The organism is Acinetobacter sp. YH01020 (assembly GCF_013420275.1).
GTDB lineage: Bacteria > Pseudomonadota > Gammaproteobacteria > Pseudomonadales > Moraxellaceae > Acinetobacter > Acinetobacter amyesii.
Genome location: NZ_VOYN01000009.1, coordinates 1 through 95,623 on the forward strand (window position 1 = coordinate 1; position 95,623 = coordinate 95,623).

A 95,623-nucleotide genomic window follows, 5' to 3' on the forward strand; every position below is an offset into this window, starting at 1 on the left:
AACTTTTCGACGAATCTGTATTTTATTCCAGCTTACAGCCCTGAGTTAAATCGAATCGAGATGGTATGGAAGCAGATGAAATATTATTGGCGAGATTTTCAAGTCATGGCAGCTGACAAAATAGAGCAATGGGTTGAGAAAGTATCAAACCTATTCGGAAAAGAATACATGTTTACTTTTTAATGGAGACTTACCTTTGGTTGTGCCAATGTAGCCACAAACCACATAGGAATCGCTGGAAATCGAATCTGATGCTGCATCGCCACTTTAATCGCCGAATTTAAGGTCAGGTTTTTCCGACGATAATCAACCAATACCCCTGCCCGTGAATTAAAAATAAAAATCGGCCGATTGTTATGCATAATTTTTAATATACGCACAATGTTTTGCCCAATCAGTTTTTCCTGCTCAAAATACTGAATGATTGGTAAGGCAACAATATCTGGGTCATGCATGTATTGATAAAGTTGCTCAATCCTAGAAGTTGGAAAAATACATTGATCAAACTCCCAGAGCCGTTGAAACAACTCATGTTTTTCTTCAATCGTGAGTTTGCAAAAATCAATGATATTCTCAGTGATCGCCATACCAACACCCATTTTTTTAATGGATTAACTTTGAATTTCTTCAAAGTCCCTAGTTATAAAGTTTTCCGAAGCGGTATTTAAATGAAATAAAATTATTCATAGATCATCAATGATGATTAAAACCCCAAGTTAAAAATGAATCGCTATTTAACCTCATGCTTTTTTAAAATCAACCCTATCAATATTTCTTACTTTTGAATCGTTTTAGCCCTCTAAAAGCCCAAAAGTTGCAGCGTTTTTTGACTGTTACATCATGTAAATATAATACGTTTTAACATAGTGAATTACAGCCTCCTTGGATAGGATTTCTTATACTTTCTAGTCATACAAAAAAGACAGCTTCGAAAAGCTGTCTTTGAGTTATTTTTAAAATTTAAGCATTAAGCTTGGTAATAGATATCAACCGTTTTAATGCGGTTTTCATCCATTGCCGTAACTTTAAATTGGATGCCTTTAAAATCAACCACAGTCCCGACTTCTACATTGCCGTGGGTCTGATCTAAAATAAGACCTGAAACACTGATATAACCATCATCTTCTTCGATCAAATCCAGCATTTCCAATTCAAGTTCTAACTGATACAGATCGAGCATGCCTGAAGCTTTCCAATGTTCATCATCGATTTTAATCAAATCAAGTTGTTCATCTGCATCAGGGAATTCACCAGCAATCGCTTCAAACACATCGAGTGGTGAAATCAGACCTTGTACCGCCCCAAACTCATCCGTAACCAGCACCAAAGAGCCTTTTGAGGTACGCAAGGTATTAATCGCATCAATCACCTTCATCTTTTGGAAAATAAAGATTGGACGATGACGTTTAATCAATGCTTTTAGATCATCTTCACTGTCTAGAACATCAATAAGTTCTTTCGCGCGGACAATACTAATCACTTTATCCAAGCTACCACGACACACAGGGAATAAACTGTGCGGCACTGAAAGGACTTGCTCACGAATTTGTTCAGGTGTGTCATTTAAATCCACCCAAGAAATTTGATTACGGGGAGTCATGATCGACGCAACTGAACGCTCTGCAAGCGTCAACACCCCCCCAATCATGTAACGCTCTTCGTCTGCAAAGGTTTCTTGCGCCTGATTACCAACTTGATCGGATTCTAAGCGCCCACCCATCAGTTTTAAAATACTGTCCGCAGTACGATGACGTAATGGAATTTTCGCTTCATGTTTTTGAGCATTGCGTTGACTAAACTGGTTAAAGGCTTCGATGACAATCGCAACACCAATACCTGAGTAGATATAGCCTTTCGGAATATGGAAACCAAAACCTTCTGCTATCAAACTAATACCGATAAGCAATAAGAAGCTTAAACATAGGATCACGACGGTCGGATGTCGGTTTACAAAAGCCGTTAGCGGTTTAGATGCAAGTAACATCACTGCCATTGCCACAATCATTGCAGCCATCATGACATAAATGTTGTCGACCATACCGATCGCTGTAATGACAGAGTCTAAAGAGAAAACCGCATCTAAGACAACAATTTGCGCAACAACTGCTGTAAAGCTGGCATATGCCACTTTTGTTGTCACTTGAACTTCTGGTTTTCCTTCTAATTTCTCATGTAGCTCTGTGACCGCCTTATAGACTAAGAACAATCCACCGAACAATAATATGAGATCTCGACCAGAGAATGTCCAATCAAAAACGGTAATCAGGGGCTTTGTTAATGTGACCAACCAAGAGATTGCAAATAACAATCCTAATCGCATAAATAATGCGAGTGAAAGACCAAGTACGCGGGCTTTATCACGTTGTTCTGGAGGGAGTTTTTCTGCCAAAATGGCAATAAAGACTAGGTTATCAATCCCTAGTACAATTTCTAAAATAATTAATGTAAGTAAACCAACCCAGATTCCGGGATCTAACAAAAATTCCATTAGCTCTCTTCCTCATTCTGGATTGTAAGAATATCTTCAAGCAGACCAACGCACGGCGACGGATCCATAAATTTAACCTGTGTAACTAGAGACCATTCCATTATGCATAATCTTGCGCATTTGTAATGTATTCAAGCATATTTTTTCGCATCAACAATATGACAAAATGTTAAAAATGCTGAATGTATTACAAATCGAATGGGCGATATAAAATACACATCTAGATGTTAAAACCTACTTTTTGAGATCTCCTCTTCCACTTTTAAAAAAGCTTGAATTCACCTGACTTTTAATTAAATGTAATTAAATACGTTGTATGAGATTGTATGACAAATCTAATGAATTATTTATTTCTACCTTTTGGTAAAAAATATTAATATTCAATTCAAATTAAAAACTTATTTATTTTCACTACACTATCTCTATACCTGACCTTAGTTTTAATTTCTTTTAAGCATTTAGACAGAATATCAATATAATCTATTTAGATAATCTAAAAATGAGATATCTTCTACTTTCTATTTTTTTATTGTGAACTCTTGCTATTACCCTCTATTTTTCAATAGAATGTTAAAACATTAAATAAAATTAAAACAAATATTCAGGGGACTCCTTTATGACAAAAAAGTATTCAAAATTTTTACCATCCACCGATGACTTTAGTTTAGAAAATTTTCCTTTCTACTGGGTTACTCAGGTTCATGCTCAATACGTTTTAAACGTCGACCATGCATTGAAAAAGTATGGCGTTGATAATTCACGTCGTCGTATCCTGCTCGCACTCAAGTCTAAACCTCATGCGAGTGTTTCGGATTTATCTGAAATGGTCGTATCTAAAATGTCGACCACAACCAAGATCGTTTATCGCTTAAAAGATGAAGGCTTGGTAGATACTTATTCTTGTGAAGATGATGCACGTATTACCCGGGTTGTATTAACTGATAAAGGCACTGCAATGACGCAGAAGATTAACGATCTAACGAATGTCGTTCTAGAGCAATCTTTTGAAGGCTTAACACCGCTACAAATTGAAAAAACCATGGAAAGCTTAAAGCATATCTTTAAAAACTTAGCTCGATAAGCATTTGCATCACCGAAATATCAATCGAAAAAGTTCAGTTGGGGACTGATTTTTTCGATTTTTATTTTGGGTGCGTGCGCACATGCAAACTCATCAACAGGAAAACCTTGTACAAAACTTTGGATGTTGGGTGATTTCCAACTTAGCCATTCCTCTAATCGCGCATGCGGAATCACAATGACCGAGCGCTTTACATTGCCCGGCTCATGAAAGTGTTTCATCATTTCATGATCGATAGCATCCATCGTAATCATGGTTGCAGAACGTACAATCTCATCACCTTGCCGACAAATGTCATATAAGGCAGCTATATAAAACGCTTCTCCATCTTTGCGCTTAACACTCCAACGCTGCGGCTTATTATCGATATACATTGACTCATAAAATTCAGACACGGGTATTACGCCAAACTTACATTTTGAAATCGCATTAATAAACGTAGGCTTTTGATACAAAGTTTCATTTCGGGCATTATAGGTTTTAAGTGCAATTGATTTGTCTTCGGCCCATTTAGGCACCATGCCAAAATTCACTTTTCGCCACTCTAGCCCTTGTTCAGACTTAAAGAGTAGCGGCAAATCATAATTTGGATAGACTTCCTCAGGATATTCAAAGCTGATTTCAGGCAAGTTTTGAGACTTTAATTGCGATAAGGTAATCGGTTTGAAATTAGCACACATATTTGCCATAATCCGCAAAAAATCAATCTTTATAATAAATGAAAAATCTAGACCGAAGTCGCTTTATCGTCTTAATTCTAAGTATGTGCCTGTATCCAACCGCACATGCCGCAAAAGTCTCTGTACATACCGTTTCATTTCTACCTTTTAGTCTCGACGCGCTCTATCTCAACGAATATCCATTTAAACAAGACCTAATCAATGAGACTGAGATTCCTGCAGGCAAGTACCGCATTCAGTACAAGCATTTACGCAATCAGCAAATGATCAGTACACATCATTGGGTGACGGTCAAAAATCTTCCCAACACCCAAGAACAACAATTTTCATTGGTCATCCTGCCTGATGGTGAAATGATCAATGTCTCTGATTTTAAAATTACATCTCCAGAGATGTTTCCTGAAATCCGTTTTGCAAAACGTGCTCAAAATAGTTATCGCTTGATGCAAAATCAGCAAAGACAAAGAGATCAGTTTGGCGTGATTTTTCCTGACGTAGATGAAGCCCATACGACGGAATTGGAAGATCAATTTGGCTGGTTTACCTTGAACGAAGATGGAGGGCGTGTCAGGACTAATTGTACAGGCACGTTTAAAATCAATCCTCAAGATGCGCTCCCCTATTTCACTACTGCAAATTCAGCTCTTCAGTTTAATTATCAACAAGGAAACAAAATACATAACGCATATTTAGCGTTTAGTGATAACAATCCGCTTATTCCAATTGCAGATCGAACAATTCATGAGGCAACAGATTACAAAAATGGCTTGAAGTTTGATGTGTATATTCACAATATCCAAAAAATGAAAACCGAATCTATTTCCACTAATCATTCAATCTACAATTACAAGGTTCAGGTCAAGCTGTATATGACGGCCTTGCAGCGTAAACCTATGCTGTTGATGAATCACAAAATGTACTATCAAGATAACTGTTCAAGTCAGGATATTGGCGCTTTTCTGTATTACAAAACACGTTGGAGCCGTTTTTGGGACTATATTCTGCCGCATATTTCATGGAAATAAACTAAAAATGTCCTGCGTAACAGAACCTGCAGTGAAGTCTATTACACAAGATTAAACAGACTTCACTTTGAGTATTTTAAGCAGGGAACGTTTGCCAATGGGTGCGGGTGAATTCCTCAAATATCCACTCACCATTAAAACGACCAAGCCCTGAATTACGTTCACCACCAAAGGGTGCATTAGAATGATCCGCCACACTGATGCCATTGATATGCGTCATGCCTATATCTAGTTTGGCAGCAAACTCTCCGCCGCGCGCTAAGTTTGACGTACATACCGCACTCGATAAACCAAATCGGGTTGAATTCGCCAATTCTAGTGCATGTGCTTCATCTCGCGCTTTTAAAATCGGCAAGATTGGCCCAAAGCTTTCTTCCAATGCAATATCAGCGTGTGCATCCACATGGGTAAAAATATGCGGTGCAACCAATTGACCTTCAATGCCGCCTGCATAGGCTAAAATTGCATCTTGCTGAATAGCATTTTGAATAATGGTTTTTAATTTATCAACCTGCGCCTTGTTGATGATAGGCCCTATGAGGGTTTCAGTAGCATTTGGATCACCGACCACAATACTTTTTACCCGCTGAATCAATTTTTCAACATAAGCATCGTGCAAGGATTCATCCACAATCACTCGATTGGTACTCATGCAGATTTGTCCTTGATGCAAAAAACGCCCCATCACGGTCAGTTCAACGGCTAAATCTAAATCGGCATCATCTAAAATCACTAAAGGCGCATTACCGCCAAGTTCTAGCGCTAAACGCTTAATCCGTGAACTTCCTAGTGCTTTCACCCCGACCTGCTGACCCACTTCAGTTGAACCTGTAAATGAAATCATTTTAGGCACAGGATGCTCTACAAAATAGTCGCCAATTTCACTGCCACTGCCTGCAACGACATTTAACACGCCATGCGGCAAGCCCGCTTCTTCAAATAATTTTCCGAGCAACGTTCCACCTGTCACTGGCGTGTCACTTGCAGGCTTCAACACCACACTATTACCGCAGGCAATCGCAGTCACCACAGAACGCATCGATAAATGAAATGGAAAATTCCACGGGCTAATCACCGCAATGACACCCAAAGGTTTGCGCAATACAAAACTCTTTCGACTCGGGTCTTTACTCTCTAGCTCCACGGTTTGCATTTTTTTAGGAAAACTCAGCGATTCTTGGATAATGCCAACCGCTGCATCAACTTCAATATTGGCTTTTAAACGTGTACTACCAGATTCATCTATCAGCCATTGAATAATTTCTTCTCTGCGCTGCTGAATGGTTTGAGCTAATTTGCTGATAACTTGCTGACGTACTTCAATGGACTTAGTCATTTCTGATTTAAAGGCAGCTTCTGCCGCACTATAAGCACTGTCTACATCGACACTGCTGGCTGCCTGCAATTCAAAAATCTCTGCTTGGCTAAAGGGATTGATATTCTTGATGTGGCGCGTTGAAGTCCCTGCTCTCCACTGTCCACCAATATATTGCAAATCTAATGCGGTATAAGCTGACATCGTTTCCATCCCATTTTTATCATTCATTCCAATGTAAAGACTTCAGCATCGAAAAGCTATGAGAAAAACAGGAAGAAACTTTATCAATAATTTTTCGTACAGCGCTGCAACCTAAACAGGATGATTAATCTGCTGCATCGCTTTATAGATGCGCCAATAAATATAACAGCTAATGACGACTTCAAAACTCAGATCTTTAACTGTGGTGAGTTGCTCAAGCGCAGCCTCCTCCATGTTAACGGTCAACATGGGTAACAGCCCTTCGATGACAATGCCGATGGCAATAAAGAGGACTAAACTCTGAATCGTCACCGGCAGATACAATGCAATAAAGCGCTTTAAAAAATCTCGGCCTTGCTCGCCGCCATTGGCTTTAAATATGGCATTCACCCAGCTAATCAGCAGACCAACTTGTAAAACAAACGAAGCCCAAGCTTCTGTAGGTTTGGATTCTGGGGTTAACGTCAGTGCTAAGTAGCTAAAGAAAATCAATATTGAGCTGGCAATATAGTAGTTTTTATAATGGGTTTCAGAGACTTTATTCAGTCTTATATCATCCACCAACCGATTTACATTCCATAAATACATGGAGTTTCCTTTTCATTTTTTATGTCGACATTCTAACTTTCTCAAGCAATAAAAAAAGCCTCCGAAGAGGCTTTTTTTGATTTACAGATTAGTCACCTGTATAACCTTTTAATTTTAAACGGTAAGCATGAAGAAGCGGCTCTGTATAACCAGAAGGCTGCTCGCCACCTTTGAATACTAAGTCATAAGCAGCTTTGTATGCATAACCATCAAAGCTTGGTGCCATTGGCGTGTAAAGTGGATCGTTGGCATTTTGCTCATCCACAACTTTCGCCATGCGCTTAAATACTTCTTCAACCTGCTCAGCAGTTACGATACCGTGACGTAACCAGTTCGCAACGTGTTGAGAAGAAATACGTAAAGTTGCACGGTCTTCCATCAAACCAACATTGTTGATGTCTAGAACTTTTGAACAACCTACACCCAAATCAACCCAACGAACCACATAACCCAAGATACCTTGAAGGTTATTTTCGAGTTCTTTGGTTTTCTCTTCTTCAGACCAGTTTGTATCTGTCGCTAAAGGCGGCGTTAACAAGTCATCTAAAGATAGCGGTTGAGTATTCAACAACTCTTTTTGACGCTCAGAAACATTGCACTGATGGTAGTGAATCGCGTGAATAACAGCGCCAGATGGAGACGGAACCCATGCACAGCTTGCGCCAGCTTCTGGATGCTCAATTTTCGTTTTATACATATCAAGCAACATATCTGGTTTTGGCCACATGCCTTTACCGATTTGCGCTTTACCACGTAAGCCTGCTTGTAGACCGATCATCACGTTACGGTTTTCATACGCTGGGAACCAGATTTGAGATTTCACTTCGCCTTTACGAACGAATGGGCCTGCTTCCATGAAAGTATGAATTTCATCACCCGTACGGTCCATGAAACCTGTATTAATGAAGATCGTACGATCTTTCGCTTGCGCGATACAGTTTTTCAAGTTCACAGAAGTACGACGTTCTTCGTCCATGATACCGATTTTCAAAGTCTTCGCAGGTAAACCAAGCGCTCGCTCTGAACGTTCAAATAGTTCAACTGCAAATGCCACTTCTTCTGGACCGTGCATTTTTGGCTTCACGATGTACATAGAACCTTTACGAGAGTTCTTGTTTTCGTTTTCGCCTTTGATGTCTGCAAACGTCAATAACGGTGTAATCAATGCATCCATTATGCCTTCGTATATTTCAGCACCATCTACAAGGATCGCAGGGTTTGTCATCAAATGACCTACGTTACGAAGCAACATCAATGAACGACCGTGAAGTGTAGTTTCACCACCGATCAAGTTTTTGTGCGTACGGTCTTTATTTAATGTACGAGTAACAGTTTTACCATTTTTCTCGATAGACTCAGAAAGTGTACCTTTCATTAAGCCTAACCAGTTACGGTAGCCTTCAACTTTCTCTTCAGCATCAACTGCAGCAATTGAGTCTTCCAAGTCTTGAATGGTCGTTACCGCAGCTTCAAGTACTAAATCTTTAACGCCAGCAGCATCTGTTGAACCAATTGGGCTCGTCGCATCAACTTCAATGATTACATGTAAGCCATTGTTTAAAAGTACGATTTCAGTTGGTGCAGCTTCGTCACCATTAAAACCAACAAACTGAGCTTCTTTCGCTAAAGTTGCAGTTGAACCGTCTTTTAGGCTTACAACTAACTTTTTGCCTTCTACCGCATATTTAGTTGCATCTGCATGCGAACCATTAGCTAGCGGGAAAGTTTCATTTAAGAAGTTTTTAGCAAATTCGATAACTTTTGCGCCACGAGCTGGGTTATAGCCCTTACCTTTTTCCGCGCCGCCTTCTTCAGAGATCACGTCAAAACCGTAAAGAGCATCGTAGAGTGAACCCCAACGTGCGTTCGCAGCGTTTAAGCAGTAACGTGCATTACGCACAGGTACTACCAATTGCGCACCAGCCAATAATGCGATTTCTTCGTCTACATTTTCTGTGCTGATTTGGAAATCTTCTACTTCTGGTAATAAGTAGCCAATTTCAGTAAGGAAAGCTTTGTAAGCTTCGAGTTCAAATTTGTTGTTGCGGTGCCATTCATCAATTTTAGCTTGAATGTCGTCACGCTTAGCCAATAGTGCTTTGTTCTTTGGGCTAAGATCGACAACGACTTGTTCAAAGTTTTTCCAGTAAGTTTCACTGTCTAAACCTGAACCCGGTAGTGCTTCATTTTCGATGAAATCGTAAAGTTCTTTAGCAATCGCTAACTTGCCTTTTTGAATACGTGCAGTCATTGTCTTTCCTGATATTGCTATTTTTTATAACAAGAGATTCTAGTATACCCATTTATACTTTGCTGAATAGTACTATCACATTCCTAAATAATGATCATTTTCTATGTAATGAAATACCCTCATCATTCAACATAATAAGATCAGAAATACGACGTCATCATCAGCCTGAATACCTTTTTACAGTGTATAAAGTTTTTGAAATGTCGAAATTAGACTTAAGTGCAGAATTTTGTTCTAAAACTGAACAAACAGACCCAAGCGTCAAACAAACTCACTCGATTAAGCCATGAATTGCTGCCGTTGTCGATGCTACAACTTCAACCAATCAGTTTAAATTTAACGCTTTTATCGGTGAATTATTAAACAACCCTTCTTCTTATTAAATGATGCTTTTATCTTCCGACCTCGCTTTTAAAGTCGATTGTTCGATCTATACTTTTTCTTATCTATGCATGTAATCTAAAACTAAAAATCAAAAAAAGAACGCCATCAAGACGTTCTTTTTTCATTCCAACAGAAACGCTTAATTTTCTGCTGTAGATTCTGGTGCATTGATTTGACGGTGAGAGGTATGTAGATAATCATCAGATTGCATTTCCAATAAGCGCGAACGTGTACGCTCAATTTCAAATGCCAATTTTTCACCTTGATATAATTCAATAATCGTATCTTCTGAAGTAAGCAACAACTTCACACCACGGTCATAAAACTCATCAACTAGATAGATAAAACGACGAGTCCCTTCAGACAAATAATCCGTCATGTGCGGCACATTACTCACCAAGACCGTATTATAAATATTGGCAATTTCAATAAAGTCCGCTGGGCTACGTGGTTTTAGGCAAAGTTCAGAATATTCACACCACAGTACATCTTCCGTATGACCAATGGTTTCCACAATACGCTGATTAATAATAATTGGCTCTTGTGAAACTGTTTGGGTTTGCGTTAATGCTGTAAAACGCTGTGCCATCCACAACTTATGTTCATGTGTTAAAGGTGACTTAAACAACTGCGCTTGTTTCAATACACGTAAACGATAGTCTACGCCTGAGTCTACATTTAAAATCACACAGTTCTTTTTTACCATTTCGATGGTTGGGATAAAACGGTCACGGTGGATCCCGTTTTTATACAAACCATCTGGTGCGATGTTAGATGTTGCAACAAGGGTGATCCCACGCGTAAATAATTTTTGGAATAGATCACTCAAAATCATCGCATCTGTGACATTGGATACAAAGAATTCATCAAAGCAGATCACGACTGCTTCTTTATAAATTTGGTCGGCAACAAGGTCGAGTGGATTACGCTGACCTGAAAGCTTATTTAATTCACGGTGTACGTACTGCATAAAGTGATGGAAATGCATACGTGTTTTGCGTCGAAATGGCACAGAATCATAAAACTGATCCATCAGCCACGTTTTACCACGTCCTACACCGCCCCACATATACACCCCTTTCGGTGCAGTTTGACGACGGAAACGACGAAACGCTTTTTTAGAAGCCTTAAAACGTTGGATTAATTCTTGCCAAACTCGATCCAACTCATGCACCGCTTGCGCCTGTTCCTGATCTGGTAAAAACTGACCAGATGCTAAGGCTTGAGCATAACGCTCAGCCGGTGAAATCGGAGTAAATGCGGTGTTGTGTGGTGACTGAAAATCTGACATATCATTAAATACTTTTTGGGGCTAAATGAATTATAACGAAGAATAAACTCGAAGATATAACACTTTGGCAGTAAAGCGCATTGGCTATTTATTATATTGTCTCGGACTATGCCCAAACCAACGTTTAAACGCATGATTAAACGCCGCAGGTTCTGAATAGCCGAGCAATTCTGCAATCATTTCAATTGAATATTCATTATATTCAATCATACGGAGTGCTTTATCTTTAATAATATCTTCACGAATTTGCTTATAACTGGTATTTAACTGTTGCAGTTGATGACGCAAAGTTCTTTCAGGCAAGTTCAACGCTTGAGCAGTTGCTGCCATACTTGGCATCGCACCACTTTGTAATTCCAAGTAATCTTGCACACGTTGAACCAATGATGGCGCATCTTCATCGGCGCTTAAACGTTCTAACTCCGCAATACATTTCGACTCATATAATCGAAAAGTAATAATATCTGCGGAAGGGATCCGAATATCTAAAACATCTTCATCAAACCAAAATGCCGCAAATGGCGCACCAAATCGAACTTGTGAGCCATAATAATCAGTAAACATTTTTAATTTTTCAGGATCTTTGGGTTCAGCAAACGGCAAATCAATTTGAACTTGCGGTGTAGATAGACCCATCATTTTGTACAGATCACGGATAAATTTATACGTTCCAGAAATTTCCGACTGCGCCAATAATGCACCCAGTGGTGCATACACATCTTGGGGTTGATAACATAAGGCCACTTTATGCTGACTGATTTGCAAACTCAAACGCCCAGTTAGATGCGTCAACTGTTGAAAGCGAATTCCCTGATTTAAAGCTTGGCGTAAAGTATCACTGGTGACCAATAACATCAGCAACGGGCCATAACCCGCCAATGTATAATGCTGACCAATAAATAACCCTTGCTCAGGTTCTACATCTTTACCAATGACTTTCAGTACATCCCACTCCAAACTCGGATGAATCACTGAAGTTGGATCGAGTGCATCGACACGCAGCCCAATAGTTTGCAAACGTTGATCGACATCTACGCCTGCTTTACGCATTCCTTGTACTAAATACATCAGGCTTAGAATAGATCGTTTCATAAATCGTAAAATGACATTAAATTTCTTCTTTTTTACTACAAATTTGCAATTATGAACATTGCCGTTTCGATCAATTTTTCTGTCACCTCAATCATATTGTTCTGGTTATGAACTCAAGTATGCTTAGCCTGTAATCTCGCTTGGAATTAAAAAAATGATGCAGGAAGCGCAAACAAAAACAGTGCAAACCCCAAAAGCCAATTCTGAAATACATACACAAATCGCCATCATCGGCGGTGGTTTTGGTGGTATTGCTATGGCGATACGACTTTTACAACAAGGCAATCAAGATTTTCTGATCCTCGAAAAAGCCAATGATTTTGGTGGAACCTGGCGTGAAAACCGCTACCCTGGCGCTGCCTGCGATGTGCAATCACATATGTATTCACTTTCTTTTGCACCCAAAACAGATTGGTCAAAGCGTTACGCCGAAGCGCCGGAAATATTTGACTATATCCAACATGTCACCCGTGAATATAATTTAAAACAATTCTGTCGCTTTAACAGTGAAGTGCTTTCAAGCCAATACAATGAATCAACCTGCGACTGGCATTTAGAACTCAAAGATGGCGTTAAAATTACCGCTCAATATGTGATTTTTGCATCTGGCCCGTTACATGTCCCACAAATTCCACATATTCTAGGCATTGAAAAATTTAAGGGTAAAGTGTTCCATTCTTCTCAATGGGATCATCAATATCCATTAGCAGGCAAAAAAGTCGCATCGATTGGTACAGGCGGCAGTGCCATCCAATACATTCCAGAAATTGCACCACAAACACAGCAACTTTATGTTTTTCAGCGTACAGCGGCTTGGGTCATTCCACGAGATGAACGTAGTTATCATGGTTTAGAAAAATCATTATTTAAAAAATATGATTGGTTTCGAAAAATTCACCGTGCTCGACTGTATTGGACCAACGAATCACGTGTCGTGCCAATTGTTAAGCCGACCACCATGAAGTATGCGCAAAAACTGGCTGAACTGTATATTAAATACCAAGTCAAAGATGCTGAACTCGCCAAGAAACTAACCCCAAACTACATCATGGGTTGTAAACGCATTTTAATTTCTAATAAATACTTTCCAACCTTTAATAGACCTAATGTGGAATTGGTCAGTGATGCAATACAAGAAATCACTGAAAATGCCATTATTACCAAAGATGGAAAATCCCGTGAAATTGACTGCTTAGTCTATGGGACTGGCTTTATTACTGACCCACGTATTTATCTCAAATCCTTTGAATGTATTGGTGAAAATGCTCAAGAACTCAAACAAGTTTGGCAAGCTGGCGCAGAAAGTTTTTATGGCATTTGCACCAAAGGCTTTCCAAATCTGTTCCAATTATTAGGCCCCAATACCGTACTTGCGCATAATTCAGTGGTATTTATGATTGAGGCACAAGTCGATTACATCTTACAAATGATGCAATTGGTTTCAAAATCTAATGTTCAAGCCATCGCTGTCAAAGATCAGGTGCAAGATCAATTTAACACTCATGTACAAGACATGCTTGATGGCACGGTATGGCAATCAGGCTGCGTGAGCTGGTATCAACAAAATGGCGGTAAAAATTTTGCACTGTGGCCAACTTATACATGGAAATATTGGCTCGCTACTCGAAAAATAAATCCAGCTGATTTTCGACTCCTAAGTAAAACAAAATCTAGTCATGCAGCTTAAGCAATAACAGGTCATAATAGGCAGGTATTCATTATCTGCCTATTTTTTATGCAATCTTTCTGGCTGATTTTCCAGCTCTTGGCCTGTTTAGGGCTTGGTTTTATTCTTGCACGTCGCCTACCCACTTGGCTTGAAAAAATCGCCTTTAAACTCCTGCCGTACTTTACTTATATTTTGTTATTTGCGATTGCGATCGAATTTTCTGAAACATTACACACTATTCCAGCACCTCTGCAAATCCTCTCTTCATCAGTACTTATTGCACTATTGACCTCAATGGGTGCTTTTATTTGCTGCTATATTTTGTTTAAGCTTTTAGGCTACAAACCTAGTCATGGCAAAGTGTCCATGCAGTTAGTGACAAGCTCACTCATCAATATTAGCTATGCTTTTATTGCATTGGGTTTAGGTTATGTATTTGCTGAAATGGCAGCACATTTTAGTCTTCAGCCACATATGAGTACATGGGATCTACTTTTAGTCTTCATGTTTCTGATTGGGCTTGATTTCGCCTACTCACCGCTCGATCGTTCTTGGTTAAATTGGAAAATTCTACTTGTTCCACTCGGTTGTATCGTCGGTTCACTTTTGGGCGCTTTTGCTGCTGCCTATCTATTGCCACAAATCAGTTTGAAAGATTTGATCATGCTGTCACAAGGCTACGGTTTCTATTCGATGACAGGCATCGTCGTGACAGAATTAAAAAATGCACATCTCGGCAGTATCGCGCTGATGAATGATTTATTCAGAGAAATTTTTGCGATTGTGTTTATGTATATTATTGGCTGGCGTTACCCACGCTCTGCAATTTCATCTGCGGGTGCAACAGCCATGGATGTCACCCTACCTATGGTCAAACAAGCCTGTGGCAATGATTTTATTCCACATGCCATGGTCAGCGGCTTTATCCTTTCTATACTTGCACCTATATTGGTGAGTATATTGGCGGTGCTTTAACGATTTTAATCTCCCTAAATCCCTCTTTAAAAAAGAGGGACTTTCTCCTCCCTTTTTCAAAGGGAGGTCGGGTGGGATTCTTACAAAGTCGCCAAAATATCTTTTAAAGTCTGACGCATATTCTCCGATTTAGTAATTGGACGGCCAATCACCAAATGTGTAGAACCATCAAGCATGGCTTGTTTAGGTGTCACAATTCGTTTTTGATCATCAGCAGCAGAACCTGCTGGACGGATACCCGGTGTCACTAAAGCAAACTCAGCACCCAAAGTCTCACGCAGCATTTTTGCTTCTTGTGCCGAACACACTACACCATCTAAACCACTTTCTTTCGTTAAAATCGCAAGACGTTTCACATGTTCAAAGGGTTCAACATCTAAACCTAAATCCGCAAGATCTTCACGGCCCATCGAGGTTAATACCGTTACTGCAATCAGCTGAGTGTTATAGTTACCCGTCTTTAAACGCTCAACACAGGTTTCCATCATTTTACGACCACCTGAAGCATGAACATTCACCATCCACACACCCATATCCGCAGCTGCACAAACTGCTTGCGCTGTAGTGTTTGGAATATCGTGGAATTTTAGATCTAGAAATACTTCAAAACCTTTATCATGCAATGCCTTAACGACACTTGGACCCTCATGGGTAAATAACTCTTTACCAACCTTAACTCGACATAATGCAGGATCTAACTGCTCTGCAATTGTAAGTGCGTCATATTGGCTTTTAGCATCTAGTGCAACGATGATACTCAAGAGACTTACCCTTCATTTTGACAAAATTAGTGCATTATAGATGGATTCAACTTGATCAGAAAGTCATAAAACTCATGTTATTTGAAATGATTAATTTGAATTGAGCTATCTCATTATTTTATTTGAGATAAGCGTTTTATTTTTTCAGCCCATAAAAAAACACTCCGATGATCTCACCAGAGTGTTAAATATAAAAAATTAAATCTACTCATAAAAGTAGTGAATTTACTTCAAAAACCCAATTATAACGGGTTAGAAGGACGCTCATTCGCATCAATATCTAAAACTGTCTTTTCATGACGCGTATGTGCAACCGCTTCAGCAGCAGCCAGTTGAGCAGTTTGAATTTGCTCTTTACGTAGGCGCTCAATATCTTTACGTAGACGTTTAATTTCCCAGTTATTTTGAAATACTCGGAATACTTGCACTGCCAATAAAAGACCTAAAACCAAACCTAAAGACAAGGTTAATAGCAATAAAAGCCCTAAACGCATTGCAGGCACTTGTGTAAATAACAAATCGACTGAAAGTTCAGTTCCGTTTTGCAGAACCAAAGCCAATGAGTATCCAAATAGAACCAGTAAAATTACGACCAATACGTAACGCATAAACACCCCTAACAATGTTTTGAATTAGTTTGCAGATTCGTTTACCGCATCACGTAAAGCTTTACCAGGTTTAAAGTGCGGTACAGCTTTTGCTGCAACTTCTACTGATTTACCTGTTTTTGGGTTACGACCCACACGTGGTTCACGGTGATGTAATGCAAAACTACCAAAACCACGGATTTCAATTCGGTTGTCTGTAGATAACGCTTCGATCATTTGATCGATCATTATCTTAACGGCCTCTTCCACTAAGGGTTCAGCTAAGTGTGGGTTTTTAAGAGAAATACGCTCTATTAAGTCAGACTTATTAAGTGCTTCAGTAGTCATCTGCGACCTCTTTAATTATCAAGCTACCTAGGATCAGTTTCCTGATAATAACCTGTTTAAATACAAAACGGTAGCGTAATAATCACTTACTACGCTACCGTTACAGTAATTGTGTAAAAAATATTAATTAATTTACATTAATAATACAATTCAAACACTTACTTAGTGGTTCATTTGAGCTTTGATCAAATCACCAATAGTCTTAGGACCATTGTCTGAAGATGCTGTAGCTGTCTTGTTCAAGTTAGCTACCGCTTCTTTTTCTTCAGCTTCGTCTTTCGCTTTGATAGACAAGTTGATAGAACGTGATTTACGGTCTACGTTGATGATTTTAGCTTCAACTTCTTGACCAACTTCAAGGAACTTAGTTGCATCTTCAACGCGGTCGCGGTTGATTTCAGATGCTTTAAGAGTCGCTTCAACTTCGTCAGCTAACTTAACAGTAGCGCCTTTAGCGTCAACTGCAGTTACAGTACCTTTAACAAGCGCACCGCGTTCGTTAGCAGCTAAGAAATCGTTGAACGGATCGCTGTTCATTTGTTTGATGCCAAGGCTGATACGGTTGCCTTCAGCGTCTACTGAAAGGATAACCGCTTCAACTGTGTCACCTTTCTTGTAACGACGGATAGCTTCTTCGCCTTGTTCGTTCCAAGAAATGTCAGACAAGTGAACTAGACCATCGATACCGCCTGGTAAACCGATGAAGATACCGAAGTCAGTGATTGACTTGATCGTACCTGAAACTTTTTCACCTTTGTCGTGTTCTTTAGCAAACTCTTCCCATGGGTTAGCACGAGTTTGTTTGATACCAAGAGAAATACGACGACGCTCTTCATCAACTTCAAGAACCATAACGTCAACTTCGTCACCGATCTGAACAACTTTAGATGGGTGGATGTTTTTGTTAGTGTGGTCCATTTCTGAAACGTGTACTAAGCCTTCAACGCCTTCAGCGATTTCAGCGAAGCAACCGTAGTCAGTTAAGTTAGTTACACGAGCTTTAACGATAGAACCTTTAGGGTAACGGTTCATGATCGCTAACCATGGATCTTCGCCTAATTGTTTAAGGCCTAAAGATACGCGGTTACGTTCGCGGTCGAATTTAAGTACTTTAACAGTAACTTCTTGACCAACTTCAACAACTTCTGAAGGGTGCTTGATACGTTTCCAAGCCATGTCAGTGATGTGAAGAAGACCATCAATACCGCCAAGGTCAACGAACGCGCCGTAGTCAGTAAGATTTTTAATAGTACCAGTAACTGTTTGACCTTCTTCAAGCTGAGCAAGAAGAGCTTCACGGTCAGCTGAAGATTCAGCTTCCATAACAGCACGACGAGATACAACAACGTTGTTACGTTTAGCATCAAGTTTGATTACTTTAAATTCTAACTCTTTACCTTCTAAGTGAGTAGTATCACGAATAGGACGAGTATCAACTAAAGAACCTGGAAGGAACGCACGAACTGGACCGATGTCAACAGTGAAACCGCCTTTAACCTTACCAGAGATAACACCAGTAACGATTTCGCCGTCTTCAAAGATTTTTTCAAGTTTAGTCCAAGTTTCAGCACGTTTCGCTTTTTCACGTGATAAAACTGTTTGACCCATACCGTTGTCAAGAGCTTCAACAACTACGTCAACAGTGTCGCCAACTTGAACTTCAAGTTCACGTTGTTCATTTAAGAATTCAGCGCGGTCAACAATACCTTCTGATTTAAGGCCAGTGTCAACTGTTACCCAGTCAGAGTCGATATTTACTACAACGCCTTGGATGACAGCACCCTTTTCAACGTTGAGGTTTAATTCGCTTTCTTCAAAGAGGGCTGCAAAAGATTCGGTCATGATATACCTAGTAAAGTCAGCGGTCTTGGATCAGACAAGGCCGGTTTAATTAAGCGTCTACATAGTCCGTATAAGACTGATCAAGCTATGCTTCTGCTGAAAATTCTTTAGTTTGCTAATTGCTGATCGATGTAATTCGTCATCAGCGTAAATACTTCATCAATACTCAAAGTTGAACTATCAATGAAATAAGCATCTGGCGCAGGCTTGAGTGGAGCGACTGTGCGTTCCATATCTCGCTTATCACGCGCTTCGATATTAGCTAAAATGTCGTTTATTTTAACATCCACGCCCATAGCCTGCAACTGATTTACACGGCGCTCCGCACGGGACTGAGCAGAAGCCGTTAAATAAATCTTGGCTTGGGCATTTGGAAAAATCGTTGTTGCCATATCACGGCCATCTGCAACCAAACCAGGTGCTTGGGCAAAGGCATGCTGACGTTCTAAAAGCGCAGTTCTAAGTACAGGAATTGCAGCAACTTTTGAGGCATACTCTCCGACTCTCTCTGTACGGATAACTTTTGAGACATCTTCACCGTCTAAAAGCACTGAAACACCTGTTTCATTTGTCACAAATTGTATGTCTAAATTTGTTGCAATTTTTACGCACTCATCGAGCTTTGAGTCTAATGCATCAATTAAGTCTTGCTTATGCAATGACAATCCCAACAGACGATATAACGCACCTGAATCGAGTAAGTGGAACTGATAATGTGCCGCAATTTTTGCTGCCAATGTTCCTTTACCTGAGCCACTTGGGCCATCAATTGTAATGATTTGAACTGTCATTGCTCTTCCACTTTTGTTTATACGGTTTTTGCAAGTTTTGAAAAACCAATTTTAATCGCTGACTTCAGTTGCGCAAGGATTAATTGACTAACGAATGGCGCACGCGCCTGTAATTCAATCGTATAAGTGACTAAAGTACGCGCAGCATCGATCGCTTCGAATTGAATCACACCCAAATGATGTTTCACCAATGGGTTTTTAATAATTTTATATTCAATACGTTGGTTTGGCTCAAGTAAGGTAATTTGCTCTTGTAACGGTTTCACTGGCCCAAAGCCCATACGGCGCACAGAACCCACACCATCAGGACGCTCAGGATCTACTGAATCTTTAACACGCACCACTTGAATCGGCGCAAAAGCCACGTTGTAGGTCGAATGTTTTGAAAGTAAGTCAAAAACTTGCTCGACCGGTGCATTAAATTCTTTTTTTACTTGAATGGATTTCATGGTGTACCCTATTTTATTTGACAATATTAATTGTCAGTAGAGTTTACTTGATTTTTTAAATTAAGTTCAGTCAAAGTGGCTTTTTCCTGTAACTTCATCAGTCGTTTTTGTTCACGACGCATTTTAAAAAAATCACTTAATTGTTGGGAGCATTGCGCTTGTAGGCAACCATGCTCAAACTCAAAGATATGGTTATAGTAGCCTGAATTTAATAATTGACGCGAACTGACCAAAGAACCTGCTTTAGGCTCAGTCGTCGCAAATACCACACGTTTAATTCTCGAATGTACCAAAGCACCCACACACATTGTGCATGGCTCCAATGTTACATATAAGGTTGCATCATCGGGTAAACGGTAATTATCGATATTTAAACAAGCTTGACGCAAAGCTTGTACTTCCGCATGCGCGGTGGGATCTTTCAAAGAAATAGGTGCATTAAACCCTGCACCTATGACTTGATTTTGACTCACAATCACTGCACCTACAGGAATTTCTTGCAATTCGGCAGCTTGCGCAGCTTGCTCGAAAGCAAGCTGCATCCAGTGTTCATCACTATATAAGTTTTGTTCAGACATCAATTAATAAATTACACCATACTGTCTTAACAGTGCATTCCAACTGTCAATATTGGTTACAGGAGGATCGTCAGCCAAAATCCCTTTAAGGGAAAGGTCTGTACCTTTTTTCCACTCTGGGGAGAGATCTTTATCAACAAGACGTGCACGCACACCTTCCACAAAGTCCGCATGACGAATTTTCCACTCTGAAATTTGAGTTTCTAGTTCAAACACTTCATTCCAAGAATGCACTTTTTTCCCCCACTGCCACAATAACCATGTTAATGCTGCGGTTGCAGGTGAACCTTTTTGCAGATTTTCACTGGCTTGGCGTAGCCAATCACTGCGTGCATCGCTTAAACCAATAATTGATTCATAGTCATGTTCAAAATTGTGCCCACGGCACACACTCTGAATCACATCTAATGAATTTTGTAATGGGCCCGGCCCCACAGGACGATGCATACTATTTAAAGTGTCATCAATGGCACGGAAATCGCCCGCTGGATAATGATCCCAATCAATATTGATGACAGTTTCAAGTACGTTATCACGCTGTGCATCGCAAATGTGGGTTGCCCAGCCGATACCATAAGCACCTGCTGCGGTCATAATCGAGCCTGTTAATCCCGTAAACAAACCAATAGCACCACGGTCAGCTAGGAAACGCGTCGCACCTACATCTGGATACAAACCGATATTAATTTCAGGCATTGCTAAACGCGAATAAGGTGTCACCAAACGGAAAGGTGCGGCCATAAATAGACCTAAACCACCACCCATGACATAACCTTCGCCCCAAACCAAAATCGGCTTTGCATAGTTATGCAGCAGCAAATCTAGGGCATATTCTTGTTCAAAGAATTTATTCGCCGTTTCAACTTCATCATTGACCACCAATTGTCGCAATTTGCGTACATCGCCACCTGCACAAAATGCTTTCGGCGTAGTGGAATCCAACCAAATCGCTTTAACAGCATCATCATGTTGAAAGTCCTGAAAGACTTCAAGCAATGCTGTACAGATAGATTCATCTAATGCATGAAGCGATTTTGGGCGATTCAGGCGAACAATGCGCCAGCCCTTTTTCGCTTCTTCCACAATCAGATCTGGGTGATAATTTTTTGAAACGGGAGAATAAGTCATGCGTCCAGCTGCCAGTCTATTGGCTCAATGCCATTTTGTTTAAGATAATTATTACTTTTTGAGAACACCTTACAACCAAAAAAACCACCGCGGTTTGCAGCCAAAGGAGATGGATGCGCGGCTTTTAGCACCAAGTGCTTATTTTGGTCAATGCGTTGTCCCTTACGCTGTGCATATGCCCCCCATAAAATAAAGACAATATGCTCACGTTGCTCATTTAAAACATCAATCACATGGTCTGTAAAATCCTCCCAGCCACGTTTTTGATGTGAAGTTGGTTGCCCAGCCTCAACAGTCAGTACCGCATTTAAAAGCAAAACACCTTGTTCTGCCCAGCGTGTTAAGTCCCCATGTTTTGACACAGGCACCCCAAGGTCGGTATTTAACTCATGGAAAATATTACGTAAAGAAGGTGGTAATGCAACCCCCTTTTGTACCGAAAAACTCAAGCCATGTGCCTGATTTGGCCCATGATACGGGTCTTGGCCTAAAATCACCACCTTTACATTCGCCATAGGCGTCGTGTTTAAGGCATTAAAAATCAGCGGATTCGGTGGATAAATCACTTTATCCTGTTTGATTTGTTGTAGCAGAAAGTCTTTTAACTCATCCATGCGGGGGCTAAGCAGAAACTCACTTAGGCCATATTTCCAGCTAGCATCAAGCTGCACTTTAGCGAGTTTTGCTTGTTGCTCTTCTGTTAAAGACATCACTGTTAACTAATCCTAATAAAACCAAATATTTACTTAAATTTTAACTTGTAAATCAACTGCAGGGTTTAAAAATTTTTGACCCTGTTTTAATTTTTCATACATCTGGGGATCGTTCCATTCCGACTGAACCTGTTCGGAAAAGACGATTTGATCTAACTGCAACAGCCCCATTTGTGCGTTGTCGATATCTTCTAAAAAGCTTTGCGCATAGCCTGTGTCCGTCTCATGTACGATCACAGAATACACTTCAACATCACCCTCACCATTTTGAGTTTCTGTTGATTTTAGAACTTGTTGTGCCAAGTAAAAGAAGATCCGTGAAAACTGTTCTGCTGAAGGCGATACGGGTAGTTGAACCCAACGTGCGCTGAACTGTTTGCAGGCACGAATGTACTCGGCATCATCATGTTGCCAAAAACAAATCGCGTGATCAAAACTGTCAAATAAGTCTTTAATTACCCCTTTGAGCAAACCGAAATCGTAAACCATTTGTCCATGGTCAAGTTTCGACGCTTTGAGCAATAATTCGACTTTATAACTGTGTCCATGAATGGAACGTTTGCAACGGTCTGACGTGCAATTACGCACGATATGCGCGTTTTCAAACTTAAATAACTTACGAATTAACATATGTCGTAATGCAATCAAATAATCTATGGGTTCTCAGAGATTATAATGCAAAAGTCTAACAAGAGGCATTAATTTTGCTGTTCAGCACAATTGGGAAAAGGCATCATGAAAATTTAGCGATATTTAAGACCTAAAATGGCGCCATACTGCGAAAAGCCACATATACATCTTTATCTTTTCGCACTAACTCACTGGTAAATTGACGCTTTCTTTCATTTAAAATAATTTCAATTTGCGCTTTAAAATAGTTCGACTGCACACCCAATTGTGAATTTAAAACTTCCCGATTTTCTGTGCTCACCTGTGCAAATGGCTCCATTGCCCATAAATCATTGATATTTTCGAAATGTTCAAATTTGGCAGCTTTTTGTTGCAAAGCTTGCTCAACGGCATTGACATCTAAACGATCATCCATAGTCGCTAACAAAAATGCAGGAGCGGTATTAATGTTTACCGTTGTTTCATGCGAGGGCAAGCTACTCACATAGGGCGCAATCAGTTTATATTGAGCACCTTCAAAACCACGGACTGATTTCAGTTCTTCCACACTATGGAATTTTGCATTTGGCGGTAGTGCCGCATTATTTAAACCACGATAGTACGCCAGCTCTGCTCCCATCGGGCCAGAGGTCTCATCATCTTCATCTTGCCAATCAATCACGGCTTGACTTAATTCTGCGGGTAAACCAACACGCTGCAATATTTTTTCAAACCATAGCTTTGCTTTGTCATTTACCACACCCTCTTCTGAAACCAAGCTATTAAGGTTAAATTTTCCAGATTCGTCTTGGAGCACACCTGCAACAGTTCCACCTTCCACTGGAAAGGCTGGCATAGGCTGAGCCCAATTTTCTTGGAGGTGATCCACCTGCCCTGCATTTTCGGCATCATTCACCAAAAGTTCAGCAAAAAATGCTTCGGCACTTTTCGCATATAACAACGACTGATTTTGGCGCATCACATAAGCGGTATTTTCAGAAGTATTGGCTTGTTGTTTTGCGATGCCTGCTGCAACTATGGTTGCCAAAGCTACCATCATCAGGATAGTTAACAAAGCGATGCCGCGTTGCTGTTTCATACGCAACTCCGAACTTCAAATGACCCCACAACCTGACCGTTAACCATTCTTATTTTTATCCAATAAAAAATCAGTATTTAACAAACTGAATAGCCATTCATAGTCTGTCCCATCGACTGTGAGTTGCATCCTAATGCCGCGTGGTAACAGTTGTATGGTTTTTTCATTATTCATATCTGCAGCTGAATCTGGCCAACTGTCCAACTCACTTGGATTGAGTACCGTGATTTTATATTGTTCAATATTATCCAGTAAAACACTCGAATCTGGCTGATCATGCCCCGTTTGGTTGAGATTTTTAAATTTTAGCCGATACAATTTTTTTTCATCAGCTTTGTATTGATATTCCACTCGCTCGTCAGGTGCAATGCCCTGATTTAATGGATCAGTGACACCTGTCTTACTGAAATTAAATCGGCCATTTTGCAATACTAACGCTGGTTGAATATCTCCATTAATATTGGCAGTTAAGGGCACAGCTTGTACTGTGTCTCTGAGAATTTGCTGATGGGCATCTTGCAACTGACTCAGCCTTGCCTCATGGGTTGCGTTTCGTTCCTTCACTTTCGAGACATAATCAAAAACCTTCCAACCCAAAGCAGACAGCACTGCGAAAATAGCAATCGCAACCAAAAGCTCAACTAAGGTAAATCCTGCTTGATTCTTCATTCCTTGCTGTACAAGCACAGGCATATCTTGAGATGTACGTTTTTTTCTAGTTATTATTTTCATCCAACGGAGCCTTATAGTTAAAGAACACCAAACTGCTAATCCCTGCTTCAACATCGCCTGTTTCAGCATTCATCAAACTCACTTGGATATCAATCCGTTGTACATTTGGACTAATGGTGGCTTGGGCTTTTTTGTCAATTTGCCATTGTTCGCCTTGTTCAGTGACTTGTTTAGATGCAGTACCCGTCATCCATTCACGATTGATTTCCATCTTAGCGATTTCATTCAACGCGACAAATTGTGCTTTATTTCTTAAAATTGCGTGTGCTGTCGACTGTGTATATTGCATCGCAACATTAGACAAAGCCATTGCCGCAGTCGCAAAAATCGCCAATGCCACCATGACTTCAAGTAGCGTAAACCCTTTAGCCCGCATTAACTTTCCCTAAATGATCGATTTCGATTTCATTACCAATGGGACGTTCTTCAAAATAAAACTGTATACGCACAGGCTTTACCTCACCATTGCCCAACCAAATCAACTTGGGTGCATTGGTATTTAACAAATCATCATTATTGGCATTTGGATACTGCTGATCTAAAGGCTGAATCGTAAAAGAGACATTTTCAGGTAATACTCGGGTTTCAAAATCTTTATAGTTTTGCCATTTATTATTCTGATTTAAAATACTATTTTCTACACGTTTTTGTTCTGGTAAATATTCTTGTACCGCATAGCTTTGCGTGTTGACATCCGTTCCAGCGTTTTGCTGTAAGGCCAATATCAAAGCTTGATCATTTGCATCGCGTAAAATTCGTTTCAGATCCATCACAAACACTTCGCGTGCTTGCATGGCTTTGCGTTGATCTGTTCCACCGATATTCAAAAGCACCAATGAGGCCATGATGCCCATAATCACAATCACCACCATCAATTCTACGAGGGTGAAGCCACGAACCGATGATAGTGATGCTATTTTCATAAGCAGCCTTTAAGCGAACTGAGCAACCGCATGCACTTGTTTTGGTAAGGCCAAGGCTTGATCAATATAAGCAACCCGCAAGGTGTCTCTTGAACCCAAATAACGCTGATAAAAACTTGAATTCAAAATTGCTGCAGCGCCATGTGTAAGTGACCAAATCGAAGCAAGATAATCACGTACTGGCATGCTACTTTGAATCGACTCCAAATAACGCTCAGTCATACGGATGATCAATCTTAGACGCTGTTTGCGTACCTGATATAGTTCACTAAACAAGTGCTGAATACCCACACCCGTTGTCGATAAACGCTCTTCAATTTGGTGAAACAACACAGTACGTTCTGGGTGATGTAAGTGATGCAACATAAAGAAAGCAAGGTGTTCAGGAAAAGCTTTATCGGTGTCTTTAATCATTTCCAATAACATGCGTTCATTACGAATAATGAGCAACATATATAGTTCATCTTTACTTTGAAAATGTTTATATAACGTCCCTTTTGCCAAGTCGAGTTCTGCCGCTAGCGCATCTAGTGTCATCCCTGCTTCGCCATTTTCCAATAGCAGCTGCTCTGCCACTTGGAAAATTAATGCCTCTCTTGCTCTAAACTGAGCTTGACGATCCATCTTCACCCTATACTCTCTTACTCTTATATCAATTCAAATTATTTACTTAAGATTGAGGAGATTTTCAAAGTTTTGCATTGTAATGAAAGCCATCTCTTCAATTGACTTATCATATACATCACTTAAGGCTTTGGCTACATAAGGAACGTATTTTGGTTCATTAGACTTTCCTCTATAGGGCATCGGTGCAAGGTATGGGCTATCTGTTTCAATCAGCACGCGATCCAGTGGCACTTGCTTGGCCACATCACGCAAATCTTGTGCATTTTTAAAAGAAACAATGCCTGAAAATGACACGTAATAACCACAATCTAAGACAGCTTTTGCCGTTTCCCAATCTTCAGTAAAACAATGCAAAATACCGTGAGTAGATTTCTCTGCACGGATAATATCCACCGTATCATGCTTTGCAGAACGAGTATGTACAACCACCGGTTTTTTCACGGCTTGCGATGCGCGAATATGGCGGGCAAAACATTCTTTTTGCTCTGCAACAAAGTCGGTACTATGAAAATAGTCCAGCCCTGTTTCACCAATCGCCCAAACCTTTTCAGGTTGTGCTAATTCAATGAGATATTCTTCTGTTGCCCGAGCCATCGTTGCAGGATCTTCACATGGGTGCACCCCAACGGAATAACCCACATCAGCATGACGTGATGCAATTTTTGAAAGTTCGATATGGTCATCTAGATCAACCGAGATACTCATAAATTTTGAGACCCCGGCTTGACGAGCCTGATCCAATGCAAGATCTAAATTACCCTCATAAGGGCTTAAGTCAAGCATGGTTAAATGGCAATGGGTATCTACAAACACAATATGTACCTACAAGTCTTCACTGTTGTAACTACATAGTGTAACTTCTACGCCCCTCAGATTTAAGCCCTGCAAGTAAACGTTCTGCTTCTGTTTTGAAATAAACGCCTTTTTCGCCGCTTAATTGAATTCCAAAGCCTTGTGGTTTAATGCCATTTTGCTTTTGCGAAATCCAAATCACTTTCCCTGTCAAAGGAATTTTTATACTTTGTTCAGGCAAAGTCGCCAATAAGAAAACCTCATCACCCATTTTCACAGCTTGCTTTGATGGTACAAATAAACCGCCACCAACGACATAAGGCATGTAGCTCGCAAAAAGTGTTTCCACATCTGGAATATTAGCGTGAACAATCCCGCCCATACGTGGTTGCATGATGTTTCCCCTTAATTAAACATTCATCAGTTTGATGCAAAGCTCATCTACGACCAGATTCCCCTGTACGTTCTGCTCGATGAACCGCTTAGACTGCTGTAATTCTGTATAAATCCCAAAGAGTGTTTCGAGCGAATATTGCTCTGCCAACACTCCAAAATCCAAATCTATATTTTTTATGGATTGATTTAGCTTGACACAAATTATATCGGACAACAAGTATTCAAACATTTGACTAAAATCACTAAAACTCAGTGCTTTATTCCACTTGGTCGCAATTGCCATCGGCATGTTTTTTTGTGTCACAAGTTTTTGCCAATCTTGTAGAAATTCTTGGCGCATATTTAACCATTCACTACTTGCCAATGAAATCGCTTGTAATGGCATTTGACTGGCTAAGTTCATGAGAACTTTGCGCTGAGTTTCACCACTATCGGGCAAATGCTGCTGTAAATAAAGTTGTGATTGTTCTGGTTCGATACGATCCAATGCATAGTGCTGCATTCGACTACGAATTGTTGCTGGCAATTTCAAATAATGCTCTGCCAACAACATAATCACAATCCGTTCGCCCGGCTCTTCCAGTGTCTTCAACAAAGCATTCGATGACGCAATGTTTAATGCTTCAGCAGGCTCAATCAACACAACTCGCCAACCATCCACGGTTTGTTGTACAAAGGGCAATAAATCACGAATTTTTTCGATTTTAATTTTGGCATTTTGCTTTTTATTGTCTTCATCTGTACTGATGTGGACAAAATTTGGATGTGTATCTGACTTTAACCACTGACAACTCCCACACTCACCACATGGCTCAGTTCGCTCATCACGTTTTTGACACAGCACCCAAGCAAGAAATTGTTTTGTAAATGCCTCTTTACCACAGCCTTTTTTGCCATACAAAAGCACGCCATGCCCCAGTTGTGGAAAACGGCTGGTTAATGTATTCCATGTATTTTGCTGCCAAGGGTACACTTGCGCCACAATGTCATTTTGCATAAATCGTTTAACCTTATTCGAAGTTTGAAACATCCATTTGGTTCAAACGATCAAGGTCAGCTTGAGTGTCTACGCCCGGTGGAAGATTCGCTTCTGCCACAGCAATGGCAATACGGTGACCATTTTCCAAAACGCGTAATTGTTCAAGGCTTTCTAATTTTTCTAGTACACCCATATCCCAAGTGACATATTCTTGTAGCAGTTTTACGCGGTATGCATAAAGTCCTAAATGACGAAAGGCTTGATCATGCAAGGTTTGTTCTACTTGCTTTGCACCATCACGGTCATAAGGAATAGTCGCACGACTGAAATACAGCGCTTGATTGTGCTTTGACATCACCACTTTGACGATACTGTCACGTTGAAACTCATCCAGACTATGAATCGGCTCACAGAGTGTCGACATTGAACATGTCGGCTGATCAACGAGTAATTGTGCAACTTGTTTTACCAATTGAGCGGGAAGCAAAGGTTCATCGCCCTGCACATTGACAATAATGTCATCACTTGCCCAACCTTTGATGCGTGCAACTTCACTTAAACGATCTGTCCCAGATGGATGCTCTGTAGAAGTCAATACCACATCAACCCCTTCCGCACGACACACTGCGGCAATACGTTCATCATCTGTAGCAACACAAAGGTCATCGAATCCTGCAACTTTTTTGGCTTGATCAACCACACGTAAAATCATCGGACGGCCATGAATTTCAAGCAATGGCTTACCTGGTAAACGTGAACTTGAAAAACGTGCAGGAATAACAATATGTTTCATAAATTAAATGCCTTCGGGAAGTTTCAGACCCAGTTGTTTCAACTGTGCATGCAAAGTTTCATAACACGCAGGTGATAACACTGCATCTACAGGAACAACCCATATTTCTCTTTTAAAATCTGGATTATTTTTGAGGATCGCTAAAATTTTAACTGCATCTTTTTCAGTGGTAATGATGGGATTGGCATCTTCAAACTGCAAATCACTCAGTTCATATTCATAATGATCTGGAAATTCATGACATTGAAATTGATGAATCCCCATATTTTCTAAGGTTTTATAAAATCGTTGCGGAAATCCGATACCCACCACAGCATAGAAATCTTTGTTTGCATCAAATGTCGTCACAAGATCTTTATTGAGCAAATAAGGCTGCGCCGCTTCTAGGTGCATATTCAGTGGAGAACTTGGATCTGCTGAATGCTCAATGACCGTTCCACTGGCAAGACGCTTTTTCGGTTCACGCAAATAACCTTCGGGTAATAATTTTTCATTGCCTAAACCACGGTTATTATCCAGTACGATCCACTCCAACTGACGTTGAAGCGCCCAATGCTGCAAACCATCATCACAGATGATCAAATCCAATTCATGCTTGGATAGTAGCAGCTCAATACTTTGCTGGCGATTTGGACCGACCGCCATTGGCACACCTGTAGACTGAACGATTAAGCTCGGTTCATCACCCACGATTTCAGCCGTCGAGTCTAAATCGACATAAGCCGGAAATGGTCCTTGACCACCATAGCCACGACTGATCACACCAACACGCAGGTTTAAGCTATTTAAATAACTGACCAAGTGAATGAGCAAGGGGGTTTTGCCACTCCCACCCACTGTGATATTTCCAATGACCATGACTGGAATAGGCGCTTTATAGCTTTGCTTAATACCTGATTGATAGAGTTTTTTATTAAGTAAAAATCCGCCACGATAAAGCCATGACAAAGGTCTAAACACAATGAGCCACTTTGCCTGTTCATTCCAAGCATCCTGAATCAATTGTGCAAAAGACATGACTTAATTTTCCTCAAAATTACGCTGATGAAGTTGGTAATATGCACCACGTTGTGCCATCAATTCTGTATGCGAACCTTGTTCAATAATACGCCCTTTATCCATCACTACAATACAGTCTGCATTTTCAATGGTCGATAAACGATGCGCAATCACGATCGTGGTACGATCTTGCATCGCAGCGTCAAATGCTTGCTGAATGAAAAATTCAGATTCGTTATCTAGCGCACTTGTCGCTTCATCTAAAATTAAGATCGGTGCATTTTTCAAAATCGCACGCGCAATCGCAATCCGTTGACGTTGACCACCAGATAGATTTAAACCTTGGGCACCCAATGGTGTGTCATAACCTTGCGGTAAATCCATAATAAAATCATGTGCAAATGCAGCTTTGGCAGCAGCAATGACTTGCTCATCTGTTGCATGCTCGAGCTGACCATAAGCGATATTTTCACGTACTGTACGGTTAAACAAAACCACTTGCTGATTGACCATCGAAATCTGAGTACGCAAGCTATTGAGTTCTATGTCGTGAATATCATGCTGATCTAGCAACAATTGTCCTGATGACACCTCTTGGTAACGCACCAACAGATTGACCAATGAAGTTTTACCTGCACCTGAACGCCCAACCAATGCAACGGTTTGCCCTGCATTAACTTTTAAATTGAAGTCATGAATCGCATGGTGACCATCAGCATAGATCAAATTGACATTTTTAAATTCGACATCACCTTTCAAAGCAGGCTTCAGCGTGCCGTTATTCACTTCTTCAGGCATATCTAGCAATTCAAAAACTGAATAAGCTGCTGCCATGCCTCGTTGTAGTTTTTCATTGACATCCGTCAAGGTTTTAATCGGCTTACTCAGCATACCTGCGGCAGTGATATAGGCAACAAACTCACCCGCTGTTGTATCTTGTAAAATCTCTGGGCGTAGCGCGATATACATCACGATACTGAGCGCGATCGACATAATCAGCTGAACAATTGGGCTATTGAGTTGCTGCACCACAACCATTTTTAAGCCGCGGCGTAAGTTCTCCATTGAGCTTTCATAAAAACGTTTTTGTTCATAATCTTGCCCTGCAAAGCCCTTCACTACCAAGTTGCCTTGTACTGTCTCTTGCACCACATGGTTAACATCACCCATGGTACTTTGTACTTGCATGGATAATTTACGCATCCGCTTGGACGCTTTACGGATGATCAGACCAATAATTGGGCCAAAAATCAAAATACACAGGGTTAAACGCCAATTGGTATAGAGCAAATAACCCAATAATGCGATGGTAATCAGACCCTGTTGTACAATCGTTTTCAGTGACTCAGACGATGCCGCCGTCAACTGTTCAACGTTATACATAATTTTTGCAGTGATATGACCGCTCGAATTATCTAAATAATATTGCGAAGGCAAACGCATGAGTTTTGCGAATACTTGCTGACGAATATTAAAAATTAAGTTTCGAGAAATCACTGCGGTAAAATATCCCCCCATGAACAAACCGAGACCACGGAAGAACATCAATAAAACCACCAAGAGTGGAAATAAGGTTGTAAAGCTTTGATCTTTGTTTTGAATGGCTTCAATAATGCGTTCCAATAATTTTGCGACAGAAACTTCTGTCGCAGCATTAATACCGAAACCAAGCAAAACCAGCAGGCCGATTCCCCAAAAAGGTTTTAAATAACTTAATAGGCGTAAATAGACCTTAAAATCGTGCTTCACTAATAACCTCGAGTTGGAACTTTGGTACTGATGTTGATATTCACAAATCCAAGTTGACCTGCAACATCCATCACCCGGATCACATCTTGATGTGTTGCTTTTGCATCTGCTGCAATCACGAACATTAAATCACGACGATCATTGGCTGTCTGTTTAATTGCAGTATTCAAATCAGAGACTTCTTTACTCGCCAATGACTGACCATTGACAGAATAATGTCCTGTTGAATCCACCACAACTTCAATCTTTTGATCATAGTTTTTAGGTGGAACACCCTGTGCATCTGGCAAAGTCAGGTTCATTCGACTCATCTGGTTAAAGGTGGTCGAGAGCAACAAGAACACCAAAATGAACATCAAACAGTCAATCATCGGTGTGAGGTTGATATGAATATCTTCAACCTGACGACGTTTAAATTTCATGCGCAGTCTCCACTCAGCTGGCTTTCTGAATGTCCTGACTTTCTACTTCAGGTGTTTTTTTATAAAACAAAGCGGCATGAAATAACGTCGACTGCTGTTCTAACTCAGCCACATATTCCTGAACCAAACGTTGGAAATAGCGATGTGCAAATAATGCAGGTACAGCAATTAACATACCGGCAGCAGTGGTAATCAAGGCTTTAGAAATACCCGGCATCATCAACACTGGATCACTATTGGTGCCTATATCAATCATTAAGAATGCTTCAATAATACCGATCACCGTACCCAACAAACCTAGTAAAGGTGCAACAGCGCTTAAAGTGCCCAAAAAGTTGATATTTTTTTCTAAATAACCAATTTCTTGTGACGCTGTGACTTCCATTTGCGCACGTGCATATTGCTCGTTTTGATCTTTACTAGCGTAACCTGCGCCCAATACACGACCCAATGTACTTTGTTGTAAAGTTGGACTTTGCTTTAGCTGCTGCACCACATCTTTCACCGATGTGTTTACATTCATCATCAAGTCTTTTGGTAACACCATTGATTTCTTTAAACGAATAAAGCGCTCAATGGTAATGGCTACCGTAAAGATCGAACAAATGACGAGCGGGATCATTAACCACCCGCCCGCTTTGACTAATTCCCACATTTGATTTTCCCCAATAAATCGAATTTAAAAATTATTCAGCTAGACAAATATTTAAAATGCCATCTAGCTCTTCAAGAGTATGGTAGCTAATCACCAGCTTGCCTTTCCCTTGTTTATTATGATCAATTTTCACGTCTGCACTGAAACGATCAGAGAGACGTTGTGTCAGTTGTTGAATGTCTGATGAAACAATTGGTTTAGCTTTTTGTTGTTTTGGTGCATTCAAATCACGAACAAATTGTTCGGTTTGACGTACAGACATACTTTTTTCAATCACCATTTCAGCAACTTTAAGCTGATCTTTGGCTTTTAACGTCAAGATCGCACGTGCATGCCCCATATCGAGCAAACCTTGCTGCATAAAGTCTTTGACTTGATCCGCTAAAGACAAGAGGCGTAGCAAGTTACTAATCGTGGTACGTGCTTTACCGACCGTGTCAGCAATCTCTTGATGACTTAAACCGAACTCGTCATGGAAGCGTTGCAAAGCCATGGCTTGATCGATTGGGTTCAGATCTTGACGTTGAATGTTTTCAATCAATGCCAAAGCAATGGCAACTTGGTCACTCAACTCACGAACAATGGCTGGAACTTCGGTTAAACCCGCAAGCTGAGCCGCACGCCAACGACGCTCACCTGCAATAATTTCGTAGGGATGCTTTTCATCTTCGACAGGACGAATCACGATTGGTTGCATGACACCATGCTTTTCAATCGATGCAGCAAGTTCTTGTAAATCTTGTTCTTTAATGAAACGACGCGGTTGATACTCACCACGTTTCAATAAATGCACATCAATTTGTTTTAACTGTCCATGATCTAAAGCTTTTGCTTCGAGCTGTAGTTTTTCTTTTTGGATTGAGCCGAGTAAGGCATCCAGACCACGACCTTTAGCCAGTCCGCGTTTTTTTACGGTCATGCTTTAGTTCCTTTTTTTACTTTGGTTTTTTTTAACATCTCAGCTGCCAAGTTCAAATAAGCAACTGCACCCTTCGAGCTTTTTTCAAAATAAATCACTGGTAAACCGTGCGCAGGCGCTTCAGCCAAACGAATATTACGCGGAATGACCGTGTCATAAAGTTTCTGACCGAAGTATTGTTCAAGCTCAGCAGACACATCACGTGTTAAGGCATTACGCGCATCGTACATGGTACGCAGCACACCCACGATCTCTAGATCTGGGTTTAAAGCTTGCTGAATACGGTCAATGGTTTGGGTTAGGTCAGCCAAACCTTCTAGGGCATAATATTCACACTGCATTGGAATAAGCACAGCACGTACAGCTGCAAGGGCATTGACAGTGATCAAACTTAAACTTGGTGCACAATCGACAATAATATAGTCGAAGTCTTTTTCGACGCTTGCCAATGCTTCACGTAAAATAAACTCACGACCGTCTTGATCTGCAATTGCAAGCTCAACGCCAGCTAAGTCACGGTTTGCACCTAAAACTTTATAGCCCACTTCTGCTTTATAAATAGCGGTTTCAATCGGCACTTCACCAAGTAAGACATCCGTGACTGAATACAACAAATCATTTTTTTGAATGCCCGAACCCATCGTGGCATTGCCTTGTGAATCCATGTCCACAAGTAAAACTCGTTTTTTTAATATGGCTAAAGATGCAGCCAAGTTCACAGCCGTTGTGGTTTTACCTACGCCACCCTTTTGGTTTGCAATCGCAATAATTTGAGCCATGGTAACCCCAGTCCTTTGAAAATTTTAAATACGTTTAAGAAAAATTAAATGACGCTGCTCATCAAGTCGTGGAACTTTTAATGCAACGATATCAATCTTGAAATCACTTTTTAGTGTTTCAACTTCTTCTTCAGGAATTAAGCCTTTCATCGACGCGATAATACTTTGCGCATGCATATACGGTTTAGACGCATCCACAAAATCCGTTAACGATGCAAAAGCACGGCTGGTAATCACATCAAACTGACCCAGTTCATGAATGCTGTCTTCATTTTCGACACGTGTTTGTACCGCAATGACATTTTTTAGTTTTAAGTCAGCAATAAATTGTTTTAAGAATCGAATTTTTTTACCGTTGGCATCTAAAAGCACACATTCACGTTCAGGCTGACACAGTGCAATGATCATGCCCGGCATGCCACCACCCGTACCGATATCCAATAAACGACCTGCAGGCAAATCATTTAGGATACTTAAGCTATCCAATAAATGCTTAACCAACATTTCTTTAGGATCACGAATAGCAGTCAAGTTATACGCTTTGTTCCACAGCACTAGGGCATCTTGGTATTTCAGCAATAGATTTAATGCTTCTTCACTCAAATCTAAGCCAAGCTTTTGACTACCTTGCTTTAAGTCTTGAAAAAAAGGATGCATAAAGAAGACATCTCAATAAAAATTAACTGAAGTATACCGATTTCTAAGCCGTGGAACAGTAGCTAACGCTTAGCGAATATGCACTTAATCGTACATGCCTTGGCGAATCTGTAGATCTAGATCACTTAAACGCTCAGGTGTGCCAACATCAACCCACGCAGTTTGCATTTTCTCTGCAGAAATTTTTCCATCCAACATAGCTTGTTTCAATAAAGGTGCGAGCGGACGCTTGCCAGCTTCCAATCCATCAAACATATTTGGATGAATGACCGCGATCCCACTATAGGTGAGCGCCTCGCCTGTATGTTCTTGCTCAAAGGTATAACTACGCCCTGCATCCAAGATAAAATCACCCTTTGGATGTTGCGTTGGGTTAGTCACATAAACTAAGTGTGCCAAATCATCTTTTAGCTCAACATTGAGCAAGGCTGAAAAATCGTAAGTCGTCCAAACGTCACCATTGACTAAAATAAACGGTTCTGTTCCAAGCAAAGGTAAAGCATTAATAATGCCACCAGCTGTTTCCAAACCTTCCGCTTCACGTGTCCAACGAATATCTACACCAAACTGCGAACCATCACCTAAAGTACCAATCAGGATATCTGCAAGCCATGCAGAATTGATGATGATTTCAGTGACACCTATTTTTTTTAGCTTTTCTATATGCCAAACAATCAGTGGTTTTCCACCCACTTCAAGCAAAGGCTTTGGCTTATACAATGTTAAAGGGCGCATCCGATTTCCGAGACCCGCCGCTAAAATCATGGCTTTCATTATGCAACAACCTCATAAGTGCCGTATTTGGCTTCAAATTTCGGCAATACTTTAGCCTGAATAAATTGCATAAAAGGTTGTAATTCTGCATACGGTTTACTTTCTTCAAGTAAATACCACATCACGCGCGGCAAATCTTTGAGATAACCTGACTTACCATCACGCTCAAATAAGCGCACAAAAATACCTAAAATTTTGATATGACGTTGAATCGCCATGAGGTCTGCGTCTTGTTTGAATTGCTCAAAGCTACGACCTTCTTTTGCCGATGCAGGTAGCAAATCATAGAACGTCTTAAACCATGCATAAACACGATCTGCATTCCACTGTACATAGGCATCACGTGTGATTGAGATCAAATCATAAGTATCTGCACCAATCACAGCATCTTGAAAATCAATCACACCCTGATCTTGCTCACCATCAAGTACCATCAAATTACGGCTATGAAAATCACGATGCACAATCACTTGAGGCTGAGCCAATGCAGCATTGGCTAAGATAGCAAAGGTACGTTTAATGAGTGCCGATTCTTCTGCAGTTGGCTGCACTTGTAGAGATGGCAATAACCACTCGGTTAACAGCTCCATTTCAGAAATCAGCTTTTCATAGGCATATGCAGGAAAATGAGCAGTACCATCAATTGACTGTAATTGAATCAACTGTTTAAAACTTTGAGCATAATGTGCGTCTACTGTTTGATCATTTAACAATGTCGACAACAAAACATCACCAAAATCTTCTAACAATAAGAAGCCTTGATCAAGGTCTTTGGCCACGATATGCGGTACACGCACGCCATGTGCATCAAAAAATTCATCAATCGACACAAAAGGACCACAATCTTCTTTTTCTGGTGGTGCATCCATGAACATAAATGTTTTATTATTCAATTTGATTCGTGCATAACGACGGAAGCTTGCATCGCCTGCTAAGAAGTTAATTTCAAATTGATCTGAACCGAGTACAGATGAAATCCATGTTTGTATCAATTGTTCACGTTGTGTATTCATTTGCGATAAATTCTAATACAGGCTGAGTTTTTAAAGTGCTAAGTGTAGCTACTTATCAACTTTTTCTCTATGATGCGACAATAATTAATTGCGATTAAGCATACCTGGTTAATGAGACAAATGAAGCATCAGTTTAAATTTAATCCTTTAGCGACTGCGATCTTAACCCTTCTATGTGGTAGCTCGTTACCAAGCTATGCAGCACCTGTTTCAAACCCGTCTACGGATGACGATACAGAACAACTCAAACAAAACATTTCAGAAGCTTACCCTGGGCAGCAGTTCTTCGAACAATATTATGTCGATAAATCTGCACCTGAAGCACAGATTCGCAACACCAATCAATTAAGTTCTGCGTTTTGTACAGGCACTTGGATTACCCCAGTTGCTCCAACAACGAAAGCAGTCGCACCTGAAGATGCAACCTCAACCATTACCGCAGACTATGGTCATTTTGACCCGAATGGCGACTCCATTCTTGAAGGTAATGTTCTGATTGACCAAGAAGGTCGTCAAATTCGTGCCGATCAAATCAAAATTGATAAAACCCAAACCTACGCCAATGCTTCTGGCCGCGTGCAAATGGCACAGTCTGGGCTGATTTCTCAAAGCGATTCAATTGATTACAATTTAAAAACCCAACAGGGTGATTTAAATAACAGCTTCTTTATTGCTGAACAGCAGCATGCGCATGGTCGTGCTGAGAAAATTTCACGTACTTCAACCGAAACACTCGAATTAGAAAACGCTGTTTATACCACTTGTCCACCTGATGAAAAACCAACGTGGAAAATTCAAGCAGACAAAATTAAGCTGAATCAAGAAACTGGCCGCGGTGAAACCAAAGGTACAACATTATATGTAAAAAACGTACCTGTGATGGCTGTGCCCTATTTCAACTTCCCGATTGATGACCGTCGTACCACAGGTATTTTGACCCCAAGCTTTGGCTTTACCAATGATGGCGGTATTGAACTTGCAGTACCAGTTTACCTAAACCTTGCACCAAACTATGATGCTACGGTAACGCCGCGTTATATCGCAGACCGTGGTGCAATGATGGAAGGTGAATTCCGTTATTTGACCAAAAACTTTGGTTCAGGGATGGTGTGGGGTGGTTATTTACCATCCGACCAAAAGTATGATGATCAAGATCGTAAAGACTTACATTTCCTCCATAACTGGAAAATTAACGATCAATTTACGACCAATCTAGAATACAACTATGCATCTGATAAAGACTATTTCTCAGATCTCAACAATAATCCAAACTCAAAAACTGACCTGAACTTACGCCGCGCATGGGAACTCAATTATAAAAATGGTATCCCTGGGCTAAAAGCACAGCTCAAAGTTGAAGACTTCCAAACACTGGATAAAACTGTCAGTGATGAAGACCGTCCGTATGCGCGTTTGCCGCAATTCCTACTGAACTACAAGACTGGTAATCCGCTCGGCTTACAGTACGAATTTAACAACGATACGGCTTATTTTAAAAAAAACCTAAGTGGCGATAATATTCCGCAAAACAATGGTGATGCGACAATGTATGAGCCAAGCGGCGCGCGTATTTATAACGACTTTAGTGTGCGTTATAACTATCGCAACCCATGGTCTTTTGTAATCCCAGAAGTGTCTATTCGTAACGTCAACACGATTTATGACCAAGATACTGTTGATCGCGCCAATACAAATAACAATTACTCTAGTAGTGAAAGTAAATCGGTCATTGTACCGCAATTTACTTTAGATGCGGGTCTTGTGATGGAGCGCGAAGGTCGTTATCTACAAACCTTAACGCCACGCTTCTTCTATGCGTATTCTCCATACAAAAACCAAGACACTAACCCGAACTTTGACTCAACCACAGCGTCAATTAACTATGACCAGTTATTTAGCCCACGTCGTTTCTACGGTAATGACCGTTTAGAAGACAACAACTTCGCATCTCTAGGCTTGAGCTATAGTTTATTTGATGATGTTGGTCTTGAGCGTTTAAAAGCTAGCGTTGGTCAAAGTTTCTATTTTGAAGACCGTCGTGTCACACTGAACAACGTCTCTGATAAATTTGATACCGAACGCCATACTGGCCCTGTCGTGAGCATTTCTAGCCAACTATCTGACAGCATCAGTGTGAATGCCAATTCAGCATGGATGGCGAATGGTGATAATGCTCAGCGCGATATTCAAATGTATTACACAGGAAATAAAGGCAATTTATACAATGTCGGTTATTTCTATCGTAAAGACATTCCGAACCGCCAAGACAGCTATGACCAAGCAGTAGCATCGTTTATTCAACCTATTCACAATAACTGGCGTATTATCGGTCATGCACAATATGACCTCGACAACAGTATTGCGCGTGAATATTTACTTGGCGTGAACTACGAGTCATGCTGCTGGGGTGTTTCAGTTTATGGTCGTTCGTACTATAACGATTTAGATGATGTAACATCTTCAGATGTTAAACCAAAACGTGCCATTATGGCGGAGTTCACCCTAAAAGGTTTGGGTGGCTTCAACAATAAATTAACCTCTTTGCTTGAAAACCGAGTGTTGGGTTTTAACAATATTAATCAATCTTGGACAGAACGTTAATGAAGACAAAACAGTTAAAACAAATTTTTAAAGCGTCAGCCTTGGCACTTTGCCTATCGACTTCTGTATCTGTATTTGCTGCTGCGCAACCTAAAGATGAAATTGTAGCTGTCGTTGACAATAGCGTGATTCTACGTAGTGATCTTGATCAAAGCATTGCCGAGATCACTCACCAATTTCAAGCAAAAAAACAAACCGTCCCACCGACTGAATACTTGCAGCAACAAGCTTTAGAACAGCTGATTTCGCGCCAAGCACAGCTTGAACAAGTTAAACGATATAATGTCAAAGCGGATGAAAAATCACTTAACGAAGCTGTACTTAAAGTTGCAAAAGACGCAGGTTCTCCAAGCTTAGAAGCGTTTCAGCAAAAATTAGATGCTGTTGCACCAAATACCTATGCAGGTTTACGTGCACGTATCGCTGAAGACATCGCTTTACAACGTCTACGCCAACAGTTGGTCACTTCTCGCATTCAAATCAGTGACCAAGATGTGAAAAACTTCTTAAGCTCACCACAAGGTCAAGCTGCGTTAGGTAATCAAGTTCATGTCTTACATGTACGCGTAGCTAGCAGTGATAATGCCGTTAAAATCGCCGAAGAAATTCGTAAAGAACTTGCAGCAAGCAACGATGTTAAAGCGATTACTAGCAAATACAGTACCAAAGACATTAAAGTTGACGGTGCCGATATGGGCTTCCGCAACTTATCTGATATTCCAGATGAACTTGCTGCACGTGTAGCACCTTTGCAAGTTGGTCAAACCACTGAACTAATTTCAGTACGTGATGGCGTTCATGTTTTAAAATTGGTCGACCGTAAAAGTGGCGAACAAAAAGCCATTGTTCCTCAATACCAAACTCGCCATATCCTGATTCAACCATCTGAGGTCGTGAGTCCTGAAAATGCCAAGCAAATGATCGACAACTTGTATAATCGCCTGCAAAAGGGTGAAGATTTTGCGGTCTTGGCTTCAACATTCTCGAATGACACTGGTTCTGCTGCCAATGGTGGTAGTTTAGGTTGGGTTAGCCCAGGTGTTATGGTTCCAGAATTTGAAGCAATGATGAAATCAACAGCGAAAGGTGAAATCAGCAAACCTTTCCAATCTCAGTTTGGTTGGCACATCCTGCAAGTAACAGATACACGTCAACAAGACATGACACATGAAGTACAAGAACGTATGGCACGTCAGATTTTAGGTGAGCGTCAATTTGACACTGAACTGGACAGCTGGTTACGTGAAATACGCAACAATGCCTATGTTGAAATTAAAGACCCTGCTCTAGATCGTAAAAAGAAATAAGTGAATAAACAAAAAACCAGCTTCGGCTGGTTTTTTATGTCGATTCTTATCATTATTCAGCGTTGTAGTAATTATTAGTTGTAGTAATTATTAAAAAACCAGTATTTAAACCATCTACTCTTTTTATAGGCAAAAAAAACCTCCCATTTGGGAGGTTTTTTTAACTCAATTAACGATTGTTGTTTTCGTCGTCTTGAGCATCTTCAAATTTAGTTTCGCCATCAAAACCAGCATTTTGACCGCCGAAACCACTTTGACCACCGAAGCCACCTTGACCACCGAAGCCACCTTGAGAGCCAAAACCACCTTGACCACCGAAGCCACCTTGGCCACCGAAGCCACCTTGACCACCGAAGCCACCTTGACCACCAAAGCCGCCTTGGCCACCGAAGCCACCTTGTTGACCGCCGAAGCCGCCTTGTTGACCACCGAAGCCGGCAGCGCCTTGAGCACCAGCAGGAGCACCAGCAGGACGTGGGTTACGTGCTGGAACAACAGTTGAAATAGCGTGTTTGTAAACCATTTGGCTTACAGTATTTTTTAATAAAACAACGTATTGGTCGAAAGATTCAATATGACCTTGCAATTTAATACCGTTTACAAGGAAGATCGACACTGGAATACGTTCTTTACGGAGAGAATTTAAGAACGGATCTTGTAAAGTTTGACCTTTAGACATGTTATAACTCCAAAAAATAATAAAAATCAGCGCAAAAGCTACCTTTACTTTTCAATTAAAAATTATCAAAAAGGTAGTCTGTAAATTTTGCTTTATCCGTAGCACTTTCGCAAGTCTTCTTGAGCCTGCTGCGCAGTTAAATATGTAGTAAATTTATGCGTTTCTTGCAAAGATCTTAACCAAGTATATTGACGTTTTGCAAGTTGTCGTGTTGCAAAAAGTGCCTTATCCTCCATTTCACGCTGTTTTTCGCTACTTTTATCACTATTTTTCAAAAAATCTAAAGCTTGACGATATCCAACTGAGCGCATAGAGGGTAAATTTCCATCTAAATCGTATTTTTCAATGAGAGCTTTCACTTCATTTAAAAATCCAATTTCCCACATTATTTTTAGACGTCGAGCTATACGCTCATGTAATTCTAATCGGTCGGGCAATAATGCGTAATTATGAAAATTGTATCGGTATGGTACGTTTTTAGGTTGCTCAGCTTGTAACTGAGTAATGGGTTTACCGGTTAACTTAAAAACTTCGAGCGCACGGATAATTCGTTGCTTATCACTCGGTTTAAATTTTTCACCTGCCAATGGGTCTACATTGCACAATTCTGCATATACAGCATCCCAACCTTGCGACTCAGCTTTGGCTTCAATTTCAGCACGTACGGCATAGTCTGCACTTGGTAAATTTGAAGACAACCCTTCCAATAAAGCCTTGTAATACAACATTGTACCACCGACTAATATCGGTGTTTTACCTCGTGCATGCATATCATCAATCAGCACACACGCATCTTCCACAAAGTTCGCTGCCGAATACACTTCTAGCGGACTGATAATATCAATCAAATGATGTGGATATTTCTCCAACTCAGCTTTACTCGGCTTGGCCGTACCAATATCCATATCCTGAAAAACCAAAGCAGAATCGACAGAAATTAATTCGAATCCACCTTGCTCGTATAATTCACATGCCAAGGCGGTTTTACCGCTTGCAGTTGGTCCCATTAAGTTGATGACCGGCAATTGATTTGACATGTAAAACTACTCTCCCCGAGCAAAAAGTTTATCTAGCTGTGCCAATGGAAACGCACGCCACGTCGGACGTCCATGGTTACATTGGCTGGCAAATTCAGTTTGTTCCATCTGACGCAGTAATGCATTCATTTCAGATAGACTTAAAATACGGTGTGCGCGTACAGCGCCGTGACAGGCCATGCCTGCCAATATTTGATCGCGCTTTTGTAGTAACCCTGCAACCTGATCACTTGGGTCTAAATCATTTAATAAATCTGGAATCAGCGCATCAAAGTCTGCTTTATGCAAAATGGCAGGAACACCTCGGACAATAACTTGCTCATCGCCATATTGATCTATTTCTAAACCTAGGCGTGCCAATTGTTCTTTGAGCTCATCGACGCGCATCGCTTGCATCCTACTGATACTGACGACTTTAGGAATCAGCAATTGCTGCGATGTCCAAAACTCAGGTTTATCCCAAGCAGTTTTCATTTGTTGCAAAACAATGCGCTCATGTGCCGCATGCATATCAACAATGATTAAACCTTCGGTGTTTTGGGCCAAAATATAAATACCATGCAATTGCGCAATGGCAATCCCCAAAGGATGCTCATCGACTTTCTGCTGAATATGTTCAGCCAATGCGGTATCCGGATCATTTAACGACTCAGTTTGACGTAAAGGCGCCAAATAACTTTGCAATGCATTATTGAGCTGTCTGGAACCCGCTAAATTTGACTGATATCCAGCACTATTGTTCGACGCATTTGAATATTGCTGTGTATAAGCTTCCTGCCCTGTTGGCGCATGATTAGAAGCATATTGCACTGTTGCAGGTGAACTAAAGTCAGTGAGTCCGCCTGAGATCTCTGGACTGACAAAATTTGAGCCTTGCTCTGCAACTGGCTGAGATTGATGTAATGAAAATTGTTCCTGATGACGCGGCTGCGGAATAATATTTTCGTGTGCCTGCCCGTCGAGTTTCATTGCAGATGACAATTCGGCTGTCGCGGTTTGAAATTGCGCTAAAGTCGATTTGGCAAAATGGCGCACAAACTCATGTACTTCACGTTGATTTAGAAAACGTATTTCATGCTTGGTTGGATGCACATTCACATCGATATTTTCTGGATCAACTTCCATAAACAACAAATAAGCGGCATGTTGATGCCCATGCAAAATACCGTCATAAGCCATGCGAAGTGCATGTGAAACGGTCTTGTCTTTTACGATACGTCCATTCACATAGACATATTGCATATCGGCCTGCGCACGTGCATCTGAAGGATGGCCTAACCAACCACTGAGACGCATATTGACGCTATCAGCATCTATCCAGTACGCATTTTCAGTAAATTGACGGCCTAATAATTGTTGTACCCGCTGAAAACGGAGCGCGCCACTGTCTGCAATAGGTAAGTTCAGCTTAATACTATTGTTATGCTCAAGGACAAAACGTATATCAAAATGGGTCAGTGCCAAACGACGGACAATTTCTTCGATATGTCCAAACTCAGTCCCCGGTTTTTTGAGGAACTTACGCCGTGCAGGCACATTAAAAAATAAATCTTGCACACGGATGGTGGTGCCTTGCGTCGCTGCCACAGGCTGAATTTCTTGCGAATCAAATACGGTGCCATTTACTTCGACCTGATAGCCTATACCGTCATCATTTTGGCTACTGGTCAATGTCAAACGAGACACCGCAGCGATCGAAGCCAAGGCTTCCCCACGAAAACCTAGACTTACAATGGCATGCAAATCTTCAGCAGTTTGGATTTTACTTGTGGCATGGCGCATGACCGCCAAAGGTAGATCTTCAGGGTGAATACCCCGACCATTGTCTATTATTTCAATCAGTGTACTGCCGCCTTGTTCAATACGAACAATCAGCTCAGTCGCCCCTGCATCAATGGCATTTTCCAGTAATTCTTTGACCACAGAAGCAGGACGTTCAATCACTTCCCCTGCGGCAATTTGGTTGGCTAAGGCAGGATCAAGCGTTCGAATGCGGCGGGCACTGATTTCATTCAGCATGGTTAAATTTTTGCTCCAAAGCGTTTTGCAAAGTTTTTGAAGAAGAGCTTAAAGTCGCTGTACGGGTGGTTTCATCCGCAGACTTTTCAATATTAATAATTAAATCAGCCTCAGGGATTTCGTCGCCCCCTTTAGATGGCCATTCAAATAAAAATAGGGCGTTCTGCGTTTCTAAATAATCACGGATACCCATAAGCTCAAGCTCATAAGGGTCATTCAGACGATATAAATCAAAATGAAAAATATCTTGTCCTTGAATATTGTAAGGTTCAACCAATGTATAGGTTGGACTTTTTACCGCACCTTGATGACCCAAGTGTTGTAAAAAATAACGTGTTAACGTGGTCTTTCCTGCACCCAAGTCACCAATTAAATACGCTACACCCGTCGTAAAATGCGTCGCCAGTACGGTAGCTAAGTTTTGGGTATCGACTTCACTATTAAGTTCCAGACTGAATGAATACTGCATATTACTCACAACATGTACATAAGAATTAAATATGATAGCATCGCACTGGCTAAAATGGATATGTTCACACTATAGATTGAGCATTTTTCATGATGTGTTCTCTGCTTTATTTGCTCAGTTTTTAGATCTTTCTTCATGCATAGTTTTGAATTTACTCCCCCGATGATCAATGGTGTCAGTGCCAGCAAAGTCTTCCTTGACGGTCAACACACACAAGCCTCTACCGTTTATACATATTTGTGTGAGCAATTTCCTCATATCCAAGCAGCAGAGTGGCAACAACGATTTAAGGATGGTCTAGTCTATGCTGCAGATGGTGACGCTTTAACGATAGACAGTCCTTTTGAAGCAAATCGTCATGTTTATTATTATCGATTCTTAGCGCATGAAATTCATGTTCCCTTTGAGCATCAGATTTTATTTGAAAATGATCATTTCATCGTGGTCGATAAACCGCATTTTCTCACCATGAGTCCGACCGGTCAGTATGTACAAGAAACCTTGTTGGTTCGACTCAAAAAACAAACGCAGCTTGAACACCTGACACCGATTCATCGTTTAGATCGTGAAACTGCCGGTGTGGTTCTCTTCTCCAAATGTGTCGAAAGCCGTGGGCTATATCAACAGATGTTTGCCAAGCGGCAAGTTAAAAAAACCTATCATGCCATTGCAGCTTTTCGAGATGACTTAAATTTCCCAATCACAACTCGCTATCGTATGGAAAAAGGTCAGCCTTTTTATACAATGCAACTGGTAGATGGTGAGCCAAATAGTGAAACATACATTAAGCTCCTCCAGCAGCATGGAAACCATGCAAAGTATGAATTAAAGCCGCATACCGGCAAGCAACACCAACTTCGTGTGCATTTAAATGCTTTGGGCATTCCAATTCAAAATGACCCCTTTTATCCAGTAGTACAACATAAGGCAGATGACGATTTCAGCCAACCTTTACAACTACTTGCGAAACAGCTTGAGTTTATCGATCCTGTGACAGAGCAGGCTTTTCAATTCAGTTCTGCCTATGAATTGACACTGTAAATCTATTGTCATTACATTAAATTGATAAAATACTGCCAAACTTTCTTGAATTTATAACAGTTTTGATTAGAATAAATGCGAAAAGTTAAGTATTTAAAAGCTTTCTAAGAATATGAGAAAAACTGAAGTCTACCAAATCCGCCTCGATTCACAGGAAAAGAAACAGGCCTTTGCCGTGTTTAAGCAATTAGGCATTACACCTGCACAGGCTGTACGTCTATTCTTTAAACAAGTTGTTTTAACCAAATCGATCCCCTTCTCTATTGAAAACCAAAATATCAATATTGAACAATTGATTAAGTTACGTAAATTAAAACAACAAGAAGCTCAAGCCATTTCAACCACTGAAATTAGCCCTGCGGAATTAGAAATTTTAAATAATGATCCATTATTAGATGATGATCATCTCGACTTGTTTGAAGAGCTCAATGCAATTTTGGGTGAAGGTGACAAAACTTAACACTGTCGCATTTATAAACAATTTATAAATCAACCAATTTCGAAAATTCGATATGCTTCATGCAAGACTGATAAAAATAGCATGGAGTATAGAAAAAAATGATCGTTCGACGCGCAACAGAAGCAGACCTTCATCCACTTGCTGTTTTATTTGATGAATATCGCCAATTTTATGGCACCTCTTCTAATCTTGATATTTCATATAAATTTCTAAGACAACGTTTTGAAAATAATGAAAGCGTAATTTTTATTTGCTTAAAAGATGATGTGATTACTGGGTTTATCTTACTATATTTGGGCTTTTCATCTGTGGCTTGTTCAACCTACTATATTTTAGATGATGTCTATGTCAGCCCTATATATCGTCGTCAAGGTTCAGCCAAACAATTGATCGATACTGCGGTTCTCTTTGCTCAACATGAAGGCGCGCTTCGAATCAGCCTCGAAACTCAAAAAAATAACTATCACTCACATCAGCTCTATGAATCGATGGGCTTCATTAAAGACGATGAATTTCAAACTTATCATTACTTTATTCGCTAATGCATTGCTCAGCATTAAAATACATCATCAACGCATATTAGAAACGAATCTTTCGATCAGTAGATAGCAGACATATTAAAGGGCTTTAATACCGCACATTCATCCTTCAAATGATGACGTATCAAAGCCCTGTACCTATTACTGTGAATTTAGATTTTCACGAAATTTCGATTGTTCAATTTGCGCTGCATTCAAATAGATCCATTCACCCTCAGCAATATCTTCAAGCTTTAATTGTCCTATTTGAGCACGATGTAATGTTTCAACTTTATTGCCGACAGCCGCCAACATCCGCTTCACTTGATGATATACCCCTTGATGGACAGTCATTTGCAATTGATGTGAAGCCAATAGCTGTACATCGGTTGCAGCGAAAATGCCTTTTTCGTTTCGAAGCTCCACGCCTTGTTCTAATTGTTGTATTTGCTCAGGTGTCACAGGATCTGCGGTATGCATCGAATACACTTTGGCAACATGCTTTTTAGGGTGTGTAAGCGCTTGTAGATATTGACCATCATCCGTGAGCAGCAACAGTCCAGTGGTGTCTTGATCCAGTCGCCCGACGCATTGCAGACCACGATTTAACAGCACATCATCAAATAATTCAAAAACACTAAAATGATGGGTTGCCTGATGCGAACATTCATAACCTTGAGGTTTATTTAACGCGATATAAACATGCTCACGATAGGTATAGTCCTGTCCATGCACACTGTAAGTTAAATCATTCAAGTCCAGCTTTTGCTTTGGATTATCTACAATCTCACCGTGTATTTCGACCGCACCATTTTTAATCAACTGTTGGCAATATTTACGCGAACCAAAACCTTGTGATTGCAGCATTTTTTCCAAAAACATAGAACAACCTAATAAACACCATATATTGCTATTTTATACTGAACCACGAGCCAACTTGCGGGAAAAATAGCGGAAATAATCTTGAACGCCAGTTTTTAATGTTTCTGCGCTACACTATTGATTATTTATTGAAGTTTCTCACGAATATCCTATGTCTCAGTTGGATTTAAATCTGATCGTGTTATTGGTGTTATTGGCTTGTGGCATCTTTAGCCACAATACAGCGATCACCATAGCAGCAGGTGTCTTGATTATTTTCCGCATCACGCCTTTAAGTGAATTTTTCCCCTATCTGCAACAATATGGCTTAAACATTGGCATTATTATTTTAACCATTGGCGTACTCACGCCGATCGCTAGCGGAAAAATACCCGGTGATTCGATTTTAAAATCCTTTTTAAGTTGGAAATCCCTCGTCGCAATCGCCATTGGCATCTTTGTCGCATGGCTAGGCGGACGTGGTGTCAAACTGATGTCCAATCAGCCAGATGTGGTTGCCGGACTATTGATTGGGACAGTCGCAGGTGTTGCCATGCTGCGTGGTGTACCTGTCGGCCCACTCATTGCAGCAGGCATCTTGTCGCTACTGATTGGGATTAAACAATAAGGCCGTTGCTGACATAGCGGTTTAACAAAATTTTAATTTGAGCCATGCTGCATTTGAAATAAACGTCGACTAAGCATGATTCCAACGAATGATAATGCTGACATCAAGATCCCCGCCCAAAACCACCCTCCAGTTTGTGAAACCACAGTGGCAATCACAGGTGGCAGAACAAATTGTGATATGGCAGAGCATTGTAAAATCATGCCGACCGTCGTACTAATTGCCGCAGGATAAGGTGCAAAATGCAGTGATTGCGCAAAGACGGTTGCAGCAACCAAGCCTCCAAAAAGCGAAAAACTAAACACCGTTAAATATTGCAGTAAAAAAGGTAACGCATCTTTAGAGAGATAAAACCCTAAGGAGCAAATGATCAAAACAGCAAAACCCAGTTGGACTAAAGTTTTAGCTTGAAAACCACGCTGTAATAGCAGTCCACACCCCCATGTGCCCACAGCATTCGCAACGGCAACACTGGCTGTTAAAGCACCCGCCAGTTCTGCTGAAATTTGGTTTTGGGCATAAATCATCGGTAAGAAGCCCACCAATGCAAACCACTGCCCTGCATATGTCCCAAAAATGAGCGCCAAAAGCCATGCTGCAGGATGTTTCAGAGTATCCCGAATGAGACCAATAATAGGTGTTGTATTCAGCGCCACATTAGGCTGAGGAATAAACATAGCGATACAGAGTAGTAATGCTGCAGTAATCATAGCGAAACTGAGCCAAACCACACTCCAACCATATTGAGCAATTAGAAATGGCGCAACCAATAAGGCAATGCCCATACCTCCACCCATATAGGCACTCCACAGCCCCATCTTTGCGCTGATGTGCTGTAGCGGTACAAGCTGACGGATAAATGCAGGCCCTGTGAGTGTCACCAATAAGAAGCCAAATCCTTCTATGACACGCAGTAGCAACAAGACATCAAAGCTTTGTGCAAAGCTCCCCCATGCACTTGCTATCGTCAATAGACTTAAGCCCAATAAGATACACAGTTTAAATCCAATTTTTTGGATATAACTACCAATCAACAATGCAAAGCACATTCCTGCACCCTGTACTAGTGAGAGCAATAAACCAGACTGAATAAAGCTAATACCAAGTTGCTGTTGTAATACAGGTATTGCGGGCGGTAATTTCCCGATATGCATTGCAGCAATAAAACCTGCCGCAATAATGAATAAATCTTTTGACATCCCTTTCATTGAATTGTCATGCTCTTTTCGCCATGCAATAGTGCACAGCTTAACAATTCAAAATATTATTTTGAGTCAAAAAACAAATGACCTTAGATGATTTTTCAATTATTTAATCATCTTGCACCGTCACATGCTAAGCGCACTTTGATTTAAATTAAACAATAATATTCCGTGATGTCATCTGCAATTGTTTGAGACAACACGTATTCCCATCAAAAATGTTTTTTCTGATACTTTCAATAATTTGGCGGTAGTGAAGGAATTCACCTGCATAACAATTAGTGAATTATTTAAGCAGTGAGTTATTCAATATTTACTTGTTTCCGTTCACGCTTATTGGCGTACATTTTCAAGTCTGCCATTTCGACCAATTGATCGATGGATTCGGCATCCTCTGGAAATAAAGCCATGCCAATACTGGCACCAATTTTCAAGCTCATTTGCTCAAATGCAAACGGCAGTCCGCAACTTTCTGCGATTCGATTCATCGCCGTTTGCGCACGCTCTAAGTTGGCAATATTGGTTAAAATCACAGCAAATTCATCACCGCCCAAGCGTGCAACCAAGTCATCTTGACGCGTTTCACGCAAAATGCGCTGCGCGATTTCTTTCAGTGCAGCATCCCCAATGCGATGTCCAAACTGATCATTAATCGGCTTCAGACCATCCATATCAATCATCAAGATACCCAACACTTTTTTCTGCGCACGTGCTTTTTCTATCCCTTGGCGTAAAAAGTCGACAAACAAAGCCCGATTAGCTAAGCCGGTTAAGCTATCTTGCGTCGCCAATTTATATAGCTCTGTCGCACCGAAACGTGTCGCATGGTACATCGCCGCAGCGATCAACTCAGACATCAAACTTAATATATGCAAGTCGGCTTCCTGAAAGGCATCGACTTGGTCAGAGTAAATCTTTAAACACCGACACCTTCATCACAATGAATCAATGGCACTACTGCCATCGAACGCAATCCAACACGTTGACATGCCACGCGATCTACCCGTGCATCTGTTTCCGAATCTTGGCAATACAGTGTTTGTTTTTGCGCAATACATAGACCTGATAAGCTGTTTTCAATATGAAGTCTTAAACCCAGTAAATGGCTCGCCCCGCCAGACACTGCACGATAGACCATATCACCATCTTCAGCCAACTCTACAACTGCACCTTTAGCATGTGTAATCTGCTGCGCCTGTTCTGCGACCACGGTCATCACTGCATTTAGATCTAAACCCAGTTTGGCAATAGCTGTCTGCGTTTGAATCACAGACATGAGTTGAGTTGGTGATGGTTCTATAGTATTCGGCATGATTGAGCTCAAACAGGTTTCAGTGTGAGATACAGCTCAATTCTAAAAATTATTCATCCACTTGTATAGCAATCTTAAAGTGATTTCTGTGCATTCAAGCACTTTAGATACAACTCTTTCAAATACTGCTCTTCGAAAGAAAATGCACTCAAGGAAACAACAGAGCAAGCAGAATCATCGATACATATTTCAAAGGTCGGGGAAAGTCATAATGTATGGATAGCCCACGTATTTTACGACTCTCCCCTCTATATTATTTCAAGGCGTAAATTTCACTCTGCATCCATTCTCCGCCTTCCAATTGCACATCAACAGCCACACGTTGATATTCAGCACCTTCAAATTCATCTAAAGCAGCCCAATGAGCTGCTAAGTTTTCAGAGATAAAAACATAGCCTTCAATGGCTTGACCTGCCTTCGATAAACGAATGCCCGGACTGCCCATCGCCGCACCCCAGCCTTTATGTTCTAACTCACCCCAAACCACACCTTTCTTCCACTCGCCACCAATACGCTCCATCACATGAGCATTGGGCTGACCTAGAAGTAATGTCCCGTATACAAAAAGACTCTGAGTCATAGATCCTCCTTAGTTGGCATAATATTGATTGCGTTTTTGTGAGAATTTCGCCAACTGTTTTAGGAAGCCTTCAAAATAGCTTTTTTCAGCCTCTTCGGTACGATAACCGGCGTACAAAGTTCGTCTTAAACCTTCAGGTGAAACACAATCTAAACGTCGAGAGGTCACCCAACCTTTTTGCTCATATTCATTCACGACCCAATCAGGTAATGCCGCAATGCCACGACCGCTTGCAACCAACTGAATCAGCATCTGGGTCAAATCTGTGGTACGGACGTGTTTAGGCTGAATATTGGCCGGTAAAAATAATTTCGCCATGATATCTAAACGATGTTTATCGACCGGATATGTAATCAGCGTTTCTTCTGCTAATTCTTGAACAGTCACATTTGTCGCACGAACCAATGGATGTGTATTGGACAATACCAAACGAGACTCATATTCAAAGATAGGGAAATATTCCACACCTTTTAAATTGATTGGGTCTGCCGTAATCAGAAGATCAAACTCGCCTGTTTGTAATAGTTCATGCGGATTGGCTTCAAAGCCAGAGGCAAAGTCCAAATCTACATCGGGGTATTGCTGACGGTAGACATTCAATAACGGCATCAGCCAATCAAAACAACTATGACATTCAGAAGAAAAAATAATTCGGCCGGTTTGACCATGCACAATACGTGTAATGTCCGATTGCGCAATTTGAACTTGCGGCAAAATATCATCAGCAAGGCGTAGTAAACGTTGCCCAACATTCGAAAAGGTCACAGGACGTGTGCGTCGGTTCACCACCTCTACCCCATACCAATGATCTAGCTCTTTCAACTGGTGTGAAAGTGCAGAAGGCGTTAAACACAGATCATTAGATGCAGCGACCAAAGAACCATGTTCTCTGAGTGCCAATAATGTTTTGAGATGGCGTAATTCCAACATAATGAGTTCCACAAACGACATACTGAATGAGCTGAAAATCAGTATTTTTAAATTATATTTATCATATCATGATATTTATGAATCATATTCATCATAAATTTTATTTAACTATTTTTTATTCACATGAATATACTTCATCAAGTTTTACTGAATCATCTTTAGCTAATGTGTTTTTTTCACATTACAAATCAGGTAATTTTTTTCCACAATGCGGGCAATATGCATACTGCTCACGCTCCTGCTTTAATGATTCCTCTTTTTGCTCACGTAACAATTGCCAAATAATATCCTGTGTTTGCTCACGGGTTAAACCCACTGTTTTTCGGATTTCTTCGATTTTTTCAGGCTCAAGTACAAAATCAATTTCACGATTTTGAATCAACTCACGAAAACTGAGTTCTAATTGTTGTTTGCGTTGCTCCAATTCATGTGCCAAACCATTGGCTAAAATACCTGCTGGCAATGCTGCCAAGCCAACCCCTAATATCGTAATCATTGCACCTAATATCCGCCCAACAGGGGTTATCGGTGTTACATCGCCATAACCGACCGTCGTTAAAGTAACAACTGCCCACCACATGGACGCAGGAATAGAGCTAAAGACTTCTGGCTGGGCTTTACTCTCAACTAAATACACCCCAGCTGCAGCCATAATAATCATAATGAATAAAATAAAAACAACAGCTTGAAATGAACCTTTTTCACGTTCAATGACACGTAACAAAATTTGCAATGACACAAAATATCGAGTTAATTTCAATAAACGCAGTAATCGTAAAATACGTAAAAAACGCAAATCAAAATGGACAAAGAAATTAAGATATGCAGGCAAAATTGCCAATAAATCAATAATTGCGCCACCACTTTTTACCCAATTCAAGCGATTACGCCAAGAGGAGTAAAATGGGTCTTTTTCTGCAATCGACCAAAGCCTTAATACGTATTCAACACTAAATACAATGATTGAAAAATTTTCAAAAAAATCAAAGTAGACTTGATAGGACAAATAAATATCATTGACCGATTCGAGTAAAACCGCCGCAGCATTACCTAAAATCAGCAATATCAAAGCATAGTTGAGAAAATGACTAAATTTAGTTTCATAATCATCATTATGTAAATTGTTATAGACAAATTTACGCAGTGAATACCATGCACTAAAAGTCATAATTCAAATCGTTAGCAAATTAACTTGCTACAGTGTAAACCATCGCTTAGGAAAAATACGAATCCTTTAGACAGTCTACTGTTAAATCTATTGAACGATATTAACCACACTTTATTCATCAGTATTTTTCGTATGCACCATATATCCATTATTCCACAAATAATAAAGCCAAACGAACTTGGTCATATCCCATGCGTGGACTGGTTAACTCCACAATTGGACGCAACTTAACCGTGCCGTCATCATTATAATGTGCTGGGTCTTGTCGTTTCGCCAAACGTTTATAGATTTTACGCACCTGCTCAACCACATCTTCTCCCGGATGTGCCACCGAGATATCCAAACCTTGCTCTTTTTGCAGACGAGCCAAATGATTAATAATCGTAGCTGGTGTTAAACCACGCTCCACTGCAATATCTTGAATTTCATAACCTTCCTCAAACAATTCACGAGTTTGATCTAAAGTCGCTGTGGCAAAGCTTTGTTTCGCACCAGTTTTGGCAATTTTCTTTTCATTGCGCTCGATTTCCACTTCATTCAGTGTTCCGCCACAATGGCGAATAAAGGCTTTGTGTTGAAGGGTTAAATCAGCCTCTGCAAAATTGGTTTCCGCTTCATCAGAGAGTTCCTGAAAGCGTCGATCGGCTTTAATGGCCAAACTGTCGAGTTCTAAGGCTTGTTCATTAAAACCAAGTAAACGCAAACCATCTAATGTTTTTAAACGCGACAATGCCACATAACCCTGACCCTTTTCAAAAGTATGGGTCAAGTTAATTTCAGCCGCTGCAAGGGTCATCCCTTGAGATTTGTGAATGGTAATCGCCCAAGCCAAACGCAGTGGAATTTGTTGGAAACTGGCAATGGTTTTACCATCATCATTATCGACAGACCATGTTTCAGGTTCTACCACCAAGGTCGTTCCATCAGTGAGTTTTACTTTAGGCAAGATGCCATATTCATCATCTTCTTCAAAACCTATCACTTCACCGAGGCTGCCATTGATATAGCCCACGTCAAAGTTGTTTTTTACAAACATCACTTTGGCATTTTTCTTTAAGGTCAAAGTTTCCGGCGCACGCACTGAAGATTTTAAGGTTTCAATCAGTTTGTCATTACCATCGCATTGAGCATCAAACTGGCGAGATTCCTGTTCAATTTCATTTAGATGTTTATAGTTAATACTATCTACATCCATATTATGGGTATACAAGCGCGTAAAGGTTTCACCTATATTTTGTGAACTTGTCTGCCTTAAAGCATGCAAATGATCGCCCGTAATTTGCTGAGCACGAATCGCATTTAGAATATCATTGAGATAGTCATTACCCTGACGATGTTGTTCGGTCAAATAACACACGCGAAACTTCGCTTCTACCCATGCCTCAGACATAAAGCAAAACTTGTCACGGTTTAATTCACCTTTGCGTCCCACAGGGGGTAACTGGAAGAAGTCACCTGCAACAATGACTTGAATCCCCCCAAAAGCATCTTCACTGTCTTTAAAAAATTTTAAAACTTTATTCACCAAGTTTAATTGCTTGGCATGCAACATCGAAATTTCATCGATGATTAAAACTTGGGCATTTTCCAAATGCTCTTTTAAATATTTACGTTCTTTTAAGCGCTTTAACTCATCTTCGGAAATCGCATCTTTAATCCCAATCCCTGCCCATGTATGAATTGTCATGCCATTCATATGGGTTGCAGCAATCCCTGTAGAAGCCGTAATTGCCACCGGCACTTTGCGCGCTTTCAGATAATTGATGTATTGATTTAAAGTATAAGTTTTACCTGCACCAGCCGAACCTGTTAAAAACACATTTTCGCCTGCTTTGAGCAGCTTGAGTGCAGTTTCTTGTTTCATAAGACCTATACCGTAAAAGAACGGCTATAGCCTAACGATTTTTGACTCAAAAGTTAAGCGCACAACATAGTTTACTAAATCCGTATTTTGCCAATCTTACTTTAAGCTATTGAACCTATTTAAAAATTCTTTGGCGATATTTACTTTTTCTATTTCTGCTTGGGTATTATTTGAATACTCAAGTTGATCAAAAACCAAAATGTGGTTTTGCACATGACAGCCCAAAGTCATCGATACATGCAAAATGGGATGGTACATATGAAAAGCTACATATACTCTTGCAATGATACTGGCGCTATAACTTGATGCCAAACAATGTTTAAAGTGAATAGATTCATCAATAATTCGATCGATGGTTTTTAATTCTTCAAAGACCCACTCTTGAAAATATATTTTGTCTTCTGTTGTAAATGGCTGCCAGACTGTTGTCTCAAATTTACGCTTTAATTGAGTTAACACTTCTTGCTTTTGTTGCTTGGCATGCCAATGCACCGCCTGATGAAAGACCCCATTCCAAGTAATATTTTTAGGGACTGTATCACCTGTAGAATAAGTCGTACTAACATAGTCACGCACATATGCATCAAATACAGATACTCTTAAATTAGCATGCTTTAAATAAAATAAATTTCGAAAATCGTGCAGTTGAATTTTATGCTGTCGTAACATACTTAAAAACTGGCGATTTTCTTGGGTTTCTGGATGGATATAATCCATCAAAGCCTGCGGTAAATGCTGCGTACAACGTACTAAATGTTGCAGATAGGCCTGCATAATACGGCTCAAAGGTAGATAGACTTTTTTTATGGCCTGATCCTTCGCGCCTAACACCTGTCGCATTAAGATCAACCACTCATCTAAATACAAAATCGATGGGCTGATTACTACACGATGGTCATCATGCTGCTGATATTTTCGCTGTAAAACAAACTGTAGATTTTTTTCATGATTAAACCAATCATGTTCATGCGCAATCGTATGGCAATTTTGAATAAATAAGCGCGCTGCAACAAATTGAAAATGTTGTAAGGTTGTAAGAATCAATGCGGGATGAATATGCTGCGTATCGACAAAACTTAATGCCGTCACAGCCACTCGTACATTACTGTGTTGAAAATTACGACTCAGCCAATCCAACACTTCGACTGACTGCTTGAACATCCATCGCACTGCACGGTTGTTATCGAGTAAAGGGAGTTTTCCACATTTTTTTTGCCAAATTGCTGTAGCTTGCACAAAATTACTGTGGCTTAATATGTCCTGCTCTGCCCAAACATCCCGATGCATCAAACGAATAAAACCCAACAAATTGGGACGCTCATATGCATGGTCGAGCAACAAAATAATATCTTCTATATGTTCATTTAATTCTTGTAAATTGAACCGATCTTCATAACTCAAACTCATGATCCGGTAAATCGTTGGATCTAAAAATTGTGCTGTAGCAAAACAAATCTCGTCCAAACTATCCATCAAGAGCTGTATCGGCAATATTTCAGCTTCTGTAAGTGAATGAAGCGCAAACATCTGCTCAATCTTTTGCATCAACCAATGTGGTAGACAGATTTGGCATTCGATATACGTTTGTAATAGCGGTGTCTGATAAATCTGCTGCTCTTGCATCAGCTGATCAAAAATTTGCGCTTCAACTGCTGTCATCTGTGCTAAAAACTGCTGAACACGCGCTGGCCCATTTAGATGTTGAAAAATCGACTGTAAGATCAATTGTCTAAATTGCTGTGCTTTTTCTCTGAGCAAGAGTGAATGTTGCGGCTTTAGGTCGCCAGTAAAAAAATACAATTCATGAAATAAGAAATCTTCTACTACTTCAATACATGGCACGGTCGAATGCAATTCAACAATTTTGATGGGTCTAAATGGACTTCTAGGAAACTGATAGCCAATCGATTCACGACTTTGTAGCTGTAAGGTCCACAGTCCATTACACAATTGAATGCGGTGCTGCTCTTGTTCAATTTTAAAGATATTTTGTGAATTGAGTGCTGTAGCAAGATCCATTTGCTCTTGATACAACTGCTTTAAACTTGGAGATATTCGAATAAGTTGCCGAGCAATATGCTCAAGCTGCGGGGTCAAGCTTTTCTTTTCCATCTTCCGCCCTAACGATCGTTGATTATTTTTCAACCTTCACTATAGTCAAAGTTTAATGCTCCGACTACTGCCATTAATCAGCCAAATAGCTGTACAAAAGGTCAATACAAAGGCGTTCAATAAAAAAATCTAAAAGCTATTGTTGTGACAAAATTCACCATGATTTTGAGCTGTGACGGACAAAAAATGAATGAAGTTGAAGAGTAGTCACTATTATTGATCTGTAGAATGTTGTTCTGAACGGATTTTCTTAAGCTGTTCTATCGCAGTGTAAATATCTTGTTGTAGTGCCTCTCGATAGAGCTTTAAATCCTCCACACTCTGAATATGACTTAAACTTTGACGGGGTAAAAATTGAAAATAGAACGGAATGCGCTTGGGGATAATCCGTTTGGGTAAAGACGGAATCACATCACCATGGCGTAATAATTTATCGAGTTTTTGTATTTTTAATAGTTGTTTAAACCAACGATGTTCAACGATCACACTGGCATCAAAACCCAGTTCAAAGACTTCATCCCCACCTAAAGCAGCAAAAGGCACGATGTCATAATTAAATTCTTGCGCCAGTTTTAAAAAGCCATAACGTTGCTTCCAGATCAGTTGATAGGCTTCGCCTTTGCGTTTCAAAACCTCTCGACCGCCACCGGGAAAAACCAAAATGGAATAACCTTGTTGCATCACTGTTCTGACATAGTCCTGAATACCTTGGACTGCACCGAACTTTTTGACCATGCCACGCCAACCAGGCAAATAAAAATGGCTATGATCAGCAATACTGACCACAGCCACTTTATGTTCATTGTAGAGATAATCAATAATCACCGGTGAATCGAGTACACCGTAAATTGTGTGATTCCCTACATACATTGCAGGTTTAGATGCATCGATATATTCAGCGCCCAAAAACGTTGGCGTGAAATACATGCGGGATAAAGCGCTTAAACGCTTTATCCATTTTGCATCATGTTCAACCTGCAAATGTGCTGACCTTAGGCAGCATCATGTTTTTGAACAAGTACAGAACCTACTGAGTAGCCTGCACCAAATGAGCAAAGTACACCGTATTCGCCATGGTTTACTTCATTCGCAGTACGGTGCAATGCAATAATGACACCTGCTGATGAAGTATTGGCAAATTCATCAAGAATGATTGGTACAAGGTCTGGCTGAGCATGTTCTTTGCCCACAACCAGTTTCAGAATCAATTCATTCATGCTGGCATTTGCTTGGTGTAACCAGAAGCGTTTTACATCTGTTGCCGCAATTTTGTTGTCATCCAATTGCTTGGTGATCATTTTCGCCACTAATGGACACACTTCTTTAAATACTTTACGACCGTCTTGACGGAAACGGTTGTTGTCGATGTCAGCATCGACTTCACTCATATTTAAGTAACCGAAGTTGTTACGAATGTTGTTTGAGAACTGTGTAAACAGGTCAATATCCAACACTTCAAAACCAGCCTTGGTTTCAGTTTCTTCAATGATCGAAGCCGTTGCAACGTCACCAAAGATGAAGTGACAGTCACGCATACGGAAATCTGTATGACCAGATGTGATCTCAACGTTCACCAATAACACGCGACGAGCGCCTGATTTGATCGCGTCATAAGCTTGTTTGATACCAAAAGTTGCAGCGGAACATGCAACGTTCATGTCATAGGCATAGCCCTGAATACCCAATGCAGTTTGGATCTCAATCGCTACAGCAGGATAAGCACGTTGAATATTTGAACATGACAAAATCACTACATCGATGTCTTCTGCAGTCACGCCTGCATTTTCCATCGCTTGTTTAGCCGCAGCAACACCCCATTCCGCTTGTAGCGAAATTTCATCATTTGGACGTTCATGTAGCACTGGGCGTAAACGTTTTGGATCTAAAATACCGCTTTTTTCAGCAACATAACGTGCTTTCACGCCAGATGCTTTTTCGATAAATTCTGCACTTGAACCACGGCGTGCTTCTAGTTCACCGGCTTCAATTTTTTCAGCATTGTCGCTGTTGTACTGTTCCACATAAGCATTTAAAGCTTCAACTAACTCTTCGTTAGTAATTACGTCTTCTGGATGATAAAGACCTGTACCCGTAATGCGGATGCCCATGTAAAACTCCTTTTAGAAATTACCTATATCTTAACTGATTCCGAGCTTATCCCATACTTTTTGCAAGCGGGATGGAGAAATTGGCATCTTGGTCTTCATTGGTTGAGAGAAAATAGAGATGCGTAACTCCTCAACCATGAAATACAATTCTTTAAGGCGAGTGTCATTTTTAAACTTAAATAATTTTTCCATCCATGGGTCAACTTGATCAATGGCAGAATTGTCCCTTTGTAGGTTATTTGGCAAGCGGTCTAAACGCAAGACTAATGCCTTCAAATATCTTGGAAATTCGAGCCACACATCGGAAGTTTTGCCATAAACAAAATCTGAAAGTTGCATCAAATCGAGTTGATCTTCAATGTCATCAATGTTCTTTCCAAACACAGAATCATCTAAAACCAACAATTTCCGACGTATATCCTGCCATTGAATATAGGTTTCAGTTAAAACGGCTAACGCTTGTTGCCCATGGGTTAAGAAAGATTTCTTTACATTTAAAATTAGGTTTTGGTACTCCTGCACATTGACAGGTAGCTCATTTATTGCAAGCTGAAGTGTGGCATAAACTAACATTTGCTCTAGTTTTGCTTTGTCACCTAGCGGTGAATAAGCCAATGCCAAGGGTTTAGAAATCTGTTTTTTCAACTGACGAACTAAGTCCCCCAGCTGCATATGAACCAAACGAATGATCCCTTCGCGGTGTTGTTTGACTGCTTCAAATTGGTCATTGAAAGTCTGAATCACCACACCAGATTCGTCTTTGGCATCCAACTCCGCAAAGCCTTTGACTGGAACAAGCGCTTGGTATTGTTTCACCAGCACACCCGTGACTTTTTGTGATGCTTCGAACACAAAATTATCAGGGAAGGTTTTAAACTCACCTTTTAACTGTTTGACTGGGCTATGAGTTTCAGTACGACAGCGAGCTTTGAGTTCATCTAGGTCACGACCTTGCTCAATCACACGGCCTTTTTCATCAATGACTTTGATTAAAGGCAGCAGATATTGCTCAACACGTTCCCAAGAAAAGTCCTTATCTGTGATTTGCTCACCACGCAGTTGGAACGCCAAGAAACTAAAAATATGCTCGCGCAAATGCACGGCATCGACACGATCCATTAATTTACGAGCCGTATCTGGTATTGGCACCAAGTGACGGCGTTTATCCTTAAGCAGTGCTTTAAGCAAGGCTTCAATCAGGTCTTGTCGCCAACCGGGTATGCCCCATGACCAAATATTTTCATCCACTTGCGGCAAAGCTTGAACTGGAATTTTGACCGTTGCACCATCTTCATCATGACTTGGGTCAAAACGATAACTTGCAGCCAAACGCAGTTCACCATTTCGTAGGTAGTCTGGAAATTGCTGGGTCGTTGGACGGTCATTCATCCAAAGCGCATCATCATCGATAAATAAATGCCGTGGATTTTTCGGTTCTACAGTTGCACGCCAGTCTTCAAAACTACGACGACTTGCCACCTCTTCAGGCACTTTTGCAGCATAAAATTGGTAGATGGTTTCTTCATCCACCACCAAATCACGACGACGCAGTTTATCTTCAACACGCTCAACTTCTTCGAGTTTTAATAAATTGTGTTTTAAGAACGGCGGCGTAATACCCAAATGTCCCGTCGTCAACGCATCGCGTAGGAAAATTTCATGCGCCGCCGGATGATCCACTTTTTCATAATTAATCTGACGACGTGGCTCAATAATCAAACCAAACAAAGAAATTTGATCATAAGCATTCACCACACCAGCTTTTTTCGACCAATGCGGCTCAAAATAATGATGCTTCAATAAATCGCCTGCAGCCAATAAAATCCATTCAGGTTCAATTTTCGCCAACGTTCGAATATAAACCTGAGAGGTTTCCACCATCTCAAAAGCCATGACCCAAGGTGTATTGGTTTTATGCAAAGTTGATGCAGGGAAAATACGTGCCTTTTGCTGACGCACTGCCATGAACACATTACGTTCATCGGTTTTGTTGGCAATAAATGAAAGTAAACCCGTTAATAACGCACGGTGCAGATTTTCATAATTGGCCTTCTTTTCATTAAAGGACAGTTTTAAGCCCTGAGCCAAATCCACCAATTGCTCATGGGTTTTTTTCCACTCACGGAGACGTAACCAACTCAGGAAATGGTTGCGTGCAAAGGTTCGACGCTTATTCTCACTCATGTCACGGTTAGCAACCAAAGCTTCCCATAACTTGATATAAAACAAGAAATCTGAGTCAGCTTCACGGAACAAGGCATGCTTCTGATCGGCCTGCATTTGTTTATCTGCAGGACGTTCACGTGGGTCTTGTACCGCTAAAGCAGCGACAATAATTAAGACTTCATTTAATACGCCAAAATGCGCTCCGCCCAAAATCATCCGTGCAAGACGCGGGTCGATTGGCATTTTCGCCATTTGCTGACCAATTTTAGTTAAGGAATCTCCCCCAACCCCTCTTTTAGAAAGAGGGGCTTTTTCAGGTCTCCCTTTTCCAACAGGTGAGGCGTTGTTTGCCGCAAGAGGGGGATTTGATTTACGTTCAGAAAGCGCACCAAGCTCAATTAATAGTTTACGACCATCATTCACCAAACGATGATCTGGCGGCTCAATAAAATCGAAATCTTCTAATTCACCAAAGCCCAAACTTTGCATTTGCAAAATAACCGAGGCCAAGTTGGTTCGTTTAATCTCCGGTTCGGTAAATTCAGGACGACTCATAAAGTCTTCTTCTGAATACAGTCGAATACACACACCCGGAGCGATACGACCACAACGACCTTTACGTTGATTTGCTGCTGCCTGCGATACAGCCTCAATCGGTAGACGCTGTACACGTGAGCGATAGTTATAACGGGATATACGTGCAAAGCCACTATCAATTACATAGCGAATATTCGGTACAGTTAAAGCCGTTTCTGCCACGTTGGTGGCAATAATAATCCGTCGCCCACCGCCTGATGGATTAAAGATCTTTTGCTGTTCTGCCAAAGCTAATCGAGCATAGAGAGGCAAAACTTCGGTATGTCGTGGCCCAAACTTTTGCAGTGTTTCCTGTAACTCACGAATTTCCTGTTCAGTGCTGGCAAAAATCAAAATGTCCGCATGTTCAGGATGACCTTTTTCCTGTGCATCTTGAAAACATTCTTCTACTGCCGAAACCACGGCACGGGGTAAATTTTCTTCAAAATCATCAAACTCATCGTCATCACTACCGACAATGCTCAGCTCTGAAATCGGACGATAACGGAGTTCTACCGGAAAGCTTCGACCTTCGACTTCAAAAATAGGTGCCCCATTAAAGTAATTCGAGAATCGATTTACGTCTAAAGTTGCTGAAGTAATAATGACTTTGAGATCTTTACGACGAGGCAAGAGCTGTTTGAGATAGCCCATGATGAAGTCGATATTCAGCGAACGTTCATGCGCTTCATCGATAATAATCGTGTCATATTTATTTAAGAATCGGTCATTAGCCAGTTCAGCCAATAAAATACCATCGGTCATTAACCGAACGATGGAATCTTGTGAACCTTGTTCATTGAAACGAACTTTAAAGGAGATCGACTCCCCCAGCTTTTCGCCCACTTCTTCTGCAATACGTTGCGAAACACTACGCGCTGCTAGTCGACGGGGTTGAGTATGGCCAATCAAACCTGTTAAACCACGACCTGCAAGCATGGCAATTTGAGGTAACTGTGTGGTTTTACCCGAACCCGTTTCACCTGCCACAATAATCACTTGATGCTTTTGAATCGCTTCAATTAGTTTGTCCGCATACTGCGTAACAGGTAAGTCTTGATTTAATTTAATATTGGGAATGCGGGCAATCCGTTCGCGCACTTTCGCATTCGACTTTTCAAACAAATCTTGAAATTTTTCAGGATTGGCCTCTTTGCCTTTTTTCAGCCGACTTAAGCGATGGCGATCACGAACCATGACCAATTGATCGACATTTAACTGACTTGGCACAGATGCATTATCCTAATAATTAAAATAGAACCGAATATTTTACGCTGTATGTAAAAATAGTGAAAGATGAATCTATTTTTTGCGTGCCTGAAACCAATAGGTAAAGCCGAACAGAATAAAATGATAAAAAACTAAAATTGCGGCCAATAACCAATAATTGCCACATGCTTCAATACTGCCATGTAATGGCTGATAAAATGACACTGTATAGAATATACTCAATGGCACAATTAAAAACATCAATAAAGTGAAAGTGATGATCAAGAAATGATGAACAGATTTTGCTAAGCACAAAAAAATTGAAAATAAAATGCAAATCAACGCAATAAAAATAAATAAAAGAGGTTCATCCGATGAAGAACCATTCATTTCAGCATAATAATTAATTTGATTCGGGCTAGTACCTTGAAATAAAAGCACATTCTTGATTCATCCAGTACAGAATAATAAAGCCACATGCTGACTAGAATAGGCAACTCAAGCCAATCCATTTGAAAGCTTTATACATTAGTTTCAGTGCCATAGAAAATGTAAACGAAACTAAAAACAATAAATATGCTCTGCCCGATCACCCATGCGAACAACCAACCATTATGACAATAAACAATACTGTCATAGATAATTTTTGAAATTGAAGCAGTTTCTATCATTAAAATGATGATGAATTGAAAAATCGCATATAGCCATAATATAACCACATACCAAGCACGTCTAAATGATAGCAACAGTATGAAAAAAAAGAAGATTCCAACGATTCCCATGGTACTCAATAGCGTAGGATCATCTGATGAAGTTCCAAATAGTTCATTAAAGTAGGTCGCTTTTTGAGGTTGCAAGTATTCATAGATACATAAATTTGTACCTGTGTCTTCAACTTTAAGAATACATAGTGATGCAAATGCAAGACTAAGAATGGCAATGATACGAAAAAATTGACTGAGCACCTGATCAAATCTGGAATCATTTTTGTTCATGCCATCTTATATGAACAAATTCTATAATTTGAAATATTTTTTATAACTTTTTTAGAGATCACCCTTGAAATCTTATGCCACAAGCATCATGTTGGTTACAGACTTTAAAAAGATGATTTTGTCATTTTACTTTCAACTTTATATGGCATTGATATGGCTTATATCGAATGAAATAATGATAAATAATCGTTATTGCTGAAATAGTTCTGGAGTGTACTAATTCGGATTTTCCGATATTAGTTATGTAAAAATACTATTTCAGCAATAAGCAAAATTTCTGTACCCTATTGGAAATCAAAAACAAACCTCAATCATGGAGACAATGATGAGCTTAATTAATACTGAAGTTAAACCGTTTAAAGCACAAGCATTCCAAAATGGTCAATTCATCGAAGTAACTGAAGCTGATCTTAAAGGTAAATGGTCTGTTGTATTCTTCTACCCAGCTGACTTCACTTTCGTTTGCCCAACTGAACTTGGTGACCTTGCTGACAACTATGCAGAATTCCAAAAACTAGGTGTTGAAATCTACTCAGTTTCTACTGACACTCATTTCACTCACAAAGCTTGGCACGATTCTTCAGAAGAAATCAAAAAAATCCAATACGTAATGGTTGGTGATGCGAACTGGACTCTTGCTAAAAACTTTGATGTATTAATCGAAGCTGACGGTCTTGCTGATCGTGGTACTTTCGTTATCGATCCAGAAGGTAAAATCCAAATCGTTGAAATCAACGCTGGTGGTATCGGTCGTGATGCTCAAGAACTTCTTCGTAAAGTTAAAGCAGCTCAATACGTACACGCTCACCCAGGCGAAGTTTGCCCAGCTAAATGGAAAGAAGGCGACGCAACTCTTGCTCCTTCAATCGACCTAGTTGGTAAAATCTAATCTGTATTAGATTGAACTGATTCAAAAACCACGCTTTTAGCGTGGTTTTTTTATGCCTATTATCTGCGAGTATATACCTCTATACACCCTACTACGCAGTTCACACTTTATTCATACAACTTTAACGTACTAGCACTTTCTACATATCTGTAGATATTCATCAAGTTAGAGCTTACACAAATATAATAAAAATGCGCCGCAAACCCGATTGTCTAGGCTTACATCTTTGCCAGTATTTCAGTATTTTTAACATAAATTTTAGGTCAATTGCTTATTTCAGGAAGATGTAAGCCCATGAAAAAATATTTCATCTCGATCAGTTTAATTTTATGTTCGTTTACAACTTTTGCTGCCATGAACTGCGAAGGTGAAATTAAAAACCAAAGTATTCGTGAAGATATTAAAGTCAAAAAAAATTGTCAGCTTGAAGGTTTAATTGTTCATGGCAATGTTATTTTAGAAAATGGTGCAAGTGTTGAACTGTATGACAACCACATCAAAGGCAATATTGAATCGAATAAAAACTTTACCAAGATCATTGCCAATCATAACAATATCAGTGGCAATGTCGATTTTACGACAGGGAAAAACATCCAACTCCTCAATAACCAAATTTCAGGCGACCTGAAATTAAAGAAAAATAACGGCAATATTGTTCTAAATAATAATGAAATCGCAGGTAATTTGATTTGTCTTGAAAATGCTTTTTCAATTAATGGCAGCAACAACCAAGTCAAAGGCAATAAATCAGAACAATGCCGTAGTTTTTAACTCCCCCGACACCAACAAGTGAGAATAACGCTTATGGCATTTCTTTGAACTGGCATTATTTTTATCAAATTAGTTGATAAAGAAATGAAAAAAATGTGAGATAAAACATTATTTTTTAACAATTCTGCAATACTTCACGCCCTAAATTTGTCTTAATTTCAAATGAGATAAACCTTTAACTGCAGTATGACTATAACAACGCAATAAGGGGGTGGCTTATGACAACAACTGTGGTAACTTCTTGGAAATACAGTTCTTCTTCACGTTACTTAAAAATATTTTATGCGAATGGTTCTGGGGATCTCTTTTATCCAGTTTCACCTTTTATTTATGATAATTTACTTCGATGTAGTGATAAAACGGCATTTGTCCACAAATATTTAGAATATGATCTACATTTTTCACGAGTAAGCTTACAGGGTTAAACCGCTACAAGCTCAGCGCTATAGCAACAGTATTTTTACTAATTAAAAAAAATTCGATCAAATCAGGGCTGAATGCCCTGATTTTTAGTTGCGCCAAGTCACCATAAAGAGCCCTGCGCCCACATTTAAGGTCGTACTGATAAAACGATCATCCGCTTCAACACGTTGGATAAATTCAGCGACCTCATTGGCATGTGACAGCACATTGTCCACGATTAACACGCCACTTTGAGCTTGTATCAATTCAGCTAAATATGGCCAATACGCGATATACGCATCACGTTCTGCATCTAATAAAATAAAGTCATAACGCTGATTTAACTGCTGTAAAAAATGCAGTGCATCGCCATGATGGAATTCGATGTATTCGGCTAAGCTTAAATTTGCCGCATGTTGTTTAGCTTGCTCGATACGCGCTGCATCAATTTCAATGGTTTCGACCCGCCCTTGTGTAGACTGTGCAGCATCTCCTAACCACAGCGTGGAATAACCTGTAGATGTTCCAATTTCCAAGATCTGTTTGGCTTGTTTTAAGCGAATTTGCATAGCCAAAAACAGTGCAGATTCAGGCTCAATATTTCGGTAACGCGCAAGTCGGTGATTTTGCGCAGCATCGTGAGCGCTAAAGTCTGCATAGAGTTGTTGCATATAGTTTTTAAAATTTGCATCCATGCTCATGATTCTGTCCTTTTACTATTTCATTCATATTTATAAATTGAAGGGCTAAATATCTGCTCAGTGGGTTTCTTGGATCAGCTTAAAACGTGGAATTACTTCACCATCAATTTCAACGGTTTCCATAAACATCTCTAAGGGTCTAACCCACATGGAATAGTCATCATACAAGCACTGGTAGACCACAACTTTTTCACGCGTTTCACTATGTGTTGCAACATGAAAGACTTGATACAACTGACCTTTATAATGCTGATAAATCCCTTGCTTGACCTGCATGCCATTTCCCTAAAAAAATTCTCAATACAATAGGGTTGACTCTAGCATTGTCTTGCTTAAAGCGCGATGAATTCATTTATTTTTCCACTATTTAACTTGTATTTCTCGATAGTGGCCCAATATTGACTGGATTCACATCGGTATATTCTTATGATTTAGAAAGAAATTTAATCATTTGATTTGTAAAACCGATTAATTTTATAAAAACAAACCGTTTCACCTATTTAATGGTTTGTTCTATCATTCTCTCATCAAATAAATTTACTCCTCTGGAGACGTTAGCAATGTTAGATCAAAATACTTCTGCTCAATTAAAAACCTTACTTGAACGCCTTGAAGGCCCGATTGAAATCGTCGCTACTTTAAACGGCACGGACAAATCAGACAAAATTAAAGAATTGGTGACCGAAGTTGCCGCTTTATCTGATTTAGTGACTGCACGTTTTGACGGTAACAACAGCCGTGCGCCAAGCTTTGGTATTGCAAAAGCAGGTGAAACACCACGTGTATTCTTCGCAGGTTTGCCGATGGGCCACGAATTCACATCTTTGATTCTAGCTTTGCTACAAACTTCAGGTTATGCACCGAAAGTTTCTGACGAAGTACTGAACACTATCAAAGGTCTAGGTCTTAAAACTGACTTTGATGTGTTTGTATCACTCAGCTGCCATAACTGTCCTGACGTGGTTCAAGCCTTGAACCTGATTGCGATATATAACCCGGGTACAACTGCAACCATGATTGATGGTGCATTCTTCCAAGAAGAAGTGGAAGAACGCAAAATCATGGCTGTACCAATGGTATTCCAAGACGGCAACCACATCGGTCAAGGTCGTATGACCTTGGAAGAAATCATTGCCAAATTGGATACTAACTCTGCAGCGAAAGATGCTGAAAAGTTAAATGCCAAAAATGCCTTTGATGTTCTTGTGATTGGTGGTGGCCCTGCAGGTAATACTTCTGCGATCTATGCGGCACGTAAAGGTATCAAAACCGGTATCGTGGCTGAGCGCATGGGCGGTCAGGTCATGGATACCATGGACATTGAAAACTTCACGTCGATTCAAAAGACACAAGGTCCTAAGTTTGCTGCTGAAATGGAAGCACATGTACGTGAGTACGGTGTGGACATCATGAACTTGCAACGTGTATCAGACATCAAAGGTGCAGATCAAACAGCCAATGGTCTAGTTGAAGTAACTTTAGAGAATGGTGCAAAACTTGAATCTAAAACAGTGATTCTTTCAACAGGTGCACGCTGGAGAGAGATGAATGTTCCAGGTGAGCAAGAATACCGTACTCGTGGTGTTGCATACTGCCCACACTGTGACGGTCCATTGTTTAAAGGTAAACGTGTTGCAGTCATCGGTGGTGGTAACTCAGGTGTCGAAGCGGCGATTGACCTTGCAGGTATTGTGGAACATGTAACACTTGTTGAGTTTGATACCAAGCTTCGTGCTGACCAAGTCCTTCAAGACAAGTTAAATAGCTTACCGAACACCACTGTGATCATGAATGCATTGTCTACAGAAGTGGTCGGTGATGGTTCACAAGTGACTGCATTGAACTACAAAGACCGTGCAACAGATGAAATCAAAACGATTGAATTGGCCGGTATCTTTGTACAAATTGGTTTGTTACCAAACACTGATTTCTTGAAAGGAACAGCTGTAGAACTTTCAAACCGTGGTGAGATCGTAATTAACGAACGTAACGAAACCAATGTGAAAGGTGTATTTGCTGCAGGTGACTGTACAACAGTACCGTACAAACAAATCATCATTGCGACAGGTGAAGGCGCGAAAGCATCATTGTCTGCTTTTGATTACATCATCCGTTCGGGTCAATAATTCAGTTTAGACAGAACAGCAAAAGCCAGTTTTCGAACTGGCTTTTTTTATGACTGAAAATTCATGTCTTGTTTCATTTATAAATTAGCAATAAAACAAATATTTAACTCTCTGACGCTATTCACTTACACAATAATGAGCAAAACAAACCGTTTAAAACTTGTACATCTGCTTATTTGCACATTAAGATAAAACAATCATCACGGATTGATGGTTGACAATAACAACAAGAATGTTGGTCAAATTCGACTAAATGGAGAAAAGCAATGCACTATCAATATCACTGTGCTTGTTGCAATAAAGTATTGGCTTCAAGCGATAAAGAATGTTCCGAATGTGGCTCGCATAATATCCGTAGCCCATATGGCTTTTGGATATTTTGCATACTCAGTTGTTTGGCTGTTGCCATTCTATTTAAGAGTGTCCAAGTGTATTTGCAACAGCACGATACTGAAGCGACAACCCAACTCAACATCTTTGAAGTACTCAAGCAGGATGGTAAAAATTAAGCTTTTTTTACAACAGCCAAACATAGCCCTATGAACAGGCTGGCAATGTGTAAAATTTTAGCTAAGCTGAATTTAAGCACCGTTATCGGGTCGCGTTAAAGTCATTCAAAGAGATAAGTTAAAATGATGAAAGCCTGAATGATTTCAGGCTTTTTTATGCGCTAGCATCGCCCTGCTCACTTATCTTCACGAGGAAAATTCTTTAAACTATGGCGATAGCAATGAGGTTCTAGATGATGGTGCAGTTAATCAAAAAAGGCGGTTTACGTGAACGCGCCAATCGTAGCCGATCATACAAAGGCTCTGAAAATACCGAAACTACCCTCAAGCCAAACCGTTATCGTGATCATGCTGAAACCACCGATATTGCACAAGATCCATCAAATACAGCACCGTCTAAAGACCAAGATCAAACCAATCCAGAGCAATAGAACTTGGACATAAAAAAAGCCAAGTTTTAATACTTGGCTTTCGCTTTGCTGACAGCAATATGTTTGCAGCTATTGAAGATTGAACATTCTAATTGCGTCGAACCACAGCCAAATCGCAAAAAATAAAAATAACGCCCCTGAAACCACATCAATATAACTACCCGAACGTTGGTAGAGTGCTTTAATTTTAGGCAAAGACATAATCATCATAAACAAACTAAACACAATAAAGGTTTGAATCGGAATGATGACAGCAAGGTGTGCTTTTAGGTTACTACTGGCTGATGAACTCAACGCCAGTGAGAACACACTACTAAAATAGATCAGTGTTTTCGGATTGGCTAAATTTGTAAATAAACCTAATAAGAAATAATTTTCAGTTTTCTGCTGACTTAAGGCCTGCCCATCTTCTAAATTGGCTGTTTGATTTAAACTTTTAAGCCCGCCACTAAACATTGCCCAACCCATTTTCGCTAAGAAAAATCCACCAACAGCCATTAAAACTTGTTGTATCCATGGAAATTGCTCGACCAGAACCGTAAAGCCCAATAAGGTTAAAACGACCCACACCACAATCCCGGCAGAGATCCCCGCAATAATTTTTAAGGTATTTGCACGGGTTGTTGATGCTGCACTTTTAGCAATTAATAATACGTCTGGACCGGGACTCAACTGCGCAACAAAATGTAGCGCGCAGATGGTGAATAACAGTGACATGCAAGCTGATTCATTTGAATTAAAACGTGAAGATTATATCGCCCGTTCAATTTTTTTGTTGGCAACACAAGGTTTATTTTTAGGCCGTATCAACATTCACGCAAAAAAAAAGCCGAATACACATTCGGCCTTTCATACTGAGTTACTTATTTTTTATTGACATCTTTCAGTTCAATTTGTTTCGCATCTGGGGTTACTTCACGAGCTTCACCATCAATAACGGATGAATCACGACCTGATTGCTGATTTTGCATATCTTGCATTTGACGCATCATATCTGCAAATGGGTTCTGACCTTGAGCACCGCCCATGCCTCCCATATCGCCCATCATGCCACCCATCATTTTTTCCATCATGGCTTGCTGACGCTTCATCATGGTTTTCATCATGACTGCTTTCATGGCATTTTGTACAGGTGGAATCAAAATAAGTAGTGCCATAATATCTGAGATTAGACCCGGTAACAGCAACAAGAAACCAGCCAAAATTTTAGGTAAGTTTCCAGTTAAAGCTGGATCATTACTCATTTGACCCGCTTGCATTTGCTGCATTTGAGGCATCAGACCTGATGAATATTTATGGATAATATTCATCCCTATAAAGAAGGCTGCCACGAACCAGAAAAAGACATACCACATGCTGCCGACAAGGTCGCCCACACCGATCCAGACAAACACTTCCAGGATCAAGCCTGCTAAAATCAGAAGAAATAATTTCATGAAAATTAAACAAATCTCAGTAAATTAATTTAAGGTGTTGCGTTCAACTGCTCAATCACTATCAAGCTTTTTTGACACGCTTATGTAACAATATGGGCATTATTTTATTTTTAAAGGGCAAAATAGGGCAAACATGTCATTAATTATCGGTATTGACCCTGGGTCGCGCTTAACTGGTTACGGCATCATCGAAAAGGATGGTTCTAAACTACGTTTTGTCGATGCTGGCACCATTCGTACCGAAACGACAGAAATGCCTGAACGCTTAAAACGTATCTTTGCTGGTATTGATCGTATCGTAAAGTTTCACGGGCCTACTGAAGCTGCTGTTGAACAAGTCTTTATGGCTCAAAACCCTGACTCAGCCCTAAAACTAGGTCAAGCACGTGGCGCTGCTATTGCTGCTTTAACCAATTTAGATTTACAAGTCGCTGAATATACTGCGCGGCAAATCAAACAATCTGTGGTCGGCTATGGTGCTGCAGATAAAGAACAAGTCCAAATGATGGTTATGCGCATTCTGAACCTAAGCATCAAACCCCAGCAGGATGCAGCCGATGCTTTGGCTGCCGCAATTTGTCATGCGCATGCGTCTGGTAGTATGAGTAAAATGGCTGTACTGAATGCCTTAGGTGGTATGGCTCGCGGCCGAAGTCGTGTAAGCACTCGACGTCGGTAAATAATCGTCAAATCATATAGTTCAGTAATTCATTCTGTTTTCAAAAGCCCACCTAATCTAGTGATCAAATTTAGCGAATCATTTTAAAACCGCTATAGTCTAATTCATGCATTGGAATTTCTTGCTGATCGATTTTAGTCACGTCTGCTCGTAACGGCCCCACCAGACTGTGTTTCAGTATTTTATGAATGGCGTCTTCAGTTCCTATAATCAGCGCTTCAACTTCGCCCGTCGCTAGATTTTTCACATAGCCATTTAAACCGAGTGCAAGCGCTTGCTGCTCAAACCAACGACGGTAGCCAACACCCTGCACTTTACCTTGAATTCTCAATTTAACTGCATGCATTTTAGTCTTCAACTCCTGAATGATTGACCACATGATAAACCGCTTGGGCCATATCCTGTGCTTGCAAACCACGCATCCCCGACTTCGCCAATACATCACCTGCTAAAGCATGCAGGCTTACGATTTCATGCAGATGAATTTGCTGATGAAATTGTGCTTTTAAACTTGCAATCATCCCTGCAAGCACATCCCCCATACCGCCTGTACCCATTCCTGCATTACCTGCGGTGCAAATCCAAAGTTGATCTTCAAGTATCAAGCTGCCTGCCCCTTTAAGCACCCATTGACCTTGAAATTTTTCTTTTAAATGTTGAATTGCTTGTATACGATCTGCTTCAACTTCAGCAGTAGTAATACCCAATAATTTCGCAGCTTCACCCGGATGTGGCGTTGCATAGGTTCGTGCATTCAAATTTTCAGGTGCTTCAGCTAGAAACCATAAGGCATCTGCATCCAAAACAATTTCCAAGGTTGACTGCTGAATCAATGGAAACCAAGACTGAAACTGCTGTTGTGCCCAATCGTCACGACCAAGCCCCATGCCAAAGCTAATCGCATCAACATGATCGATCAGTTGCTGAATCGTTTCTGTATTTAAAGCATTGATATCGCGTAGCATAATATTCGGTGCGCGCGCCAAAATCGCGGTGTGATGTCGTGCATCACAAACAACCGTGACCTTACCTGCACCTGCATGGAATGCAGCCTCAGCAGCCATAATCACCGCCCCACCCATTTCAGCATGTCCACCAACAACTAAAACATGTCCATAACTGCCTTTATGACCAAAGGCTTGACGCGCAGGTAAAGTGATTTTCTGCGGCGACAAATAAGCAAGTGGCTCAAGCTCTGCATCAGTCGGTATACATGCCATCACCGAAACTTCACCTGCATATTCTTTCGCTTGACCTGTAAATAGCCCTGCTTTTAGACCCAATGCCGTAAAGGTATAATCGGCTTGAAATGCGATGGGTAAAGGCTGCCCTGTATTGGCATGTAAACCGCTTGGAATATCAATAGCAACTTTGAGTCCCGTGCATGCATTCAATCGTTGAATAATGGCTTGCCATTCGCTTGAAAGTTCACGATTGAGTCCTATACCAAATAATGCGTCGATATAAACGTCATAGTCATGCTGAAAATCAAAATGTGTATAGATCTTGAGCTTGTGATCTATCGCTTCTTGTACCGCAGAATGTAAATCTTTCGATGCTCCAATTTCAGCGGAATAGATATCAACTTGAAAGCCTGCTTGCTGTAGGTATTGTGCTGTAAGATAGCCGTCTCCTGCGTTATTGCCCCGCCCACAACATACGGCAATATTTTTTAAATTTTGCTGCTTTAACATTGGAATGAGTTGCTGAGCAATCGACCACGCGACCTGCTGCATCAGACCATAACTGCTATTGTGCTGAGCAAACCATCGCTGCTCCCAAGCTTGAATACTTTGGCTAAGATAAACAGGGCTATGGTAAACTTGCAGACGCATTGTTTTTCCTTGTTATGATTATGGCCGCTTCAACTCCTGCACAAAAAATTCCTGTCGATCAATATGATCCAGAAACCCTAAAAGCATGGATTAAAGCACAAGCCTTAAATTTAGGTTTTTCTGATTGTGTCATCGCAAAGCCAGATGCTCAAGAGGAACTCCCTCGTTTTAAAGAATATTTAGAACGTGGTTATCATGGCGATATGAAATTCCTAGAGGAAAACCTTGAAAAACGTGCCAATCCAGCACTTTTAGTCCCCGGCACCCGCAGTATCATTTGTGTCCGAATGGACTATTTGGTCGAAACCCCAAAACCACGTTATGTGCCTGATGAGCCAAATGCAGCCATCATTGCACGCTATGCACGAGGTCGTGACTACCACAAAGTCATGCGTGGTCGTTTAAAAACCTTGTCGAATATCATCCGTGAAAAAATCGGAGATTTTGAATCTAGACCCTTTGCCGACTCTGCACCAGTGTTTGAAAAATCCTTAGCTGAAAATGCAGGCATGGGCTGGACAGGCAAACACACCTTACTGATCCATAAAAAATCAGGCTCATTTTTTGTATTAGGTGAGCTGTTTACATCACTCGAATTACCTTTTGATTCTCCGGCAACCAAACATTGTGGTTCATGCACAGCCTGTATTGATATCTGTCCAACTCAGGCCATCGTTGAGCCCTATATGTTAGATGCACGTAAATGCATTGCCTACTTAACCATCGAATATAAAGGCATCATTCCTGAAGAATTACGCCGTGGCATTGGCAACCGTGTGTTTGGCTGTGATGACTGTCAACTTATCTGTCCATGGAATAGCTTTGCGCATAAAACTCAAATTGAGGACTTTTATCCACGTCATGGCCTCGACCAAGTGAGTTTATTAGATCTTTGGCAATGGGATGAAGCCACTTTTTTAAGCTGTACTGAAGGCAGTCCTATCCGACGAACAGGCTATCAAAGTTTTATGCGAAATATCGCCATTGGCTTAGGCAATGCACCATACAGTTCAAATATTGTGCAATCATTAAAAAATTCTCGCGAAAAACATGACGCGATTGTGCAAGTTCATATTGATTGGGCAATTGCAGAACAAAACTCAAAAATGCTTTAAGGACTTTTATTCTCTATTTTCCAGATCCTTACAAAGTTTTCTTTTAAGCTAAAACTTAGTGACGCAATCAAAGAAAATTGATTTTTCAGCTTAAAATAAACATTGCAGCGATTGTGCTGACATTTAACACAACTTTGTAAGTATCTTAAATATCAAAAGTTCTTTAAAAAAGCCATTTCAATGCACTTTAGCTAAATTTCAATGTTACAAAATAGTCTTGGAAGTCTGCAAATTTTACGTATGATGATCTGCATTAGGCAGAAAATATGGATTATTTATGAGCTACCGAAATGACTGGACACATCCAGAAATACAAGAGTTGTATCAACAACCATTGATGGATTTATTATTCCAAGCACAGACCATTCACCGTGAATATTTCCAAGCCAATCATATTCAAGTCAGCACCTTACTTTCGATTAAAACCGGTAAGTGCCCTGAAGACTGTAAATATTGCTCTCAGTCTGCACATTATGACTCTGGATTAGAAGCTGAAAAACGTCTGGCTGTGGAAAAAGTCATCAATGAAGCGAAAGCTGCGCTTGCCTCAGGTTCTTCGCGTTTTTGTATGGGCGCTGCATGGCGCAATCCACATGAACGGGACATGCCCTATGTGCTAGAAATGGTGCGTGAAGTCAAAGCGCTGGGACTTGAAACCTGTATGACCCTTGGCATGCTGAATCAATCTCAGGCAGAGCGCCTACATGAGGCAGGCTTAGATTATTACAACCATAACCTCGATACCTCTCGTGAGTATTATCCCAATGTCATTAGCACGCGTAGCTATGATGACCGTTTAACGACGCTAGACTATGTTCGCCAATCTGGAATGAAAATCTGTAGCGGCGGAATTGTGGGCTTAGGTGAAAGCCGTGATGACCGTATCGCCTTTTTGATGGAGTTGGCAACGCTGCCGATTCATCCTGAATCCGTGCCGATTAATCTCCTTGTCCCTATTCAAGGTACCCCACTTGCAGAGGTTGAGAAACTTGATGTGATCGAATGGATTCGCACCATTGCAGTCGCACGGATCATTATGCCAAAAAGCTATATTCGACTCTCTGCAGGTCGTGAATCCCTGAGTGATTCAGAACAAGCTTTGGCATTTATGGCAGGTGCAAATTCACTCTTTTCTGGTGAAAAACTGCTGACCACGCCAAATGCAGGCGAAGGCAAAGATCAGCTTTTATTTAGCAAACTCGGTTTAATCGCGGAACAGCCCAAACCAACTGCTGCACAGCTTTCAACTGATGCCATGCAAATGGCTTAAAACCCAAGCCCCGAACATCGGGGCTTAGTTTTATTGAATGATCAGTGGTAGGTTTCAATGTGCAATGCAAGAGATGGTGCGAATAAATGAATGGTTGAATCACCATGAGTATGGAAAATATATCGATTACTTCGCAAAGTTATGTGCTGTTATTAAAATTCCATAGCCTGCATTTAAATAATCCCCTTCACGAATAATGTCTTGACCATTAGCATGTTGAACCACCAATTGCTGCTGAATCACATCATAATGAAAAGATTCAAAGCAATCCTGATGTTGTAATAACCATGCAATGGTATCTGCCATATTGGCATCGACGGTATAACGTTCGGCTTGAAAATCTTTACTCATATCTGCATAAAAACTGTGAATGTATTTCTATTTTAATGATTTCAATATTGACCGGCATTAAAAAAGTGAGCTTTCGCTCACTTTTTTTCGGCTTAGACTCTGCATTACTTTGTCACACCGCACTTACGACATTCCTTGTGCGAACCGATTTCTTCCATTTGCTCGTATTCGTAAATATGCATGCAAAATAGTTTTCTGAATAATTGAAGCATGTTGTTAAAACTCCCGTTTATTTATTAATGTGCTTCTAAATATTTCGTCCTGAAATATTATGATCATGCCTAAACACGCCATAGCTAATTTATTATCATATTTTTCCAATGAGTCAAATATCTTTACTTTAAAATGACACAATTTCGGATAATCGGTTATTTTTAAGCCTTCCTTATATTCATCTGAGTTCTAAGGGTTTTTATTAATATCAGCATCACAGATATAGATTAATTTTCAGCAAATTTCGCACAAAAAAAACTCTCCCTTAGGAGAGTTTTTTCAAATAGATGAGCACGTGAGTGCCTTTATTAACAAGCCCCAGATTTAAACGTTCTGACTGGCAAACTTCGCACGTGCAGCATGCAATTTTTTATAGCTATCAATCAGACGTAAATGACGATCTAAACCTTCAAGTTGCATATTGGTTTCAGTTAAACCGTAGAAGCGAAGACTGCCATCCATTGAACCAATCACTGCATCCATACGTTCGTCACCAAACATACGACGGAAATTATGTTCATAGTCATTGAGATCTAAGTCATCGTCCAATTCAACTTCTAAAACCACATTCATACATTGATAGAACAAACCACGTTCGACCGTATTGGTGTTGTATTGAAGGAAGGTTTCGACCAACTCTTTTGCTTCTTCAAACTCTTGTAGCGCAATATAGATCAGTAGTTTGAGCTCAAGTACCGTTAATTGACCCCATACGGTATTGTCATCAAACTCAATCCCGATGAGCGTCACAATATCCGTGTAGTCATCCACTTCAAGCTCTTCTAAGCGCTCAACCAGTGACACTAACTCGTCTTCATCTAGGCGATGAATATTTAAAATATCTTCACGGAAGTCCAAAGCTTTGTTGGTGTTATCCCAAACCAAGTCTTCAACCAAATACACTTCAGAATAACCCGGAACCAAAATACGACATGCCGTAGCACCAAGATGCTGATAGACCGCCATATACGCTTCTTTGCCCATGTCTTCTAGAATCGCAAACATCGCTGCAGCTTCTTCCGCATTGGCATTTTCACCTTTTGCTGTGAAATCCCACTCTACAAAATCATAGTCTGATTGTGCGCTAAAGAATTTCCAAGACACCAAACCACTTGAGTCAATAAAGTGTTCTACAAAGTTATTTGGCTCAGTGACTGCATTCGAGCTAAACGTTGGTTTTGGTAGATCGTTTAGACCTTCAAAGCTTCGGCCTTGTAGAAGCTCGGTTAAGCTACGCTCTAAAGCTACTTCGAGTTTAGGGTGCGCACCAAAAGATGCAAAAACCCCACCAGTACGTGGGTTCATTAAGGTTACGCACATCACAGGGTACTGACCACCAAGTGAAGCATCTTTTACCAATACAGGAAAACCTTGTTCTTCTAAGCCTTGAATACCCGCAACAATACTTGGATATTTGGCTAAAACCTCTTCTGGTACATCTGGTAGAGCCAATTCACCTTCTAAAATCTCACGTTTGACCGCACGCTCAAAGATTTCCGATAAACATTGCACTTGAGCCTCAGCCAAGGTATTCCCTGCACTCATCCCGTTTGATAAGTATAAATTTTCAATCAAGTTTGATGGGAAATACACTGTTTCACCATCTGACTGACGTACAAATGGCAGAGAACAAATACCGCGTGCTGTATTTCCTGAATTGGTGTCATATAGATGTGTGCCTAATAACTCATTTTCTGGGTTATAAATTACACGTGTGTAGTCATCTAAGATTTCAGTAGGTAACTCGCCTTCTGGGCCGGGTTGGAACCATTTTTCATCTGGATAATGCACAAAGTCAGCATTGGCAATCTCTTCACCCCAGAACTGGTCGTTATAGAAGAAGTTGCAATTGAGACGTTCAATAAATTCACCCAAAGCCGAAGCTAAGGCACTTTCTTTAGTAGAACCTTTACCATTGGTAAAACACATTGGCGATTGTGCATCACGAATATGTAGAGACCAAACATTCGGCACGATGTTACGCCATGACGCGATTTCAATTTTCATGCCTAAACCAGCCAAAATACCTGACATATTGGCAATGGTTTCTTCTAATGGCAGATCTTTACCCGGAATAAACGTGGTACTGTCTGACGCTAAATTTGGCATAAGTAAAGCTTGTGCATCTGCATCAATGCTTTCTACTTCTTCAATGACAAACTCAGGACCAGTTTGAATCACTTTTTTAACCGTACAGCGGTCAATTGAACGTAAAATGCCTTGACGGTCTTTTTCAGAAATATCCGCAGGTAGTTCAACTTGAATTTTGAAAATTTGCTTATAGCGGTTTTCAGGATCAACAATATTGTTTTGAGATAAACGAATATTGTCTGTCGGAATGTCTCGCGCCGCACAATACACTTTTACAAAATACGCTGCACATAATGCTGATGACGCTAAAAAGTAGTCGAATGGTCCGGGAGCAGAGCCATCGCCTTTATAGCGAATAGGTTGGTCGGCAATTACCGTGAAGTCATCAAATTTGGCTTCTTGTCGAAGGTTATCGAGATAATTAACCTTAATTTCCATGTGGGCACCTAAATATTCTTATGTGTCAGTGCAACACATAAAAATGAAAACATAAGCCGAATAACTGTAGGACATTGACTTAAAAATGTGAGGCCAGTACCAATCTAAGCGCTGTTGGGCACGGTACTGACAAGAATGGGCATTATTATAAGGTTATTTTGACTGTTTGATAACTTTTGTCGTGATTTACATCACGATAGGATTCGACACTTTGTGCATTTCGATCGAATCCAAGCTCAACTGCTGCAACTACAGCCAATTTGTTGTGTTAGTGTGCAGCCGTGAAGAAAAAGGCTTGTCTTTTAAAAAAATCTTCGCTAGTATGCTTTGCGTCTGAACTTGTTGATAAATAACACATTCAGAATATAGGGCCTATAGCTCAGTTGGTTAGAGCAGCGGACTCATAATCCGTTGGTCCACAGTTCAAGTCTGTGTGGGCCCACCAAATTTTAAAATCATATACACTTGTATGACATATAAACCCTTAATTCTAATAGAGTTAAGGGTTTTTTATTATCACTAACAAACTTATATACACTCATATAAAACTCCCCTCCTTGTATCCTTGCTTGTATCCTTAATTAAAACTATAACTCAGGATACAAACGATTAATTCATGCAAGGAAAATCAATATATTATGACTAAAGCTAAACTTTTAACGGATGTAGCCTATTCTTCGAAAAAACCAAAGGATAAAGAATACCGAATTTCCGATATCCCCGGGCTTTACATGAGAGTTCAAACTTCTGGTAAAAAATCTTGGCAATATCGAATTAAAAATAGTGATGGTAAATGGACTTGGAGAGGATTAGGCCCCTACCCTGAAATTTCTGTTAAGGCTGCACGATCATTAGTATATAAATACGAAACTGGAGAAATTCAATTTGAATCTAAAAATGATCGATTAAAAAATGAAAAAATCGAACATGACAAATTATTTGGCTCACTATTGAATGAATGGATTGATACCAAAAAAAATACATGGGAGCCTTCAACTTTCAAAAAAGAAGTGCAATCAATCGAAAAACACATTTTACCGACTTTTTCTCATCGTAAATATGAAGATATTTCTTCTAGCGAATGGCTTTTATTTTTTCAAACTAAACAGCGTGAAGAAAAAATTTTCAATCGTATTGAGAAGCTGATTTCATATTGTAGAAATGCTTATGAGCTTGCTGTATTTAAAAATAAGACCAAATACAACCCACTTGCAGGCATTAATAAATTCTTAGACAAAAAAATCGCTAGTAACATGAAGCATGTTGGATTAAATGAATTGCCTCTTATGTTAGAAAGAATCAGAACATATAAATCCGAAACGATTAGCATCGGACTGGAATTGTTGATTTTAATGTTTCCACGACCTGGGGAATTGCGCCAAGCAAAATGGGAACAATTTAACTTCGAAGATAAAGTTTGGATTCGCCCTTCGGACATTATGAAGCGTGGTATTGAGCACGCAATCCCTCTTTCCAATCAAACCTTGCAATTACTTGAAAGGCTAAAACAAATATCAAATCGTGAAAGCAGTTATTTATTTCCGTCAAGAGACAGCATTAATAAACCCATTTCAAACTTAACCTTCAATGCAGCATTAAACAGATTAGGCTATTTCGGACAACAAAATCCCCATGGTTTCCGACACATTGCTAGTACGCATTTAAATGATCATTTTAGCGATCGAGAACAAGTTATTGAAGCCGCTTTATCTCATCTCAAGAATGGAGTGAAAGGTGCCTACGATAAAGGTGCTCATTTACGTGAAAGAGTAGAAATTATGCAATTTTGGTCTGATCTAATTTATGAATTATCTGGTCCAAGGAACTTTAAATAGTTCCTTATAGGTTAATTTATAGACTTATTTGAATATTTTTGCATTTATTTAACGTACGACAAATTATTTTTTCAAGTAGTGATATTCTCGCTTCAATTAAATCGAAGCAGGATATTAAAATGCCTCCATTTTTATTCGATAAAGAAAGTACATCACTTGTTCCGTTACGCATTACTCGAAAAGATGTATGTAAGTTGCTTAGTATTTCGCTCAATCAATTACGCAAGATTTCTCTTGCTGATGAAACATTTCCAGCATGCATTAAAAGCGGAACCAGTAGACAAGCTGGTGTATATTATGACTATGATGAAATAAAAAATTGGCACTTCCGAAAGTTAGAGGAAAGAGAATAATAAACCGATAAAGATTGAGTAAAATTAGCTCAAATTTAAACTGACAGCTGCTATTAAATTAGGGAACTGTCAGATTAGATTTGAGCTACTACATTTCAAGCGTGAATTTTAATTTTTTGATTGGAACATGCTCTCGAATATTTGACTCCGCAAACTCGGTACGGTTCACTGGCAGCAACTATTGAATATGGGTAACTGTCAGATCGGTTTTGAGATAGTACAGTTTATTCAACATCTATTCGAATTACTTTTACATTAGCTTTTTTAATATTATTTACTGCACTTTCAATAGCTAAATCGAGTGTTTTAGATTCTCTTGAAAACTCTAGATATAAATTTTTATTGATTGAACATACAAGCGCATCATCACACCCTGCCTCATATAGCCTATCTTCAAAACCATTATGTGATGCATTCAGATCGACTATATGTATTGTAAAGCTAAATTTTTTCATAACTTAAAATCTCTGATTGATACTTCTATAAGTAATAATCAACAAATAAAAAATTATTTTAACAAAATCGACTTTTATCAACATCTTAATCTTAGCGCACTAACTTGTTGTGAAACATGAACCAGCCCACTGATGGTATTTATTTGATGAATTGGAATACCACCCGTCACACTGTTTGGTGAATTCATAAAAAGACGCATCAATTTCACATCTCCACCAGATAAAATATTTAAAGATTCATAAATACTGATAAGTAATAGCGCTAACTCCCCTTGTTTAGAATGAGCGTCTAATCTTAATTTAACTTTCAATCGACTTATGCTTGTTCTAGAAACTCCAATTACAGTTGCGAGTTGACTTTGACTTATATCAAGTTGGTCTGCCACATTCAGTACAGCTTTAGCTAACACCTTTTTTTGTTTTTCTGATTGGGCTTTTTCCATAATGAAATTATCAATCCATCTCTACTATTTCAATTTTAAAGATTTTATTTCTTTACTGCTTATTACAAGACATTATTTAGCATTAGCCAAGGCAAGACTTTATTTGTCCCGAATACCGGAACAACTCTGTGAAATCATTAAACCACTTATATATTTACTAAAGGAATATAGCATAAAAACAACTATTTAAAACAAAATGCCTAATGGTTAACATCAGGCATTGCTCTACAATAATTCGAGTATTTTCAGATTGCTAATACTGATTTATCTTTAAAACTTTTGCTCAATTTTCAAAGATTCATCTCCACCAATTTGTGTTGTTGCATTATAAGGAAGCTGAGCATTAACCTGCATTACTTGCTCGATATGCTCTATACGCTTTGAAATAACAGTATCAATGTGATGTTGCATTTTCTCTTTACTGGCAACCACGGATGCAACCACAATCTGACAGCGTGTATTTAAGTTCTTTAACTGCTCAGTCTTAAAATCAAAATGCTTTGCCATTTCACGATCAATCCCACTCATATAGAGTTTTCGAGCGTCAGAGTCTTCTGGAAACTTATTCGCGATTTCTAACATCTGTGGAACTTTAGCAAACATAAAATCATCATTTTCCATATCCTTACTCAAATCAGCGTACATGGATTCAACTTTCTGAATTTGCTCCTGACTTCCATTTTCGAGCAAAACCAATCGTTCTTCGGCTAGATGATTCACCTCTTTCAGCATTTGCATCATTGAACCTTGCATTGCCTGAAAGCCTTTACAGCGTGCTTCTATCATCACTGCTTCAAGACGGGCATTGACTTCCATCAATTCCAACTGAGCATTTTTCACTAAATCAACACGTTCATTTTCCAGTTTAGCGACCTCAACTTTATCTGGATCATAGTTAGTTACAGTAGAACTTGTAGATGTTGAATATGAACCACCATAGTCACGATCACGCCCCCCTCCATTGGAAGAGCCCCCACCAACAAAATCTTTCACTGTATCCCAAGCACCACTTACGAAATCTGTAACAGAATCTAACCAACCCATTTACATCCCCCTTATTTCATCAACGCTTTGCGCATTTTAAATATCAATGTATTTACGTCTTTTTCTCGCTGTGCCAATGCTTCGCTATAGCTTTGTGCATCCTGCAAGCATGCTGCTAAGTTTTGCTGTTGGACTTTACGCAGTTCTTCACTCATGATTTGAACAACATCATCACGCTCTATTAACTGTTCTTTAGCTAAAAAATCTGTAATTTCATTGACCAAGCCTTGCTGCCAAGTTTCACTGAAACGTATCAGCCATATCTTTTGCGCCGTGGTTTGAGTATTAAAGATGACCTTTTCCAACTGCTGCATGAATTGATGCACAAGTTTGGTTAACGCTTGTTCTTTTTCTAACTTCTCTTGGCGATGGCCATTCGGTTGGAACGCGTACGTTGTATGAATACCTAAACGCTTATGTAAGTAGAACTGATCTAATTCATTTTGATACTGTTCAATACATGGCAACACGTCAAGTACAGTTTGTTCATCAATGGTCTTATTTAGGCCAGCATCTAACAAAGGCTGGATCTGTTTCAGTAGCGTTAAGCGCTCATTGCGCCATTCACTGAACCATTTGGCAATCTCTTCTGTTTCAATGCTGCTCTCCAGCCCGATTTGGTTAAGATCCTGTTGATACTTATCTACAAGAATAAAATAGTCTTCTGCTGATTTACGTACGGCATTGACTGCTGTTTTTACAAAATCAAGGGATTCGCCTAACCACTCCATTTCTTTTAATGTTTTGGTACACAGTGTTGCAGTATGTTCAGCCAGTAATTCAAAGCTTGGACGCGCTTGCTGTTCAAGCTGAGCGAGTCCAAGCAATGTATGGGTCTGCTCCAAATTGAGAGATATTTGCTGGGATTCAGATAACAAGTTGATTAAATTTGAACGCAATGGTGTTAAACCCAAATCAAGCCGTTTTTTAAGATATTCTAATTGCGCTTCAAGCAAAAGTTTTTCTTCGGTAGTTACATTAATACAGACTGGCAGCTTTTTCTCTAACTCTTGATTTAAGTCAAAGGCAGTTTTAACCAAATCTAGATGATCACTTTCCCATTCATCAATACGGTTTAATAGATTACTAACCCACTGCTGACTTGCTTGGCTATACTGCCAAACTGAATTTTGAATTGCACTTAAATCATAAGTGTTTAAGTCTAGTCGATAGTCATAATCTGACGTAAATATATTAACTGGTTCTGGCTCAGGTAATTCGGCAAGTTGTGTTTCTAACCCCACCAACTGTTTTTGTAATTGTATTCGTTGATAGTAAGTATCAAAAATAAGGTTATATTCATCGCATTGCTGTTGTGCTATATCCCAACGTTCCTGAAACTCTTCCTCGGTTTCAATAAACTCTTTGAATCTAAAAATACCTTCACTAAGTGTATACTGCCTTTCTAGAAATGGTTCAAACTTTGGTTGCCAGTCTTGGCTAATATAAAAATCTAAAATTATTTTAGCTTTTTCAAGCGAAGTTAATCTTGGGTAGTCAGGTAATAAACCAGGATTATCAATGACCTTTAAAGCAGGTAACATCTTTAATTCTTTTTGATATTCCCAAAAATAGTTTTTGGAAGTTTGTGATAAATAATTTCCTTGCTTATCAGTATTTTCATGAAAATCTTTTAGCCATGAATAATTATAATCTATACAAGCGACATACATTTTTACAGATTTTTTTCCTGAATATTGCTTTGGAAAGTGACTGACAAAATCTGTTGTCCAATACTTCTTTTTAATCTCATCACTTAAACCTAAGGTATCTAGAGTTCCCCAAAGTTTTTTTCCAATCCCATTTAATTCATATGTCTTCTTTTCTTTCTCCCAATCATCATAAGCAATATGCGGTATATATTCAAAATTTGGAAATAATATACCTGTATGGCTATCAAAAACGATCTCTCGCTTATTTCTGAATCCATACCATTTTTGTGATGAAATAGCATCAAGTAATAAATTTTCATCTACAATCTCATCAAGACTTTTAATCTGATTTTTTATCTCAACTATCTGATCCACTAGTTGTTGATATATTGTTTGTTCACCTATAAATTTATTCATATTATTCCCTTTATATTTCCCTTAAATTTCAATAATTTCTACTCACCCAAACATCATAAATAATATGCGCAAACTGCTTCATCTTGGCAGGATCGCTCATCAGCTGTGTCATTTGCTCCATGTGCGCTGCATTACTATCTAACACCGCATCATCTAGTGCCGTATCAAACTCTCCCAACATCGCTTGTTCACGTGGGTTGTTGTGAATCTGCGTCATCATACGGGTGTTTTCTGCCATCTTATCGGCAACGGTATAGGCATAATTAATCATGTCTTGATCCGTTAAGTTATCCGTCACAAATAAGTCATTCACACGGCGTAAAATCTGCGACAAGAAATCTTCTTTCTTATCTTTCGCCTTTGCAGTACCCACATCATTGGCAGGTTCTAACTTATGCTCAGTACTATCAGCTTGAAGCTGAATATCCTGCTGACGAAGCTTAGATAAACGGTAATGAGTCATTTCCACATTACTTAGGTCAATCACATCTTCATCTGCAATTTGTTCACGCAACATTGGACGTAACGCACGTGCGTATAGGCTCAGCTTTTCTAGGTCTTTATCGTCATAGTCCACGATCTGCGACATAAACTCATAAAAACGACTAAAACTCCCCAAATCCTTTTTAAAGATTTCCAAGGCATCACGGGCTTTTTTAGCATCCGCAAATTCATTTTCTGCGTTGGCAATCAGTACAGGTTCATTGGTACGCTTGGTAATTTCTAAGCGATTCTTAGTAACATCATAATCATTTACCGCTTTTATATAGCGTTGCTCCCAGCGTTGTAAGGCAGGCTTGCAGATATTCGCTACCGCCGCAGGTGATTTATTTTTGGCATAGAAGGCATCAGCAAATTGCTCTACCTCCGTCTTTTGATAAATACCTGACGCATCCAATTTATTTTTCAAGTCATACACTTGGTCAGGATTGGATACATCTGCCAATTCTGCTGTTTGGTAGTAAGGTTGAAAGGCATCTAAAATGTCTTGTGGCTCATTAAAGAAGTCCAACACAAACGTGCCTGTTTGCGCTTTGCTTGGATAAGTACGGTTTAAGCGAGATAGTGTTTGTACGCATTCCACGCCACCCAATTTCTTATCCACGTACATGGCACAGAGTTTAGGTTGGTCAAAGCCTGTTTGGAATTTATTCGCCACAATCATCACCTGAAAGTCATCGCTATCAAATGCTTTACGCATTTCACGACCTTTCAGGTTCGGGTTCATATTGCTTTCAGTAAACTTCTGCCCCAGTAAATGACTACTGTCCGAATCATTCTCATTGAATTCAACTTCACCTGAGAATGCCACCATCGCTTGAATGTTTTGGTATTTCTGCTCAGTGATGTATTTATCAAAGGCTTGTTTATAACGCACGGCTTCTTTACGTGAGCTAGTGACCACCATGGCTTTGGCTTGGTTGTTGAGCAAGCCCATCACATTCTTTTTAAAATGCTCAATGATGACCGCGACCTTTTGCGAGATGTTGTAATCATGCAAGCGTACCCATTGATTGAGCTTGATCTTGGCTTTCTTGGCATCGACCGTATCGTCTTTTTCTTCAATTTTCTGCTTAAGCTGATAGACCACTTTATAGTTGGTGTAATTTTTCAGTACATCCAAAATAAAGCCTTCTTCAATCGCTTGGCGCATCGAATAGACATGATAAGCCTGCGGTAAATTGGTCTTGGAAGCAGGCATGCTTGGATCAGGCACACGGCCAAACAACTGTAAGGTTTTATCCTTTGGCGTTGCGGTAAAAGCATAGAAACTTAAATTATCATTGCCTTTACGTGATGCCATCACCGCATCAAGCATATCTTCAGTCGATAGGCTGTCATCTTCGGCACGTTCTTCCACCATCAAGGTTTCTTTAAGCTGACGCGCCGTGGAACCACTTTGTGATGAATGCGCTTCATCAGCAATCACGGCGTATTTGCGTTCTTTCAGACTGGTGCTGTTCTCAATCGCACGCAGTACAAATGGGAACGTTTGAATGGTGACAATAATAATCGGCTGTGCCATTTCTAAGGCTTTAGCGAGTTTCTCCGATTTTGAACCATCACCTTCTTTATTATTAATACGACCCACCACGCCATCGGCATGTTCAAATTGATGAATGGTGTCTTGAAGCTGTGCATCCAAGATGGTGCGGTCTGTCACCACAATCACCGAATCAAACTGCTTTTTATTGTTAGCATCGTATAGGCTAGAAAGCTGATGCGCCGTCCATGCAATGGAGTTGGATTTACCCGAACCTGCACTGTGCTGAATCAGGTATTTTTGTCCTGTACCTTCCTTTAAGGAATCCTCAACCAATTGGGTCACGACTTTCCATTGGTGATAACGTGGGAAAATCAGGCTTTCTTTTTTGTATTTTTTGCCTTCCCAATCTTCTTTTTCTTCAATTTGTAGATGAATAAAGTTGCCGATGATATTGAGCAAGCGATCAGGGGTTAAAACTTCATTCCATAAATAGCCTGTGGCATATTCATTGATATTTTCAGGAATGTCATTACCCGCACCTTGGTCTTTGGTGCCTTTGTTAAAGGGCAAGAAATACGTGCTATCACCATTAAGATGCGTTGCCATATAGACTTCATACTGACTCACGGCAAAATGCACCAATGCGCCACGCTTAAACATGAGCAACGGTTCAGGCTTATTGGTTTGTGGGTCTTTGGGCAAGCGAGTTTTGCGGTACTGTGCCATGGCATTTTGCACCGCTTGTTTAAACTCTGACTTTAACTCCATTGTTGCCACAGGAAAACCATTGATAAACAGTACAAGGTCAATGCGCCATTTTTTGGCTTGTTTGCCTGTGGCTTCTAATTCGGCTTTATTGGCGTATGGGCTATAGACGAGTTCAGGTACAACACGGCAAATGTTTTGTTTATAGCGTTCGTTCAGTTCAGGGTTTAAGCCATGTTCGGGTTTAAACTGACAAAATGAAAAACGGCAACCACGGGTACGCAGTCCATGACGCAACACGCCCAATGTGCCATAACTACGGGATTGGGCATCGGTGGCGTTGATGTCGGCTTTTTTCAGCTGTGCTTCTACGGTGTCTAAAAAATGGCGGTCGGTGTCATTCGGGAAAATGCCTTTAAACTTTTGCCATTCCTTGTGTTGAGTGCGTTGTACAAAGTCCAATAGGTCTTGGGTATAGAGGGCTTTTTCTCGGTTATAGCTTGCACCTGAGCCAAGTTGCCAACCGTGCGACTGCATTTGGCGAATGATGTCATTTTGGAACGCTGTTTCTTTGGTTACATCACTGCTCATGCGCCAAGCTCCGTATTCGCCTGATTATTGTTATGGTTGGGGTTTTGCCAATTGCGAACGTCAATTTTGCCTGTGACCGCAGAGGAAATAAGGGCTGTACGACGTTCTTGCATCAGTTGAATGGCTGATTCAGCTTTACTAATCAAATTATTTAATTCATTAATTTTATTATCTAAATATTCAACAATCTGTATTTGTTCATCAAGTGGAGGAATAGAAAACCAAAAGTTTTCAATCTTATCCAAATGTAGATTAATAACAGTACTTTTCTTAATTAAACCAAAAATTTGCTCTTGAATTTCATAGCTCTTGAAAAAATACTCAGCAAATTCAGCTTTAAGATTTTTCTTAAACTTAATTAAGCATAAACTAACGAAAATACTAAACTCCCAATCCCAATCAACTAGTTTAGGTATACCAATCGTCCCATTTTTTGAAAGGAGTAAGTCACCTTTTTCAGGCTTACACCTTTGAATCAAATCAAGATGCTCATGTTCAGGAATATACTTAATATTATCCATATCAATTTGTGAATTATGAATATCTGTAACCCTTAAAAAAGGAACACCTGATTCAGAGTATGTAGGAGTAAAATGAGCACCATCAACAATTTGGTTTGTATAATATTTCAATCGTGATGATATCCAATGCTCAGGCACTTGCCCTAACCATTCCACACCTGAATCTTTCGTATTGACATCAGGATTTAAACCTTTGGTCACAGCATGGCTAATCACCGCTTGGCGTTTTTCTTTTAGCAGTTCAATCAGCTTTTCTTGTTTGGCAATTAGGCTGTCAATTTTTGAAGTTTCATGGTCAAGGAAATTGGCGATTTTTTGAGTTTCATCTTCATTAGGTAATGGACAACTCATATCCCCAAGATGTTCTAAATTTAGACCATCTCGTAAATCACCACCTGCCATATTTCTAATATTTTGATAGTTAGACGTTATCCACCAAAATAAATAACGTGCATAACTTAAATCATTAGGAATAATTGCTCCCATTGATTGATTACAAGTAGTATCAATACCTAATTGTGCAACCATACCTTTGGTTTTCCCTTGCCCAGCCAAAGCCATGACTAAGGCTTTTTTAGGAATCCATTTAGCACTACTATTCTCATAAGCTGTTTTAGTTATGTAAGTAGATGGCTCTAAAATATAAGTTTGATTTACTGCACCCGAATTAATCCAAGGTACTGTTCCATTTTCCCAATAACTTTCGATATTTTTTGATGGTGTGCCACCTGCATAAATTGTTGATATCCATTTCAAATGCACACTATTCCAATGAGCAGGTAATTTATCAGCCCATTCAAAACCCGACTCTTTATATTCAGCATATTTCTCATACTTCGCCATTAAGAATGCACCTCTTGCAGAAGTGCCATAATTTCACGGCTCACCGCATCCAAATCCGCATCAATCTCGCTTAAATCACGTGGCGGTTCATACACATAAAAATGGCGGTTAAACGGAATCTCATAGCCCACAATACCAATTTCACCATCTTGTGCATCACGCTTATCAGCATTGATCCACGCATCTGGCACATGCGGTTGTACTTCACGCTTAAAGTAAGACTCAATTAAATCAGTGGTGCTGACATTTGGATTTAAAGCAATATTTTCCGCATCACGTAAATCACCATCTTGTACAAATTCAACCACTTTACCTTTATAGGCAAACTGACCATACAGCGGATTTTCTGCGCCTTTTACAACCTTATTTACCACAGGTTCAGCATCAGCATTTTTCCATGTAATGGCATCAATAAATTGTTTTTTCTCTTTGGTCTCAAGCTTAATGTTGGCATCTTTTAAGGCTTGCTTGAGTACCTCATCAAAGGCATTAAAGTCATCAAACTGCGCCGTGCCAATCTTGGCTTGTAGGGCTTGGGCTTTGGTGAGTAAGGCACGTTGCTCTAACCAGAGTTTTGGCTCAAGTACGGTTTTAATGTCTTTTTCTTTCAGTTCGCTAAATTCGGCTTTAATCAGCGCACGAATCTCGGCTTCATACTCAGCCAATTGACCATAGCTGTCTGCTGTCCATGTACTGCCATAGTCGTCATATAGCTTTTGCATTACGGCATTAAATGGCTTTGGAGCAAAACGTAAGGTAGCAATACGCTCATCACTCACCTGAGCCGATAAACGTAACGGACGCTCAATGCTCACACGGCGGTAGCCAAACTCATAGCTGTTAAAAATCTTGCTTGAGAAAGTCTTCGCCGTTTCCATTTTAGGACTTGCAGATTGACGACCACGATTCGATTTTACCTCGGCAGGTTTATCCAGCTCACGGGCATCCATCACCTCAAAAGTGCCATAGGTACGCGTAATCAGGGCAATATCATCTTCGCTCATTTCATTACGTTTTGAGCCAAGTGACTTACGCATTTTGCTATACAGGTTACTGCCGTCTATAAGCTGTACTTTGCCTTTACGTTCAGCATCTTTTTTATTACTCAGTACCCAAACGTATGTGGCAATACCTGTGTTATAGAACATATCAGTCGGTAGCGCGATAATCGCTTCTAACAAATCTGCTTCTAAAATATAACGGCGGATTTCACTCTCGCCACTGCCTGCACTGCCTGTAAACAATGGCGAACCATTGAGAATAATACCAATACGGCTGCCTTGTTCATGTTCGACATCTGGCTGACGCATCTTACTCATCAAGTGCATTAAAAACAGTAACGAACCATCCGATACACGCGGTAAACCTGCACCAAAACGCCCCTCAAAACCTTTTTGTTCATGCTCAGATTTAATGTCATCTTCAATCTTCTTCCAATCCACACCAAATGGCGGATTAGACAGCATGTAGTCAAATTTGTCGTAAGCAAGTTGGTCATTAGACAACGTATTGCCGAGTTTGATGTTTTTGACATCCTGACCTTTAATCAGCATATCGGCTTTACAAATGGCATATGACTCAGGGTTTAACTCCTGACCATAAACACGAATCACCGCATCAGGATTATGCTCACGTACGTATTCCGTACCTGATGATAAAAATCCGCCTGTACCTGCTGTTGGATCATATACGGTACGGATAATGCCGTCTTTGGTTAAAGCATCATCATCTTTACCAAAAACTAAGCCTGTTGTTAAACGCACAATATCGCGTGGGGTAAAATGTTCACCTGCGGTTTCGTTTGAACCTTCAGCAAAACGACGGATCAACTCTTCAAACACCAAACCCATTTCATGGTTGGATACGGCGTTATAACTTAAGTCTGTTGCAGCAAACTTTTGTACCACTTTATACAGTAAGTTGGCATCATCAAGCAGTCCTACAAATTCATCAAATTTAAAATGCTCAAAAATCTCACGGGCATCTTTAGTAAAGTGCTGAATGTAATTCACCAAATTGGCACGAATGTCCTTTTGCCCAAGACTCACTAAGCTCAGTTCAGATGTATTACAGAACGATAATCCATTGGTGGCTTTTAAAAGCATTTTTTCTTTAGCTTCTTCAGGCAGTGGCATTTGTTTTACTTTTTCGTTAGCTGCCAATACATCTGCCTTGCTTGACTCTAGTACACACTCTAAACGGCGTAATAAGGTAAACGGTAAAATCACACGTCCATATTGCGATTGTTTGAAGTCACCACGAAGCAAATCTGCTACCGACCAAATGAAGGCTGCAACTTGTGAAAAGTTATTATTTGTCATTAAAAAACTACCGCTTGCCTGAAGGCTAAAACTTAAAATACCTAAGGTTTATTGTGCCTGATTTACAAAGAATTTTACTAGCTTTAAATGGGACAAAAGACGATTGTTTAGTATAACAATCGAGTTACTTCGTCAATTTTAAAATAAGGAATGTATCTTTTTATTTTCAATTTGAAAGGGCTTTGTTGCACAAAGATTTAAAAGGCAGCACTCTGCTCATTTGAACAAAACTCAAGTGACAACTTGGGTATGAGGACGACCTAATTCTGTAAATTTATTCAATACGGCTATACGTGCATGGATCTCATTTACCTGACTAGAAAAACTTCTCGCTGTTAATTTATCGCCTAATAATTTGATGCAATGCATCTTAGTTTCAACCAAACTTCGACGGTGATAACCAGACCATTTTTTCCAAAGTGATCTGCCTAAACGTTTGACTGTCTTTAATAATTCATTCCGCTCTAAAGATCTTAATTTCTGATTTTTCCATGGCTTTGCATTTTTTCTTGGCTGAATGACTGCATGTGCATTTCGATCTAAAATGACTTGTCTACAGTGCTTCGTATCATAAGCACCGTCGGTATAGACCGAATCAATTCGTTCATCTAAAGGAATTTGAGCAAGTAAATCATCGAGAACTTGCGAATCGCTTACATTATTTGTAGTAAGTTGTACTGCACGTATTTGAAGGGTTTCAGCATCGATCCCAATATGAAGCTTACGCCATTGGCGACGATACTCAGGTCCATGTTTATTACGTTTCCATTCACCTTCACCTAGAAACTTCAAGCCAGTTGAGTTTACGAGTAGATGTAACCCATCACTACTTTTTTGATAGCTAATCGCAATATCAATATGTGGTGGTGTTTCAAAAAGTATGCTGAAAAAAACAATATGACTTTTGATAAAATAGAGGTATGAAAATAACGCTACAAATCAAATGTCCTACCTGTCTAAGTAACAATATAAAGAGAAATGGCATCAAAGTAGATGGGAAACAAAACCATCAGTGCAAAGATTGCAAACGTCAGTTTATTGGTGATCATGCATTAAGCTATCAAGGGTGTAACTGAGGTATTACCGGCAAGATATTACATTTAATGGTCAGAGGAAGCGGTGTAAGAGATATTGCTGAAGTCGAGCGTATCAGCATTGGCAAGGTATTACGAACCTTAAGTGAATCGATCTATCAGATTCAGCCTAGACAAAGTCACTACGAATGTCTTGAAGTCGATGAACTTTGGACTTTTGTAGGGAATAAGCAAAATAAACAATGGCTTATTTATGCCTACCATCGAGAATCTGGAGAAATTGTTGCTTATGTTTGGGGTAAGCGGGATTTAGCAACGGTTCAACGTCTTAAAGCTAGACTTAAAAAGCTTGGGGTTCAATATGCTCGAATTGCGAGTGATCGCTGGGATAGTTTTATCACAGCATTTCAATGTTGCAAACAAGTGATCGGTAAGTTTTTTACCGTCGGTATTGAAGGTAACAATTGTAGAATTCGTCATCGAATCAGGCGTGGATTTAGGAGAAGTTGCAACTTTTCTAAAAAGCTCGAAAATCATTTTAAAGCCTTTGATTTGACTTTCTTTTACCTTAATAACGGATTTGTTTAACGCCAGCATACTTTTTGAAACATCACCCAATATGTTTTTGTCTTCGACAAAGCGTGCTGTAATCTGGTGCAGTCCAATTTAATCCACATAGTTTAATTAGACTTTGCACAAAACCTGTGACCATGCGTAGAGAAAGTCTGAATAAAGATTTGATCATTAAACAGCATTGAATCGCGGTATCAGAGTAAGTTTGATTTCGACCTTGCTTGCCTTGTGATTGTGCATACCACTGAGTGTTTGTATCAAACCAAATGGAAATATTACCTCGGTTAATTCAGTCTTCGCAGTATACTGCTCATGTAGGAAGACCAGTTAGTTGTACGATAGATTTTAGGCGTAGGTTTATTCATATTGAAATTATAGGGCTGAATAAACCTGCTAGACTAGGTTTGTGCAACAAAGTCATTTGAAAGAAGCATCCTCTTTTATCATTTTGAGAGTTTCACAAAACTGAACCGTACCGGGTTTGTCGGAGACTTTTTTATTTAAGTTAGGCCACCTGACCTAACGGGTTAATCTTATCATAGTACATTGCTTCAAACTCAAAAGGTGATACATAACCCAGTGCACTGTGTACA

At 40.0% G+C, this 95,623-nt stretch carries 90 protein-coding genes, 1 tRNA gene and 3 pseudogenes; 25 read left to right on the top strand and 69 right to left on the bottom strand.

Annotation, left to right across the window (positions count from 1 at the left end):
- A partial coding sequence (locus tag FTT85_RS05355; RefSeq protein ID WP_180183056.1) for a transposase occupies positions 1–183 on the top strand: 183 nt, incomplete at its 5' end.
- Here FTT85_RS05355 and FTT85_RS05360 read toward each other — a convergent pair.
- Together FTT85_RS05360 and FTT85_RS05365 are read right to left on the bottom strand one after the other, a co-directional pair.
- A complete protein-coding gene (locus FTT85_RS05360; RefSeq protein ID WP_180183057.1) occupies positions 180–587 on the bottom strand; it encodes a hypothetical protein in 408 nt (135 codons plus the stop codon). The genes FTT85_RS05355 and FTT85_RS05360 overlap by 4 nt on opposite strands.
- Before the next feature lie 380 nt (positions 588–967).
- Entirely contained in the window at positions 968–2,488 is a 1,521-nt protein-coding gene (locus FTT85_RS05365; RefSeq protein WP_180110638.1) for a transporter associated domain-containing protein, read from the bottom strand.
- 616 nt (positions 2,489–3,104) lie between these two features.
- Between FTT85_RS05365 and FTT85_RS05370 the strand changes: the two genes are divergently transcribed.
- Complete coding sequence (locus FTT85_RS05370) at positions 3,105–3,569, top strand: MarR family winged helix-turn-helix transcriptional regulator (protein ID WP_180003047.1); 465 nt, start codon at positions 3,105–3,107, stop codon at positions 3,567–3,569.
- A gap of 20 nt (positions 3,570–3,589) precedes the next feature.
- Here the strand turns inward: FTT85_RS05370 and FTT85_RS05375 are convergent, their stop codons facing one another.
- The gene (locus FTT85_RS05375; protein ID WP_180183058.1) at positions 3,590–4,249 is read right to left on the bottom strand and encodes an SOS response-associated peptidase family protein; all 660 of its coding nucleotides are present in this window, start codon (positions 4,247–4,249) and stop codon (positions 3,590–3,592) included.
- Between the two features lie 38 nt (positions 4,250–4,287).
- Here FTT85_RS05375 and FTT85_RS05380 point away from each other — a divergent pair, with 38 nt between their 5' ends.
- Positions 4,288–5,274, top strand: coding sequence for a hypothetical protein (locus FTT85_RS05380; RefSeq protein ID WP_180183059.1), 987 nt, complete (start codon positions 4,288–4,290; stop codon positions 5,272–5,274).
- A gap of 76 nt (positions 5,275–5,350) precedes the next feature.
- On the opposite strand, the gene FTT85_RS05385 is transcribed toward FTT85_RS05380, so the two are convergent.
- The 3 genes from FTT85_RS05385 to FTT85_RS05395 all read right to left on the bottom strand — a co-directional run bounded on the left by FTT85_RS05385 (position 5,351) and on the right by FTT85_RS05395 (position 9,632).
- Positions 5,351–6,793 carry an aldehyde dehydrogenase family protein gene (locus FTT85_RS05385; RefSeq protein ID WP_180183060.1) on the bottom strand — a complete coding sequence of 481 codons (1,443 nt, stop codon included), beginning with the start codon at positions 6,791–6,793 and terminating at the stop codon, positions 5,351–5,353.
- A gap of 111 nt (positions 6,794–6,904) precedes the next feature.
- Positions 6,905–7,381, bottom strand: coding sequence for a hypothetical protein (locus tag FTT85_RS05390; protein ID WP_180183061.1), 477 nt, complete (start codon positions 7,379–7,381; stop codon positions 6,905–6,907).
- A gap of 88 nt (positions 7,382–7,469) precedes the next feature.
- Positions 7,470–9,632 (bottom strand): malate synthase G, encoded by a 2,163-nt coding sequence (locus FTT85_RS05395; RefSeq protein ID WP_180183062.1) that lies wholly within the window; start codon positions 9,630–9,632, stop codon positions 7,470–7,472.
- 219 nt (positions 9,633–9,851) lie between these two features.
- Here FTT85_RS05395 and FTT85_RS18540 point away from each other — a divergent pair, with 219 nt between their 5' ends.
- Positions 9,852–9,995: a hypothetical protein gene (locus tag FTT85_RS18540; RefSeq protein WP_218955435.1), complete on the top strand. Its 144-nt coding sequence runs from the start codon at positions 9,852–9,854 to the stop codon at positions 9,993–9,995.
- 160 nt (positions 9,996–10,155) lie between these two features.
- On the opposite strand, the gene zapE is transcribed toward FTT85_RS18540, so the two are convergent.
- Together zapE and FTT85_RS05405 are read right to left on the bottom strand one after the other, a co-directional pair.
- Entirely contained in the window at positions 10,156–11,307 is a 1,152-nt protein-coding gene (gene zapE / locus FTT85_RS05400) for a cell division protein ZapE (protein ID WP_111885050.1), read from the bottom strand.
- 84 nt (positions 11,308–11,391) lie between these two features.
- Positions 11,392–12,399 carry an AraC family transcriptional regulator gene (locus FTT85_RS05405; RefSeq protein WP_111885051.1) on the bottom strand — a complete coding sequence of 336 codons (1,008 nt, stop codon included), beginning with the start codon at positions 12,397–12,399 and terminating at the stop codon, positions 11,392–11,394.
- Between the two features lie 157 nt (positions 12,400–12,556).
- Here FTT85_RS05405 and FTT85_RS05410 point away from each other — a divergent pair, with 157 nt between their 5' ends.
- On the top strand, positions 12,557–14,086 hold the full coding sequence (locus tag FTT85_RS05410; protein WP_180183097.1) for an NAD(P)/FAD-dependent oxidoreductase: 1,530 nt from the start codon (positions 12,557–12,559) through the stop codon (positions 14,084–14,086).
- Between the two features lie 48 nt (positions 14,087–14,134).
- The gene (locus FTT85_RS05415; protein WP_180183063.1) at positions 14,135–15,043 is read left to right on the top strand and encodes a lysine exporter LysO family protein; all 909 of its coding nucleotides are present in this window, start codon (positions 14,135–14,137) and stop codon (positions 15,041–15,043) included.
- A gap of 80 nt (positions 15,044–15,123) precedes the next feature.
- On the opposite strand, the gene pyrF is transcribed toward FTT85_RS05415, so the two are convergent.
- The 28 genes from pyrF to FTT85_RS05555 form a co-directional block, all read right to left on the bottom strand.
- A complete protein-coding gene (gene pyrF / locus FTT85_RS05420; RefSeq protein ID WP_180183064.1) occupies positions 15,124–15,804 on the bottom strand; it encodes an orotidine-5'-phosphate decarboxylase in 681 nt (226 codons plus the stop codon).
- 242 nt (positions 15,805–16,046) lie between these two features.
- Positions 16,047–16,412 (bottom strand): lipopolysaccharide assembly protein LapA domain-containing protein, encoded by a 366-nt coding sequence (locus FTT85_RS05425; protein WP_180183065.1) that lies wholly within the window; start codon positions 16,410–16,412, stop codon positions 16,047–16,049.
- A 24-nt stretch (positions 16,413–16,436) separates the two neighbouring features.
- Positions 16,437–16,739, bottom strand: a complete 303-nt coding sequence (locus tag FTT85_RS05430; RefSeq protein WP_067767464.1) for an integration host factor subunit beta — start codon at positions 16,737–16,739, stop codon at positions 16,437–16,439.
- A gap of 162 nt (positions 16,740–16,901) precedes the next feature.
- On the bottom strand, positions 16,902–18,581 hold the full coding sequence (gene rpsA / locus FTT85_RS05435) for a 30S ribosomal protein S1 (protein WP_168378903.1): 1,680 nt from the start codon (positions 18,579–18,581) through the stop codon (positions 16,902–16,904).
- Positions 18,582–18,688: 107 nt separating this feature from the next.
- The gene (gene cmk, locus FTT85_RS05440; protein ID WP_180022534.1) at positions 18,689–19,372 is read right to left on the bottom strand and encodes a (d)CMP kinase; all 684 of its coding nucleotides are present in this window, start codon (positions 19,370–19,372) and stop codon (positions 18,689–18,691) included.
- A 17-nt stretch (positions 19,373–19,389) separates the two neighbouring features.
- Entirely contained in the window at positions 19,390–19,821 is a 432-nt protein-coding gene (locus FTT85_RS05445) for an SRPBCC family protein (RefSeq protein WP_180183066.1), read from the bottom strand.
- A 26-nt stretch (positions 19,822–19,847) separates the two neighbouring features.
- A complete protein-coding gene (tadA, locus tag FTT85_RS05450; RefSeq protein WP_078193658.1) occupies positions 19,848–20,399 on the bottom strand; it encodes a tRNA adenosine(34) deaminase TadA in 552 nt (183 codons plus the stop codon).
- 3 nt (positions 20,400–20,402) lie between these two features.
- Positions 20,403–21,527, bottom strand: a complete 1,125-nt coding sequence (locus FTT85_RS05455; protein WP_180183067.1) for an enoyl-CoA hydratase/isomerase family protein — start codon at positions 21,525–21,527, stop codon at positions 20,403–20,405.
- The gene (gene ung, locus FTT85_RS05460) at positions 21,524–22,237 is read right to left on the bottom strand and encodes a uracil-DNA glycosylase (protein ID WP_180007388.1); all 714 of its coding nucleotides are present in this window, start codon (positions 22,235–22,237) and stop codon (positions 21,524–21,526) included. The genes FTT85_RS05455 and ung overlap by 4 nt, the downstream gene beginning before the upstream one ends.
- A 36-nt stretch (positions 22,238–22,273) precedes the next feature.
- Entirely contained in the window at positions 22,274–22,870 is a 597-nt protein-coding gene (locus FTT85_RS05465) for a 6-carboxytetrahydropterin synthase (protein WP_180007335.1), read from the bottom strand.
- 130 nt (positions 22,871–23,000) lie between these two features.
- Complete coding sequence (gspK, locus tag FTT85_RS05470) at positions 23,001–23,948, bottom strand: type II secretion system minor pseudopilin GspK (protein WP_180183068.1); 948 nt, start codon at positions 23,946–23,948, stop codon at positions 23,001–23,003.
- A gap of 39 nt (positions 23,949–23,987) precedes the next feature.
- Positions 23,988–24,617 carry a type II secretion system minor pseudopilin GspJ gene (gspJ, locus tag FTT85_RS05475; protein WP_180183098.1) on the bottom strand — a complete coding sequence of 210 codons (630 nt, stop codon included), beginning with the start codon at positions 24,615–24,617 and terminating at the stop codon, positions 23,988–23,990.
- Positions 24,618–24,663: 46 nt separating this feature from the next.
- Entirely contained in the window at positions 24,664–25,056 is a 393-nt protein-coding gene (gene gspI, locus FTT85_RS05480) for a type II secretion system minor pseudopilin GspI (RefSeq protein WP_078188947.1), read from the bottom strand.
- A complete protein-coding gene (locus tag FTT85_RS05485) occupies positions 25,046–25,603 on the bottom strand; it encodes a type II secretion system protein (RefSeq protein WP_180183069.1) in 558 nt (185 codons plus the stop codon). Before FTT85_RS05485 ends, gspI begins: the two co-directional genes overlap by 11 nt.
- 9 nt (positions 25,604–25,612) lie before the next feature.
- A complete protein-coding gene (locus FTT85_RS05490; RefSeq protein ID WP_168378896.1) occupies positions 25,613–26,227 on the bottom strand; it encodes a TetR/AcrR family transcriptional regulator in 615 nt (204 codons plus the stop codon).
- Between the two features lie 42 nt (positions 26,228–26,269).
- Entirely contained in the window at positions 26,270–27,043 is a 774-nt protein-coding gene (locus tag FTT85_RS05495; protein WP_180022528.1) for a TatD family hydrolase, read from the bottom strand.
- Between the two features lie 31 nt (positions 27,044–27,074).
- On the bottom strand, positions 27,075–27,416 hold the full coding sequence (locus FTT85_RS05500) for a PilZ domain-containing protein (protein WP_111885061.1): 342 nt from the start codon (positions 27,414–27,416) through the stop codon (positions 27,075–27,077).
- Between the two features lie 15 nt (positions 27,417–27,431).
- Entirely contained in the window at positions 27,432–28,415 is a 984-nt protein-coding gene (locus tag FTT85_RS05505) for a DNA polymerase III subunit delta' (protein WP_180183070.1), read from the bottom strand.
- A gap of 13 nt (positions 28,416–28,428) precedes the next feature.
- Positions 28,429–29,190 carry a 3-deoxy-manno-octulosonate cytidylyltransferase gene (kdsB, locus tag FTT85_RS05510; RefSeq protein ID WP_180183071.1) on the bottom strand — a complete coding sequence of 254 codons (762 nt, stop codon included), beginning with the start codon at positions 29,188–29,190 and terminating at the stop codon, positions 28,429–28,431.
- Between the two features lie 3 nt (positions 29,191–29,193).
- Entirely contained in the window at positions 29,194–30,207 is a 1,014-nt protein-coding gene (gene lpxK, locus FTT85_RS05515; protein ID WP_180026941.1) for a tetraacyldisaccharide 4'-kinase, read from the bottom strand.
- Between the two features lie 3 nt (positions 30,208–30,210).
- A complete protein-coding gene (gene msbA, locus FTT85_RS05520; protein ID WP_180007340.1) occupies positions 30,211–31,938 on the bottom strand; it encodes a lipid A export permease/ATP-binding protein MsbA in 1,728 nt (575 codons plus the stop codon).
- Positions 31,938–32,360: a biopolymer transporter ExbD gene (locus tag FTT85_RS05525; RefSeq protein WP_078193671.1), complete on the bottom strand. Its 423-nt coding sequence runs from the start codon at positions 32,358–32,360 to the stop codon at positions 31,938–31,940. The genes msbA and FTT85_RS05525 overlap by 1 nt, the downstream gene beginning before the upstream one ends.
- Before the next feature lie 13 nt (positions 32,361–32,373).
- Positions 32,374–33,015 (bottom strand): MotA/TolQ/ExbB proton channel family protein, encoded by a 642-nt coding sequence (locus FTT85_RS05530; protein WP_078188956.1) that lies wholly within the window; start codon positions 33,013–33,015, stop codon positions 32,374–32,376.
- A 31-nt stretch (positions 33,016–33,046) separates the two neighbouring features.
- Complete coding sequence (locus tag FTT85_RS05535; RefSeq protein WP_180084215.1) at positions 33,047–33,934, bottom strand: ParB/RepB/Spo0J family partition protein; 888 nt, start codon at positions 33,932–33,934, stop codon at positions 33,047–33,049.
- Positions 33,931–34,713, bottom strand: a complete 783-nt coding sequence (locus FTT85_RS05540) for a ParA family protein (RefSeq protein ID WP_078188958.1) — start codon at positions 34,711–34,713, stop codon at positions 33,931–33,933. The genes FTT85_RS05535 and FTT85_RS05540 overlap by 4 nt, the downstream gene beginning before the upstream one ends.
- A 24-nt stretch (positions 34,714–34,737) precedes the next feature.
- Positions 34,738–35,370, bottom strand: a complete 633-nt coding sequence (gene rsmG / locus FTT85_RS05545; RefSeq protein WP_180088548.1) for a 16S rRNA (guanine(527)-N(7))-methyltransferase RsmG — start codon at positions 35,368–35,370, stop codon at positions 34,738–34,740.
- Between the two features lie 84 nt (positions 35,371–35,454).
- Positions 35,455–36,144: an N-acetylmuramate alpha-1-phosphate uridylyltransferase MurU gene (gene murU / locus FTT85_RS05550; RefSeq protein ID WP_180054586.1), complete on the bottom strand. Its 690-nt coding sequence runs from the start codon at positions 36,142–36,144 to the stop codon at positions 35,455–35,457.
- Complete coding sequence (locus tag FTT85_RS05555) at positions 36,144–37,157, bottom strand: aminoglycoside phosphotransferase family protein (protein WP_180183072.1); 1,014 nt, start codon at positions 37,155–37,157, stop codon at positions 36,144–36,146. The genes murU and FTT85_RS05555 overlap by 1 nt, the downstream gene beginning before the upstream one ends.
- Before the next feature lie 120 nt (positions 37,158–37,277).
- On the opposite strand from FTT85_RS05555, the gene FTT85_RS05560 reads away from it, so the two are divergent.
- Both FTT85_RS05560 and FTT85_RS05565 read left to right on the top strand, forming a co-directional pair.
- Complete coding sequence (locus FTT85_RS05560; RefSeq protein ID WP_180106672.1) at positions 37,278–39,758, top strand: LPS-assembly protein LptD; 2,481 nt, start codon at positions 37,278–37,280, stop codon at positions 39,756–39,758.
- A complete protein-coding gene (locus tag FTT85_RS05565) occupies positions 39,758–41,065 on the top strand; it encodes a peptidylprolyl isomerase (RefSeq protein ID WP_180183073.1) in 1,308 nt (435 codons plus the stop codon). The genes FTT85_RS05560 and FTT85_RS05565 overlap by 1 nt, the downstream gene beginning before the upstream one ends.
- A 169-nt stretch (positions 41,066–41,234) precedes the next feature.
- On the opposite strand, the gene hfq is transcribed toward FTT85_RS05565, so the two are convergent.
- From hfq to tsaE, 4 genes are all read right to left on the bottom strand, one after another.
- On the bottom strand, positions 41,235–41,744 hold the full coding sequence (gene hfq, locus FTT85_RS05570; protein WP_168378882.1) for an RNA chaperone Hfq: 510 nt from the start codon (positions 41,742–41,744) through the stop codon (positions 41,235–41,237).
- Positions 41,745–41,836: 92 nt separating this feature from the next.
- Positions 41,837–42,781, bottom strand: coding sequence for a tRNA (adenosine(37)-N6)-dimethylallyltransferase MiaA (gene miaA / locus FTT85_RS05575; RefSeq protein ID WP_180183074.1), 945 nt, complete (start codon positions 42,779–42,781; stop codon positions 41,837–41,839).
- Positions 42,782–42,787: 6 nt separating this feature from the next.
- Positions 42,788–44,800: a DNA mismatch repair endonuclease MutL gene (mutL, locus tag FTT85_RS05580; protein ID WP_180183075.1), complete on the bottom strand. Its 2,013-nt coding sequence runs from the start codon at positions 44,798–44,800 to the stop codon at positions 42,788–42,790.
- Positions 44,790–45,269: a tRNA (adenosine(37)-N6)-threonylcarbamoyltransferase complex ATPase subunit type 1 TsaE gene (tsaE, locus tag FTT85_RS05585; protein WP_180183076.1), complete on the bottom strand. Its 480-nt coding sequence runs from the start codon at positions 45,267–45,269 to the stop codon at positions 44,790–44,792. Before tsaE ends, mutL begins: the two co-directional genes overlap by 11 nt.
- 135 nt (positions 45,270–45,404) lie before the next feature.
- Between tsaE and FTT85_RS05590 the strand changes: the two genes are divergently transcribed.
- The 3 genes from FTT85_RS05590 to FTT85_RS05600 all read left to right on the top strand — a co-directional run bounded on the left by FTT85_RS05590 (position 45,405) and on the right by FTT85_RS05600 (position 47,312).
- Positions 45,405–46,310, top strand: coding sequence for a pseudouridine synthase (locus tag FTT85_RS05590; protein WP_180183077.1), 906 nt, complete (start codon positions 45,405–45,407; stop codon positions 46,308–46,310).
- Positions 46,311–46,422: 112 nt separating this feature from the next.
- On the top strand, positions 46,423–46,770 hold the full coding sequence (locus FTT85_RS05595) for a type II toxin-antitoxin system RelB/DinJ family antitoxin (RefSeq protein ID WP_078189014.1): 348 nt from the start codon (positions 46,423–46,425) through the stop codon (positions 46,768–46,770).
- A 98-nt stretch (positions 46,771–46,868) separates the two neighbouring features.
- On the top strand, positions 46,869–47,312 hold the full coding sequence (locus FTT85_RS05600; protein WP_180063143.1) for a GNAT family N-acetyltransferase: 444 nt from the start codon (positions 46,869–46,871) through the stop codon (positions 47,310–47,312).
- 138 nt (positions 47,313–47,450) lie between these two features.
- Here the strand turns inward: FTT85_RS05600 and FTT85_RS05605 are convergent, their stop codons facing one another.
- Positions 47,451–48,170, bottom strand: a complete 720-nt coding sequence (locus FTT85_RS05605) for a pseudouridine synthase (RefSeq protein ID WP_180007350.1) — start codon at positions 48,168–48,170, stop codon at positions 47,451–47,453.
- Between the two features lie 151 nt (positions 48,171–48,321).
- On the opposite strand from FTT85_RS05605, the gene FTT85_RS05610 reads away from it, so the two are divergent.
- Complete coding sequence (locus FTT85_RS05610) at positions 48,322–48,777, top strand: DUF441 domain-containing protein (RefSeq protein WP_180003104.1); 456 nt, start codon at positions 48,322–48,324, stop codon at positions 48,775–48,777.
- 32 nt (positions 48,778–48,809) lie between these two features.
- Here the strand turns inward: FTT85_RS05610 and FTT85_RS05615 are convergent, their stop codons facing one another.
- The 11 genes and pseudogenes from FTT85_RS05615 to FTT85_RS05665 all read right to left on the bottom strand — a co-directional run bounded on the left by FTT85_RS05615 (position 48,810) and on the right by FTT85_RS05665 (position 64,999).
- Positions 48,810–49,976, bottom strand: a complete 1,167-nt coding sequence (locus tag FTT85_RS05615) for a CynX/NimT family MFS transporter (RefSeq protein WP_257232090.1) — start codon at positions 49,974–49,976, stop codon at positions 48,810–48,812.
- Between the two features lie 305 nt (positions 49,977–50,281).
- Positions 50,282–51,291 (bottom strand): annotated as a pseudogene (locus tag FTT85_RS05620) (diguanylate cyclase domain-containing protein).
- A 253-nt stretch (positions 51,292–51,544) separates the two neighbouring features.
- On the bottom strand, positions 51,545–51,871 hold the full coding sequence (locus FTT85_RS05625; RefSeq protein ID WP_180183079.1) for a gamma-glutamylcyclotransferase family protein: 327 nt from the start codon (positions 51,869–51,871) through the stop codon (positions 51,545–51,547).
- A 9-nt stretch (positions 51,872–51,880) separates the two neighbouring features.
- Positions 51,881–52,801 carry a LysR family transcriptional regulator gene (locus FTT85_RS05630; RefSeq protein WP_180116596.1) on the bottom strand — a complete coding sequence of 307 codons (921 nt, stop codon included), beginning with the start codon at positions 52,799–52,801 and terminating at the stop codon, positions 51,881–51,883.
- Positions 52,802–52,982: 181 nt separating this feature from the next.
- Entirely contained in the window at positions 52,983–53,969 is a 987-nt protein-coding gene (locus FTT85_RS05635) for an ion transporter (protein ID WP_180183080.1), read from the bottom strand.
- Positions 53,970–54,117: 148 nt separating this feature from the next.
- The gene (locus FTT85_RS05640; protein ID WP_180183081.1) at positions 54,118–55,833 is read right to left on the bottom strand and encodes an AAA family ATPase; all 1,716 of its coding nucleotides are present in this window, start codon (positions 55,831–55,833) and stop codon (positions 54,118–54,120) included.
- A gap of 96 nt (positions 55,834–55,929) precedes the next feature.
- Positions 55,930–57,945, bottom strand: coding sequence for a hypothetical protein (locus FTT85_RS05645; protein WP_180183082.1), 2,016 nt, complete (start codon positions 57,943–57,945; stop codon positions 55,930–55,932).
- A gap of 213 nt (positions 57,946–58,158) precedes the next feature.
- Entirely contained in the window at positions 58,159–58,926 is a 768-nt protein-coding gene (locus tag FTT85_RS05650; protein ID WP_180171560.1) for a 1-acyl-sn-glycerol-3-phosphate acyltransferase, read from the bottom strand.
- An 11-nt stretch (positions 58,927–58,937) separates the two neighbouring features.
- A complete protein-coding gene (locus FTT85_RS05655) occupies positions 58,938–60,053 on the bottom strand; it encodes a beta-ketoacyl-ACP synthase III (protein ID WP_078189024.1) in 1,116 nt (371 codons plus the stop codon).
- A 30-nt stretch (positions 60,054–60,083) separates the two neighbouring features.
- Positions 60,084–63,992 (bottom strand): ATP-dependent RNA helicase HrpA, encoded by a 3,909-nt coding sequence (hrpA, locus tag FTT85_RS05660; RefSeq protein WP_218955436.1) that lies wholly within the window; start codon positions 63,990–63,992, stop codon positions 60,084–60,086.
- Positions 63,993–64,525: 533 nt separating this feature from the next.
- Complete coding sequence (locus tag FTT85_RS05665) at positions 64,526–64,999, bottom strand: hypothetical protein (RefSeq protein WP_180183084.1); 474 nt, start codon at positions 64,997–64,999, stop codon at positions 64,526–64,528.
- Positions 65,000–65,324: 325 nt separating this feature from the next.
- Here FTT85_RS05665 and ahpC point away from each other — a divergent pair, with 325 nt between their 5' ends.
- The 3 genes from ahpC (at position 65,325) to FTT85_RS05680 (ending at position 67,084) form a co-directional block, all read left to right on the top strand.
- Positions 65,325–65,888: an alkyl hydroperoxide reductase subunit C gene (gene ahpC / locus FTT85_RS05670; RefSeq protein ID WP_078193727.1), complete on the top strand. Its 564-nt coding sequence runs from the start codon at positions 65,325–65,327 to the stop codon at positions 65,886–65,888.
- Positions 65,889–66,182: 294 nt separating this feature from the next.
- The gene (locus FTT85_RS05675) at positions 66,183–66,659 is read left to right on the top strand and encodes a hypothetical protein (RefSeq protein ID WP_180183085.1); all 477 of its coding nucleotides are present in this window, start codon (positions 66,183–66,185) and stop codon (positions 66,657–66,659) included.
- Between the two features lie 218 nt (positions 66,660–66,877).
- A complete protein-coding gene (locus FTT85_RS05680) occupies positions 66,878–67,084 on the top strand; it encodes a KTSC domain-containing protein (RefSeq protein ID WP_078189026.1) in 207 nt (68 codons plus the stop codon).
- Positions 67,085–67,168: 84 nt separating this feature from the next.
- Here the strand turns inward: FTT85_RS05680 and FTT85_RS05685 are convergent, their stop codons facing one another.
- Together FTT85_RS05685 and FTT85_RS05690 are read right to left on the bottom strand one after the other, a co-directional pair.
- The gene (locus FTT85_RS05685) at positions 67,169–67,762 is read right to left on the bottom strand and encodes an O-methyltransferase (RefSeq protein WP_180054618.1); all 594 of its coding nucleotides are present in this window, start codon (positions 67,760–67,762) and stop codon (positions 67,169–67,171) included.
- 57 nt (positions 67,763–67,819) lie between these two features.
- The gene (locus tag FTT85_RS05690) at positions 67,820–68,038 is read right to left on the bottom strand and encodes a DUF1653 domain-containing protein (RefSeq protein WP_078189028.1); all 219 of its coding nucleotides are present in this window, start codon (positions 68,036–68,038) and stop codon (positions 67,820–67,822) included.
- A gap of 284 nt (positions 68,039–68,322) precedes the next feature.
- On the opposite strand from FTT85_RS05690, the gene ahpF reads away from it, so the two are divergent.
- The 3 genes from ahpF (at position 68,323) to FTT85_RS05705 (ending at position 70,828) form a co-directional block, all read left to right on the top strand.
- Entirely contained in the window at positions 68,323–69,888 is a 1,566-nt protein-coding gene (gene ahpF / locus FTT85_RS05695) for an alkyl hydroperoxide reductase subunit F (protein WP_180183086.1), read from the top strand.
- A gap of 266 nt (positions 69,889–70,154) precedes the next feature.
- Positions 70,155–70,397 carry a hypothetical protein gene (locus FTT85_RS05700; protein ID WP_078192893.1) on the top strand — a complete coding sequence of 81 codons (243 nt, stop codon included), beginning with the start codon at positions 70,155–70,157 and terminating at the stop codon, positions 70,395–70,397.
- Between the two features lie 236 nt (positions 70,398–70,633).
- On the top strand, positions 70,634–70,828 hold the full coding sequence (locus FTT85_RS05705; RefSeq protein ID WP_168379657.1) for a hypothetical protein: 195 nt from the start codon (positions 70,634–70,636) through the stop codon (positions 70,826–70,828).
- 69 nt (positions 70,829–70,897) lie between these two features.
- Here FTT85_RS05705 and FTT85_RS05710 read toward each other — a convergent pair whose 3' ends face one another.
- A complete protein-coding gene (locus tag FTT85_RS05710; protein ID WP_180183087.1) occupies positions 70,898–71,545 on the bottom strand; it encodes a LysE family transporter in 648 nt (215 codons plus the stop codon).
- 146 nt (positions 71,546–71,691) lie between these two features.
- Complete coding sequence (locus FTT85_RS05715) at positions 71,692–72,264, bottom strand: FxsA family protein (protein WP_180183088.1); 573 nt, start codon at positions 72,262–72,264, stop codon at positions 71,692–71,694.
- A gap of 133 nt (positions 72,265–72,397) precedes the next feature.
- Here FTT85_RS05715 and ruvC point away from each other — a divergent pair, with 133 nt between their 5' ends.
- Entirely contained in the window at positions 72,398–72,943 is a 546-nt protein-coding gene (ruvC, locus tag FTT85_RS05720) for a crossover junction endodeoxyribonuclease RuvC (RefSeq protein WP_078189034.1), read from the top strand.
- Between the two features lie 70 nt (positions 72,944–73,013).
- On the opposite strand, the gene FTT85_RS05725 is transcribed toward ruvC, so the two are convergent.
- Both FTT85_RS05725 and FTT85_RS05730 read right to left on the bottom strand, forming a co-directional pair.
- Positions 73,014–73,289, bottom strand: coding sequence for an acylphosphatase (locus tag FTT85_RS05725; RefSeq protein WP_168379658.1), 276 nt, complete (start codon positions 73,287–73,289; stop codon positions 73,014–73,016).
- 1 nt (position 73,290) lies between these two features.
- The gene (locus FTT85_RS05730) at positions 73,291–74,778 is read right to left on the bottom strand and encodes an NAD(P)H-hydrate dehydratase (RefSeq protein WP_180183089.1); all 1,488 of its coding nucleotides are present in this window, start codon (positions 74,776–74,778) and stop codon (positions 73,291–73,293) included.
- Between the two features lie 20 nt (positions 74,779–74,798).
- Between FTT85_RS05730 and queG the strand changes: the two genes are divergently transcribed.
- A complete protein-coding gene (gene queG / locus FTT85_RS05735; protein WP_180108755.1) occupies positions 74,799–75,893 on the top strand; it encodes a tRNA epoxyqueuosine(34) reductase QueG in 1,095 nt (364 codons plus the stop codon).
- A 277-nt stretch (positions 75,894–76,170) separates the two neighbouring features.
- Positions 76,171–77,163: a biotin synthase BioB gene (gene bioB / locus FTT85_RS05740; protein ID WP_180027230.1), complete on the top strand. Its 993-nt coding sequence runs from the start codon at positions 76,171–76,173 to the stop codon at positions 77,161–77,163.
- 126 nt (positions 77,164–77,289) lie between these two features.
- On the opposite strand, the gene FTT85_RS05745 is transcribed toward bioB, so the two are convergent.
- A complete protein-coding gene (locus FTT85_RS05745; RefSeq protein ID WP_111885746.1) occupies positions 77,290–77,514 on the bottom strand; it encodes a hypothetical protein in 225 nt (74 codons plus the stop codon).
- 537 nt (positions 77,515–78,051) lie between these two features.
- Positions 78,052–80,256 (bottom strand): OsmC domain/YcaO domain-containing protein, encoded by a 2,205-nt coding sequence (locus tag FTT85_RS05750; protein ID WP_180183090.1) that lies wholly within the window; start codon positions 80,254–80,256, stop codon positions 78,052–78,054.
- A gap of 368 nt (positions 80,257–80,624) precedes the next feature.
- On the opposite strand from FTT85_RS05750, the gene FTT85_RS05755 reads away from it, so the two are divergent.
- The 3 genes from FTT85_RS05755 to FTT85_RS05765 all read left to right on the top strand — a co-directional run bounded on the left by FTT85_RS05755 (position 80,625) and on the right by FTT85_RS05765 (position 82,444).
- Positions 80,625–80,701, top strand: a tRNA-Ile gene (locus FTT85_RS05755).
- A 193-nt stretch (positions 80,702–80,894) separates the two neighbouring features.
- Positions 80,895–82,091, top strand: coding sequence for a tyrosine-type recombinase/integrase (locus tag FTT85_RS05760; protein WP_180042390.1), 1,197 nt, complete (start codon positions 80,895–80,897; stop codon positions 82,089–82,091).
- A 119-nt stretch (positions 82,092–82,210) separates the two neighbouring features.
- Positions 82,211–82,444: a transcriptional regulator gene (locus FTT85_RS05765; protein ID WP_180042392.1), complete on the top strand. Its 234-nt coding sequence runs from the start codon at positions 82,211–82,213 to the stop codon at positions 82,442–82,444.
- A gap of 224 nt (positions 82,445–82,668) precedes the next feature.
- Here FTT85_RS05765 and FTT85_RS05770 read toward each other — a convergent pair whose 3' ends face one another.
- The 8 genes from FTT85_RS05770 to FTT85_RS05805 form a co-directional block, all read right to left on the bottom strand.
- Positions 82,669–82,899 (bottom strand): hypothetical protein, encoded by a 231-nt coding sequence (locus tag FTT85_RS05770; protein WP_180042394.1) that lies wholly within the window; start codon positions 82,897–82,899, stop codon positions 82,669–82,671.
- Positions 82,900–82,976: 77 nt separating this feature from the next.
- Positions 82,977–83,342, bottom strand: coding sequence for an MbcA/ParS/Xre antitoxin family protein (locus tag FTT85_RS05775; RefSeq protein WP_180063156.1), 366 nt, complete (start codon positions 83,340–83,342; stop codon positions 82,977–82,979).
- 270 nt (positions 83,343–83,612) lie between these two features.
- Positions 83,613–84,386: a hypothetical protein gene (locus FTT85_RS05780; protein ID WP_180183091.1), complete on the bottom strand. Its 774-nt coding sequence runs from the start codon at positions 84,384–84,386 to the stop codon at positions 83,613–83,615.
- Positions 84,387–84,397: 11 nt separating this feature from the next.
- Positions 84,398–86,455 carry a hypothetical protein gene (locus tag FTT85_RS05785; RefSeq protein WP_180183092.1) on the bottom strand — a complete coding sequence of 686 codons (2,058 nt, stop codon included), beginning with the start codon at positions 86,453–86,455 and terminating at the stop codon, positions 84,398–84,400.
- A gap of 28 nt (positions 86,456–86,483) precedes the next feature.
- Entirely contained in the window at positions 86,484–89,738 is a 3,255-nt protein-coding gene (locus FTT85_RS05790; protein WP_180183093.1) for a type I restriction endonuclease subunit R, read from the bottom strand.
- Positions 89,735–91,102 (bottom strand): restriction endonuclease subunit S, encoded by a 1,368-nt coding sequence (locus FTT85_RS05795; protein WP_180183094.1) that lies wholly within the window; start codon positions 91,100–91,102, stop codon positions 89,735–89,737. Before FTT85_RS05795 ends, FTT85_RS05790 begins: the two co-directional genes overlap by 4 nt.
- Positions 91,102–93,423: a class I SAM-dependent DNA methyltransferase gene (locus FTT85_RS05800; protein WP_180183095.1), complete on the bottom strand. Its 2,322-nt coding sequence runs from the start codon at positions 93,421–93,423 to the stop codon at positions 91,102–91,104. Before FTT85_RS05800 ends, FTT85_RS05795 begins: the two co-directional genes overlap by 1 nt.
- 231 nt (positions 93,424–93,654) lie before the next feature.
- Entirely contained in the window at positions 93,655–94,332 is a 678-nt protein-coding gene (locus FTT85_RS05805; protein WP_373886881.1) for an IS5 family transposase, read from the bottom strand.
- A gap of 11 nt (positions 94,333–94,343) precedes the next feature.
- On the opposite strand from FTT85_RS05805, the pseudogene FTT85_RS05810 reads away from it, so the two are divergent.
- Positions 94,344–95,045, top strand: a pseudogene (locus tag FTT85_RS05810) (IS1 family transposase).
- Between the two features lie 28 nt (positions 95,046–95,073).
- On the opposite strand, the pseudogene FTT85_RS05815 reads toward FTT85_RS05810, so the two are convergent.
- Positions 95,074–95,395: pseudogene (locus tag FTT85_RS05815) on the bottom strand (transposase); the annotation flags it as partial.
- Positions 95,396–95,623 lie beyond the last annotated feature (228 nt).

Bases quoted from the DNA above. Each gene is read 5' to 3' on its own strand.
- FTT85_RS05360 (WP_180183057.1), bottom strand. From the start codon at position 587: ATGGCGATCACTGAGAATATCATTGATTTTTGCAAACTCACGATTGAA.
- FTT85_RS05365 (WP_180110638.1), bottom strand. From the start codon at position 2,488: ATGGAATTTTTGTTAGATCCCGGAATCTGGGTTGGTTTACTTACATTA.
- FTT85_RS05370 (WP_180003047.1), top strand. From the start codon at position 3,105: ATGACAAAAAAGTATTCAAAATTTTTACCATCCACCGATGACTTTAGT.
- FTT85_RS05375 (WP_180183058.1), bottom strand. From the start codon at position 4,249: ATGTGTGCTAATTTCAAACCGATTACCTTATCGCAATTAAAGTCTCAA.
- FTT85_RS05380 (WP_180183059.1), top strand. From the start codon at position 4,288: ATGAAAAATCTAGACCGAAGTCGCTTTATCGTCTTAATTCTAAGTATG.
- FTT85_RS05385 (WP_180183060.1), bottom strand. From the start codon at position 6,793: ATGTCAGCTTATACCGCATTAGATTTGCAATATATTGGTGGACAGTGG.
- FTT85_RS05390 (WP_180183061.1), bottom strand. From the start codon at position 7,381: ATGTATTTATGGAATGTAAATCGGTTGGTGGATGATATAAGACTGAAT.
- FTT85_RS05395 (WP_180183062.1), bottom strand. From the start codon at position 9,632: ATGACTGCACGTATTCAAAAAGGCAAGTTAGCGATTGCTAAAGAACTT.
- zapE (WP_111885050.1), bottom strand. From the start codon at position 11,307: ATGTCAGATTTTCAGTCACCACACAACACCGCATTTACTCCGATTTCA.
- FTT85_RS05405 (WP_111885051.1), bottom strand. From the start codon at position 12,399: ATGAAACGATCTATTCTAAGCCTGATGTATTTAGTACAAGGAATGCGT.
- FTT85_RS05410 (WP_180183097.1), top strand. From the start codon at position 12,557: ATGCAGGAAGCGCAAACAAAAACAGTGCAAACCCCAAAAGCCAATTCT.
- FTT85_RS05415 (WP_180183063.1), top strand. From the start codon at position 14,135: ATGCAATCTTTCTGGCTGATTTTCCAGCTCTTGGCCTGTTTAGGGCTT.
- FTT85_RS05425 (WP_180183065.1), bottom strand. From the start codon at position 16,412: ATGCGTTACGTATTGGTCGTAATTTTACTGGTTCTATTTGGATACTCA.
- FTT85_RS05430 (WP_067767464.1), bottom strand. From the start codon at position 16,739: ATGACTACTGAAGCACTTAATAAGTCTGACTTAATAGAGCGTATTTCT.
- rpsA (WP_168378903.1), bottom strand. From the start codon at position 18,581: ATGACCGAATCTTTTGCAGCCCTCTTTGAAGAAAGCGAATTAAACCTC.
- cmk (WP_180022534.1), bottom strand. From the start codon at position 19,372: ATGACAGTTCAAATCATTACAATTGATGGCCCAAGTGGCTCAGGTAAA.
- FTT85_RS05445 (WP_180183066.1), bottom strand. From the start codon at position 19,821: ATGAAATCCATTCAAGTAAAAAAAGAATTTAATGCACCGGTCGAGCAA.
- tadA (WP_078193658.1), bottom strand. From the start codon at position 20,399: ATGTCTGAACAAAACTTATATAGTGATGAACACTGGATGCAGCTTGCT.
- FTT85_RS05455 (WP_180183067.1), bottom strand. From the start codon at position 21,527: ATGACTTATTCTCCCGTTTCAAAAAATTATCACCCAGATCTGATTGTG.
- ung (WP_180007388.1), bottom strand. From the start codon at position 22,237: ATGTCTTTAACAGAAGAGCAACAAGCAAAACTCGCTAAAGTGCAGCTT.
- FTT85_RS05465 (WP_180007335.1), bottom strand. From the start codon at position 22,870: ATGTTAATTCGTAAGTTATTTAAGTTTGAAAACGCGCATATCGTGCGT.
- gspK (WP_180183068.1), bottom strand. From the start codon at position 23,948: ATGAAACAGCAACGCGGCATCGCTTTGTTAACTATCCTGATGATGGTA.
- gspJ (WP_180183098.1), bottom strand. From the start codon at position 24,617: ATGAAGAATCAAGCAGGATTTACCTTAGTTGAGCTTTTGGTTGCGATT.
- gspI (WP_078188947.1), bottom strand. From the start codon at position 25,056: ATGCGGGCTAAAGGGTTTACGCTACTTGAAGTCATGGTGGCATTGGCG.
- FTT85_RS05485 (WP_180183069.1), bottom strand. From the start codon at position 25,603: ATGAAAATAGCATCACTATCATCGGTTCGTGGCTTCACCCTCGTAGAA.
- FTT85_RS05490 (WP_168378896.1), bottom strand. From the start codon at position 26,227: ATGGATCGTCAAGCTCAGTTTAGAGCAAGAGAGGCATTAATTTTCCAA.
- FTT85_RS05500 (WP_111885061.1), bottom strand. From the start codon at position 27,416: ATGCAACCACGTATGGGCGGGATTGTTCACGCTAATATTCCAGATGTG.
- FTT85_RS05505 (WP_180183070.1), bottom strand. From the start codon at position 28,415: ATGCAAAATGACATTGTGGCGCAAGTGTACCCTTGGCAGCAAAATACA.
- kdsB (WP_180183071.1), bottom strand. From the start codon at position 29,190: ATGAAACATATTGTTATTCCTGCACGTTTTTCAAGTTCACGTTTACCA.
- lpxK (WP_180026941.1), bottom strand. From the start codon at position 30,207: ATGTCTTTTGCACAATTGATTCAGGATGCTTGGAATGAACAGGCAAAG.
- FTT85_RS05525 (WP_078193671.1), bottom strand. From the start codon at position 32,360: ATGAAATTTAAACGTCGTCAGGTTGAAGATATTCATATCAACCTCACA.
- FTT85_RS05530 (WP_078188956.1), bottom strand. From the start codon at position 33,015: ATGTGGGAATTAGTCAAAGCGGGCGGGTGGTTAATGATCCCGCTCGTC.
- FTT85_RS05535 (WP_180084215.1), bottom strand. From the start codon at position 33,934: ATGACCGTAAAAAAACGCGGACTGGCTAAAGGTCGTGGTCTGGATGCC.
- FTT85_RS05540 (WP_078188958.1), bottom strand. From the start codon at position 34,713: ATGGCTCAAATTATTGCGATTGCAAACCAAAAGGGTGGCGTAGGTAAA.
- rsmG (WP_180088548.1), bottom strand. From the start codon at position 35,370: ATGCATCCTTTTTTTCAAGACTTAAAGCAAGGTAGTCAAAAGCTTGGC.
- murU (WP_180054586.1), bottom strand. From the start codon at position 36,144: ATGAAAGCCATGATTTTAGCGGCGGGTCTCGGAAATCGGATGCGCCCT.
- FTT85_RS05555 (WP_180183072.1), bottom strand. From the start codon at position 37,157: ATGAATACACAACGTGAACAATTGATACAAACATGGATTTCATCTGTA.
- FTT85_RS05560 (WP_180106672.1), top strand. From the start codon at position 37,278: ATGAAGCATCAGTTTAAATTTAATCCTTTAGCGACTGCGATCTTAACC.
- FTT85_RS05565 (WP_180183073.1), top strand. From the start codon at position 39,758: ATGAAGACAAAACAGTTAAAACAAATTTTTAAAGCGTCAGCCTTGGCA.
- hfq (WP_168378882.1), bottom strand. From the start codon at position 41,744: ATGTCTAAAGGTCAAACTTTACAAGATCCGTTCTTAAATTCTCTCCGT.
- miaA (WP_180183074.1), bottom strand. From the start codon at position 42,781: ATGTCAAATCAATTGCCGGTCATCAACTTAATGGGACCAACTGCAAGC.
- mutL (WP_180183075.1), bottom strand. From the start codon at position 44,800: ATGCTGAATGAAATCAGTGCCCGCCGCATTCGAACGCTTGATCCTGCC.
- tsaE (WP_180183076.1), bottom strand. From the start codon at position 45,269: ATGCAGTATTCATTCAGTCTGGAACTTAATAGTGAAGTCGATACCCAA.
- FTT85_RS05590 (WP_180183077.1), top strand. From the start codon at position 45,405: ATGCATAGTTTTGAATTTACTCCCCCGATGATCAATGGTGTCAGTGCC.
- FTT85_RS05595 (WP_078189014.1), top strand. From the start codon at position 46,423: ATGAGAAAAACTGAAGTCTACCAAATCCGCCTCGATTCACAGGAAAAG.
- FTT85_RS05600 (WP_180063143.1), top strand. From the start codon at position 46,869: ATGATCGTTCGACGCGCAACAGAAGCAGACCTTCATCCACTTGCTGTT.
- FTT85_RS05605 (WP_180007350.1), bottom strand. From the start codon at position 48,170: ATGTTTTTGGAAAAAATGCTGCAATCACAAGGTTTTGGTTCGCGTAAA.
- FTT85_RS05610 (WP_180003104.1), top strand. From the start codon at position 48,322: ATGTCTCAGTTGGATTTAAATCTGATCGTGTTATTGGTGTTATTGGCT.
- FTT85_RS05615 (WP_257232090.1), bottom strand. From the start codon at position 49,976: ATGTCAAAAGATTTATTCATTATTGCGGCAGGTTTTATTGCTGCAATG.
- FTT85_RS05625 (WP_180183079.1), bottom strand. From the start codon at position 51,871: ATGACTCAGAGTCTTTTTGTATACGGGACATTACTTCTAGGTCAGCCC.
- FTT85_RS05630 (WP_180116596.1), bottom strand. From the start codon at position 52,801: ATGTTGGAATTACGCCATCTCAAAACATTATTGGCACTCAGAGAACAT.
- FTT85_RS05635 (WP_180183080.1), bottom strand. From the start codon at position 53,969: ATGACTTTTAGTGCATGGTATTCACTGCGTAAATTTGTCTATAACAAT.
- FTT85_RS05640 (WP_180183081.1), bottom strand. From the start codon at position 55,833: ATGAAACAAGAAACTGCACTCAAGCTGCTCAAAGCAGGCGAAAATGTG.
- FTT85_RS05645 (WP_180183082.1), bottom strand. From the start codon at position 57,945: ATGGAAAAGAAAAGCTTGACCCCGCAGCTTGAGCATATTGCTCGGCAA.
- FTT85_RS05655 (WP_078189024.1), bottom strand. From the start codon at position 60,053: ATGGGCATCCGCATTACGGGTACAGGTCTTTATCATCCAGAAGACGTA.
- hrpA (WP_218955436.1), bottom strand. From the start codon at position 63,992: ATGGTTCGTGATCGCCATCGCTTAAGTCGGCTGAAAAAAGGCAAAGAG.
- FTT85_RS05665 (WP_180183084.1), bottom strand. From the start codon at position 64,999: ATGAACAAAAATGATTCCAGATTTGATCAGGTGCTCAGTCAATTTTTT.
- ahpC (WP_078193727.1), top strand. From the start codon at position 65,325: ATGAGCTTAATTAATACTGAAGTTAAACCGTTTAAAGCACAAGCATTC.
- FTT85_RS05675 (WP_180183085.1), top strand. From the start codon at position 66,183: ATGAAAAAATATTTCATCTCGATCAGTTTAATTTTATGTTCGTTTACA.
- FTT85_RS05680 (WP_078189026.1), top strand. From the start codon at position 66,878: ATGACAACAACTGTGGTAACTTCTTGGAAATACAGTTCTTCTTCACGT.
- FTT85_RS05685 (WP_180054618.1), bottom strand. From the start codon at position 67,762: ATGAGCATGGATGCAAATTTTAAAAACTATATGCAACAACTCTATGCA.
- FTT85_RS05690 (WP_078189028.1), bottom strand. From the start codon at position 68,038: ATGCAGGTCAAGCAAGGGATTTATCAGCATTATAAAGGTCAGTTGTAT.
- ahpF (WP_180183086.1), top strand. From the start codon at position 68,323: ATGTTAGATCAAAATACTTCTGCTCAATTAAAAACCTTACTTGAACGC.
- FTT85_RS05700 (WP_078192893.1), top strand. From the start codon at position 70,155: ATGCACTATCAATATCACTGTGCTTGTTGCAATAAAGTATTGGCTTCA.
- FTT85_RS05705 (WP_168379657.1), top strand. From the start codon at position 70,634: ATGGTGCAGTTAATCAAAAAAGGCGGTTTACGTGAACGCGCCAATCGT.
- FTT85_RS05710 (WP_180183087.1), bottom strand. From the start codon at position 71,545: ATGTCACTGTTATTCACCATCTGCGCGCTACATTTTGTTGCGCAGTTG.
- FTT85_RS05715 (WP_180183088.1), bottom strand. From the start codon at position 72,264: ATGAAATTATTTCTTCTGATTTTAGCAGGCTTGATCCTGGAAGTGTTT.
- ruvC (WP_078189034.1), top strand. From the start codon at position 72,398: ATGTCATTAATTATCGGTATTGACCCTGGGTCGCGCTTAACTGGTTAC.
- FTT85_RS05725 (WP_168379658.1), bottom strand. From the start codon at position 73,289: ATGCATGCAGTTAAATTGAGAATTCAAGGTAAAGTGCAGGGTGTTGGC.
- FTT85_RS05730 (WP_180183089.1), bottom strand. From the start codon at position 74,778: ATGCGTCTGCAAGTTTACCATAGCCCTGTTTATCTTAGCCAAAGTATT.
- queG (WP_180108755.1), top strand. From the start codon at position 74,799: ATGGCCGCTTCAACTCCTGCACAAAAAATTCCTGTCGATCAATATGAT.
- bioB (WP_180027230.1), top strand. From the start codon at position 76,171: ATGAGCTACCGAAATGACTGGACACATCCAGAAATACAAGAGTTGTAT.
- FTT85_RS05745 (WP_111885746.1), bottom strand. From the start codon at position 77,514: ATGAGTAAAGATTTTCAAGCCGAACGTTATACCGTCGATGCCAATATG.
- FTT85_RS05750 (WP_180183090.1), bottom strand. From the start codon at position 80,256: ATGGAAATTAAGGTTAATTATCTCGATAACCTTCGACAAGAAGCCAAA.
- FTT85_RS05760 (WP_180042390.1), top strand. From the start codon at position 80,895: ATGACTAAAGCTAAACTTTTAACGGATGTAGCCTATTCTTCGAAAAAA.
- FTT85_RS05765 (WP_180042392.1), top strand. From the start codon at position 82,211: ATGCCTCCATTTTTATTCGATAAAGAAAGTACATCACTTGTTCCGTTA.
- FTT85_RS05770 (WP_180042394.1), bottom strand. From the start codon at position 82,899: ATGAAAAAATTTAGCTTTACAATACATATAGTCGATCTGAATGCATCA.
- FTT85_RS05775 (WP_180063156.1), bottom strand. From the start codon at position 83,342: ATGGAAAAAGCCCAATCAGAAAAACAAAAAAAGGTGTTAGCTAAAGCT.
- FTT85_RS05780 (WP_180183091.1), bottom strand. From the start codon at position 84,386: ATGGGTTGGTTAGATTCTGTTACAGATTTCGTAAGTGGTGCTTGGGAT.
- FTT85_RS05785 (WP_180183092.1), bottom strand. From the start codon at position 86,455: ATGAATAAATTTATAGGTGAACAAACAATATATCAACAACTAGTGGAT.
- FTT85_RS05790 (WP_180183093.1), bottom strand. From the start codon at position 89,738: ATGAGCAGTGATGTAACCAAAGAAACAGCGTTCCAAAATGACATCATT.
- FTT85_RS05795 (WP_180183094.1), bottom strand. From the start codon at position 91,102: ATGGCGAAGTATGAGAAATATGCTGAATATAAAGAGTCGGGTTTTGAA.
- FTT85_RS05800 (WP_180183095.1), bottom strand. From the start codon at position 93,423: ATGACAAATAATAACTTTTCACAAGTTGCAGCCTTCATTTGGTCGGTA.